Raw genomic sequence first — 115,343 nt, 5'->3', positions numbered from 1 at the left:
GCCCCCTTTATTTTCTGAACCAATTCCTGATTCCGTGTATTGTGGTATCCCTGTTCAATTGAGCTATGGCTGTAGTCAGGGGAATATTTTTTGGGCATGCCTCAATGCAGTTTTGGGAATTACCGCAATCTGTGATGCCCCCTTCGCCCATAATTGTTTCCATACGCTCTTCCTGGGTCATGGCGCCAATGGGGTGTTTGTTGAAGCGCAATACCTGGGCAAGAGGCGCCGGGCCGATAAAGCTTGACCTGGAGTTAAAGTTCGGACATGCTTCATAACAGCAGCCACATGTCATACAGCGTGAAATCTCATACATCCATCGCCTTTCCCGCTCCGATACCCGGGGACCTGGCCCCAGATCAAAAGTTCCGTCAATATTGACCCAGGCCTTGACCTTTTTAAGATGTTCAAAAAGGAGCTCCCGGTCAACCTTGAGGTCACGCACTACCGGAAACTTACTCAACGGTTCCAGTGTAATCGGCTGTGGCATTTTATCAATTAATGCACTGCAAGCCTGTCTGACCTTGCCGTTAATAATCATTGTGCAGGCCCCGCACACCTCTTCCAGGCACGAACAATCCCAGACTACCGATGTAGTCTTTTCGCCGTTTGCATTAACCGGTTTTTTCCGAATTTCCATTAATACCGATAATACGTTCATGTTTGGCTTATATGGAACTTTAAATTCTTCCCACTTAGGGAAATCCCTGCTGCCGTTTTGTCTTTTTATTTTGAGGTGAATATAATCAGGCATATTAATCCCCCCATTAATCATATTTTCTAGCCCTGGGTTTAAGCAGCGAAACATCCACATCTTCATACTCAAACCTGGGTCCGGATTCAGTCCAGTATGCCTTGGTTGTTTTGAGCCACTGGTCGTCATTACGTTCAGGATAATCGGGCATATAGTGTGAACCCCTGCTTTCCTTCCTGTTAAATGCTCCCAGAGTAATAACCCGGGCTAGCTGCAGCATATTCCATAACTGCCGGACAAACGGCACAACCTCATTGGCCCAGCGGCCCGTATCGTGGATACCGATATTTTTGAACCGCTCCATCAATTCCTGTAACTTATTGTCACCCCTCATCAGGCTCTTTTCATACCTGACAACGCCTACATCTGTTATCATGGCTTCGCCCAGTTCCTCATGGATAACATAGGGGTTTTCAATCCCATCCATACGATAGATTGACTCCGCAATATCCTTTTGGCGGGTCAACTCCCTGTCAAATACCGACTGGGAGACATCTGCAGCCGATTTCTTCATCCCTTTTATGTATTTGATTGCATTGGGCCCGCAAATGTAGCCACTGTAAGACGCCGACAACAGGGAATTGGCTCCCAGGCGGTTGGCCCCGTGGTACATATAATCACACTCTCCGGCTGCAAACAGGCCGGGAATATCGGTCATGTGGTTAGAGTCGACATACATCCCACCCATAAAATAGTGCGGCGCCGGGAATATCTTCATTGGTACCTTGACAGGATCCTCTCCATAGAAATTGCGGTATATCTCCATAATCCCGCCAAGGCGTACCTCCAGAAATTCGGGGTCTTTATGGGTCAGGTCCAGGTAAACCTGGTTTTTACCATCAACCCCTAGTCCCATCTCGACACATACCTTGTAGATAGCCCTTGAGGCAATATCCCTTGGCACCAGATTGCCATAGGCCGGATACCACTCCTCGAGAAAATACCATGGCTTGCCGTCTTTATAGGTCCAGATACGTCCTCCTTCACCCCTCGAGGCCTCAGACATCAACCTCAGCTTATCATCACCCGGCATTGCAGTTGGGTGAAACTGTACAAACTCACCATTAGCAAAAGACACTCCTTGCTGATACACTGCTCCGGCAGCGCTCCCGGTACAGATTACCGAGTTGGTGCTTTTACCATATATCATACCTTCTCCGCCTGTTGCCAGAATTACCGCATCTGCAGGAAATGCATGTATTTCCATTGAATTAAGGTCCTGTGCGGTTATACCGCGGCATAAGCCCTCATCATCAATAACCGCGGAAAGGAACTCCCAGCCAATATATTCCTTGACCTTACCGGCCGCAACCCATTTTCTAACTTGCTCATCAAGGGCATAAAGCAGCTGTTGACCGGTGGTCGCTCCGGCAAAAGCTGTTCTCCTGTTCTTTACCCCGCCAAACATCCTGAGGTCAATAAAACCCTCAGAAGTCCTGTTAAACATCACTCCCATGCGGTCAAAGGCGTAAATCAATCCCGGCGCCGCTTCCACCAGTCCCTTAACCGGCGTCTGGTTGGCCAGGAAATCCCCTCCGACAATGGTATCCTCAAAGTGCTGCTGAATACTGTCATTTTCACCTTTGGTATTCAGAGCCGCATTAATTCCTCCCTGAGCACAAATGGAGTGCGAACGTTTAAACGGCACCAGAGAAAAAGCATCTACTTCAGCCCCTGCTTCTGCAGCCTTTATTATACTCAGAAGGCCTGCCAGTCCGCCGCCGATAACAATGACTTTCATGTAAATACAACTCCCTTCTACCCTGCTAAAGCTATTAATCCAACAGTGCCGGCGCCGGACATTATCAAAAACAATGCTGTACATACATTCTGTAAAATCTTTTGAGACCTTGGCCCCAAAGTAATTCCCCAGCTAATGGCAAAGGTGTAAATCCCGTTTGAAAAGTGAAACACTGCAGCCAACAACCCCACTAAATATATAATGAAGAAAAGCGGTTGAGCTAGAATGCCGTTCATAAACTCGTATGATATTTCTATACCTGATATTGCCCTGGCGATCCTCGCTGTATAGGCATGGTAAATCACAAACAGGAAGGTAACGATTGCCGTTATCCGTTGCAGGTAAAACATGTAGTTGCGGAAATACTTATATTGCAGCACATTATTCTTTGAAAGATATACATAATATAGACCCAATATAGTGTGAAATGCCAGGGGAACTGCTATCAGCAGGATTTCAATAGGAACCAGGAAAGGAATCTGCTGGAATGCTTCAATTTTTTGGTTGTAATATTCCGGTCCTTTCAGGGCAAAGGAATTTGTAATCAGATGTTCCAGCAGGAAAACCCCTATTGGAATGATTCCAGTCAGAGAATGTATCTTTCTTTCAAGAAAATTACCCGTTATAAATCCCATAACCCGCATCCTCCCTTCAGGGAAATGTATTTTATTCGCCCTGGTACTGTTGACGGCCCATGTTGTACATATCTCCACCATGGGTATCATTAACGACAATCACCGGGAAGTTCTCGACCTCCAACCGGTATATAGCTTCCGGACCCAGCTCAGGATAAGCAACAACTTCTGACTTGATGATGCGTTTTGAAATAAGGGCAGCCGCCCCTCCAGTAGCCGCAAAGTAAATTGCCCTGTTTTTTTTGATGGAATCAAGCACTTCCCGGGAACGCAGGCCTTTGCCAATCATACCTTTTAAGCCAAGGTCCAGCAGGGCCGGTGTGTATGCATCCATACGCCCGCTGGTGGTGGGTCCCGCAGAACCAATTACCTGTCCCGGCCTAGCCGGAGAAGGTCCCACGTAATATATTATCTGACCTGTGAGATCAACAGGCAGTTCTTTGCCCTCCTGTATCAATTCAAATAATTTTTTATGTGCCGCATCCCGACCGGTATAAATCGTACCATTAAGGAACACCAAGTCCCCGGCTTCTAGTTTTTCAATCATATCATCATCCAAAGGCGCTGCCACTGTATATTCAGCCAATCAAACCACCCTCCCTCATAAAATAATAGTTTTGTGCCGTGCTGAATGACAGTTAATGTTTACTGCCACCGGCAGACTTGCAATATGTGCCGGAAAAATCTCTACATTAACAGCCAGTGCAGTTGTCCTGCCGCCAAGACCCTGGGGCCCAATGCCCAATTTGTTTATCTCCTCCAGCAGGTCCTCTTCCAAAGTTGCTATAGACGGGTCCTCATGCCGCTGATCCAGCGGTCTCAGGAGAGCCTGTTTGGCCAGGAGCGCCGCCTTTTCCATGGTTCCCCCAATGCCTACCCCCACAACAATTGGCGGGCAGGGATTAGAACCGGCCTTATCTACAGTCTCAATAACAAAACTCTTCACACCCTCGACTCCCTGGGCCGGCTTCAGCATTCTGACACCACTCATGTTCTCACTACCGCCTCCCTTGGGAGCAATGGTGATTTTCAGTTTATCCCCAGCCACCAGGTTGGTATAAATTATGGCCGGAGTATTATCCCCGGTATTTTTTCTTTCCAGGGGATGCCCAACTATGGATTTCCTTAGGTAGCCCTCAGTATAACCCTGCCGTACACCTTCATTAATTGCATCTTCCAGGACACCCCCTTCAAGGCGAAGATCCTGCCCGACTTCCACAAAAAATACCGCAAAACCCGTGTCCTGACACATCGGCAGCCTTTCTTCCCGGGCTATTTTCGCATTTTCAATCAACTGGTCGAGAATATTGATGCCAAGGGGAGAATCTTCCTGTTCCCGGCTTTTCTGGATAGCTCTCAGAACATCTTCCTCCAGATAGTAATTTGCCTCCTGACACAATCCGCTGACTACACTGACAATGTCCTCATATTTGATTGTTTTCATGCAAACCCCCCCAAAACTTTTCTATATCTTTTCTATATGGTAATGCAAATACCATGCCAGACCTCATTGTCCCCTGTTTCCCTGAGTTTCCGGCCTTTCAGACACCTTTGAAAGTTTTAATTCTTATAACACCATGAAACGAGACAGGGTATAAACGTTACAGCCACAAGCTATTCTAATTATTGCAATAATTATTCTAAATTTTAGAATAACATAGTGAGACCCTTACGTCTTATATCTTAGTAACCAAATTTCTTCATCTTGTTATAGAGAGTAGCCAGGGAAATTTTCAAGGTAGAGGCCGCCTGCTTTTTGCCTTCCAAACTGCCTCCAAATTCATCCAGAGCCCTTTTAATCATTTTCTTTTCCATTTCTTCGATTGGGACAATTTCACCGGGACACCAGGATCCTGTCTCTAATAGTCTTCCCGCCAATTGTCCAATATGCAAATGGGTAATGACCTCTTCCCCGTTGTCCATTTTTATGATGGCACTCTCAAGGACATTTTCGAGTTCCCTAATATTTCCGGGCCAGTGATATACATAAAGGCGTTCATATGCTTTCCGGGAGACCCCTTTAACCTTTTTGCCAAGTTTCCGGCTAAACCTGCTAATAAAATAATCTATTAATAATTTCAGGTCTTCCTTCCTCTCCCTCAGGGGAGGTATGTGAAGCTCCACTACATTGAGCCTGTAAAAAAGGTCTTGCCTGAAATCGCCCTTTTTGACCATCTCTTTCAGGTTTCTGTTGGTAGCAGAAATTACCCGAACATCGGTCTTGATAGTAACAGACCCGCCAATCCGCTCTATTTCCTTTTCCTGAAGAACCCTGAGCAGCTTTGACTGTAAAGAAAGGTTCATATCACCTATTTCATCCAGAAAAATGGAGCCTCCCTGAGCCAATTCAAATTTGCCGAGCTTTGTTTTCGTCGCTCCCGTAAATGCGCCTTTCTCATGCCCAAAAAACTCACTTTCCAGCAGGGTCTCCGGTATAGCGGCACAATTAACTTTAATAAATGGCGCTCCGCTGCGGTTGCTTGCCTTGTGCAGGGCATGGGCAAAAAGCTCTTTCCCTGTCCCGCTTTCACCGTAAATTATTACCGTGGAATCTGTCAAGGCTGCTTTCCTGCCCATCAGTTTGGCTTCTATAATACCCTGAGAGCGTCCCGCTAAATCATCAAAGGAGTATTTGCTGCCACTAACCTGCCCCAGCCTGTTCTGCAGGTTACGGATCATGTTACAGCTATCTTTCAGTTCATCCATAAGCTTCATTATATCTGTAATGGGTTGAAAAGAAACCACCGCACCATATATACTGCCATCAATCGCTATTGGACATGCATTCGAGACAACCTCGGAATCTGAACCGCCAACTTTCCGCTGGCCGGTCACAGGCTTTTGAGTTAGGATAGCCTGAGCCAGAGCCCCCTCCGGTGAGACCTCAAAAATATTCTGCCCTATCCGGGTCTCTTCCGGAATGCCTGTAACCCTGCTGAAGGCCGGGTTGACGTATTTGATAAGCCCGTTCATATCGGCAACTTCTATGGCCTCCTGGACCGAATTCAGAATAGCTGAAAGTTCTCCTTTTATTCTTTTAATTTCCAGCAGCTTCTCTTTTTCTTCCAATATCAACATCATCAGGTCGGCAGCCTGTGCTTCCATTACTGCCGTGTCACCATGCTTGACGTGATGAATCCTGCTCTGGACCTCATTTTGACCGGTGGCTTCTATAATCACATCAATTCCGGGTTTTCTTATAAGTTCCACAAAGTCCGTAGTGTTGAACACACCATCCTTTTTGGCCAGCAGCATCCCTGGAGCATGAGGGTTTTTGTCAGCAATCCCGGCAATATTGATGCGCTCCATGGTTTTCAGGATCCTGTACAGAGTTGCTCCCCCGCGGCCGGCGCCAACTATGGCAACATTAAAATCAGCCAACATCATCCCCCCTCTCCAATTTTATAACACATCCTGGCAGCCAAAGGAATATATCTCTTCCTTGAACCCTCCGGCAAATATCCCCTGGAGCATCGCCACGGCTGCCCCATAAGGGTCAGCCTGCCCAGAGGCAACCCGGTGGGCCGCGTTTGTGAGCAGTCCTTGTTGTTGTCCCTGCCGTCCTAACCACTCGCCAAACAAGGAGATTATTGTCTCCGAAAGTTCATCCAGGACACGCTGCTGCCGTTTCTCCTCCAGTTTTCCGCTCTCAGACAGGTATTGGCAATGGTTTTTTACAGCCTGAGCCAGCTCACTGACCCCCTGTCCATTGATTGTTACCGTCTCAACCACCGGAGGACACCAGGGGGCTCCGTGACAGTTTGTTTCAACCATTATCCTGACCTCTCTGGCCATACGCCTGGCCCCGGGCAGGTCGGCCTTGTTTAAGGCAAATACATCGGCAATCTCCATTATCCCAGCCTTGATGGTCTGGATACTGTCACCCCCTCCGGGTGTAAGTACAACTATGGTGGTATCTGCAATCTTCATTATTTCCATCTCAGACTGCCCAACTCCAACAGTTTCTATCAATATGATATCTTTACCGCTGGCAGCCAAAATCTGTGCCGCTTCCCCGGTTGCCAGGGACAGTCCTCCAAGACTGCCCCTGGTGCCCATGCTGCGGATAAAGACACCACTGTCTGTAGCATGCTGCTGCATCCGGATACGGTCCCCCAGAAGGGCGCCACCGGTAAAGGGACTGCTGGGGTCAACTGCGATTATGCCCACAGTCAGCCCCTTCCGGCGGTACTCAGTAATTAGCCGGTCTGCCAGGGCGCTCTTGCCTGCGCCAGGAGGACCGGTGATGCCGACAACTAAAGCATGGGAAACCCGTGACCGCAGTCCTGCCAGCATTTTATATCTCCGGGGGTCCCTGTTTTCAACCATAGTAATAGCTCGCGCTACCGTTCTCCGGTCTCCGGAAATCACCTTTTTCAGCATTTCTTCCATAATACCACCTGCATTTCACCGGTTAATTATGCAGCGAAGCTTAGCCGCGCATCTTTTGGATAGCTTCCTTAATTTCACTAACCGAAGCTTCCTCCTCAATAGTTGACAGATCACCCAGTTCGGCATTCGACCAGAGAGTACGCATAACCCGGCGCATGATTTTACCACTGCGGGTCTTGGGCAGTATTTTAACAAACTGGATGTCCCGCATTACCACTATTGGACCCATGGTATTGCGAACATGGGTAATCAGTTCTTGTGTAAGTTCTTTAGAGGGCTCATAGCCGGCTTTGAGGACAACAAATGCACAGGCTACCTCACCGCGCAATTCATCAGGGACTCCGGAAACGCCACTTTCTGCTACAGCCTCATGGGATATCAGGGCATTTTCCACCTCAATTGTGCCAATCCGGTGGGCAGCAATTTTCATTACTTCATCAGAACGGCCGGCAAACCAGATATAACCGTCTTCATCCATTGTAGCTGCATCACCGCAATAGTAGGCTCCCTTTGTGGCCGGGTATTTCTCCCAATATGAAGTCAAATATGTTTCCGGATCTCCCCACAGCGTTGACACCAGGCCGGGGAATGGTCTTTTTATCAGCATGGCGCCCTTATCTCCAATTGGTGTCTTTTCACCGGTCTTGTCATCTACGATCTCCATTACCACACCGGGAACCGGGATACCTGCAGAACCAGGCTTGATAGGTATCATTCCCAGTCCGTAGGGATTGGCAAAAATCGGACCCGAGGTCTCGGTCTGCCACATATGGTCTATAACCGGAATACGGTTTTCAAACACTTCCTCTTGCAGCCACTTCCAGGCCGGCGGGTTCAGCACCTCGCCGGCACAGAATATGCGTTTGACTGTGCTTAAATCGTGACTTTTTGCCTGGTCCAGGCCCAGTCTCATCAGACCGCGTACACCGGTAGGGGATAACCATAATGCAGTGGCTTTATATTTCTCCGCAATGGCCCACCACATATCTTTTCGCGGGTAATCGGGGGTTCCTTCATAGATCACCGATGTACAGCCATGAAGCAGCGGGCCGTATACATTATAGCTGTGCCCTACAATCCATCCAATATCTGAAGTACAGAACCAGATATCGGTTTCGTCGAGACCATAAATCCACTTGGCCATATTGTATACATATATCTGGTAGCCACCGTGTTTTTGCACAGTTACTTTCGGCTTGGCCGTGGTTCCCGAGGTAGGCAGCATGAACAGAGGTTCATTTGATTCCATAAGTTCCACTGCAGAACTCTGGCCCTCGCCACCGGCTAAAAAATCATCCCAGAAAATGTCCCGGCCGTCTTTCATCTCAGGGTTGGCGCCTTTTTTAAGCACCACCACTTTTTTAATTTGGTCCGGGGGGCACCTGTCAAGCCCATCATCAACAATTTTCTTCAGGTTTACCGGTTTGCCCCGACGCAAATTCTGATCCTGCAGAATTACGTACTGGGCACCGGAGATATTGACCCGGTCAGCTACCGCTCCGGCGGAAAAACCGGCGAATATCACCACATGGATTGCTCCTATCCGGGCACAAGCCAGCATTGTTGCGATGGAATCTATGCTGGTGGGCATGTAGACAACTATCCGGTCGCCTTTTTTTGCCCCCATACCGCGCAGGGCTGCGGCAATTTTTTGTACCCTATAGAGGAGCTCAGCATACGTTACCGTATTAGCCTCACTGGTTTCACCCGATTCAGCTACCAGAGCCGCCCGGCCGGCACGCCCTCTCTCGATATTATAATCCAGGCAGTTGTAGCTGATGTTGGTAAGCCCGCCTTCGAACCACCTGAATGTCGGGTAGTCCCAAGTAAACACCTTATCCCATTTCTTAAACCAGTGGATATCATTTGCAGCTTTAACTGCTGCATTCTCCCAGAACCCCTCCGGGTCCTCCTCAGCCCATTTCATAAAAGCTCTCACGTGCGGCGGGATTAGACCGGTTCCCACTGTCTTCAAACCCTCAAAATTGTCTCCCATTCAAGATACCTCCTACATGTTTTGGTAAATGTGTCCGTAACTCTCCCCCCGCAACGAGCGTACAACAATTATTTTAATTAGTCAATAACCATTATCACTTCTCCTGCTGATACGGTTTGGCCTTCCTTAACCAGCACTTCCCCGACAACACCCCCTTTTTTGGCAGTTATTTCGTTCTCCATTTTCATAGCCTCAAGAACTACCACAACATCTCCCTGCTTTACGGAGTCACCCTCTTGAACTTTTACGTTCAAAATAACACCCGGCATTGGAGAAACCACCCCGGTCCCCGCCTCATTTCTGGAAGCATCAACCAAGACTGGTTTGGATGGCAGCGGTCTTATCGAAGGACGTGAAGCAACCGGTCTGCCAACTACTCCCTGTGGCTCCACAGCCTGCAGTGCAGATTCCCTTACTTCTTCCACGGTAACCAAGTAACTTTGGTTGTTGATGGTTATTTTCAGTTTTTTCTTCATGATTACCCCCCTCTATCTTATTGACCACCGGTCAATCATAAGCTTGTTGATCCCCATTAATCTCCAGGGAGTAAAATCATCTGCCGTAATCTGCCGCTCCGGCTGAATGTCTGTAATGGCCAGGTTCTGCCCCTGACTGTTTCCATAAACTGCTACTGCCGCTCCCAACACAGCCACGGTTTCCTGGCCCGGTGAAGCCACCGGCCTGGCAGCGCGCTTCTGCAGGAGGGCCTCTCTTATTTGGGACAAACTGACTATATGATTCTGCCCCTCTTCACAGGAAACTTCTTCAATATGTTTTCTGACAAAATTGGTGTAGGCTGCTCCATTCAAAAATATTTCGTGATCCAGCACCAGCAGGTGAAAGGGTATGGTAGTGGGCACTCCCTCGATGATAAACTCCTTAAGAGCCCTTCTCATCCTGATAATAGCTTCATCCCGGTCCTTTCCCCATACTATCAGCTTTCCAATCATGGAATCATAATAAGGAGATATGTGATAACCCGAATATACCGCACTATCACACCTTACGCCAAACCCGCCCGGGGGACGGTAATAAGCAACCTGTCCCGGCCCCGGCATAAAGTTCTGTTCCGGGTCTTCGGCATTTATCCTGCATTCTATGGCATGGCCTCTGATAATAACATCGTCCTGACTGAAGCTGAGCGGTTCACCTGCAGCAACACGGATCTGTTCCTTTACAATATCAACTCCCGTGATCAATTCGGTAACCGGGTGTTCTACCTGAACCCGGGTATTCATTTCCATAAAATAAAATTTGCCTTCAGTGGTATAAAGAAATTCTACCGTACCTGCGCCAACATAGTCTACAGCCCTGGCCGCCATAATCGCAACCTCACCCATCTGCTCCCTTTTTTCTACTGATAGAATACCGGCAGGGGCTTCTTCTATCAGTTTCTGGTTCCGCCGCTGCACGGAACAGTCCCGTTCTCCCAGATGGACCACATTTCCGCTGCTATCGGCAAGTATCTGGAACTCTATATGGCGGCAGTCATCGAGATACTTCTCAATATATACTTCGGAGGACCCAAAACACGAGAGTGATTCTGAGCGGGCGCTTTTTACCGCATCAAGGATTTCTTTCCTGCTGTGGGCAACCCGCATGCCGCGTCCCCCACCGCCCGCTGCCGCCTTAACCAGTACCGGATAACCAATTTTGTCTGCGACCCGGACAGCCTCCCTGTCTTTGTTGATGGGGCCGTCAGAACCAGGGACAACGGGTACTTCTGCCCGCAGCATGGTATCCCGGGCGACAGCCTTATCTCCCATCGATTTAATTGCTTCAGGAGAAGGACCGATAAAGGTGATGCCGCTTTCCTGGCATCTCCGGGCAAAATCCGGATTTTCCGACAGGAACCCGTATCCCGGATGAATTGCGTCAGCATTCGCCTCCCTGGCAACTTCAATAATTGTCTCCTGATTCAGGTATCCCTTGGGAGAGCCAATATCATAAGCTTCCTCAGCAATCTCAACATGAAGGGAATCTTTATCTACCTCGGAATGTACGGCAACTGTCCTGATATTCATTTCCTGACAGGCTCTGATTATCCGTACGGCAATCTCGCCCCGGTTAGCTATAAGCACCTTCCTGAACATGACTTCCCCCCTTTACAACGGAATATTGCCGTGTTTCTTACCCGGTCTTGATTCACGCTTATTTACCAGCATATTAAGGCTGTTAATTAACCTGTTCCGGGTATCCCGGGGGTCAATGACATCATCCACCATTCCCTGGGAACAGGCAATATACGGATTAGCAAATTTCTCCCGGTACTCAGTTATTTTCTGTGCCCTCACTTCCTCCGGTTTTTCAGCATTGTTGATATCCTCGCGGAAGATGATGTTGGCAGCCCCTTCGGGTCCCATAACGGCAATTTCCGCATTCGGCCAGGAAAGGGCAATATCGGCTCCGATGGACCGGCTGCACATAGCTACATAGGCCCCGCCGTAAGCCTTTCTGAGGATAATGCTTATCTTGGGTACCGTAGCCTCGGAGTAGGCATACAGTATTTTGGCTCCATGCCGGATGATCCCCCCGTATTCCTGTCCGGTTCCGGGCAGGAAGCCGGGGACATCCACAAATGTAACCAGGGGGATATTGAAAGAGTCACAAAACCTGACAAACCGGGCAATCTTATCAGACCCATTGATATCAAGGCATCCCGCCAGTACCCGCGGTTGGTTTGCAACGATTCCCACTGAACGGCCGTCAATCCGGGCTAGCCCGGTGACTACATTTTCCGCAAAATAGCGGTGTACCTCAAACAGTTCGCTGTTATCTGCAACTGCACGAATGACATCCCTGACATCATACTGCTTATTGGGACTTTCCGGGACTATGGAGTCAATCTCCCTGTCAAACAGGGGTTCATGCGGTTCAACCCGTGGTGGGTCACTGAGGTTGTTTTGGGGGATGAACTCCAGCAGATGCCTGATCATATCCAGGCATTCATCCTCATCCTGAGAAACAAAACTGGCCACCCCGCTGGTCTGGTTATGGGTCATAGCCCCGCCCAGTTCCTCTGTGGATACATCCTCACCCGTTACAGCCTTAATGACCTGAGGACCGGTAATAAACATCTGGCTGGTGTTTGCTACCATGAAGACGAAGTCCGTAATTGCCGGGGAATAAACCGCACCTCCGGCACAAGGCCCCATAATGACTGATATCTGAGGAATTACGCCTGATGCCAGGGTGTTCCGGTAAAATATTTCACCATAAGCGCTCAGTGCAGATACCCCTTCCTGTATCCGGGCACCTCCGGAATCATTAAGCCCGATAAACGGAGCCCCTACCTTGACGGCCAGGTCCATTACCTTACATATTTTTGTGGCATGCTTTTTTCCCAAAGCCCCGCCATAAGTGGTAAAGTCCTGAGAAAACAGATAAACCAAGCGCCCGTTAATCATCCCGTAACCGGTAACCACACCCTCGCCAAGCTGTTCATCACCCTCTTTGGCAAAATCGGGAGCGGGTCCCTGAACAAACATATCAAGTTCCACAAATGTTCCGGGGTCAAGTAACCGTTGAATTCTTTCCCTGGCAGTGAGCTTGCCGGCCATATGCTGGCGCTGTATCCTGCGCTCACCTCCGCCGGCTTTAACTTTCTCGCGGCGGACCTCAAGCTGGGCTAATTTATCCTCTGTTGTCATCAGGTGCACCCCCGCGTTCACAAAGTTCTATTAGAGTCCCATTGGCTGCCTTTGGATGAAGAAATGCGATCCTGGCTCCGCCGGCGCCTCTGCGCGGCGTTTCATCAATAAGGCGGACTTTTTTGGACTTCAGTGTCCTCAGCGCTGCATCAATATCCTCAACCCTGAAAGCAATATGCTGTATTCCTTCACCCTGTTGGTCAATGAACCTTGCTATAGGTCCATCTGGGCTGGTTGCTTCCAGCAGTTCCAGTTCACTGTCACCCACCGGAATAAAGGCCACCTTCACCTTTTGTTCCTCAACAACCTCTGTATCTGTTATCTTCAAGCCTAATATATCTTCAAAAAGCTCCCTGGCAGTATCAATACTCCGCACCGCGATCCCAATATGGTCAATCAGGGTGATCATAACACACCTCCCGCGGGCCCGGTGTTTTCATTGATAAAATCAAGCATTGCTTTTATCGGTGTGCCCGATGTGAAGACCTCTCTGATTCCCACGTCCTTCAGGGCTGTAATATCCTCTTCAGGAATTACTCCGCCGCCTAGGACAATAATATCATCAACCCCTTCGCTTTTTAGGAGCTGCATTACTTTAGGAAACAGATAACGGTGTGCTCCCGAAAGACAGCTTAAGGCGATTACCTGAACATCCTCCTGTATTGCCGTCTGTACTATTTGTTCCGGTGTCTGTCTCAGACCGGTATAAATCACTTCCATGCCGGCATTCCGAAAGCCCTGGGCGATTACCTTGGCACCGCGGTCATGCCCGTCCAGGCCGGGTTTTGCTACCAGTATCCGAACAGGGTTTATCATAGCTCTTCCTCCTTTGTCTAAATGGCCCTCTGCACTAATAATCCCTTGTCAGAATATGGCCTTTTGCTGATACTCACCAAAAACGTCCCTAAGTACATCACATATTTCCCCAAGGGTGGCATATGCCCTGACGGCTTCCAGAATGGGAAGCATCAGATTCTCAGAGCCTGCGGCGGCTTTCTTCAACCTGTCCAGGGATCCGGAAACTGCCAGAGGATCTCTCTCCTGTTTCAACTGACTGAGTTTCCGGCGCTGGTTTTCTTCCAGGACCGGGTCTACCCTGAGCAAATCTTGGGGAGACCTTTCTTCTATCTGAAACCTGTTGACACCGATGACAACCCGTTCTGCTGATTCAATTTCCAATTGATACTTGTAAGCGCTGTCCATGATTTCCATCTGCTGAAACCCTTCTTCAATGGCCCTGACAGCGCCGCCTATGGCTTCTATCCTGTTGATATAATCCATGGCGGCTTTTTCCACCCGATTGGTCAGGTCTTCTACAAAGTAGGACCCGCCCAGGGGGTCCACAGTGTCTGTGACCCCGGTTTCATATGCAATTACCTGCTGGGTCCGGAGCGCTATCAGGACTGAATCCTCAGAAGGCAGGGCCAGGGCCTCATCCCGCGAATTGGTATGCAGTGACTGGGTGCCACCAAGGACTGCACTCAGCGCCTGATAGGCCACCCTGATTATATTGACATCAGGCTGCTGCGCTGTCAGCGTACACCCGGCAGTCTGGGTATGAAACCTCAGCATCAGTGACTTGGGGTTTTTAGCCCCAAAACGATCTTTCATTATCCTGGCCCAGATACGGCGGGCTGCCCGGAATTTGGCAATTTCCTCAAAGAAATTCAAATGGGCATTAAAGAAAAATGACAGCCTGGGAGCAAATTCATCGATATCTAAACCTGCCTTAATAGCAGCTTCAACGTAAGCAATTCCATTGGCAATGGTAAAGGCCATCTCCTGAACAGCAGTGGAACCTGCCTCCCTGATGTGATAACCACTGATACTGATGCTGTTCCAGTTGGGAAGATTTGCTGAACAATAGGCAAATGTATCTGTTATCAGTCTCATTGACGGCTCCGGCGGATATATATAAGTTCCCCGGGCAATATACTCTTTCAAAATATCATTCTGGATGGTGCCTGAGAGCTGTTCCCGGCTTACGCCCTGCTTCTCGCCGACTGCAATATACATAGCCATGAGAACCGCTGCTGGTGAATTGATGGTCATGGATGTACTCACCTTATCCAAGGGTATGCCCTCGAAAAGATTCTCCATATCCCTGAGGGAATCAATGGCCACTCCCACCTTGCCCACTTCACCAAAAGACAGGGGATGGTCCGAATCATAACCGATTTGTGTCGGCAGGTCAAAAGCCACACTCAAGCCCATCTGACCCCGGTCCAACAGGTACTTAAACCGCCGGTTAGTCTCTTCAGCCGTCCCGAAGCCGGCATACTGGCGCATGGTCCAGGTACGCCCCCGGTACATCGTGGGCTGCACGCCTCTGGTATACGGGTATTCTCCAGGCATTCCCAATGCCTCTAAGTAGTCAGTGTTCGCGGTATCCAACGGGGTATACAGTGTTTCCACCGGGATTTCTGAATGGGTCAAAAACCGCTCTTTTCGTTCCGGAAACCTTGGCAGAATCTTTTCTCTTAAGTTCTTTTCCCATTGTTCTTTGGCAGCAGCCAGTTCTCTGTTCTTCTGTTCCATACAGTTTCCCCCTTTGGGTTATAGTGCTTCAGACTATTTTGCTTTAAGTTACAGTGCTTTCTTTAAAAGTTCCGGCACTTCCCAGGGAAGTTGGGCCACATAAGCCCCGGCAGCGCTTAGGGCAGCCGCTTTGCCGTCATATGTACCCATACCCCGCTCGATAATTGCCCCGGCATGGCCCATCCTTTTTCCCGGAGGTGCGCTCTTTCCTGCCAGAAAAGCAACCACCGGTTTCGTCATCCTGCGGATATAATCTGAAGCGACTTCTTCAGCATTGCCTCCGATTTCCCCAACCAACACAACTGCTTCTGTTTCCGGATCAGCCTCAAACCGCTCCAGGACATCAATAAACGAAAGCCCTACAATGCGGTCTCCTCCTAGTCCGATAACGGTGGACTGACCCATTCCGGCTGCAGTCAGGCTGTTGGCAATTTCATAGCTGAGTGTCCCACTGCGCGCCACAATCCCTGTTTTCCCCGGTTTATATATCTGGTTTGGCATAATTCCAATTTTACACTTACCCGGTGAAATCAATCCAAAGGTGTTGGGACCCACCACGGTAACACCCTTATCGGCAGCATACGCCATTATATCTATGGCATCATGTACCGGGACGTGCTCGGTAATGATAACTATAGTTTTAACCCCGTTTTCCATGTTTTCAAATGCCGCATCTTTAACTGCAGGAGCCGGAATAAAGAGCACGGCTGCAGTGATTTCGCTTTCTTCCCTGGCCTCGGCAACAGTATTGTAAACAGGTATCCCGTGGACTTGCTGCCCCCCCTTTCCGGGTGACACTCCGGCTGCAATACTGCTTCCATATACCACCATCTGTTCCGTATGAAACCGGCCCTGATTTCCCGTAATACCCTGTATCAGGACCCTGGTGTTTTCATCAATAATAATGGCCACAATATTTACCCCCTTAAAATACTGCCGCGATTTCAACAGCCTTTGCTGCCGCTTCCCTGATATCACTGTAACTTTCGATTCCAATTCCCTTTAGTATGGCAATGCCCTCTGCTTCGTTGGTTCCACTCAGCCTGATGACCACGGGAACCGGAATGCCGGCACCTTCTTTCACTCTGACAAAAGCCCTGGCAACCTCATCACACCTGGTAATACCGCCAAATATATTGACCAGGATTACTTTAGGCTTAGTCGAAATAAGTATTTCTATAGCCTGAGCAGTAGCTCCGGAATCTGCACCGCCCCCGGCATCCATAAAATTGCAGGGTTTTCCGCCAAAGTGCTCTATGATATCAAGTGTTGCCATTGTGATTCCTGCCCCGTTGGCCATTACAGCAATGTTCCCCTCCAGTTCTACATAAGAAATGCCTATCTCGTGGGCTTTTTTCTCCAGGGCTGTACGCTCTTCCACAGCAGGTGTCCCTGCCGGATACCGGAACCAGGCTTCATCGTCTATGTTCATCTTGGAATCTGCAGCAATCAGTTCATCTCCACTGATGACCAGTGGATTTATCTCTACCAGCTCGCAGTCATACTTCTTGAATACCTGATAGAGCTTTGTTATCAGGTCTGCTCCCTGTTTGGCCAAACTGCCGGTCAGTCCCAGCCTGCAGACAACCTCCCGGCAAAAATGCGGCATTACTCCCACTTCCGGGTCTATGTGCTTTTTTACTATTTTTTCTTCAGGAACTGCCTCAATGTCCACCCCGCCACTGACTGAAGCTATCAGCACAGGCTTCCTGGCGCTCCCGTCAAGAGTTATGGAAAGGTATAATTCCTTATCAATCCTAATCTTTTTTTCCACCAGCAGGGTTTCTGTTTTGAAGCCCTGCAGCTCTGTTCCGAAAAGCTCTGCCGCCAATTTATACGCTTCACCCGGAGAGTCGGCGAATTTAATCCCCCCTGCCTTGCCTCTTCCTCCAGATAAGACCTGAGACTTAAGCACCACTTCTCCCATTCCTGCGGCAATTGCTGAGGCCTCATCCGGACCTGCCGCCACTTTCCCCGGCGGTACTTTAATACCGTTTTGAGCAAAAATTTCTTTTCCCATGTATTCAAACAGTTTCATTTTGTCAGGGACTCCTTTCCAACATTTCAGCAGTTCTTCAGGAATACTCAAATAAATAATAAAGCAACTTATATGCCAGAAGAAAAAGAAAAATATTACATGGCTGTTTTTTTTCATTTAGTGGTTAAAATTTATCTTCCAGTTGAAAACCGGTTATTCGGCGAACCGTCAGCTTGCATTGTTTTGCAGGCTTTCCCCTGCATTATCTTGCACGTCCTGCATTGTTTTGCATGAATTGAGGTATAAAAAGTGACGGCACGTCTGTTACCATGCCGCCCTTGTTACACACTGATACAAATTATTCCCCGGTATCAACTTTACTAACGATAATATCAATAGTTAATAATTGTAGTCCGGTTAAGTACTCGATCCGGTTTTTCAACAATTCCTGAACCTGCCTCAGCATCTGGTGTATATTAATTCCGTATGTCACCTGAACTGTAAGGTTAATGCGCACCCCACCCTCGCCCTGTTTTACCAGCGCCTTGCCTACCTTTACCGGAACCCCCGATTCCCGGACTGTTTTCTTTATCAGCATATCAATGACATTATCTGCGATACTGATCTTACCAAGCCGGAAATAAGTCGGCCTGACCAGGGTTTTTTCTACGGCCTTTTTGGGTTTAGGCCTGTTTTTTAATCTTAGCAAAACATGGACCGGATCCAGCAAAAGCCCGGAAAAGCTCTTCCTGACTTCGGCAGTGGGGGCAGGAATAATATGTTTACCATAAGTGTTACGCATATACCGGGCAACTTTTATATCCTTTTCAGTAGCAATATCCTCAATTGTTATTGTTCTCATTGGTTCGGGCAGTTCCAACCTGTTAGCAATCTTTCTTACCATTTCTGCTGAGGTCCCCAGGATCAATACTTTTGCCGGCTGCAGATTCTTTAATAACTCAATTGCCTTACCTGCATGATCAGCATCGGTAAACAGCGCAGTCCTCACCGCACCCAGCATTGTACTCCGGCTTTTTGCCGAAACCCCTCCCAATATATTGCTTCCTTTAATTATCAAGCCATCATCAATTATGACATCAACCCCGTGCTCCCCGGCAACAAAAGCAGCCCGATGGCTTTTGCCGGTGCCGCTGGGCCCTACCAGCGCATAAACTTCCATATTATCCTCCGTTTTCCACTTATAATAAGGCAAGGTCTAAAAACGTGGGCGAGCTAATGAAGATATGGGTAGATGTGTTCCGGAAGGCGGTGTCTGTCGTCCGTCCGGCCCACGACCCGCGAAGCGGGAGTGGATGCCGGCGGAGACGTCTGGGGGTCCCCCCGATCCGTCGAAGCCCCGGCCTTTCTAAAAGGCCGGGGCTTCGGTAACGGATTGGGGGCCCCGCCGCAGGAATTCATCTACCCATATCCATTAGTAGCTTCTTGTCGTTTTTAGACGCTACTTATTTATTTTTTTCCACCGTAATCGCACAGTCCGGGCATACATTTGCACAGATTCCGCAGGCGATACACTGATTCATATCAGGTTGGATTGTCGGCGTCCCATATACGCCCAGCTGATCTGACCACTTCAGACAGTCTTTAGGACACTTCTCAATACAAAGCCCACAACCCTTGCACAATCCGGGGAAAACAGTCCAGGAACCTTTTTCTCCTTCATGAGAGAAGGTCTTCAATAAAACGTTCACAGTACTTACCTCCTTGTTATTGGGCCTTTTCCACAAGTTCCATCCCCCGGGCAATAGCCTTAAAGTTAAGCTCCCTCAGTTTGGGGTTCTGTTCAAACTTATACCCGAGTTTCTTTTCAATGGCAGCCCGAGCCTGGTCTTCGGAAACAACATTTGTAGCCTTAATGACAGCCCCCATGATTATGATATTAAATACGCGCGGATGCAGCTCGGATCTTGATGTTTCCACAGCAGGAATCGCTAAGATACGTCCCGCATTTCGGGGGATATCGTTTTCTACTCCTTGGATGGAGCTGTCATAAACAAAAGTGGTATTGCCGTCAACGTACTGACTGGTCCTTCTGACTGCACGGTCACTCAGAGCAACAACTATATCCGCTGTCTGAAACTTGGGAGACCCAATCCTTTCGTCTCCTATCTGAAGAAACGCCACGGAAACCCCGCCCCTCTGTTCAACCCCGAAGTTCGGTATATAGAGCGCTTCCCTTCCTTCTTCATTAGCTGCTTCAGCAATTATTTGAGCTACTGATTGAACACCTTGTCCACCTTCCCCGGCCAAGGCAATTTTGACTGCTTTTGCCATGATTATTCGTCCCCCTTCTCAGCAGGGTTCTTTAGTTCTCCTACTTTAAAATACTTTGGCATTTCCTGTTCAACAAACGCCCATGTATCCTTGGCATTAGTCCTCCAGTTAGTGGGACAGCTGGCCAGTGACTCCACAAAAGAAAAACCGTTTCCGGCCATCTGGTTTTCCAGGGCCTTTTTCAGGTAACTCTTAAGCTGTTTAAGATTGGCAATCGTTCCCCTGGCTACATAGGAGCCTTCCCGGGTAATTGCCGCTACCATTTCCGGCCCCTGGGTAGGATATCCTGACTGTTCCACATCCCTGCCGTAAGGGGTGGTTTCAGTTTTCATTCCCGGTAGTGTTGTTGGCGCCATCTGGCCGCCGGTCATAGCGTAATTGCAGTTATTGACAAGAATAGCGGTGATTTTCTCATTCCTCGCAGCCGCATTAACTAAGTGTTGGGATCCAATGGCATAACCGCCTCCATCTCCCATGTATGCGATACATATAATATCGGGATTAGCCCTCTTAACACCTGTCATAACCGGAGTGGTTCTGCCGTGGTGTGTCTGTACAGTATCTACATTGAAAAAGTCCCAGGCCAGCAGGGAACAGCCGATATCACAGCCAAAGGCAATCTTATCCTGGATTCCCAGTTCGTCAATAGCCTCGCCAAGGGCCTTCAGTACCAAGCCATGCCCGCATCCCGGGCAGAATTTGTGGGGTTTAGATTCAAGACGCCAACTTTTGGGCATCTGTGGTAACGTACTCATTTTCGCCATTGCCTCCCTTCCCTAAAGCAAGCCTTTAACTTTAGTAACTATTTCTTCTGAGGTAATTCCAACACCAGGTTTAAAGAGGTTTTCCACATTTACGGTAGAACCAAAGATGCTTTCTTTGGCCAGTTTGGCCATTTGTCCAAATGCGGATTCAACAAACAACAGGGTTTTTGTCTTATCAGCAACTGACCTTAACTGGTCAGCGGGGAAAGGACGCAGTGTCACCGGTCTGAAGAAACCGGCTTTCAGCCCCTCCCGGCGCAGTTCCTGTACAGCTTCTTTGGCTGCCCTGGCAACAACGCCGTGGCTGACAACAACAATATCAGCATCATCACAGTCAAATTCCTGATATTCCTCAATCTCCGGTGCACATTTCTGGTATTCTTCCATATATCCGGTAAGAACCTCAAGCAATTCTTCCTCGGTGTTATATGTGTTCCTTACATGCACGGGTTCTTTTTTGCCATCCGCCACAGGCTTTCCAATGGTAGCCTCAGGCTGGATCAATTCAATGCCCTTTTCTTCAGGGTCATAAATTTTAAGTGATTCACGCATTTTTGCTTGGTATCCATCAGCCAGCACAAAGGTCGGGAACCGGTATTTCCAGGCTGTGTTAAATGCCTTGATGGTATAATCAAACAATTCCTGGTGGGTTGAAGTAGAATATACAATCCTGAAACCTTCCCCGTTACCCCCAAAGGTGGTCATGGTGACTTCCTGCTGAGAGTAAATAACAGTAGCAGTTGAGGGCCCCCCTCTCTGCTGGATAACTACCACAGACGGAATGCGCATCATTTCAGCCATAGACAGTGGTTCCTGCATCAGTGTATTACCCGGTCCGGCAGTAGCCGTAAAAGCTTTTCGCCCTGAAAGAACTCCCCCCAAAGTTGTAAAACCGGCAGACAATTCATCTTCAGTCTGCAAAAATTTCCTCCCAAATTTGGGCGCCATCCGTGTCCAGTAATGCATAATCTCATTTTGTGGTGTGATCGGGTACCCGTACATTATGTCGGCTTTAGCAGCCAGGGCAGCCCAGGCAACAACTTCGTTACCGGTCATAAAGACTCGTTTCTCTCCCTGGATGGGCTTTTCGGACATTAGAATTAACACCTCCTGAAGTTAAAAAACCTATATTTTATTATAAATGGGAAATCCTTTCTTTTACCAAAACGCATCTTCCATATAGCGGGTCAGAAAACGAATTGGATTGCCCAGATAATCCGCTGTACCGGTTACCTCATTTTTAAACCTGATGTCCATATAGGTGGCGATAACCGGAAGATCAAGTATCTCTGCGGCGGCGGAAACAATCCGTGAGCCATCCTGGACAAAATCTATAGTTGTTTCACTGCCCAAGTGGGAGTTATTGACCAGACCGTCTACCGGTCCCAGATCCCTGACGTAGTCTACAATATCATCAACAGAAGCGGTCATCGGCCTTCCCACGTTGAGGACCACATAGATCTTAAGATCTGATTCGAAAGCTCCTTCAATAAGGTTAAGTATCTTGACCCCTTCAACACCATATCCAATATCAAGAATGATATCCCCCGGTCTTCTGAGCACCCAGCGCATTTCGGGTTTAAGGGTGCTCCCCGCTTCTCCCAGTCCCATGGTTTCACTGGTTTCCCAGGCAACCACATCAACCCCTGTTTCCAAAAGCTTTTTTCTGATTGGGCGGAGTGTATAAAACGGTTCCACAAGATCAAGGTCGGTAATGGTAACTCTACGTCCGGTATTATGTAATTCTATCGCCCTATTAATAGCAATTTCGCTTTTACCACTGGCATATTCACCAATATAGGCTTCTAAAATTCTGTCCTCTATGGGGATCCCCCCAAACCTATTTCTTCTTATTATATATAATTTAAAACAAAATTATCAGAGAAAAAAGAACTTACTTTATGATAAAAAAATAAAAGCTTGTACCTGAAGCAGGTTCAATCAGCAAAAATTGAATCGCCCCTAAGCCTTCATAAATAATAGTATACTAAATGGGTTTGTCGTAGTCAAGCTAAATTATTCCGTTTTCGGCAAGTAACCTACAAATTTCTCATCATTTCACAATAATCTGTTGAATTACTATTAATAATACGATTCCGGGAATGCCGAGAAACCCAGCCGTTAAGGCTGTGACCGGATTGAGGGGTATATGCAAATTCAAAAATGCCCCGAAGTAATTTACTACCCAGAGGACCAGTCCCCCAACTATTCCATTGACAATCAGTTTCACAATCAGTTTGATAGGGACAACCATCACTCTTCCCACCAGATAAAGCAGCAACAGTCCAAGAACAAATGCCATAACAATATTCAGGTCCATATTATCACCTCCCAATCAGGTTTATAGTCTGGTTTATTTGGTTCTTCGCAAATGACTCTATTCCAGCATGCTTTTAGGCACATCCATGGCTATTTTTTCATTCCGGGCCTTTTTTATCAGGTAGGCATATTTTTTTTCCGCCGCATTAACATTATAAATGGCATAATCAACCATATCCTCTTCAATAGGATAGTTGAAGCTCTGCAGGGCACGGGCCCATTCCCGGTGAGCCTCTATAACCTGATCTATAAGCTCTGGCTGCTGGCGGTGCGCTCTTTCACGGGCATGTCCCAGTTCAAAAAAGCCTATAATGCGATTAAGTACTTTCAAACCTGATCTTCTGACTTTAAAGATTATATCACTCATAAACAACCCCCCTCCCACATTAATAAAATATATTGAAGGGGGGTGCATGTTATTCATCTTTTTTTGACCCCGGGGACAAGTTATTCTTTCACAGGCAGGTCTGCTGCTTCACCTGCAGATCAACAAAATGCTCAAACAGAATATTATAAACCCGTTCCATCAGGTTCGGGTCAACTCCCTTACGATGCGCATTCTGCCTTACTCTTTCCAAAACTTCCTGTTCCCGCTTCTTGTCCCTTACAGCCTTTATCCCCTGTTTCAGTCCGCCTATCAAAGAAACCATCTGTGTTCTCTGGGCTAGCAGGTCAACAATCTGGTAATCAATGATATCGATGTTTTGCCTCAATTCATCAACTGAAGGAAGCGGGCGCTCTGCGGACCTTTTTCCGCCGCTGCCGGAGCTCTCCCATACAGGGTAGCAGCCAAGTATCCTGAAGGATGATGACATATCTTTTACCGCCTGGAGACAATCTACAATTACCGGGTCTTCTAGATGACCCGCCAAGTCTATAAAAAACAGGTAATCACCCAGCCGGCTTTTTGCCGGTCTGGATTCAATCCTGGTCAGATTAATATTATTTAAAGCAAATTCTTTTAAAACCTGGTACAGGCCGCCTGGCCTGTCAGTGATAGAAACCACCAGGGATATTTTGGCAGCCGATGGCGGATTCGGATTCTCCTGTCTGGAGAGCATGGCAAACCTGGTACAGTTCTCCTTACAGTCATGGATGTCTCTATCTATAATTTCCAGCCCATATCTTGCAGATGCCGCTCCATTGCCGATTGCCGCAACACAGTCCCCGTGGCCGGCCGCTACCCGGGCAGCTTCTGCCGTACTGCCAACCTCATAGACAGATGCCTGTGGCAAGTATTCTGTAAGGTAATTTCGGCATTGGGCTAATGCCTGGGAGTGGGAAATTACTGCTGTAATAGCCTCTTTTTTTGTACCTGGCCTTGCCAGCAGGTTGTGCCTGATGGGCATAATGATTTCACCTGTAATTTTTAACTCCGGGGCTGTCATCATCAGGTCAAGTGTGATATTAACAGTCCCTTCTGTGGAGTTCTCCAGGGGAACCAAGCCATAAGTTATTTCGCCGGCCAATAATGCAAAAATAACCCGGTCAATTCCAGAGTAAGGTACAGCCTTTTCTTTGCTGACCCCCAGATAAGCTGAAAGCGCTTCTTCACAATAGGTACCCTCCGGTCCTAGATATCCGTATTTTTCTGCCATTGGTATCTTTCTCCTTTCAAATATCTCTGCCTACCGCGTGGGCTACCGGACGCAGCTCTTTCATAAGGAGCCTGAAATTTTCCGGTGTCAGTGACTGGGGACCGTCACACAGGGCCTTAACGGGATCTGGGTGAACTTCTATCAGCAGACCGTCAGCACCACATGCAACAGCTCCCTTGGACAGCGGCGGTACGAGCCGCCATTCTCCTGTGGCATGGCTCGGATCAACAATAACCGGAAGATGACTCAACTGCTTGATTAGTGGCACAGCGCTAAGGTCAAGGGTGTTCCTGGTATAGTTTTCAAAGGTGCGGATGCCCCTTTCACATAATATTACATTATAGTTCCCTTCTGACATTATGTACTCTGCAGCCATTAACCATTCCTCTATAGTGGCTGACAGCCCCCGTTTCAGAACCACAGGCTTGCTGATTCTGCCGGCAGCCTTCAACAGCTGGAAATTCTGCATGTTTCGGGCCCCGATTTGAATAATGTCTACATAATTTATAGCCACGCCAAGACTAATTTCGTCTATAACTTCGGTAATGGTTGCCAGTCCGGTTTCCCTTCCCGCCTCAGCCAGGAGCTGCAGGCCCTCTTCTTCCATGCCCTGGAAGCTGTAAGGTGAAGTCCTGGGTTTATAGGTTCCCCCCCGGATGGCCCTGGCTCCGGCCCCGGCAACCAACAGCGCAGTTTTCATCAACTGCTCCCTGCTTTCAACAGCACACGGCCCGGCAATCACGGTAATCTCTTTGGCGCCAATATTACAATCCTTCACCTTTATCACTGTATTCTCAGGTTTAACATCCCTGCTGACCAATTTGAAGGGCTTCATAATAGGGACCAGTTTTTCAACTCCGGGCATAACCTCTATCCCTGAATTTAGAATCTGTTTACGGTCGCCAATTGCACCAATAACCAGTCGCTCAACACCCCTTATGAAATGGGTCTTGAAACCCAGTTCCTCCAGTCTATTGTTTACTGCCTCAACCTGTTCCTCTGTTGCCCGCAAATCCATCACAACAATCATGTTATTTCCTCCTTAAATTTAGTAACAAAAAAAGCCCTCGCCCCACAACGGGACGAAAGCTATTCACTTCCGCGATACCACCCGGATTGTTACAACGGTTATTTCCAAAATTGAGCCACCACGTTTTTTATGAATAGAAAGCAAAAAAGCCTTCATCCATAAAGGGACGAAAGCCTGGTTCCGCGATACCACCCAATTTGGTTACAACTGTAACCCGCTCATTGCAGGTACGAGATTGGGCTGCCTGTATCGGCCGCTAATCTGATACCCTCTTCCTGATAACGGTGGAGTTCCGGCCAGGTCTACTCACGATTTAAATAATCTTTTCAACCGGCAGCTCGGGAGGGAATTTGGGCCTGACCATATCTTAAGGGGCTTTCAGTCCATGGCCCCTCTTCCCTGTCAAGACAGATACTCAGCTTACTTATCTCCGTCAATGCTATTCAATATAATTATGTATTTGATATTTTAGCACACATTCAGGCATATGTAAATATTAATTTGAGTTAATATTATGGAATTTTCCGGAATCGTGCTTGAATTTTTGCTGCGGCTATAATTCCCGACGCCCCTCAAAGGCCTTAGAAAGGGTTACCTGATCAGCATATTCAAGGTCTCCCCCCACCGGCAGCCCATGGGCAATCCGGGTAACCTTTATGCCAAGCGGCTTAATCAGCCTTGCCAGATACATTGCCGTAGCCTCACCCTCAATGTTGGGATTGGTGGCAACAATTATCTCCGCAACCCCACTATCCTTAAGCCTCTCCATCAGTTCTCTTACCTTCAGTTGGTCGGGCCCGATTCCTTCCATAGGTGAAATCGTCCCCTGGAGTACGTGGTACAAACCCTTGTATTCACCGGTACGCTCAATAGCCACAACATCACGCGGTTCTTCGACTACACAGATAATGGTTCTGTTGCGGGACGGGTTTTGACACATCCGGCACGGGTCTTCATCTGTTAGGTTGCTGCACACAGAGCAGTACCTGATTTTTTCCCTGGCCTCGATAATCGCTCCGGCAAGTTCCTTGGACTCCCGGACATCGGAATTAAGGAGGTGAAAAGCCAGCCGTTGGGCCGTCTTAGGCCCTATGCCGGGCAGCTTCCCAAGCTGTTCAATAAGTCTGGCTACCGGCTCTGCATAATACAGCAAATAATGTCACCTGCCTAAAATAATCCGGGAATATTCATTCCACCGGTAATCTTGCTCATTTCCTTTGCCGTCATTTCCTGGGACTGGCGGATAGCTTCATTTACCGCAGCCAGAACCATATCCTGCAGCATTTCTACATCTTCGGGGTCAACAGCTTCAGGATTTATATCAATTGACTTTATTTCCTGTTTTCCATTGACAACTACTTTAACCATCCCTCCGCCGGAAGTAGCCTCAACAGTCTTATCTGCCAGTTCTTCCTGAAGTTTGGCCATATCAGCCTGCATTTTTTGGACCTGTTTCATCATTTTACCCATATTCATCATAATCGAATCTCCTCCTTATAGATGCTTAGCGCTCCGGGAAATAAAATACCCGTTATTTTAATCTTCAATTTCTATTACATCCCCGCCAAACAGGCGGACAGCCTTTTCCAGAAGAGGATCATTTTTGGCATCAGTCTCGGAATCAGCTATGGGATGTGTATCTAATTCATTTTTAAACTTACACTTTATTTTCAGACCGGCACCCGTAACTTCTTTAATCACCAGCTCAATGGCATCCCGGTTTTCCGGCTGTTCAACCTTTTCCCTGTGAAACCCGTATTCCGGAGCAAAAGCTAAGACCAGGCAGTTATTTAGCACCTCCACAGGCTCCCCTTCTATGAGAAAAGCCCTTGCCGACATCCGTACCTTCTTAATGCGGTCCAAAATCTCCTGCCAGCACCTTTTAATGGTTTCGGTGTCAACTGACTGAGTCTCGCCGGCGCTGCTCCCGGTCTCTTTTGGCAACCCCGGAAACGTTTCGGCTTTAGATTTCTTTGGGGTGTTTATTTTTTGTGAGCCTCTTTGCTGTATGCCCAGCGCCTGTACGCCTGAAGCCCGGCTGACCGTCTGCCCGCCGGTTGACATAGCTGCTAAGAGCCCCTCAAGCTTGGCAATCCTTAAAGTCAATTCCTCATAATCTGCAGTTTGTGCCTTTTCCCCTGCTTTTATTACTGCAAGCTCTAACAAAAGTCTCGGTTGTGACGTCCATTTCATTTCCCGTTCGGCAGCCGAAAAAATATCAATAAATGATGTGATCCGTTTTTTCCCCAAGGCAGATGCCTGGTTTTTCATCTGCTCCAAAACTTCGTCCGTTACCGCCACCAATTCACCGGCATCGGCACAGACCTCTGTAAGCAGTAAATTGCGATAAAACTCAGTAAGATCTTTGGTAAACTGTCTGACATCTTTTCCCTGCCGCACCAGCTGGTCAACCAATCTGAGACTTTGAGTAACATCATTTTCGAGGAAACATCCGGTCATTTGAAACATATAGTCGCTGTTGACTGTGCCCAGGACATCATTTACATCAGAAACGGTTACACTCTTCTCCCCAAAAGATATACACTGATCCAAAACACTCAAGGCATCCCTCATTCCGCCTTCAGCGCTGCGGGCAATAAGGCCAAGTGCCTCCTCATCAGCTTGTATTCCCAAGTCATCAACAACTACTTTTAATCTGTTGACAATGTCAGCCAGACTTATCCTTCTGAAATCAAACCTTTGGCATCTGGAAAGGATGGTCAGGGGTATCTTATGGGGCTCTGTGGTCGCCAGGACAAAGATGACATGGGCCGGCGGTTCCTCAAGAGTTTTCAGCAGTGCGTTAAAAGCTTCTGTTGTCAGCATATGCACTTCATCAATAATATATATTCTATATCTGCCTTCAGTAGGGGCAAACTTGACTTTTTCCCTTAAATCCCTAATTTCATCAATTCCCCGGTTTGAAGCTGCATCAATTTCCATAACATCCATAGAACTCCCGCCTGTCACCCTGCGGCAGTTTTCGCAATCATTGCAGGGTTCAACTCCGGGACCGTTCAGACAATTTAAGGCTTTTGCCATAACTTTTGCCGTAGTAGTTTTTCCAGTGCCCCGCGGCCCACAGAAAAGATATGCATGTGCAGTCCTATTATTCCTCAGTGCATTCTGCAAAGTGCGGCTGATGTGTTCCTGTCCCACTATATCGAAAAAATTCTGTGGTCTCCATTCACGGTATAGAGCCACATAGCTCATTTTGGTCACCTTCTTCTTGTCTGGGCTGATATTGATATTATCTCATAAACCAAATATATAGCGCAACTCGTTATTTAATTCGCTGTCAATAACCCAATTCCTTTTCAATCACAAAAGTTAATAGATATGAAAAAGACCTTCATGGTAATCCACTAAGGTCTTTTACATGATTATATAAATTTAGCCGTGCACCCGTCTTTGACAATCATCTCCCAAGCGTTACCGGCGCAGTTAACTCGGATCAGGCGCCCTTACGGCACACGCGGTGGTCCGCTTACCGCTGCTTCCTTCCGGATCTGACGGGGTTCACAGGTTCGCGTTGCGTAAGACCCGGTCTTCAACGCCACTTACGACGGTCAGACCTTAAGAAATGAAGCCGGGGACAGGAATTCCACCCTGCTATAGCGGATTGCAGGTACAGGGCACCGCTACCTCCCCATGTAGCACGGCAAAAAGTACTTCTAATATATTATGTCTACCCTGTTAAGATGTAACAGCCAGTGACAATTAGCTCTAAGCACAAGGTCACTGGCCTGGCAATAGTCAATTATGGCGGAGAGAGAGGGATTCGAACCCTCGAGCCAGGTTATCCCCGGCTACACGATTTCCAGTCGTGCTCCTTCGACCAACTCGGACACCTCTCCGAACCGTTTCGCTTAACTATTATACAATTTATTTTGTTCCGATGCAAGTGGTTTCAACCTGTTATCAGGACTTTATTTCATAAAATTAATGGTCAATTTGGTATAATATTACCACTTCCTACTCGCCCAGTTTATCCGCCGTTTCCTGCAGTCCCTGGGCTACATTCAACAGGCGGTCGGCCAATTTGGATACATTCTCAGAAGCTGCGCTCTGTGATATCAAACAGCACCTCCATCCCGCCAATCAGTTCTCCGTCTCGATCCACAATCGGCGAAGCATCAACCGACAGGTGGATGTTCCTTCCACTGGCATCAATAAGGTTGGACTTCCTGGTAAGTCTTTTCATCTCCCTCATGCTGGCCCTGAGGGCACAGCTGGTTTTACAGATATCTGCCCTGTAAACATCAGCACACTTTTGCCCAAGAAACGGGGCCGCATCCTTTACACCCATAAAATCTAGGCATGCCTGGTTGATAAACACCAGGTTGCGGTCGGTATCTGTTATGAAAACCGGGCTCCCGATATTATTCAGAACAGCTTCATATGCTTTTATCATGTTAACCAGCCTTTTATCTGTCCTATTAAATAGCCCTCCTCCGTAAATGTTCAGCCTTTAATGCGGGTTTCGGGGTATGAAATGCGGTTAGAGGAGAAAAAACCAAATCGGGGATTCCAATATGCGGAATCCCCAACCATGTTAGTGGCAACCTCTTTTTTGGGCCATTACCCAGCTCTTAATTCTTCTCTGTTTTCGTAACATGCGGCAATTCAATTATTAACCGGGTGCCAATATCCACACGGCTGATAACTTCAAATTTCCCGCCATGTTTTTCGATAATCCACTTTGCTATGGACAACCCAAGTCCTGCTCCACCGGCTTTACCTCCCCTGGCATCAGCCGAACGATAAAACCGATCAAATATGTGAGGAACATCTTCCGGTTTAATTCCTACTCCTTTATCCTGAACTTGAATATAGGTTTTTTCATCTTTTGAAAAAATCTTAAGGCTTATCTCTTCACCCTTTGGAGAATACTTTATGCTGTTATCAACCAGTATCCGAATGGCCTGTTTCATTAACTGCTGATCTGCTTTGATAAAAATCGGTGACTGAAAATCCACCCTAAACATGTGACCGGAATCAATGAGCCTTGCTTCACTAATAATTTCCTCGCCAAGTTTGCAAATATCTATCACTGCTTTTTGCAACGGCAGGTTTTCGCTATCCCCCCGCGCCAAAAACAGCAGCTGTTCTACCAATGCTTTCATGTTTTCGGCTTCACCTTTAATGGCCTGAATCGATTCTTCCATGGTTTTCGGATCATTTTTGCCCCAACGGTCCAACAAATTGGCATATCCCTGAATAACAGAAATCGGTGTACGCAATTCGTGAGAGGCATCAGAAACAAATCGTACCTGGGCTTGATAAGATTGATTAATCCGGTTGAGCATATCATTGATAGCCCTTGCCAGATCCTTTAATTCGTTTTGTGTCTGGTCTATCGATATACCTTTATCTATCTCACTGGTATCAAGCTTGCTGATAACTCCGGCCAATTGCATCAAATTCTCCCGGTTCGTTCCAGTACCTCCTGAATTCAGACCTTCCTGAAGGCTTTTCGCAGTTTCAGCCAGGTCTGACAGTGGTTTCAGGATTTTTCTTATAACTCGCCGGTTTCTTCCCATGGCAGACATTAAATAAAGAAATTCAAACCCACCGCTGAATACTAAAAGCATTAAAAAAAACTTTATATCTGCCGCCAGGGGATAGGTAATCTGATAATAGACAGCTCCCTTTGGGATTGTCATAATATATCCTACCTCTTCAAGGCGTCGGTTCAGGGTAATTTGGGGACTGATATCCGGTCCTTTAAAGCTTCGAAGGGCGTTTGTGGCTTCCAGGGGGAGCCTGTCCTGAAAAATCTTGTCAATATTCAATCCAGAGGGAGCCTTCTCACCGGCCTTCGCACTGGCCTTTACCAGATAATGCTCCTTTGATAAATCCTCTGCTGCCAGCAAATTAAGTTTTCCATCATACCGGTCTATCAGCTCCTGGGCTCCAATTTCTGCTCTCCATAGTACTGTTGCAAAGTATAAGAGGCTAAGTAAAATATTTATTATAAAGAATGCCCGAAGAAGAACTCCCGCCATCCTTAAATTCAACCTTAATACCAGGGAAGAGCGGATTTTTTCCGCAACTACAGGCGGCTTGGCATAGGTCCATTTTTGCTTACTCATCTTTTATCACATATCCCACACCCCTGACGGTATGAATCACCTTAATTCCGAAGGGGTCTTCTATTTTCGAACGCAGATATCGGATATATACATCTACTGCATTAGTTTCACCGGAAAAATCATAACCCCAGATTCTCTCCAAAATTATCTCTCTTTTCAATACAATATTTTTATTTTCAATTAAATACTGTAATAAATCAAATTCTCTCTTTGTAAGCTCCAGGGGCTCTGATCCAACCCAGGCACTTCTCCTCTCTGCATCCAGTTTTAAGGGCCCCGCCTCCAAAGTGCCGGAAGTGCTTTGGAGTGAGCGGCTTGCCTTTGTTCTAAGGACCGCCCGAATTCTGGCCAGCAGTTCTTCAATGGCAAAGGGTTTTGTGATATAGTCATCTGCACCTCCGTCCAAGCCCATGACCTTATCCACAACGGCATCTCTGGCTGTCAAAAGGATAATGGGAATCTGAGAAAACTGCCTGATCCTTCGAAGGACTTCAAGACCGTTAAGTTCCGGCAGCATGATATCGAGTAAAATCAAATCAAAGGGATGGGCTTTGGCAAGAGCCAGCCCATCCCTTCCATTGGAAGCTTTTTCAACCTGATATCCTTCAAATTGCAGTTCAAGCTCAACAAAACGGGCAATTTTATCTTCATCCTCAATAATCAGAATTCTTTCCATTCTCATCATGATCCTTTTTATTTTTATAGTCTCCTACAGCTTTTTTAGCTGCATCAGATACAGATTCCACTGCCTGTAAAGCTGCTTCGGAAACTTTATGCAGCTCCTGGTTTGCCTGATTTACATCTGGCCCTTTAAAGCTGTACCGGTATCCAAAAACAAGCCCCAGAATCAATAATGGAATAACAACCCACATCCCAAATATCAGCAGGATAGCCAAAAGATTTAAAGGAATCTTCAGGATTCTCTCCCCACCTTTTCTGGCTTCAAAGCTGTTAACATTCCCTTTGTGAATAATCTTTCTTACCCAGCCCCATATATCTCCCATCACATCACCAAAGGATATTTTATCTGTTTTATCAATCCCCGGTGTTCTGCCATCTTTTCCGGAAGCCGCTGCTGCCGGGTTTAAATTGAAAGTGCCGACACCTTCAGGGCTGTTGATACGGTTCTGCTTTTCAAGGATGATAACCGCATCCAATAAATCTCCATTCGCCTGCTCTAAAACTTCTTTTGCCTCTTCATAAGTAATATTTGCATACTCCTTTAATTTTTTTACTTCATCGAAACCTGTCATTACGATAACCCCCTCTCTTTATTACGGTTATCATAACAGTTAAAGATTTGAATCCCATTGATACTTCATTAAAATTAGATTAAAATTCATGTTTCATTATAATTTCCTTATCTCATCTTGTCAATTACCGGAAACCAAATACTGTTTTCCTGACCACGCCAGCTCCAAGTCAACGGAGATAGAAGGGGAAAACCACGGGTGTGTAGAAAAAAGAAATTAATCATTGCCTTAAGGAGTTGAGAAAATTTGTTAAGCCCGATCCTAAAAACAAAGCTGTTTTTACCGGCATCAAGGCCCAATACGGTCTCTCGCTCCTTATTGATTCGCAAAATCTCTGAAGGGATAGAGCTGGGAGGCAAACTTACGCTGGTTTCCGCCCCGGCAGGGTATGGCAAAACAACATTAGTTACAGAATGGTTTAAAACCGTTAACCGTGAATGTGCCTGGGTTTCCATGGATTCCGGGGACAATGACCCAAAGCGATTCCTCACATATCTTATTGCATCACTAAAGAGCATCTTGAAAGGGTTTGACCAGGACATCAGCAGCCTGATAGAATCCCCGCAGCTGCCAACTCCCGAGATTATAGCAACACTGCTGCTTAACCGATTGGTATGTATGGATAGCCCGTCAGTTTTGGCAATAGATGATTATCATATGATTACTAATGATTATCTGCACCGGACTATAGAATTCATGATTGAGAATTGTCCGCCGTTATTTCATATAATAATTATTTCGCGTCTCGACCCTCCTCTGCCCCTTGGAAAGTGGCGGGTGAGAAGTCTGCTGACAGAGGTCCGGGTAAATGATTTAAGGTTCTCTGACGAAGAGGCGAGGGCATTTTTTGCTCAAACTATGCAGCTCAGTTTAAAAACGGAGCACATTGTTTCCCTTAAGACCAGAACCGAGGGATGGATTGCCGGTCTCCAACTGGCAGCCCTTTCCCTCCGCGGCAGAGAGGACCAGGGGATAGCGGAGTTTATTGACCGGTTTAGGGGAAGCCACAGGTTTGTCATAGACTACCTGTTTGATGAAGTTTTTCACCTGCAAACGGATGAAGTCAAAGAATTTCTTTGCAGCACAGCAATATTAAACCGGCTGTGTGCTGATTTATGTAATGAATTGACAAACAGAAAAGACAGTATGAATATCCTGCTAAACCTGGAACAAAACAACCTCTTTCTGATTCCTCTGGATGAAGAGCGTCAATGGTATCGCTATCATCACCTGTTCGCAGATTTCCTCCGTACAGAGTTAGGGGCAAAGCAACAAGCAGTTTTACATCAAAAGGCTGCTAAATGGTATGAAGGTAACGGTTATCAAAATGAAGCCATAGAACATTCTTTAGCTGCCGGAGATAAGGAGAAAGCGGTCGGCTTAATAAAGGGACAACTCAGTCAGAGCATTATCAGGGGAGACTTATATACTCTTATCGAATGGTTGGAATGTATAGGTGAAAACCTTGTCCGCAAGGACGGAGAGCTTTGTTCGACCAAAGCCTGTGCCCATTTTCTCCTGTCCCAAATTGAACAGGCCTGTTCTTATGTAAAAGATTTTAAGCAAATAAAAAATACAGACAGGTTGAGCTTGGGAAGGGTTAAAACACTGGAAGCCTGGCTCGCAAATATTCGCGAAGATAAAATGACCATAGAACTGGCAGAGGAGGCTATAGGGCTGATGGGCAAACAGGACCTTGGGTTGAAGGTTTTTGCTCTGGTGGCATTGGCTCAGTCTCTGAGAAGCAGAGGTTATTTGGAGAGATCCACCGATGCCTTCAAAGAGGCATTGCAGATTAGCAGGCAGTTCGGATACACCTTATCCATTTGTACCGTAACAATGGATTTGGTTTATAATTACTATATCCAGGGCGATTTGCAGTATGCAATTCAATTATGCCTGGATATGCTGGCAGTTAAGAACACCGAAAACAGGCCTTTGCCGGCGGCAGGAATTCTTAACATCCCTCTGGCTGTCTTTTATTTTGAGTCTAATCAGATTGAATTGGCAGAAGAAAGTGTGCTCAGAGGAATCGAAACCAGCCGAAGGCTGGCAATGCACAATATCTTCGGCGGAGATGGGGAAAGAACTCTGGCCAAAATCAAAGCCTTGCAGGGAAGCCAGGAAGATGCTTCAGCTGTAATTCAAAACGCTCTTAATAGCGCCAGATCCGCAGGTTTGCCCATTATTACCCTGAGATTTGAGGCGCTTCTTGCAGAATTCAAACTTGCTGCAGGTGATGTACAATGGGTCGAAGATTGGATTATGAGAAGCGAATTATCCCCGGAGGGTGAGATTACTTCATTAAAGGAACAGTCCTACCTGGTCTTTGTACGCTTCCTGATGACCAAAAACCTCTGGCAGAAAGCAGAAGCTCTCCTGGTAAGGCTGGAGAATTTCTCACGCAAGGGTCAGCGGAACGGGCGCTTGATTAGTATTTTGATTTTGCAGGCTATTTTATATGATGCGTTAAGCAATGCAGATAGCGCAAAGATGAAGCTCCGGGAGGCTGTCAACATCGCGGCCCCGCATAACTACCGCCGGTCTTTTCTGCAAGAGGGAGAGCAGGTTTTACACCTGCTGCCTTTAGTACCGGACACTGCTCCGGAGTTCGTTACCAGCCTGATTGAGGACTTTCACTCGGAATTAAACTTAAACCGTTTGGTCTCAGGGATTAACACAGCCGGTGGTTTGGCAGAACCCCTCAGTGAAAGGGAGTTAGAAGTTTTAAAGTTAGTTGCCACCGGGTTACCAAATACAGAAATTGCCGGTAAGCTCTACATTAGTTTAGGAACGGTCAAGTGGCATACTAACCATATATACGCAAAACTCGGAGTGAAAAACAGGACCCAGGCTGTCAATAAAGCAAAGGAACTGAAGATTATTTAAATTTATCTAAACCATGAGAGGGGCAGATATATTCCTCCAGGTCGGCAACGATTCAGCCAGTTACCCAATCGCGCATACGCGCTCTTGGACTGGCGGATATCAGACCGCCTTTTGGAACATATCTGCCCCTCCCTGTATATGAAAAATTACAAAAACCTAACCCGATACCTGAACTTTGGTTAGGTTACAACCTAACCTCCCATGAGTTATAAATAATATATAGCAATGTGAGGAGGAGGTATTAATGAACTATGAAATTGTTGTACTCGGGCATATTGATAAACGGCGGCTTCGAGGGTTGGCAGAAATTGAACTGGAGTTTTTGCCCGGTGGGGAAACTAAAATTACGTGCCGAAAATTTGACCAGGCTTCACTGCATGCCACAATAAACCAAATCTATAATCTGGGACTAACTCTAAAAGTTGTTAAGGAAGTTGCACTGGATAAATGAACTCTGGGGTGCCTTTGCTTTCCATACTGTCAGTATTATTCTTGGGACAGCCTGTGTAGCCCATTCTATGAAGTCAAAAAGTGTTCGATAGGAGTGTAAATAACAGTGAAGAAAAAAATAATAGTTCTGTCAGTGAGTATATTAATTGTTTCAACATTTCTGATTTGGGTGAAATATCAAGGAGATATGCAAGTATCTTATGATCGTGTCCAAGGGAAGAGCAGTATTATCGCTACATCTTATGGCAATCTTGAATATACCGAAGGTGGAGTTGGCCCTGATGTTTTAGTAATCCATGGAGGTGGTGGCGGTTATGACCAGGGAGAACTGCTTGCCCGTACTGTATTAGGCGAAAAGTTTAGATGCATTACACCTTCGCGTTTTGGCTATTTGGGGTCAAGTTTACCGGAGGGGGCCACTTATGATGATCAGGCTCATGCATATGCAAAGTTGTTAGACCATCTCAAAGTTGAAAGAGCTGCCGTGATTGGCTTTTCAGCCGGCGGTCCCTCAGCACTTCTTTTTGCACTGCTTCATCCTGACCGGGTTTCTTCCCTTACTCTCATCTCCGCCGGAGCAACAAATGTATCCGAACAAGCGGGAAAACAGGGAATAAAACAAGGCAAGATGTTGTCAAATCTAATGCAAAGAGACTTTCCTTATTGGGTTTCGGTAAACCTGTTTAAGAAACAGATTATGCAGTTGATGGGGGCCAACAAAGAAGTGATAGCAACCCTCAGCCAGGAACAAATAAAAGTAATGGATCAAGTCATTGATTATATGAACCCTGCAGCGCTGCGCAAGTCAGGTGCCGCTTTTGATCACTACGCTGCTTTACCCAATGAGCGAATTGCCGGAATCCGCACACCGACACTGGTCGTACATGCTGAGGATGACACCTTACAGCCGTATCAGAATGCTGTCTTTACATCTTCCACCATTCCGGGTGCACGCTTGCTCAGTTTCGAAAATGGTGGGCATTTCGCTGTAGCCATCGAACAATCCACAATCAGCAGAGAGGTGTATAAGCACATTTCTAATGCTGAATTTGAAACGGAAGAATAAATTAAACAAGGGATTCCTGCCTCAATGGCTGGAATCCCTTGACTTATATGCAATATGAGAAGTTAGGTGAAAAAAGATGCCATCTATTCTGTTCCTGCAATTAGTATAATTAGAAGTATACTGTTTACGTAGTCATCTCCTCTGTCTTCGCGTTACTTCAACAGCAGTGTCAATGCTACCTGCGATAATCTCTTTACTTCCTTCACTCAGTCTATTGCGTATTTCAGCGACATTCGGACACTGATTTCGGAAACATCCGGATAGCATAACGGTATAATCCGGACACCTTGTCGAGCTGACAAATTAACTGGTAACCTTCAAGTATTAAGCTTGAAGGGAGGCCAATAATGAGGATGCTGGACATGTCAAAAGTCAGGAGAAATACTCAGGTTAAAGTACGATGTTGGATTATCCCTTAGAGATAGAGCAGCATCACACAACTGTGGAAAATCAACGGTAGATGATAATCTTAAGCGGGCCACCTTCTGTTCGTCATTAAGTGGTAATATGAGAATACTTTCGAACCTACGATAAGGCTTATATACTTCAATAAGTTTATATCTCCATGTATTCCCAAAAAGCTATGATTAAAGAGAGCATCATAATCTAATACGGCAGATAGAAAGTGAGTTTTCCTGTGACTTTGCTTAATAATTAAATGGGGAGCCTTATACACTTCGCGATTTTTATCAGTAGATACTTGAAATTTGTTAAAATCTACTTCTGGCAAACAATCTTTATCAATATAAAATTCGGCAAAATTATCCACTGTTATGTGTGGCATTCCCAAAAAGTCGTCACATATTTTAGCCTTATTACCGACATTATAGCCTTCGGCGCTTTTCATCTTAAAATGATCTACAAACACTTGAAGTGTATAGAAACTACTCTGCATTTTATCTATCAATTCAAGATCTCTAGGCCCACCCCACATTGCAATTTTCCAAATACGATCATCGTTTACTATGTCTCTTGGAATTCTACAGATATCATTAGGTTCAATAGTAAATTTCCTCATGTCTTCTATTGTGTAGAGCGGCTTCGGGGTACAGTAAAAGATAGGGTTATTATCACTGCTTTTCCTTGGAGTATAAATAACCCCCACAGCAGGGCCGCTGGCATGATCAAAGAGAAATTTCCTATATATAGAAAAATTGATTATTACCAGAACAGTATTATCATTGAAGAAGTCTGCCCGATACTTTTTGCTTTTGCTGGAGCGATTGAAAAGAAAACCTTTGCTTGGCATTAGCAAGCAAACAATTCCATTTTCTTTACAAGTACTAGAACACTTCAATGAAAATGCCTGGGCTATTTGCTTGTCTCCTACAATTTTCTTATGGTCATTAATATATTGCTCAGCCAGTTCAGTCATTTGGCTTTGCCAAGGAGGATTTCCTATTATTATATCGTAATCTTTGGCATTAAACGTTGCATCCTGGGAAAGAAAGAGAATCCCATATACTTTTGGGGTCAAGAAAATCACACATAGCAAGACTTAAACTAAATGAAGCAACCCGAACGGCTTCTCCATTAAGGTCAACTCCAAATATGCATTTTTCCAGCAACTCAGTTAACTCATTATTGGAAATTGCTGTTCTATTGTTACTTCTCATCCATCTGCAAACCAATCTACGGTAAGCTTCAACTAAAAAAATACCAGAACCGCAAGAAGGATCCAAAAAAGTAGTTGGTGAAAATGTACCCTCCCAAGGATATACTTCATCCATCAACATATCTACTAGATGAAGAGGTGTGTAGTAAGTACCTTTATCATCTTCATTATCTGACAAATGAAAAAACAACTCATAAATACTACTAATAAGCTGAATAGGAATGACATCAAAGCTATACAGAGGCCATAAAGCAATCTGCCGACTTGTCAGTTCTGTATCCCCTAACAAAAACAGGCGTAGAGTTCTTAAATCGTCTTCGCACACAATGTCTAATTCGTCAGCAACTAATGGCAACATATCACCATTAAACTTTTCTTCTAAGCAATTAAATAAATTGTACGTTGCATGTTTGCTCATTAAAATATCAGTATAGCACTCTGCCTTGTCAAAAAATTGTGCATAAAACCCAGCAGGAAAGACTGAGTTCTTGTTTGAGTCTTTCCTCTCTTCCAGATATTTGATCAGAATAGAACGGCTAAGCAAACCATGCACTATAGCAACAATATTAACTGATTGTTGTTGCTCCTCATCTAATCTCTTTTTAATTTGCTTAATCAAAGTGCTACGCATAATTTTTAGATTATTCATCAGCGTTGCATCAATTCGTGCTTTACTGTCGAATCGAGTCTTGCTTGTGCGCCAGAAATCTCCGCTTTCGAGCTGAATACGATTATAATGCACCAATTGCTGGCGTTGTGACTCTAAATCATCCGCAAGCTTTATTGTCTCTATTAAGCCCGCTTTTGGATCCAAACTCCCATCTTTTTTTCGAGGTGTTTTGTAGTTGTTAAATATTTTTAGTTCATTCGGTGTTACTATAAACAATAAAGGGGCCTCACCAAGATTCCATGCTAACCGATGTAAAGTCGCCACCTCATCTGGATCATATTTATCCATAGCTGAAAAATAGATCAGTGGAATCTTAGCAATTCCGTCTGAATCGCGCAGAAAATATACAGCATCAACTCCGACTTTCTCCTGTACTTGCTTGAAAAATAATCTCTGATATGTTGTCATATCAGAAAGCGAATCTTCAACTGCTAATCCATTTTCAGGTTTAATATGTAGCGCGGTAAATATGCTGTTAAGTATACTATTCATTCTATATGACTCCTTATGCTATAGCCCAGTTTCTCAAGACGCAGTTGCATTGTAGTACCCTCCAACGATGCTATAACCAAAGCGATCCGATAAACATGATAAAGTGAAATAACCGGTATGCTAGCTTAGCATTTATTTCGGTTTTTCCTCTGATCATCTGGTTTTTTTACATCAGCAGGTATAGCCCATGCATTACCCAGTCTAAATGCTCCCTCTATTCTCTTCTGAGAACACAAAACTTGTACACGTCGGTCTGACAATCCCCATTTTTGAGCGGCATCTTTTACACTTATGTATGAACTCACGTCAGAAACCTCAATTTCCAAAATAATCTAATTATATTGTATGCGGAGATGCGAACAAATGCAATGATTAATCAGTCGAGAATTCGACAAAACTCCTGAAAGTTTACAGATACTACTTGTCCCATTTTATTTTTTATTGTGGCAAATTCGCCATATTTAGAATGACGTACAGCCGTTATTTTAAATATTGTTAGCACCCACATTTGGTGTCGGCAAAACCGCAACTTTGACCAAAATATTTGTCGGTATTGAAGGATATTTCCGCCAGTTAATCGAATCAGGACTTGGCATAATTTCCTTGTTTGCTGGGAGCAAAATAAAAGAGCTTTCAGTCAACGTCCTGGCAGCCCCCCGAAAGCTCATCTCCTGTAAACAGAACTCTAAGGAGTCCTGTTTCTATGGTTATAATAACTTTCCTGGGGGCGTCTGTCAAAGACTATTTATATCTTTATGGTAAAAAATCTCCTGATTTTCCTTTTGATTATTGTCCCATTTGTGGCACTTGCAAGCCCCATCGCCACAAACATTATGAGAGATGGGCTGTTGACGGCAATTCTGAGTCGCTGATACCAATTTACGGATATTTATGTCAGAATCAAAACAAATCCGAAGATCAGGACAGGACCATATCTTTATTGCCAAATTTCCTGTGGCCTTTTCGTAGCATGCTAAGTGAATTTGTTGAAAAAGCAGTCTGTCTTAGAGTTGATGACCACCTTTGCTGGGATGAATTAGTTGATATTCTTAACTCTCGTCCCGGCTTGGTTTCCGCTAAGACGGTATATCCAATACTTTTGAAGAAGTCAATACCAAGCTGTTGTCCCTTTTATTAAAATACTTTCCCGGTTTAGCCTTACCTCGTCAATTCTAACCAATGACCGAAAGGTTAATTTATCTGTTGGCATGTCATTAGGCCGTTTTCTCAAAAAGGCTCTGGTCTCCGTTTTGCCCGGTCTATCGTACCTTGCTAATCTTCTGGTGTTTTCAGTGCTACATAGCCTGTTTGGGGTTAAATTCGCCTCCGAAATCCCACAGAGTTTGTCTCTACCCGGTAGTAGTAGTCATCGCTGATAATTAGGATGACCGGTAAACCGTTTCAACAACTGCACTCACCCCCTGCGGCAGGTGGACATCGCTACACTTAACCAAATTTTTCTGTACATTCATGCTACAATAATGTATAATTTGAAGCATAAATGTACAACATGAAAAAAGGGGGTGATGTCATGACGGACAACGGGCAAATCATTAATCAAATGCTGGCAGAAAACAACGGCTTTATAACGTCGGAACAAGTTACTGACGCTGGAATCCCAAGGCGATGCCTATCTGAGATGACGGATGCCGGAGCTGTTGTAAGAGTTGACCGGGGCGTTTATGCTCTGCCGGAGGTTTGGGAGGATGAATTATTTATTCTCCAGTATCGCTTCTCGAAAGGCATTTATTCTCACGAAACAGCGTTATATCTGCACGGCATGACAGACCGTACTCCGCACCGCTATAACATGACATTCCCGCATGGATATAATACGGGCAATGCTAAAAAACAAAATATCACGGCTAAGGTTGTTCTGCCAAAATTTTATGGATTAGGCATTACAGACATCGTTTCTCCTGCTGGCCACACTCTAAAAGTATACGACATCGAGCGTACCCTTTGCGATATTGTAAAAAACAAATCCGACATTCAGAATATCAATCAGGCCATGAAAGCCTATACCGCTTCGAAGAACAAAGATATATCCAAGCTGATTGGATATGCCGAACAGCTGCGGGTCAAGGCAAGGATACTGACTTATATGGAGGTGCTGCTGTGATTACAAATAACCCAATGCAGCTAAAGGCGCTGATTAAAAAGCAGGCTGCGGAAAAGAATATATCGGCTCAGATTGTCATGCAGAACTATATGATGGAGCGGCTGCTTGAACGGATTTCGCTATCGCGCTATAAAAACAACTTTGTCCTGAAGGGCGGATTTCTGATCGCCGCCATCGTAGGACTTGATACACGAGCGACAATGGATTTGGACACCACCATAAAAGGAATGGACCTTACCAATGAATCCATATCGGCAGTCTTTAATGATATCTGCAAAATCGAAGTTGCAGATGATGTGAAGTTTTCGGTTCTGCGCACAGCGGACATCAGGGAGGGCGACGATTATCCGGGCATCCGTGTCAGCTTATCCGCCGACTACCCGCCCCTCAAGGTTCCCTTGACGGTCGATGTCACCACCGGGGACAAGATCACGCCGAGAGAGGTTGAATACTCTTTTCGCCTTATGTTTGACAAGCGGTCTGTTTCGGTGCTGGCATACAATCTTGAAACCATACTGGCTGAAAAGCTGGAGACCATATTGTCCAGAAATGAAGCCAACACTCGCCCGAGAGATTTTTACGACATTTATATCTTACATAACCTTCGATGGACTAAATGTGATCCGGCAGTTTTAAAGCAGGCGCTTAAGCAGACTGCAACAAAGCGGGGTAGCCAGGACGTGCTGTCCCGGCATAAAACCATTATGGAGCAGATCAAAAACAGTTCCCGGCTTATGGATTTCTGGCAGCGTTACCAGCGAGAATTTTCTTATGCCGACGACATTTCGTTTGAAGATATCTGCCGGACGATTTCAGAGATTATGGACAGTATTGTGTAAGTTCATGCTCTTTATATGCACTAAAATCCCGACGAAATTAAAAAATCGTCGGTGATTTAGTGTAAGAATAATCAACTATGAAAATGTGATTATGAATCAGGCCGCCCTTCGGGGCTGTTTTTTTATGCTCAAAAAGGAGGTAATCATGCCGGGATTAACAAGACTAACCTGTAATCTGCGAGGTTTCTTCCGGATTTGCCGCAATTTCGAATCTTACGGCGGGTTTCACCGGTTCGGCGGATACTTCCCCGTCCTCGGCGTTCCGTGGCAACACAGCGGCACGCAGAGCGACACAGGCGGTAAGGCGGGTTGCCGGAATCCGCACACCGACACTGGTCGTACATGCTGAAGATGATACTTTACAGCCGTATCAGAATGCTGTCTTTACATCTTCAACCATTCCGGGTGCACGCCTGCTCAGTTTCGAAAATGGTGGGCATTTCGCTGTAGCCATCGAACAATCCACAATCAGCAGAGAGGTGTATAAGCACATTTCTAATGCTGAATTTGAAACGGAAGAATAAATAAGGGATTCTTGCCTCAATGGCTGGAATCACTTGACTAATATACAATATGGCGGAGAAGGTGGGATTCGAACCCACGTGCCCTTGCGGACAACCGCATTTCGAGTCGTTATCCGTGAGTTTTCACGGGTGTCATGCCGGTGCTTTGGGGTGTCGCTTGGAGCGGGTAAAATGGCTCAACAGTGCGGATTTTATGGCTGTTATGCTTGTGTCAAGAGGCTTCGGGGGAAATGCTCACATAAGAAAGTTTTACGGATGTTTGTGAGCAAGGTGTTAGCATCGGCCTCTTAAAACTGAGTTTTTGAGTATCGTACCGTAACAACGAGAACCATTTTTTTCGCTTCTGCAACACGGTATACTACAGTAAAATTACCTGCGAAAAGCTGGCGGTATCCCTTATTGGCATAAGTGCCTGTTTTTCTTAACGCTCCGCGTTGAGGCACACTTTCCAAGCTAAAAATAGCTTCTTCAATCGAGTCAACCAATTTGACAGCGATGCCTGGCTCTATCAGCGTTTCAGCGATGTAGGTATATATGCCATCCAAATCGCAATATGCACGAGGCAGTAATTTTACTGAATATTTACTTTCCAAAGCGCTTCCTCTTTAAGCTCGACAGAGCTTCCCTTGCATCTATAAGCTGGTCATCGGAAGTGTACTCGGCCTCGGCTTCCGCGATAGCCGCATCTATTTCACGATCCTCCAGCATGGAATCAAAGGTTTCAATGCTCATAACAACTAAGTCGCCATAGCCGTTTTTCGTTATGAATATCGGCTCCTTCTTGGCATGACACAGGTCGGAGATTTCATTGGTGTTTCTTAAATCAGTAATCGGTCTTATCTGGGGCATGATTTGTCGCCTCCCTTCATGTACATCATTATAGCATTATTATGTACATTTTACAAGAAGTTGATTCCAGTCAACATTATTGGATTAGAAACCATAAATTTATCCCTCTTGCAAAAGTGATAACAGAAAAGAGCTTAAACTGTGTCAGTCTAAGCCCTGGTGCTTCAAAAATGGCGGAGAAGGTGGGATTCGAACCCACGTGCCCTTGCGGACAACCGCATTTCGAGTGCGGCGCGTTACAGCCTCTTCGCTACTTCTCCGTGTAAAATTTAACAGATCCCAGCCTTCACTTTACGGGGTAAGCCTTCACTGCTTTTACTCTTCCTGTTCTCCCGGCTTCCTCAGTCGCCGGAAAAAATCCTTCATCAATCCACAGCATTCTTGCTCCATTACCCCTGCCAGCACTTCAACCCGGTGATTCAGCCTGGGGTCCTGGACTATATTCATCAATGAGCGAACAGCCCCGGCCTTTGGATCATCTGCCCCATAAACCAGCAGCTTTATGCGTGACTGGACAATAGCCCCGGCACACATAGGGCAGGGCTCCAGAGTCACGTACAGCGCCGCTTCCCTGAGGCGTCTCCAGTGGCCCAGCTGCTTTACAGCCCTGTTTATAGCCACTGTTTCCGCATGGGCTGTGGCATCCTTCCACTGTTCCTTCATATTATGCGCCCTGGAAACAACTTCTCCATCCAGCACTATAACTGCCCCAATAGGCACTTCCCCTAATTCAAATGCAGCCCTGGCCTCTTCGAGGGCTATTGACATATAATCGTGATGGTCCAAAACCAAACCCCGTCCTGAAAGTTATTAATTCCTAGTTATTAATTCCTAGTTAAAACTAATAAAGCCAGTGGCCCATTGGTAACGGCCGCTGGCCCATTTAACAAAAATGATGCCCTCGCCAGGAGTCGAACCTGGATCTACCGCTTAGGAGGCGGCTGTACTATCCATTGTACTACGAGGACATGTTGTTTACACAGTTCTACCATGGCAGTCACCATGGCAGTTTGTTATCTTCATATAAAATAAAACTGCATTCCGGTATTCCAAATGTAAAACTACATTTCGGAATTTCACACCAAGATTTAAGTGGCGCGCCCGACAGGATTCGAACCTGTGACCTTCTGATTCGTAGTCAGACACTCTATCCAACTGAGCTACGGGCGCATGACATGGCGGAGAGAGTGGGATTCGAACCCACGATACAGGTTTTGCCCGTATAATCGCTTAGCAGGCGATCGCCTTCGACCTACTCGGCCATCTCTCCATATTGTGCATTTTATGGCGGAGGAGGTGGGATTCGAACCCACGGAACCCGTAAGAGTTCAACGGTTTTCAAGACCGCCTCCTTAAACCGCTCGGACACCCCTCCGTCCGATACATTCAAGAGTATAACATAGAAAAAAACTGTTGTCAACCAAAGCATTCTGCTACTATTTGGTGATTTTTTCAACACCCATGTAGGGCCTTAAAACCTCCGGTATGAGTACACTGCCGTCCTCCTGTTGGTAGTTCTCCAGGATGGCGGCTACCGTCCTTCCAGCAGCCAATCCAGACCCATTGAGGGTATGCACATATTCGGGCTTTGCCTTAGGCTCCCTCCGGAATCTTATCTGTGCCCTTCTGGCCTGGTAATCCTCAAAATTACTGCAGGATGATATCTCCCGGTACGTCCCGTAGCTAGGCAGCCATACCTCGATATCGTAAGTCTTGGCCGAACTGAATCCCAGGTCGCCGGTACAGAGGCAGACCACCCGATAAGGAAGCTCCAGGAGCTGCAGCACCTTTTCTGCATTTGCAGTCAGCTTCTCCAGTTCATCATAGGAATCTTCAGGCCTGCAGAACTTCACCAACTCCACTTTGTTGAACTGGTGCTGTCTGATGAGCCCCCTGGTATCACGCCCATGAGCCCCGGCCTCAGCCCGGAAACACGCGCTGTATGCACAGTGATATACAGGAAGTTTCGCTCCATCAAGAATCTCATCCCTGTATAGGTTAGTAACCGGTACTTCTGCAGTGGGAATCAAAAAGTAGTCTACATTGTCAATCCTGAAGGCATCCTCTTCAAATTTGGGAAGCTGGCCGGTCCCGGTCATACTGTCCCTGTTGACCATAAATGGAGGAAAAATCTCCGTATACCCATGCTGACGGGTATGCAGATCAAGCATAAAGTTTATCACTGCCCGCTCCAGCCGGGCTCCCAGATCTTTATAAAAGGTAAACCGGGCTCCGGTTACCTTGGCGGCGCGTTCAAAATCCAGAATCTGCAGGTTCTCGCCAATATCCCAGTGGGCCAGGGGTTCAAAATCGAATTTTCCGGGGTCACCCCATTTTCTAACCTCACAGTTATCTTCTTCACAGGTTCCAACCGGCACATTTTCATTTGGTATATTAGGAATTGTGAGCAGAGTATAGCAAAGTTTCTCCTCTACCACCCTTAACTCTTCGTCCATTTCCTTTATCTGCTGGGATACCTGTCTCATATTAAGTATCATGTCCTCAGCATCTTTTCCCTGCTTCTTAAGCATGCCAATTTCCTCGGACACGGTATTGCGCTGGTTCTTTAAATGTTCCACTTCAACGAGTTTCTTGCGCCTCTGATCCTCCAATTCAAGAAACTTGTCCAGTCCGACAACTTGTCCGCGTTTTTTTAAGGCTTCCTTGACTTTGTCGGGATTGCTTCGAACAAATTTTAAATCTAACACTCTATGCGCCCCCTGAACATTAGTACGAAATAAAACCTCTCATCTCTGACAGAAATTCTATCAGGGATGAGAGGTACATCCCGCTGTCATCGGGAAAACTGCATTTTTCCCTGTTTTTTAATTATACTATATAGATACCTGTTTTTCAAACACTCGTACATATCTTTACCAACTTCTGACAAGCTTATTCAACACTATGCCGGTATATCAAACATTTTTGCAGGCAACTACTTGTTAAAGGGTGACCATTTTTACGTCATAAACACCATTAACCTTGGCGATTTCAGCCACAGTAGCATCAGGCAGAGCTGCATCAACTTCCAGGATCATAATAGCCCTGCCGCCAACTACCTTGCGGCCCACCTGCATTCCGGCAATATTAATATCATGTTCACCAATCAGGTTGGCAACCGGTCCGATTATCTTCGGTTTATCCTGATGCGGCACTACCAGGATATTCCCTGCAGGAACAACATTAATCCGGTAGCCGTCAATCATAACAATCCTGGGGTCATCATCGCCAAACAGGGTTCCCGATACCTCCTTGACGCAATCAGCTTCTACCTTAACGGAAATATATGCCTTATAGTCACCGGCCTCGGCAATCTTAGCTTCTTCAACCGCAATGCCTCTTTCTTTTGCCAGAATAGGTGCATTGACAAAATTGACAGAACCGGCTTCTTCCACCATCGGCTCCAGGAATCCCTTAAGGAATGAAGTGGTCAGAGGAGATACCTCTACCTGTGTAAGTTCACCGCTGTATGTTATCTTAATACTCTTAACTGAACCGTTAATCAGCTGTGCCTGCATTTTGCCAATTTTCTCCGCAAGTGTCAGATATGGTTTAATAGCAGCCAAAACGTCCGGCTTAATTGGTGCAAGATTAACCGCATTTTTAGCCATTTCACCTTTAACCAGCACATTTACAAACTCTTCAGCCACATCCAGAGCCACATTAACCTGAGCTTCCTTGGTCGAAGCCCCCAGATGAGGAGCCACAATAACATTATTCAGCTCAAACAGCGGACTCTCGGTGGTAGGTTCAGCTGCCCAAACATCAAGTGCAGCTCCGGCTAATTTACCGCTTTTTACAGCTTCATAAAGGTCTTCTTCATTAACAACGCCGCCGCGCGCCACATTAATTATCCTGGCGCCGTCCTTCATCATAGCAATGGCTGCTTTATTAATCAGATTGAGTGATTCCTTTGTTTTGGGAATATGCAGGGTCAGAAAATCAGACTCTTTAATAACCTCTTCCAGGGACTTAAAGGTAATCCCGTTAGCTGCAGCAGCTTCAGCCGATACCATAGGGTCATAGCCGACCGTCTTCATTTCAAAGGCCTGTGCTCTCTTGGCAACAGCCGTTCCAATTCTGCCTAATCCGATAACTCCCAGAACCTTATTCCTTAATTCAACCCCAAGGTATTCCTTCCGCATCCACTTGCCTTCCTTGAGATCTTTATGGGCCTGGGGAAGATTACGGGCGAGACCCAGCATCAGAGCCAGGGTCTGTTCCGTAGCTGCTATGGTATTCCCATCCGGAGCGTTGACTACAATTAAACCTGCATTAGTGGCCGCAGGGATATCAATATTGTCAACTCCAACGCCGGCACGACCGATTATTTTAAGGTTTTTGGCTGCCGCAACCACCGGTGCAGTGATTTTGGTAGCGCTTCTCACGATAACCCCTTCATATTCGCCAATAATCGCGCACAGCTCTTCCTCGGTCATCTTATTATTATTTACTATAGCCTCAATCCCGCCATCTGACAGGATTTTCACTGCCTTTTCAGAAACATTGTCCAATACTAAAACTTTCATTGATATTCTGTCTCCCCTCTTAATATATTTAAGCCTTTTTATTTTTAAAATCATTCATGAACGCAACCAGCTTTTCACAGCCGGCAACAGGCATGGCATTATAAATGGAAGCCCGGATGCCGCCTACTTCCCGGTGTCCTTTGAGACCTGAAAGACCAATTTTAGCTGCTTCCGCAATAAATTCTTTATCAAGCTCCTCATTTGGCAGCCTGAAGGTAATATTCATCAGTGACCTGCTGGAAGTCTCCGCATGTCCCTTGTAGAACCCACTGCTTTTGTCAATAGCATCATACACGAGACCCGCTTTATGTTCGTTGCGCTGTTCCATAACTTCGAGCCCACCCTGAGCTTTAACCCACTCCAGCATCAGCTTAATCATGTAAATCGTAAATGAAGCAGGGGTGTTATACAAAGAATTGTTTTTCGCATAAATATCATATTTCAACATTGTAGGCAGATCCTGGTTGGATTTTTCAAGCATATCTTCTCTTATTATTACTACTGCTGCTCCAGCAGGGCCCAGGTTCTTCTGTGCTCCGGCGTAAATCAGGGCAAACTTGGAAACATCAATCTTTTTGGAGAGGATATCACTGGACATATCAGCAATCAGGGGGACATCTCCCGTCTCAGGGAAAACCTTCCACTGAGTACCAAAAATCGTGTTGTTAGAAGTTATATGAAGATAAGCAGGATTATCACTCATCTTGATTTCATCAGGATTGGCTACTCTTGCAAAGTTAATTTCCTTGGTGGTTGCAGCAACATGGGCTTCTCCAATTTTGGCCCCTTCTTTATAGGCCTTATTGGCAAAACTACCGGTAATTACATAGTTGCCCGCTTTACCGCCAACCTGGTAGTTCATCGGAATCATATCAAACTGCCCTGTTGCTCCCATACCAATAAATAACACCCGGTAATTTTCGGGAATTCCCATCAATTCCTTGAGCAGCGCTTCCGCACCGACGATTATTTCTTCAAACTGCTTGGAACGATGACTGATCTCCATAACCGACATTCCGGTTCCCTTATAGTTCAGTAGTTCCTTTTGAGCTTCTTCAAGAATTTCTACCGGCAACATAGCCGGACCTGGGTTAAAATTAAATACTCTTTCTGTCATTTCAAAAAACTCTCCCTTCAAATTGTAAATTAGTATGCTTTTAGCACTCATAATTTTTAGTATTTCTGCCCTTAACAAAATTATGTCTTCGGTTCTTTTCCACCCACCTCCTATAACAGGCAAAAAAAGTAATGCCTCCCATCCCAAAGAAAGAATTTCACTTTCTCAGGGACGAGAGGCTATTTCCCGCGGTACCACCCTGGTTGACCGAACAAAACCGGCCCACTTAGAAAATGCAGTAACGGGCATCAACCGGTGAAGCTTAAACGCCTTCCCACTCAGGGGTGGATTCAACATCAGATTTTACCGGTTCACACCTCCCACCGGCTCTCTGCAAAAATCCTCCGTTTACTGTCCCCTTCATAGTGTTTTTCGTATATCCGCATTTAGCGGTTTTGCAGCAAAAAAATCCATCAAAAAAGAGGTCTACCTGACGGCGACCCCTGGAGACACAGAAGAATAAGCTTCTCCTACTTTCGTAGGAAAAACGGCCCCTTCACTCTGTCCTTTTGCCTGAGAGATTCGCCGGAAACCCGGTTTTGCTCCTTCGGCGCTTGCTAACAAGTCTCTCCAGAGGTCTGTCCTGTTACAGTAACATACACATATGGTATACCTGAGAGTTTTGATTCGGTCTGGGACTACCGAACCTTGCCCCTTCGGCGGGTTTCCCCTTCTTCTGTAACAATCATTCAGCCAATATGCTGTTTCAATTTTATATTATATTCTTCTTGTTGAGGATTGTCAACGCAAATTGTGAAATGTTTTACAACAATTCATAAATATCTCATGAACCCTTGTATCATCAGTTAATTCAGGATGAAAAGCTGTTGCCAAAAAATTCTTTTCCCTGGCAAAAACGATCTTCTCATCCACTGTTGCCAGCACTTCCACTCCATCGCTCACCTTCTCTATATAAGGAGCCCGGATGAAAACAGCCCTGAAAGGCTCTTGACCAAGCCCCTCTATTTGAAGGTCGGTTTCAAAACTGTCTACCTGCCTGCCAAAAGCATTACGCTGCACAGTAATGTTCATCATTCCCAAGCGCAATTGACTGCTATTGGCAATTTCCTTTGCCATCACAATCAGGCCGGCACAGGTTCCGAATATAGGCAAACCCTTTACGGCAAGCTCCTTAATCGGCCCGATAAGGTCAAAATCGTTCATCAGCTTCCCAATTGTGGTACTTTCCCCACCTGGAATAATTAACCCATCAATGTTTTCCAACTGTTCCCTTTTCCTTACCTGAATAGTCTCACATCCCAGGCTTTTCAGGGACTTTTCATGTTCAATAAAAGCTCCCTGCAGAGCTAGTACTCCAACCCGCATAATTATCTTACCATCCTCTTTCCTGCATCCGGTCCACATTGGCCAGTGTGGAAATATTAATTCCCACCATCGGCTCTCCTAAATCTTTTGACACTTCTGCCAACATCTGAGGATCATTGTAGTGTGTAGTTGCTGCCACAATAGCCTTAGCCCTCTTCGCAGGGTCTCCTGATTTAAAAATACCTGAACCTACAAAAACACCGTCACAGCCAAGCTGCATCATTAAGGCTGCATCTGCCGGAGTGGCTATCCCACCGGCTGCAAAGTTGACTACCGGCAGCCTGCCCAGCCTGGCCACTTCTACAACCAAATTGTAAGGCGCCCCCATCTCCTTGGCTGCACTCATTAATTCTTCCTCGGGCAGATTCTGCAGCTTACGTATTTCACTCATAACCATGCGCATATGCCGTACGGCTTCCACTACATCGCCGGTTCCCGGTTCCCCTTTGGTACGGATCATTGCAGCCCCTTCTCCGATTCTTCTCAGAGCTTCCCCCAAATTTCTGGCGCCACAGACAAACGGAACCTTAAAAATGTTTTTATTTACATGAAACTGTTCATCTGCAGGTGTCAGAACCTCACTCTCATCAATATAATCAACTCCAAGTGATTCCAAAATCTGCGCCTCAACAAAATGTCCTATTCTGCATTTAGCCATAACAGGAATAGTAACTGCATCTAGGATTTTCTGAACCACGGTGGGATCAGCCATCCGGGCAACTCCTCCTGCTGCTCGTATATCTGCCGGAACCCTTTCGAGAGCCATAACGGCACAAGCCCCAGCTTCTTCTGCAATTTGGGCCTGCTCCGGTGTAGTTACATCCATGATAACTCCGCCTTTTAACATTTCTGCAAGGCCTTTTTTTACTTTCCACGTTCCCTGTTCAGCCATAATAAATATTCCCCTCCTGTTTATGTAAACATTGTCTTTATCCTTATGTCAACTATACTACATAGACATTTCTATTAGGCTTACCAATAGTCTTTTAAAATGTGCAACTATTGATACTTAAATATTTTACTACAGTTTTTTACAACAAACAAGGGGCGGGACTAAACAAGCACTTTTCTTTTACTACAAAAAGAAAACCACGAAAATTTATTTCGTGGAATCTTAGAAATTTCTTATTATTCCTTAACAACGATTTTATCTTCTGCTTTGATATTTTTATGGCATGCATTGCAGGCATCTGTTGCCATGTCCCCGTTGTGGCAGCGCATACACACCGGCATCAATATCTGATTATCTTTTCTAATAAGTTGTTTTGCCTGGGTGTCTGTAAACACAGCCGGTGTAAATTCCTTCTGCTTTTCTATGTAATTAGTTTTAATATACTCTGACACGTGAAGGTGGGTTACATTGCTGTGACAGTCAACACAGTCAATTTGCTTAACAACATGCAATTCATGAGGGAAAATAATATCACCGGGCGGAGAAACATTACGGGTGTTGGTATGACACGACCTGCAGACATCGTCTGGAATTATGCCTTTTTTCTCAACAGGTGCTGGTATAACGTTTCTCCAGTGTTTGTACGCAAAGGTACCAATTGTGATATCCTGATGACATCTTAAGCAGCCAAATTGATTGTGAGATGTCACCAGCCAGGTATAATAGTTTGGTTTCATTTCATGGCAGTTGGCACAAAACCCCACTTCTTTGTTAAAACTCTTATCTGTAAATGCCTGAATATTGAACAAGAATGCTGCTGTTACAGCCACTGCAAACATTGCCACCATTAATTTTATAAATCTCATTTATCACCGGACCTCCTTTCCTAAAAAAGGCTGGATGGTATATCATTTTGCCGGATATTTTTTAATGAAATTTCCCAAATCCCATGGGAAGCATCCATGTTAAAAAGGCGATTAATATAATGCTGTAGAAAATGAACTCCGCCATAATGAGGGGTTTACTTTTAGAAAAACGACCAGCCATCTAGTTTTCCTCCTTTCACATCAGGAAGTCCAATCAACCAGAACTGGGAAACTTTTTGTTTGGAGAAGAAACTGTTCCCCTTCCTGGCATCTCCTGCTGTTGTTCCGTAAGCATTTCCAATTCCAATCCATGTTCAAGTTCCATAGTATCTACAGACATTTTTCCATCCCACCATACCCAGCTCATAGGGAAGAATTCAGGTTGGAAATGAACATTATAGAAATGCCAGGTGAAAATAAAGACCACTGCAAGTACAGCCTCATCACTGTGAGCCCACCGATAAGCATCAACAAACCACTTGGGAAAATACTGAAACGTAAACTCCGGGAACCACATCAAAAGACCGGACCCACCAATCATGAACATCCCCCAGAAAACCGCCCAGTAGTCAAACATCTCTTTCCACTGGTAGCGCCCAAATTTAGGATGTTCGTCACTTTTGCCCAACTGGTAGGCAAAATACTGTTTCAAAGCCGTCCATGTCCCTTTTGCCCATGGCAGCATCGGAATCGTCAAATTATGGCGATACTTGACGGCCCAAAGAAGCGAATACCCTAAATGGTAAATACAGGTTAAAAAAATCAATACTCCCGCAAGCAGGTGCCAAAATAAGAGTCCATCCCCGCCGCCGAAAAAGGAAGCAAGAGCTTGTGCCCAGCCTTTATGATGGAATTTAATAGGCAATCCTGTGATAGCACATAGAATAAACGGAGCGTAAATTCCAAAGTGTACCAGGCGGTGGTGTATGTTCCAACGCTGATAAACTGTTTTGCTTTGCGGAAAACCGGAATTAATGTCAGCCATAATTATCACCTACTCCCCTTTTATTATCCGGGATAATTAACTGCCTCTCCTGAATCTCATTAATGACTGCCAGGCTTGTTAACATCAGCCCATTTACGGCGCAGCTCAAGCAATATACATATTAGAACAAAGCTAATACATGCTATTACCAGCCACGAAAAAACAATCAATACCCAAAACGATACAGCCCCATCACCTGTGGGTGTTAAACTATAATGCATCTTTCCCTTGGCAAAGTTCTCCAGGGGGAAGAGGTGGCACTTAGCGCAAGTCTTGGGGGTGTTTTCAGTAGACACCATTGACTCTTTTTCTTCTGGGCCGAGAATATTATGGCTGCCGTGACAGCTAACACAGCTGGCAGCTTCTTTGCCGCCTAAAAGAACTGCTTTTGCGTGAAAATCAAGTTCATATTGCTCCAATAGTTCTTCATGACAGTTACCACAGGTGTGTGGTACTTGATTGTGATTAATGGTTGCTTCAGCAACCTCTTTTTTATAAATATTATGAATGCCGTGGCAGTCACTGCAAAATGCATTTAGCCTGCCTTCGGCGCTGTTCACCTGCCCATGCACACTCTTGTTGTAATCAGGAGCTACATCTTTATGACACCTGCGGCATTCGCCGTTAACCTGTGCAGCAAGCGCTTTTCCCTTTAAGGCCCCGGTATGAGGGTAGTCCGTAATATTGGTGTGGCAATAGGTACATGGCATTGTACCATGCATGGAAACCTCATATTTAGCCTTATCCACATAAAGGGATACGGTCTTACCGTCAAAATTGGCATTTAACCCCTGGGCTGCGTGGCAGCGTAAGCATCCTTCATTTATAATAACTGCCTTCTGGAGCAGGTCTTCTGCGAAAGCAGCCGGACCGAACGCAAGACAAATTACTGCAACAAGTGTGGCTATAACAAGAGTTTTTGCGGTGCAGCTTTTATTTGTGCCCATGAGCATCTCACCCCTTTCTTGTTCACAAAAACGCCAGCATCGGATGCTGGCCTCTGGACTGGTTTGCCTCAGGACTAAAGTCCGGGTATTTCTTTAAAAGGTTTCGTCACATTACCGGCGGCCAAATCAATGTTAAGGAAATAGTGAATGTTACAGTTGAGAAAATCACACCCAGTAACACGAATACCACCAGTTTACCAATAAAGTTTTGAATAGAAAACTTATAGTATGTAAGATAAGCACTGACACTGAAACCAAAGAGGACAATTAATAATACACCAATTATAAACAGAGCTGACATTAGCCTTCCCCCCTTCCCTAAAACAATTTTTTTACATCATTACAGGCGGCCATATAACAGTAAGACATAATATAAAGGTAAATGCTGAAGCAGCCGCACCGATCATCATGAAAACCACCACTTTTAATTTGGGGTCCCGTAACGGAAACTTGAAAAAGGATATATACCCGCTGATACAGAAGCTGAATAAAAGAATCAATACCATAATTAGCAAAAACATAGTTTTCATACAATAGCCCCTCCTTTCAAGGAACCAGTTCACTACCTTCCGAAAAAATACCCGGTTGCTTTACCTTGGACCTTTAAGTCCGAATCAGAACAAACTAAAAACTGGCCTTACAGAATCAGCCAGCATACATTTGCTGGCCTCTGGACTTTTTGTCTCCGGACTATCTCATTTGTATTCAATTTTTGGTCTGTTTTGCTTTAGCGCTGTTTCACCGTCCTGGCCTTCAGGATCGGCAAATTCGAGGATAACAAATCTTTTACAGTGACGGCACTTTACCAAAACTACATTTCCCTTCAACTGACAAACAATCTTGCCACATCTGCACCTGACATTTTCCATAAAAATTCACCTTCTTTGCTAATAGTTTTACCCCCTTTACCGGTGGATGCCTGTAAACACTCCTTCCGGAACCATAAGATGGTTTTTATGGGTCACCTCCCCATCAAGGTATACAAAAAGCCAGCATCTTCGCTGGCCTCTGGACTGATTCGTCTCTGGACTTTCGGGCTTTTACTTTTTAGTTGTTTAATACTTCTCTATATTTTAGGGATGAAAAAAGGCCAGCATATTTTGCTGGCCTCTGGACTCGAAAGTCTCCGGACTACTTTACATTGTCTTATGACAATTGCGATGATGACTATTCACCCTGTTAATCAAGTGCGGTGAAATTGAGAGTTTATTATCTTCTGCTTTTATAAAAACAAACCTTTTACAGTGGCGACACTTTATTACCACAAACTCATGGTCTGACTGACAAACTATTTTTCCGCAATCACATCTTACATCTAGCATTCTCCATCCCTCCAATATTCTATAAGACTTTTCCAATTGTACAAAATCCTACATCTCCTGTACATTGCCTGAATATTCTGATTTCCCCCCAAAGTGTTAACCGATTCGCAGACACTATGACTTATGTATTTTACAAGGCCATTTTAAAACATTGCTTTTCCAAAGAATCTCTTACTCTCATGGTGTATTGATTTGTGTACACTTCTTCATTGTTCTGGAAAATCCTCTTTTTTTTGTGAGAGTTAGTGTCACTTTTCACAAATGCCGCGCAGCTTTGTGTTTTTATGTGCTTATTATATTGTATTCTTACGCTAAGATAAAACTCCTTGTTTTTTTATTAAAGAAAAATATTCCTTTTTCTGTGTTTTTTCGACAAAAAATGCGGCTAATTAAGTTGGTAATCCCATAAGGAAAGACCGGTTAACAAACCGGTCTCTGGACTTTTTGTCGCGGGACTCTTGCCTCGGGACTTTATTTTTCTTTTTAATGTGTGGATTTTTTGTTTCAGTTAATTCTATTCGCATCTACATCAAAAATTCCTTCTATTATCTGATATTTTTCTGAAAAATATTTAATCTTCTTCTTTTGTGACCACTTTAGCAAGCGCTACAACAGAATCCTTTTCATCAAGCCTCATCATGGTAACTCCTTGAGTAGTTCTCCCCATAGAGGAAATATCCTTTACATCCATTCGGATAATTATTCCCTCTGCCGTAATCATCATGATTTCCTCATCAACATTGAGAATCTTGATACCAACCAATGGCCCGTTCCGTTTGGTCCGCTTTATTGTCATCATACCTTTACCGCCGCGGCCCTGAGTTCGGTATTCTTCCAGTTTGGTTCTTTTGCCATAACCATTTGCGGAAACTACCAGGAGATGTGTCCCTTTTTGTGCGAGGTCCATTCCAACAACAAGGTCCCTGCCTGTCAGGGTAATTCCCCTGACACCCCTGGCCGTTCTCCCCATGCTTCTTACTTCAGTTTCATGGAATCTTATCGACATACCATTGGCAGTACCAATAATGATATCATCATCACCCGAAGTAAGCTTGACATCTATCAATTCATCTCCATCATCAAGAGTTAGAGCTATCAGGCCGTCTTTCCTGGAAGAGATATATTCACCAATAGGTGTTTTCTTAACTATCCCTTTCCTTGTTGCAGTAAACAGAAATAGCTCGGTTGCAAAAGATTTTACCGGGATAACAGAAGTAATTGTATCATCACCCGCTATCTGCAGAAGATTGACAATCGCTGTTCCTTTAGCCTGCCTCCCCGCTTCCGGAATTTCATGAACCTTTAACTTGTAGACTTTTCCTTTTTTGGTGAAGAAGAGAATGAAATGGTGTGTTGTTGTAATAAAGAGGTGTTCCACAAAATCCTCTTCTTTTGTTCCCATTGCCGTAACACCCCGACCGCCCCGTTTCTGACTCCTGTATGTATCTAAGGAAATACGTTTGATATACCCATAATGAGTAACCGTAATAACCATGTCCTCTTCGGCAATCAAATCTTCATCATCAATTCTGGTATCATCGTCAGTGATTACTGTCCTTCTCTCGTCAATGTATTTATTCCTAATCTCCAGTAATTCCTCTTTAATTATATCCAGGACCATCTGCTCATTTGCCAGTACAGCCTTAAGATACGTGATTTTTTCGACAAGATTTTTATATTCCTCTTCAAGTTTATCTCTTTCAAGACCGGTCAGCCTTTGGAGACGCATTTCCAGGATAGCCTGTGCCTGCTTTTCCGACAGGCCGAATCTTTCCATTAAAGCGGTTCTGGCAATATCAGCTGTACGTGACTCTCTAATAGTCTTGATTACAGCATCCAAATTATTGAGGGCAATTCGAAGGCCCTCGACGATATGTGCCCTTGCCTCAGCCTTATTAAGTTCATACCTTGTTCTCCTTGTAGTAACATCCTTTTGGTGTTCAAGGTAATAAAACAATACCTCTTTCAAATTCAAAATCCGCGGCTGCCCATCAACCAGTGCAAGCATTATTACTCCAAAGGTCTCCTGCATCTGAGTATGCTTATAGAGTTGGTTCAGAATTACATTGGCATTGGCATCACGCCTAAGTTCAATGACTATCTGCATTCCGGTCCGGTCAGACTCATCGCGCAGGTCAGTTATGCCATCCAACTTCTTATCCCTGACCAGATCTGCAATTTTTTCTATAAGTCTCGCTTTGTTTACCTGATAAGGGAGTTCGGTAACAAGTATCCTCATTTTACCGTTAGACATGCGTTCTATTCTGGCTTGTGACCTTACCCTGATTACTCCCCGTCCGGTTGCATAGGCACTGTTTATCCCCTCACGGCCCATAATGATTCCGCCTGTTGGAAAATCCGGACCTTTGATATTCATCATAAGTTCATTTGGGGTTATATCCGGGTTATCAATAACCGCAACTACGCCATCAATTACCTCCCCAATATTATGGGGCGGAATATTTGTAGCCATCCCTACTGCAATACCAGAAGACCCATTTATGAGCAGATTTGGTATTCTTGCCGGCAGCACAACAGGTTCTTTTAGGCTGTCATCAAAGTTAGCCATGTATTCAACTGTATCTTTGTCAATATCCTTGAGAAGTTCAGTGGCGATTTTTGACATCCTGGCCTCAGTATAACGCATGGCCGCTGCAGAATCCCCGTCTACAGACCCGAAGTTACCGTGACCGTCAATAAGAGGATACCTGGACGAAAAGTTCTGGGCTAACCTTACCATGGCATCATAAACAGCCGAATCTCCGTGGGGATGGTACTTACCCAGTACTTCCCCAACAATCCGGGCTGACTTTTTGTGCGGTTTGTCGGGATTCATTCCCAATTCGTGCATTGCATATAAAATACGTCTGTGTACCGGTTTCAGACCATCCCTGACATCAGGAAGGGCCCTGCCTACAATAACACTCATGGCATAATCTATATACGAATTCTTCATTTCATCATTAATGTCAATAGGCAGTATTTTCCCTGCACCTTGTTCTGTCAAGTTTTTTCACCTCTTGGTTAGTTCATTTCTTTATAATTATATATCCAAATTCCTTACATATTGAGCATTACTCTGAATAAACTCCCGACGTGGTTCAACCTTGTCGCCCATCAGAATAGTAAAAATTTCATCAGCCACCATTGCATCTTCTGCCTGCACCTGTAAAACAGTTCTGGAATCAGGATTCATAGTTGTTTCCCATAGCTGCTCGGGATTCATTTCACCAAGGCCCTTATACCTTTGAATAGCTATTCCTTCACGCCCTATGTTCCCCAACAGCTGATCAAGCTCATTATCTGTGTACAGGTAATGCTCCTGTTTATTTTTCTTGACCAGATAAAGCGGCGGCTGAGCTATATAGACATATCCGGCTTCTATTAAAGGACGCATGTATCTGTAAAAAAACGTTAACAAGAGAGTTCTTATGTGTGCGCCGTCAACATCAGCATCTGTCATAATGATGAGCTTATGGTATCTGGCTTTTTCGATATCAAATTCATTTGATATCCCCGTACCCATTGCTGTGATCATTGACCTTATCTCTTCATTGTTCAAAATCTTATCCAGCCGTGCTTTTTCAACATTAATTATTTTCCCCCGAAGTGGGAGTATTGCCTGAAATCTCCTGTCCCGGCCCTGTTTGGCCGAACCTCCTGCAGAATCTCCCTCAACCAGATATAATTCACTCATGGCTGGGTCTTTAATTGAACAATCAGCCAGTTTTCCCGGCAGCGAAGTGGTTTCCAGAGCGCTTTTCCTCCGGGTCAATTCCCTTGCCTTCCTAGCTGCTTCCCTTGCCCTCGCTGCGTGAACAGCTTTTTCAATAATTCGTTTGCCAACAGCCGGGTTCTCTTCCAGGAAAGTACCCATTCCCTCCACAACTATGGTATCAACTATTCCTCTTACTTCACTATTTCCCAGTTTAGTCTTAGTCTGTCCTTCAAACTGTGGTTCCCTGACCTTGACACTTAGAACTGCTGTCATGCCTTCCCGGATATCTTCACCCGAAAGGTTGTTATCATTTTCTTTAAGAATATTGTGTTTCCTGGCGTAATCATTGACTACCCTGGTTAAAGCTGTTTTAAAGCCTGCTTCATGGGTTCCGCCTTCGTGTGTATTTATATTATTAGCAAAAGAAAATACACTTTCTGCATAGCCGTCATTGTATTGAACCGCGATTTCTACCATGACCTCATCTTTTTCAGCGGAAAAGTAAATTGGCCTCGGATGAACCGTGTCCTTGTTTTTATTCAGGTGTAAAACAAAATCTATGATCCCGCCATCATGTTGAAATACCTTCTCAAACTCAGCCCCTTCATCCTTAAGGACAATTTTAACTCCTCGGTTGAGGTATGAAAGCTCTCTCAATCTCTGTGAAAGCATGCTGAATTCGAAAACTGTTTCCTCAAAAATTTCCGGGTCCGGTTTAAAAGTAATTTTTGTTCCTGTGGAATCAGATGTTCCTGTTTCTGTAAGTTCTGTAACCGGAATACCCCTTTCAAATCTCTGGTAATACACGGAACCGTTTCTTTTGACCTCTACCTCAAGATATTCGGACAAGGCATTTACAACTGAAACACCTACTCCATGCAAACCTCCGGAAACCTTATACCCTTCGCCTCCAAACTTTCCTCCTGCATGGAGGATTGTCAGGACAACTTCAACAGCAGATTTACCGGTTTTTGGATGTATATCAACAGGTATCCCCCTACCATTGTCAATAACAGTAACTGTACCGTTATTATTTATAAAAACTTCGATCAGGTCACAGTAACCTCCCAGGGCCTCATCTATGCTGTTATCAACTACTTCATATACCAGGTGATGTAATCCCTTGGAGCTTGTACTCCCAATATACATCCCAGGCCTTCTTCTTACTGCTTCGAGTCCTTCAAGAACCTGTATCTGATTTGCTCCATATTCCTGATGGGTTACTTCTTCCATTGGCTGACCTCCGTTCGAGAATTAATCTCCAAATCAATATTTTACCACATTATTCCGTTAACCACAAGAATAACGCAAAAACCGTGGCTCCTATTCTTACCACGGCTTGTCTTTTACCTGTCTTTCATTTTTATCAATCTCCTCTTTTGACCTCTTTTTCAGGGTACTTGGTGAAATGGGAGATAGAAAAATTTTCTTTGTTGTTATTATAAAAGACTTTGAGGCGGCATTATCTGTGATATTGCTGATAAACCCTTCTTCTTCAGCAAGTACCATAAATTCTCGATTTATATCTGCTTTATTTACCAGTTTTAAACTAAGAATAGCTATTACTTCTTCTTTGGGGACAACAGTATCTCCTCCCAGATGAATAAACATTTCAACCCTCCTGTACTATATTTATGATACCTGATTGTGCTTCAAATATTCGACTGTTTTCTATAACGGTATCAAAGACATCTTTAATTCCTGTTGTTGTAACAAAAGTCTGTACCTTCCCCTTTACTACCTTAAGAAGATATTTTCTTCTATTAGTATCAAGTTCAGACATAACATCATCAAGGAGTAATACCGGATATTCTCCGGTTTCATTTTTCATGAATTCTATTTCAGAAAGCTTCATGCTAAGAGCCCCTGTCCTCTGTTGCCCTTGTGATCCGAATGCTTTAACATTAATATTTCCTATTCTGATATCAATATCATCTCTGTGTGGTCCTGATACTGTTATTCCTTTTAGTATTTCCACTTTCCTGTTTTCTTTAAGCCTTTTTAAAAAATTATCTTCATCAGAGCTTTTAGAAGTTTCTATATCTAAATTTATTGAAGGTATATATTTAAGATTAAGCTCTTCATTTCCCTCAGTAATATTTAGATGTATTTTTTGGGCAAGTGGTAAGAGTTTTTTAATAACTTCTTCTCTCTTTCTGATAATGGTTACTCCATATTCTGCAAGCTGCTTATCCCATACACCAAGAAGTTCATCGCTTTCTTTACCTTCCCTGACGGCCTTTAAGAGAGAGTTTCTCTGTAATAATATCCTGTTATAATTGGCCAGGCAATGACAATAATAAGAACTTACCTGGGAAATTTCTATATCCAGGTATCTTCTCCTTACAGAGGGGCCTCCTTTAACCAGCATCATGTCTTCCGGTGAGAAAAGCACAGCATTAATAATACCTATCAGATCGCTAAGTTTTTTTCTCGGCTGACCGTTTACTTTAAGAATTTTTTTTCCGTCTGACCTCGTTGATATTTCAATTTTTACTCTTCCTGAAAACCTCTCTCCATTTAATATTATCCTGAAAAATTTTTCTCCCCAAAAAATCAGTTCTGTATCAAAACCAGTACGATGTGATTTGCCCGTAACAGTATAAAAAATTGCTTCCAAAATGTTGGTTTTACCCTGTGCATTTCTGCCCGTAATTATATTTAAAAAAGGATGAAAATCTACCTGTGCTTCTTGGTAATTTCTGTAATTATGTAGAGAAATGCCACTCACCTGCAATTAAAAACATCTCCTCACCCAGAAACAGCGCTATACTACCCTTATAGGCAATATCAGGTAAATATAGCTTTCGTCGTCCATAGGCTTAATTATTCCCGGGCTTAATGGTCCTGTCAGTTCTAATATCATTTCATCAGTTTCTATTATTTTAATAACATCAAGCAGGTATTTTGAATTAAAGGCTATCTGGGTTTTTTCCCCTTCCATTACGATTGAAACCTGTTCCTCTATTTTTCCTATATCAGGACTATTTGATGAAATCAACATATAATCTTCCTCAATATTAAATTTTATCACATTAGAACCTTCTTTGGCTAATAATGAGGCCCTTTCTGCCGAATCCATCAAATCTTTTGTTTTAACCTTTATTTTTGTTTTACATCCTTGTGGAATAACTTGACGATAATTTGGAAACTGTCCTTCTATTAACCTCGAAATAAACCTGATTCCTGGCATTTCAAATACCACCTGGTTTTCTCCGAAAGCAATCTTTAAATCTTCACCTTCTCCAGTCATTATCCTGTTAAGCTCATTAAGAGTCTTGCCCGGAATAATAACAGACTTTTCCAATACTTCTTCACCATTAGCAATTATCCCTGTTCGATAGGCAAGCCTATGAGTATCAGTAGCCACCATTTTCATATTTCCCTGCTCAATTTCCATAAGTATCCCTGTAAAAATTGGCCTGTTATCATCATTAGAGGTGGCAAAACCAACCTGTTTTATCATAGTCTTGAATTGTTCCTGTTTGACTGTAAGAATAGAATCACTGTCTATCTTTGGAATAAGAGGAAAATCATCTTCAGGCATTCCAAGAAGATTGAATTCTGCTTGCCCATATTTAATTAAGGTGTTATTTTTTTCTTTACTGCTTTCAAAATTTATGGGTACATCTGGCAGTCGCCGTACAATTTCCGTAAAATATTTTGCCGGAAGAACTACTCCTCCCTGTTCCTCTACGGTGACAGGCACAACACATTCTATACCAAGTTCGAGATCAGTGGCGCTAAAGGTGAGAATTCCTTCAGATGCTTTAACTAAAATTCCTGTTAATACCGCAAGAGGGTTTTTTGCAGAAACAGCTCTTTGAACGACCTGTACTCCATGTAAAAAGTTATCTTTTGAAGCAATAACTTTCATGAATTGACCTCCTTTATCCACAAGGGACGTTTATTAATATAAAAACTTTTCTCTTTTATTATATTTAAATAATTTAAGGAGTAATAGTAGTAATACATGTGAATATGTGGATATGCTTTTTAAAAGCATGTCCCTCTTCTCTTAAAGGGTGTTGAAAAAATGTTTATAGTTTGATTCTTTTATTAACAAAATATTAAAGAAATAAAAAAAGAGGAAAGTTATGCACACCTATTCACAAATAAGACCCTTTATAATAAGGCTTTATCCCCAGGTTAATTAGATTGCATAATAATATTTTTTAATTCCGTTACTGTTGATTGGAGAACTGTATCTTCCTGAAGTGAAGTTGATATTTTTTCATATGCATGCATTACGGTTGTGTGATCCCTTCCACCGAATTCATCACCTATTTTTGGGAGAGAATTATCGGTTAATTCTCTGCATAGATACATAGCTATCTGTCTGGGGAAAGCAACAGATCGGGTTCTTCTTTTTGATTTAAAGTCTTCCAATCTAAGGTTAAAGTATTCAGAAACAGATTTTTGAATAATAGAAATAGTAATTATTTTAGGTTTTCTTGCCGGTAAAATGTCTTTTAAGGCTTCATGTGCTAATTCAGGTGTAATAGGCGCATGTTTAATTGAGGAATATGCCATTACCCTTATCAAAGCACCTTCAAGTTCCCTGATATTTGAGTGAATATGATCGGCAATGTATGATATTACTTCATCGGAAACTTTGAGATTCTCAAGTTTAGCTTTTTTCCTGAGTATGGCTATTCTGGTTTCTAAATCAGGCGGTTGGATATCAGTAATAAGGCCCCATTCAAAACGTGAACGTAACCGGTCTTCCAAAGTAGGTATTTCTTTTGGAGGTCTGTCACTGGAGATGATAATCTGCTTGTTTGCTTCATACAAAGCATTAAATGTATGGAAAAATTCTTCCTGTGTTCTTTCTTTACCGGCCAGGAACTGAATGTCATCAACAAGGAGTATATCCATTGTCCGGTATTTATTTCGAAAGTCGACAGTTTTATCATCTCTGATGGAATTGATAAGTTCATTAGTAAACTTTTCTGAAGATACATAAAAAACTCTTGTGGAAGATGCATTGACAAGGATATGGTGGCCTATTGCCTGCATTAGGTGAGTTTTTCCTAAACCAACTCCCCCATAAATAAATAAAGGATTATATGATTTAGCAGGAGATTCTGCAACTGCAAGTGAAGCTGCATGTGCAAAGCGGTTACTGTTACCTACGACAAAAGTATCAAAAGTATATTTTGGATTTAAGTAAGAGTAAGAAGATTGAGCAAAATTATTTTTTTCATCAAAGGTAATTTTTATGGATTCACCATTATCACTAAAATCGTTATTATAAGTATTGGTGCTTGCAATTGAATCCATTTCAAAAGTATCATCTGGAAAACAGGCTTCACCTGAGCTGGGAAGAACAAAAGAAAGCCCAATTTCCCTATTAAGGAGTTTTTCCAGGGAACCCTTGATGACTTCATAATACCGGCTTTCCAGCCAGTCTTTGGCAAAGTCATTGGGTACTTCAATTATCATGGTGTGGTCACGATACTGAACAGGCCTGGTAAATTTAACCCACATCTCAAATGAGGGTTTACTTACCTGTTTTTTTAAAACAGATAAGGCTTGTTGCCAAATTTCGTCGATTTCCGCTAACAGCATAGTAAAACCTCCTAGAAAAGAAAAACAATTATTTACTATTAAGAATAAATACTAAAAGTTATCCACAATTACAAAATAATCTTGAAAAACACTTGATTTATCTGGGTTTGTTTCGATTATACTCCGGGTTTAGGTGTTGAAAGCCTATAAGTATCAAGGCTTAAGGAGCATTATAAAAAAAACAAAAAGAGAATTTGTGAAATATTACTACGTGCCTTAGAGGCCCGGAGGACTTAAAATTAGATGAGTTATTCACAGTTTATACACAATAAAAAATAACTGTGGATTTTTAATATATTAATTTAATACAGGCCAAAAGAGAAACAAAAATACCATTTGTAAAAATGGTATTAAAGTTTAGAAGATATCATTTATTCACATTCTATCCCCAGACTGTAATATTAATTAATGTAATAGACAGTACTCATCGTCTAAACATATAAAAAGCCCAACTGGAATAAAAATCAGGCTTGTCTTAATTTTGGTAAGTTAATGATATCAAATTTCAGGTATGTTATCAACAATTAATTTAAAAGTTATACACAATTGGCAAAGTTAATTTTTATTGGAAGAAAAGGTAATCCAGCTATTGCCCTTGACGTTATAGTATGATTAATATATAATTTTGTATGTATGTCTCTGGACTGAGGTAAAACTGATACCAAATGATTGATTTTAGGGTTTGTAAAGGGTGAATAACAAAAAGGAGGTGCGATATTTTGAAGCAGACTTACCAGCCTAAGAACCGTAAGCATAAAAGGGTTCATGGCTTTATAAAAAGAATGAGTACAAAAGCAGGTCGGAATTTGTTAAAAAGACGACGTCTTAAAGGAAGAGCAAAACTGTCAGCATAAGGCCGCTTTTAGTGGCCTTTTAGTTTATTCGTGCTAAAAAAAGGTAATTGTAATTAAAACATAATGAAAAGGGTATATTATACATGTTAAGGGTAATTGAGGTTAATTGGGATATCTTCGCTATGGAGTAAAATATGGGTTTAAATAGCTTAACTAAACGCAAGGATTTTAATAAGGTCTATAAAGGCGGAAAAACAGTTGTTGACAAGTATTTGGTAATTTACTGTCTTCCTAATGACATTGGCATAACCAGATTTGGCTTTTCAGTAGGAAAAAAAATTGGAAACGCAGTTATGAGAAACAGGATTAAAAGGATTATGAGAGAAATATGTAGGACAAACTGTGATATCATCAAGGAAGGTTTTGACTGTGTAATTATAGTAAGGCCAAGAATTAAGGAATCTCCTGATTACAAAAATATGGAAAAGAGTTTTTTTAATCTGGCTGCAAGGGCAGGTCTTATTAGAAAGAGTTGAACAGTCATGAGAAAATTGTTAATATTGATTATTAAGGTTTATCAGAAGGTATTGTCGCCGATGAAACCTAATAGCTGCCGTTTTTATCCTACATGTTCGGAATATGCGCTGCAGGCAATTGCCAAGTATGGTGTTATTAAGGGTACTCTAAAAGCTTTGGCCAGAATAATTAGGTGTCATCCTTTCAATCCGGGAGGGTATGACCCTGTGAAATAAAAGAGCTTTTCTAAAGGGGGGTTAATTGTTGAGCCTGTTTGTAGACGGGATGACACAGGTACTGAACTTTTTTTACAATATTACCAAACAGATAGGACTTCCCAGTTATGGGTTGGCAATCATATTTTTAACTGTTGCCATAAAAATGCTGCTTTATCCTCTTAGTGTGAAACAGATGAGGTCTCTTAAAATTACTCAGCACCTACAGCCAAAGATCAAAGAAGTTCAGGAAAAGTATAAAAAAGACCCACAAAAAGCCCAGGCAGCTGTAATGGAGATTTATAAACAATATGGTGCCAGTCCCCTGTCCGGATGCCTGCCGCTGCTGATTCAGATGCCTATATTAATTGCTTTGTACCAGACGCTTTATAAATTTCAGTTTCCAGTAAAGGCACATGCGGCTTTTCTTTGGATTCAGAATCTGAAGGAACCAGACCATTTGTACATAATGCCAATACTTGCTGCAGTGACTACTTTTGGACTGCAGAGGATGACAACAAACATGAAAGACCCAACTCAAAGAACAATGCTGTTTGGGATGCCGTTGTTTATTGGTTTTATTACATATAAGTTTCCTGCAGGTCTAGGTCTGTACTGGGTGATGACAAATATTGTGGGCGCTGTTCAGCAATATTTTATCAACAGACAGCCTTTACCGGATGTTATAAAGGAGGAAGTTGCCGAAGATGAAGGAGATAACCAAAAGCGCAAAGACGGTGGAAGAAGCAGTAAAGGAAGCTTTAAAAGAACTAAGGCTGGAAAATGATGAGGTTGAAATTGAAGTTCTGGAGGAAGCAAGTAAAGGTCTTTTTGGCTTTCTGGGGACAAAAGACGCCAAGGTTAAAGTAACTGAAAGAGTTGTTCCGGAGAAAAGAGCGGGCCGGATCCTGCGGCAGATTTTTAATTATATGGAGATTGAAGTTGAAATTAATTCCAGTGATTATAAAGACTATACAAAAATAGACCTTTCCGGGCCAGACCTTGGGATACTCATTGGACGCAGAGGTGATACCCTGGATTCTTTGCAGTATTACATTAACCTGGCGGCCAACAAAAAAGCTGAGAAAAGGGTCAAATTTATTATTGATGTTGAAGGATATCGCCAGAGAAGACAGGAAACCCTGAGCAGGCTTGCTCTGAAACTGGCAGATAAGGCCAAGAGAAAGGGTAGAAACGTTGTCTTGGAGCCGATGAATCCACACGAAAGAAGAGTAATACATACGGCACTACAGGATCATAAGGAAGTTTTCACCTACAGCGAAGGTGAAGAGCCGTACAGAAAGATTATAATTTCACCGAAAAAATAAATTGCCTTCCAAAACATATAATAAAATTGTTAAAACCCAGTAATAACTAATATTACTGGGTTTTTATAAAGTGAAGTAACTGAGTGAAGCAACTTTTATTATGGAGGTGGCTTTGGTGATAGAGGATACTATAGCGGCGATATCAACCCCAATAGGCTCTGCTGGAATAGGAATAGTAAGGCTGAGCGGCAAAAAAGCTGTTATGATCGCAGAGAGCATATTCCGGGGCAAAAAAAGGAAACTTACCGAAGCTCCTGCCTTTAGTATCAGTTATGGGCACATAATTAACAGGAATGAAGAAGTTATTGATGAAGTATTGGTTTCAATTATGAGGGCCCCAAAAAGCTTTACAGCTGAGGATGTTGTGGAAATAAATTGTCATGGCGGAGTTGTCGCGGTTAGAAAGGTAATGGAAATAGTTTTAAAAGAGGGAGCCCGGCTGGCTGAGCCTGGAGAATTCAGTAAAAGGGCATTTTTGAATGGAAGGATTGACCTGGCCCAGGCTGAATCTATAATTGACCTAATTAACGCAAAAACTGAGAAGAGTCTGCAGGTTGCTGTTGGTCAACTGGCAGGGACCCTTTCAGAGAACATCAGATTTATGCGTAGTCAGCTATTAGAGTTAATTGCACATATTGAGGCCGGAATCGATTTTCCGGAAGATAATATTGAAGAAATTACCGTAACCAAAATTAGAAAAAAACTTGGAGAAGTATTGGGAGATATAAGGAAGTTGATTGAGACAGCAGATACGGGAAAAATACTTCGCGAAGGTATAAAAACGGTCATTATTGGCAAACCAAATGTAGGAAAATCTTCACTGCTGAATGCCCTGTTACGGGAAAAAAGGGCTATAGTTACAGATGTCCCCGGTACTACCAGGGATATAATAGAAGAGGTTGTAAGCATCAGGGGTATCCCCCTGAAACTTGTGGACACGGCTGGCATTAGAGAGACTGAGGACTACGTCGAAAAAATGGGCGTTGAAAGGTCCAAAGAAATGTTTATCGGAGCAGATCTGGTACTTTTCATGACAGATGCTTCTACCGGTTTAACTGAAGAAGACAGGGAAATTATTAAGCTTATGAAAAATAAAAATTCCTTGGTAATTATAAATAAAACTGATTTAAAAAAGCAATCGGATTTTTTGGAAATTGATTTTTCGGAAATTAAAGGATTTGTTGGACCAAAAGATATCGTGGAAATGTCTCTGGTAACAGGTGAAGGACTGGAAGCCCTGGAAGAAAAAATCGAACAACTGGTATATGCGGGAAGAGTCTTTGTACAGGATGATGTGATGATTACAAACATCAGACATAAAAATTCCCTGGAACTGGTTCAACATAGTCTGGAAGAGGCAGTAAACACAATCAATGCTGACATGCCTGTTGATTGTGTCGCCATAGACTTAAAGGCTGCCTGGGAAGCACTCGGTGAAATAACCGGTGAGACTGTAAGTGAAGACATTTTAGATCAAATTTTCAGCCAGTTTTGTATTGGAAAATAGGAGGATATTATGGAATATCACGCTGGAGATTATGATGTAATCGTTATAGGTACAGGCCATGCAGGTTGTGAGGCTGCGCTGGCCGCAGCAAGGATGGGTTGTCGTACCCTGGTATTGACGCTAAACCTGGAGAATGTGGCTTTTATGCCTTGCAACCCCGCTGTAGGAGGACCGGCCAAGGGCCATCTGGTTAGGGAGATTGACGCCCTGGGGGGAGAAATGGGTATTAATATTGATCACACAAATATCCAGGTAAGAATGCTGAATACGGGAAAAGGTCCGGCAGTACATGCGCTGCGGGCACAGGCTGATAAGCAGGCGTACCAGGCCAGGATGAAGGCGGTGCTGGAAAATCAGGAAGGTCTGGACCTGAAACAGGCTATGGTTGAAAAGGTCTTGGTGAAGGGTAACAGGATAAAGGGCATCATCACAAGAAATGGGGCTGTTTTTTATTCCAGAACTGTTATCGTAACAGCAGGTACCTTTCTGAAAGGTAAAATCATAATTGGCGATACGGCATACAGCGGCGGACCCAATGGACAGGAGCCCTCTCTTAAACTCACTGACAGTTTAAAGGAAGCCGGGCTGGAGCTGGCAAGGTTTAAAACAGGAACTCCGCCGAGGATACATCGGGATTCAGTTGATTTTTCCAAAATGATAATTCAGCCAGGAGATGATAATCCGCAGCGGTTTTCATTTATAGGGCAGATTGTTCCACGGGAGCAGGTTCCCTGCTGGCTTACATATACAAGTGAACAAACACATAAGGTGATCAGAGAAAACTTGCATCGTTCACCATTGTACAGTGGAAAAATTGAAGGGGTAGGCCCGCGTTATTGCCCCTCAATTGAAACCAAAGTGGTGAGATTTGCTGACAAATCCAGTCACCAGATATTTTTAGAACCAGAGGGTTTGGATACCAAAGAAATGTATGTTCAGGGATTCTCTACAAGTTTGCCTGAGGAGGTCCAGATTAAGATGCTGCGGACTATTCCAGGCCTTGAGAATGCTCAAATTATGAGAATAGGTTATGCTATTGAATATGATTACCTGCCCCCTACCCAGCTAAAGCTTACCCTGGAAAGCAAGCTTATCAGCGGGCTTTTCTCTGCAGGACAGATAAATGGCACCTCAGGATATGAGGAGGCAGCTGCCCAGGGTATTGTTGCCGGTATTAATGCAGCATGTTATGTAAGTGGAAAAGAACCGCTTATATTAAAGCGGTCTGATGCATATATAGGTGTACTTATTGATGATCTGGTCACAAAAGGGACGAATGAACCCTACCGCATTATGACCTCAAGAGCGGAATACAGACTCCTTCTGAGGCAGGATAATGCTGACCTGAGGCTTACTGAGTTAGGATACAGGATAGGGCTGATAAACGAAGAGCGTTATCGGGTTTTCAGTGAAAAGAGGTCTATGATTGAAAATGAAAAAGAAAGGTTGCGTAAAACCACTATAGCAGTAAACAACAACGTACAGAAATATCTTGTCGACAAGGGCAGCACCGAAATACGCCAAAACATAAAAGTAATTGATCTGTTGAAAAGGCCAGAGCTTGAGTACAGAGAACTTCAACAGCTAATGGATGAATTTCCGCTTCTTCCTGAAGAAGTAGTAGAACAGGTTGACATTCAGATAAAATATGAAGGCTATATAAAAAGACAAATGGAACAGGTGGAACGGTTTGCTAAAATGGAAAACAAAAGGATACCGGAATGGGTGGAATACGAAAATATTAATGGTCTTTCAAATGAAGCAAAACAAAAACTTTCTGTTATAAAGCCTGGTTCTGTCGGACAAGCATCAAGAATCTCGGGAGTCTCACCGGCAGACATTTCGGTTCTTCTGGTACATATAGAACAGAAAAACAGAAAAATGGCTGTGGAGGACTGAAAAAATGCAAGAGATGCTTGAAGGTATATTATATGACGGGTCGAAAGCGCTTGGAATATCCCTGACAAAAGTGGAAGTAGAACTTTATTTTAGGTATCTCAAGATTCTTCTGGAGTGGAATAAAAAATTCAATCTTACTGCGATCGTGAAGCCTGAAGAAGTAATTAAAAAGCACTTTCTGGACAGCATAGCTCCTCTTCCATTGATCATCGAAAGAAAACCCAGTAAGGTTATCGATGTAGGTACAGGGGCCGGTTTCCCTGGGATACCGCTAAAAATAGCTTTCCGGGAAAATGAGTTTCTGCAAAAAACAAATGTAGTTCTGCTGGATTCTTTAAAAAAAAGGGTGCAGTTTTTAGAACACCTGATTATTGAACTGAGATTGGACAATATCAATCCGGTACATGGCAGAGCTGAAGATTTCGGGCAGCAACAGGGATACAGGGAAAGTTATGATATAGCTGTTTCGCGGGCAGTTTCCGGTTTGGCTGTATTGTCCGAATACTGTCTGCCCTTTGTAAAGGTAAATGGAATTTTTATCGCCTATAAAGGACCAAACGTCAATGAAGAGATTAAAGAAGGCGAAAAGGCTGTCAACATTTTAGGAGGCAGGATTACAGAAGTAAAAGATGTTAAGCTTCCGGGTATGGAGCAGAGTCGCTTTATTGTAATTATTGAAAAGGTTGCGTCCACCCCTGAGAAGTATCCCAGAAAGGCAGGCATGCCTGAAAAAAGACCTCTTTCCTAAAAAAAGCTTAACTGATTTTGAGGTGGTGTATCCTAACTTTATAGAGGGATACACCCTTTTTAGCAGCACAAATAAAGTGCCTTTGAGCGAACGTGTGTTCCCGCGCTAAATTGCCATATAATGCCTCAATTAGACGGGGTTAAGGGTAAAGCCTTTATCAGTGGGGTATCCTGCTCAAAAGGGAAAAATGACACAATCGGCAGCGATGTAAATAAATGGTAATGGTGGGGTATTGAGCGTAATGAAGTTTTATATAGAAATTTGCAGAAAGCTGACAAAAAGCTGTTATAATTAAATTATAAAATGAAATATGAAGGAAATTAAAAATATCATGTGGAATTAAGAGATAAAACAGGGTTAAGATTGGATGGTGTAAAAGGGATGGGACGGGTCATTGCGGTTGCAAACCAAAAAGGCGGTGTAGCCAAAACAACCACTGCTGTTAATCTTGCCGCTTGTGTTGCGGCGCAGGGGAAGAAAGTGCTGTTAATAGACATTGACCCACAGGGCAATGCTTCAAGTGGACTGGGGCTGGACAAAAACAGCCTAACTTATTGTATCTATGATGTATTAATTAACAGCCTTCCTGTTGAGAGCGTTACATGTAAAGTTGAAATTGAAGGATTGGAAGTAGTGCCTGCAACAATACAGTTAGCGGGTGCGGAGATTGAACTGGTTACTGCAATTTCCAGAGAAGTAAAATTGAAAAAGGCCATACAAAATATCAGGGACAAATACGAATACATTTTTATTGATTGCCCCCCGTCTCTTGGACTATTGACAATAAATGCCCTTACCGCAGCAGATTCCATTTTGATTCCAATTCAGTGCGAGTATTATGCTTTAGAGGGACTTGGACAATTAATGAACACCATAGAACTCATTAAGAAGCACCTTAACGGCGGATTGGAAATTGAAGGTGTGCTGCTGACAATGTTTGATGCCAGGACTAACCTTTCTATACAGGTGGTCGAGGAGGTAAAGTCTTATTTTAAAAACAAGGTTTACAGCACTATTATTCCGAGAAATGTTAGGCTCAGTGAAGCTCCAAGTCATGGGAAACCAATTATTATTTATGACCCCAGGTCCAGAGGAGCAGAAGTTTATCAGGAACTGGCGAAGGAAGTGACAGGAATTGAGTAAAAGGGGACTTGGTAAAGGCCTGCAGGCATTATTACCTGGCACAAAAGATGATACCAGTGAAATAGGAAAAGTTATTGAGATTCCAATAGCAGACATAAGGGTTAATCAGAAGCAGCCCAGAACAGTATTTGATGATGAAAAACTCAATGAGCTTGCTTCGTCCATAAAGGAGCACGGAGTAGTTCAGCCGATAATAGTACGAAAAACAGGTATCGGGATTTATGAGATAGTGGCAGGAGAAAGAAGATGGAGAGCCTGCCGGAAAATAGGGATAAAGAACATTCCTGCTATAATTAAGGACCTTGATGAAAAAGAAACAACAGAAATAGCTCTCATTGAAAACATCCAAAGAGAAGATTTAAACCCGATTGAAGAGGCTTCTGCGTACAAAACACTAATTGACCAATTTGGCCTTACCCAGGAGGAGCTTTCTAACAGGGTAGGTAAAAGCAGGCCTTTCATAGCCAACACTTTAAGGCTGCTGGCACTCCCAAAGAGATTAAGGGAGCTTGTTTCATATGGCAAAATTTCCGCGGGACATGCCAGAGCTCTTTTGAGCATTCAAAAAGAAAGAGAACAGGAAGCGCTGGCAGAAAAAATTATTAAACAGGGCTTGTCGGTCAGACAGACTGAGAAGACCGTTCAAGACATGGTGCAGGCCAAGAAAGGTAAAAAGTCGTACGGACCTGTGGAGGATCCGATATTAAACGAAATTGAACAGCGGTTAAAGACCAGATTCAGCACCAAGGTTCAAATTAAGGATAGGAATAAAAAAGGGTCAATAGAGATAGATTATTATGGTGAAGAGGAATTACAGAGACTTATAGAGCTGTTGTTAGGGGATGTTGAGCTTTAAATTGTTTCACGTGAAACAATAAAACCCTTTTGTTTCACGTGAAACAAAAGTTAAAAGCAACCACCCGTACGGGTGGTTGCTTTGGTTAAGGGATTACCGGGTCTCGTGTGGAGGTATATGATGATATATTTGGATAATGCGGCTACAACCTGGCCTAAACCTGAGCAAACCGTTGCTTCGATTGCTGATTGCATAAGAAATAACGGCGCCAACCCCGGCAGGGGCGGCCACAAGATGTCACTTGCGGCAGGACGGTTGATTTACAATGCTCGAGAATTGCTGGCAAAATTATTTAACGTTGACAATCCTTCAAGAATAATTTTTACCGGCAATGCAACAGAGTCTCTGAATCTGGTATTGAAAGGCATTCTAAAGCCCGGCAATCACGTTATTACCAGTTCCATGGAACATAATGCGGTGGCCCGTCCCTTGCACTTTCTGAAGGGACAAGGGGTAGAAGTAAGTGAGATAGAGTGCTCCCCCGCGGGCATTATGGACCCTGGGGATGTAGAGAAGGCTATAAGAAAAAACACAACTGCAATAGTTGTCCTTCATGCCTCCAATGTAAACGGTGTCATAATGCCGGTTGAGAGACTGGGCGAAATTGCCGCTAACCATGGTATTAAATTCATTTTAGATGCAGCACAGACAGCCGGCCTGCTTGATATCGATGTAGAAAGACTGCATCTTGATGCTCTCGCATTTACAGGACACAAAGGTTTATACGGTCCCCAGGGAACGGGGGGGCTTTTTATAAGAGAAGGTTTGGAAGTTATCCCATTGTTACAGGGGGGCACGGGCAGTAAGTCTGAGTCACTTGAGCAGCCACCTGATTTGCCGGATAGGTTCGAAAGCGGGACTCCGAATACTCCAGGCATTGCGGGCTTGGCAGAAGGAGTCAGGGTTGTTACGGAAAAAGGGCTCGGTGAAATAAGGAAACATGAAAACATGCTTCTGAGACGGTTTCTTGACGGGCTTGAACAACTAAAACAAATACAGATTTACGGACCCGGTAATCCGATGCTTCAGGTTCCGGTGGTATCAATAAATGTCAAAGACCAGGATTCCTCAGAGATTGCTTTCATCCTTGACAAGGTGTTTAATATTGCCTGTCGCAGCGGCCTGCATTGTTCCCCACAGGCACACAAAACAATCGGCACCCTTAATCAGGGCGCCGTAAGGTTCAGCTTTTCTATGTATAACACAATAGAGGATGTTGATAAAACGCTTCATGCTCTTGAAGGAATAATAGCCGAGATGCCTTAATTCTTTTCGGCAAGACGTATAATTGAAATAGCCATCGCAGCAGCTCCGAAACCGTTATCTATATTAACAACCGCAATTCCCGAGGCGCAGGAATTAAGCATAGCCAAAAGCGCTGCTAGGCCTCCAAAACTGGCTCCATAACCTACACTGGTAGGGACGGCAATTACGGGTACATCCACAAACCCGGCAACCACACTGGCTAGTGCGCCTTCCATTCCAGCTGTCACTATTATTACAGAGGCTTTCATGATTAGCTCATGATGACTGAAGAGACGATGAATTCCGGCTACTCCGACATCATAAAGCCTGGTAACATTCCCTCCCATTATTTCTGCAGTAACAGCTGCCTCCTCCGCCGCCGGAAGGTCGGCAGTGCCTGCGCTCATCACCAGGACAGGGCTCATGTATTTTTGCACTGTCTCTTTTTCAATGGTGATGCAACGGGCGAGTTCGTGATATTGGGCTTTGGGACAAGCCGTGCTTACGGCAGTATAAACATCTCTGGATGCCCTTGTTGCCAGAACATTGCTGTTACAGTTGGCGAGTTTTGTGAAAATTTGAGAAACCTGCAAACTTGTCTTGCCCTCACAGAAGATGACTTCAGGAAAGCCGGTCCGCAGGCTTCGATGGTGGTCAAGCTTGGCATAACCAATGTCTTCGAAAGGAAGCGTTTTAAGTCTTTCCAGGGCGGTATCAGTATCTATCTGGCCGTTTTTCAGCCGGTCAAGCAGGTCGCGTAAAGAACTACTGTCCATATCGAATCTCCTCTGAAAGAGTCTCATTAAAACTACCGCTTCTCAAGCCTTTCAAATCAAGGGAAATATAATTAAAACCAATAGCCTCAAGCTCTTTAAGGATTTCTGAGCGCACTTGTTCTAAGAGGATTTTATTGACAAGGTGTAACGGCACTTCTATCCTAGCCAGGCTGCCATGGTGCCTGACCCTCAAATCTTTAATCCCTAAGGATCTTATAAATGTCTCTGCCTGGTCTATCTGCCTCAGCTTTTCACTTGTAATTGCCTGTCCATAAGGGATTCTCGTGCAAAGACAAGGCATCCCCGGTTTATCCCAGTTGGGCAGACCAAGGTCCCGACACACCTGCCTGATGTCAGCTTTTGAAAATCCGGCCTCCTGAAGCGGGCTCCTGACACTAAGTTCCTTGGCAGCCCTGGTCCCGGGACGGTAGTCAGTGGTATCATCAGCATTTGAACCGTCAACAACATAATTGAGACCATGTTCAACGGCAAGTCCCTTCAGCCGCTGGAAAAGAGCGGTTTTGCAGTGATAACAGCGATTTGGGGGATTGCTGACAAATAATTTGCTGTTCATTTCTTCTGTTGTAATGACAAGGTGTCTGGCGCCGATAAACTGCGCTGTTTTCCGGGCGTTTTCCGTTTCAGCTGCAGGATAGATTTCTGAAGCCGCCGTAACAGCAAGGACATTACTGTTCCCCAGCGCTGCTATAGCTGCTTTGAGCACCAGTGTGCTGTCTACTCCCCCTGAAAAGGCAACTAGTACTGCCCCCATATGCAGCAATTGTTCCTGCAAGCTTTGGAAAAGGATATTTGCCATAATCTGATGTTACCTCCGAAAAACATGCGAAATAATGTGTTTACATTTTAATACAGGGCTAACAGGTTGTCAAATTAACATAATAATATCATACGAAAAGTAACTTGTGCCAAGAGGATTTTGTCGGCAAATGTTGAAAATTAATAGGGCTAACAATTTTGGGGAGGCGGAATCAAACAAATGGAACAAGCCCTTATAGTTATTAAGTCCAATAATGAAATTCTTACCCTCATCTCTTTATTTGCTGCGGCCTTGTCCTTATTATTATTGTTTATCAATTTGTTTCGAACAGGCCGTCTGATGAAAAGGTATAAGGTGATGATGAGAGGAGCGCAGGGCCAGGATCTGGAGCAAGTGCTAAACACCTATATGTCCAAAGTGGATGCTTCCCTTGCAAAGACTGAAGAAGTGAGGCAGGCCTACACCGAAATTATGACAATGGCAAAAAATTCCATCCAAAACGTGGGTGTTGTCAGATACAATGCTTTTGACGATACCGGAAGCGACCTTAGCTTTGCCGTGGCGCTGCTTAATCACAGGGGTGATGGTTTGGTTATCAGCAGCCTTTTTGGAAGGAATGAAACGCGTACCTATGCAAAGCCCGTAACTAACGGTGTGTCAGATTATCCCTTGTCCGGTGAAGAGGAACAGGCCATCAAAAAGGCCCTTAACAAATGATAACCTATCCTGGATAAATGGCTGCCTTCTTGAGAAAGATAAAGAAAATTATTATCAGGAAAACTATTATCAGGAGGCGCCGGAAATGCCATTAACTATTGCGGTTCAAAATGGACTGGGGGATATTGCCGCTGCCCTGAGAGAGCAGGGATATAATGTGGTCAACATGGAGGACGATATCGGATCGGTTGACGTGATTGTATACTCAGGGGTATCCAATGACCTTACAGTGTTTGATACAGTGGATTACTATGGTGACGGAACGACAATGGGTGTCAGCAACCCTTCCGGTGTGATGCTGGTTAATGCCCACAGCCATTCCCCGGCACAGGTGGTTACTCTAATCAACCACCGATTTGGCCGGTTGGAGGGATAATTAGTGCTTTTTCTAGACCGTAAAGATGCCGGAATAAAACTTGCCTCTGTATTAAAAAAATACCTAGGTGAAAATGTGATAGTCCTGGGTATACCACGGGGCGGTATTGTAGTGGCTGCCGAAGCTGCCCAAGTCCTCGAAGCACCCATGGATGTAATTATTCCGCGGAAAATCGGCGCTCCACACAATCCTGAAGTGGCTATTGGCGCAGTTGCTCCTGATGGGACCATTATTACAGATGACTATATGCTAAGAGTATTGGAGGTTTCGCAGAAACAGGCAGAAAACCTGGCCGCTTCAGTCTCTGAAGAGATTCACCGCAGGGAAAGTGTGTACCGAAAGGGCAGGTCTGCACATGATTTGCAGGGAAAAACGGTAATCGTGGTTGATGATGGGATTGCTACCGGATTTACAGTAAAGGCTGCCCTCAAATCACTCAGAAAAGCGGTTCCATCCCGACTGGTATTGGCTGTTCCGGTTATGCCTGCAGATACAGCCGGGGTTTTGAAAGAAATGGTTGATGACCTGGTTTGTCTGCATATAGCAGAAAATTTCAGTGCTGTAGGACAATTTTACAGGGATTTCACCCAGACTACAGATGATGAAGTAATTCAGTTATTAGAGGAGAATAATGGCAAAACAAAAACGGGGTCATCATAGACCTCGTTTTTTACCTGTATTTGGTTTGTCTGTGCTTCCGAAAACAGTGTCAGGCCGGTAAGTGATTCAGCCCGGCCGGCAATGGGATTATTGTATTCGGCGTTATTGGAAACTCCGTACCTGCTGATCCTGTCTAGCTGGACTTCAGAAAAACCTGACTCCTTCAGGGTTGTACTGGTATTGTTTGCAGACAGCCCCAAAAAAATAAGCAGTTCAGTCGATGTTTTTTATACAGTGCTGTTCCATATCAACCATTGTGCTGCTTTCATGGATTCCGCGGCTAATAATTTTAGCCATCTTCATTACAATATTGAGACGGGTATTCTGAAGCACAAAATACTCCATAAATCCGCCAACATTAACGATTCCCGTAATGTGGAGGTGGCCTACCGGCGGCAGGTGTTTATTAACACCAGCGCCTGGTTTAAGAGCACCTTCCCCTATGTTTATATAGCCAACGCTGTCTACGCTGCCAAGGCAAGCGTCTATAGCCACCACAAAAGGGTTTCTTAACTGGTCCACCACACTCATGTAAGTTGACAGGTTGGTTGCGTGTACAGGGCTTTCAAGTGTTCCCATAACCTTAAAAAATTTATGGTTGGTCTCCAGCAGGCTGCTTCCCACTAAAGGACCCAAACTGTCCCCTGTTGACCTGTCTGTACCGATACAAACAATAACCCGGGGGCGATCCGGGGAAATGTTTTTTCTGATTTGTTGTGAGAATGCGGCGGCAAACTTATTTAATGCCTCTTTGTCCTCAACATGTATCTTTACATGTGTCGGACTGCTCCGTTGGACAGATGGGAAAAGGTGCATACTGACCTCCAGAAAGTAGTAATCCGGGAAAATTAAAAGCAATTATCCGAGATTTTAAAAAGTAATTATCCGAGATATTTATATGTACATTAAAATCAAATTATACTTAAATGGCTAAAAAAGGAGTTTTCGGCTCATTTGTCGAAAAAAGTTTTAAAATCCAGTTGTAATGTGGGCGGAGGTCATAAATGAAACGCTTTAGCCGCAGACAATTTATAAAACTATGTACAGCATCTGTTACAGCCCTCGGGATTTCCCAGGTGTGGGTTCCGGCAATTGGAGAGGCGTTTCAAAAAACGGTTCAGGGCAGTCCACCTGTGCTTTGGATTCAGGGTTCTGCCTGTAACGGATGTTCGTCTTCCCTGATGAATTCGGTTCATCCCAATATAAAGGAAGTACTTGATGAAATTATAAATATTTCATATCACCCGGGGCTGGCGGCGGAAACTGTTAGGTTCCTTCCAGATTATCTTGTGGACACAGCCCAAAAAAACAGCGGAAAGTTCATCCTGGTTGTGGAAGGGGCTATTCCAACAGCTGATCATGGAAACTTCCATATTATCGGGCAAGACTCCCGGGGGAAAAAGGTTACCCTTATAGAGCTGCTGGAGAAACTGGGGGAACTTGCCGAGACCACAGTTGCCGTTGGTTCGTGTGCCTCCTTTGGAGGGATTTCTGCTGCGGAGCCCAATGATGCGGAATGTGTGGGATTGGAAAAACTTATAGAGGTGAGCAAGGTTATTAATATTCCCGGCTGCCCGCCTCATCCGGATTGGATAGTAGGAACCCTTGCTCATCTGCTGCTGTTTGGCAGGCCGGAGCTTGATGATTATGGCAGGCCCAAAACATTTTTCCAAGGCCTGATACATAATAATTGTCCCAGAAGGCAGTATTTTGACAACAGTATCTTTGCCAGGAAGTACGGTGAAGAAGGATGTTTACTGCAGATTGGCTGTAAGGGCCCACTGGCTCATGGTGATTGTCCTACCAGGCTGTGGAACGGGGCATCATCATGGTGTGTCAATGCAAATGCTCCCTGTATCGGATGTACTGACCCCAGTTTCCCTGATTTGACTATGCCTTTCTATAAACGAATGCCCGAAATAAAGGGACCAGGAATTACATCAACTGCCGATGCCATCGGTATCACGGCAGGTGCGGTTACGGCTGCAGGGTTTGCGGTTCATTTAGCTGGAAACTACTTTTCCGGGCGAATTGGCAAAAAGAACAGCCGGGGGGATGATAAATAATGGCGGAATTACTGGTTATTCATCCTCTGAACAGGGGCATAAGGCCTATAAGACTAGAATTAGAAACAGATGTTGGCAAGGTAATATCTGCAAAAACAGGGACCACATATTATTGGGATTTTGAAAAGACGCTTAAGGGCAAAGACCCTCTGGATGCTGTCCAGTTGACACAACGGTGCAGCGGAATAGACTTTATTTCACATGCCGTTGCTGCAGTCAGAGCTTTAGAGGGTATAGCCGGGGTCTCGGTTCCTCCAAACGCCCGGTTGGTTAGAAATATCCTGCTGGCGCTGGATATGATTTACGGTAATTTGGCACACTTTTACCAAAACGCCGTGCCTGACTATGTGCCTCTAAGGTCAGGTGCTGCGGAGCATCTGCGGGACAGGGACTATCGGCTCTTATCTGCTGCTGCAGACAGAATTGCGGTTAATGTTTGGAAGGCACTTGAGATTCGCAGTCTGATTCATACCATGACGGGTATCGTGGCAGGAAAAGCGCCCCACATCTGCAATGTTGTTTTCGGTGGGATTACCCGGAATTTAAATATAGCAGACTTACTCAAGCTAAGATCGATTCTTGGGGAGGTCGGCAGGTTCATAAACAACAATTATACCGTTGATCTGGGAGACCTGGAAAAAGCGTATCCTGATTGGTATAATATGGGTAAGGGAGAAGGACGCCTGTTAACGGTAAGTGAATTTCCGGGAAACGGGCTGGGGGAATACATGATCTCTGGTTCAGTGAGAACTGGTATTTCAGGAAATCAGCTGCTGGATACTGATTTAATAACTGTGGATTGTGCCGGGTCCTGGTTTGAGACAGCAGGCTCAGGGAGCAGTTCCCTGGCAGGACCGTTTCGGGTTTCGCCTGATAAACAGGGAGGATATTCCTGGGTGAAGGGTGCTTTATATGATAAGAAGACCTGTGAGGTAGGGGCTCCTGCGCGAATGCTGTTATCAGGAAACCCTGTCATCACATCCATGGGGGCGAGCGCTTTTTCCGTTATGGGGCGTTTTAAGGCCCGTCTTGAGGAGACTAAGGCGTTGGTGACCAAAATATCTGCCTGGATAGATGAATATGAACCGGATGGACCGCTGACTGTAGAGGCTGAGATGCCGGAAGCGGGTCAGGGAGTAGGTGCCGCGGAGGCTTCCCAGGGTTCGGTTATTCATTACGTTTCATTAAGTGACGGTAAGATTGAAGCATATAATGCCATGGACTCATTTTCATGGAATCTCTGTCCGCGAACGGCCGATAATAGCATGGGTCCACTGGAGCAGGCCCTTATCGGGCTAACAGTGGTTAATCCGGAAAACCCTATAGAGGTGTTTCGGGTTGCCCGGTCATTTTAACGGGAACAGGAGAGGTGACCTGTATTGGCAACCGAAATATATTGTCATACCATGCCAGCCCGTATACTGCACTGGATAAATGCTGCAAATATAGGCCTGCTAACCACATCGGGCATGTATATAAGGGATCCGGAGCTTTTTGCGCTTTTTGCCAACATGGATATTGCCCGAAAAACACATTTTATTGCCATGTATCTTATTATTTATGGCATCTTGATAAGAATATACTATTCATGGGTAAGCAAGGATTACCGTGAATTAATGTTCCGGCTGCGGGATATTAGGGGCTTCCCGTCCTTGTTCAGGTATTATCTTTTTTTAAGTAAAGAGCCTCCCGTAGCAGGAAAATATAATGCAGGCCAAAAGCTGCTTTACAATGCCTGGGCAGTCTTGGTTCTGGTACAGGCCATTACAGGGTTCGGACTCTACTTTACTGAGGGGTTGGCAGCATATGTTAGAGCCCTGGGGGGACCGGTGGTTGTCAGGCAGGTTCATTTTGCCGTTACTTGGGTATTTATCCTAACCGTTGCTCTTCATGTTTACCTTTCCATTATAGGTGGATGGACGGTCATAAAGTCCATGATTACGGGGTATCTGCCGGAAGGAATATATATGCAGCCGGTAGCTGGGGAATTTGAAGGTGAAGAACCTGAGGTGTTTTAGAGATATGGGGGGACTGTTTTGCACGAAATGGCCTTAATGGCAGGTGTATTTGAAATAATCAGGGAGAATACGGAAGACTTGCCGGAAAAAAACGTCACTAGGGTGACCTTAGTTGTCGGGGAAATGACCAATGCAGTGCCTGAGGCCCTGGAAGCGGCCTTTGAAGTATATGCCAAAGGAACTTCGGTTGAGGGCGCCGAACTGGTCATCAAGGAGGTGCCTCTGATAGCGAGATGCCGGGGCTGCGGATGGGAAGGCAAAACAGAAAAACACATTTTTATGTGTCCCGGCTGCTCATCCCTTGGCATGGAAGTGGTTTCCGGTCGGGAATTGTACGTGGAAAGCCTGGAGGTGGATGGAGTTGGAGATTAAAGTAAATACCGGTATCCTCAGCGCAAATGAGCAAAAAGCGCTGGTGAACCGGAGCTTGTTTAGGAAAAGCGGCGTTTTTGCGATAAATATAATGGGTTCCCCAGGTTCCGGAAAGACAACGGTTTTGGAAAAAACAATAGATATTCTGGCCGGAAAGGTCAGGCTGGCAGTGATTGAAGGAGACATTTATACCAGTAAGGATGCCAAAAGAATTGAAAAACACGGGGTTCCTGTGGAACAGATAAATACCGGCGGGGCCTGCCATCTCGATGCTAAAATGGTATCAGGGGCGCTCAATAAGTTTGACTTACCCGGGCTTGATCTGATGATTGTCGAAAATGTGGGAAACCTGGTATGCCCCGTTGAATTTGACCTTGGTGAAGACCTCAAAATTGCAGTCCTCAGTATTACCGAGGGAGATGACAAGCCGATGAAATATCCCCTGCTTTTCCGGGAGTCAGCGGCGGTTATCCTGAATAAGATGGATATATTGGAATTTACTGATGTAGACCTCCAAGCGCTGCGTCAGGATATCCAAATAATTAACCCCGGGATAAAGATTTTTGAGGTTTCGGCTCGTACCGGGCAGGGTATGGACCAATGGACTGAATGGTTGACTGAGTGGGTAAATAACAACTTGAAGGAAAAGACCGTAAAATAGGAAAACAGGAGTGGTTTAATGAACGTTCTTGACATCATTTTTGTTATAATTCTGGGATATTGCGCATACCGGGGTTACCAAAAAGGTTTATTTGCCACGGTTTCCCGGGTGGCAGGCTATGTGGCAGGGTTGATTGGAGCCATGGCGCTGTATCAGCCGCTGGCCCTTTTTTTGGGAAATGAAATGCGGTTGAGAGAAGTACTCTCTCCTTGGATAGCAAAGAAGATGGCTATTCCGGCGGCATCATTTCAGACTGAAATCACTGATGTGGCCTTTGATAAAGCCACGGGCATCTTGGAAAGTTACCAGCTTCCCGAGTTGTTTCACAACATCATGGAGGACATTATCAGTAAAATTGCAGAAGTGCCGCTAAGCAGCGGAGTGAACACACTTGGCGAGGGCATAACATATACAGTAAGCGGCTTTATCCTGAATGCCATCAGCTTTGTACTAATATATACGCTGCTTTCTATTTTGTTCAGGATAGTTATCCCCAAGTTGTTTACCGGGGTTAATCCGAAACCGATAAACTTTATTGATAAAATAAGCGGCTCTGTCCTTAGTATGGGTGGAGGCCTGCTAACAGTCGGTGCAATCGTTATTTTACTTACTCCCCTGGCTTCAATGGGGGCCATGAAGGGAAATGAAAGCCCCCTGGCAGATATAATGGCCGGTTCTATCGCTGTGGAAAGAATAATGAGCTTACTGAACGGATTTTTTTAATACCGGCATGGTTTTATTTTAGGTGTTTGTACATAAAATAGTAAAAGTGTATTCTTATGAACTGGAGGGTTTCATGGAAAAGGAAGGGAAAGAATTAAAAGAGCGCTGGAAGGAGCTCCGGAATGAACTGAGCTTTGAGCAGAGGGTTGTTTGGGATACCTTATCCCCTCAGGAGCGGGAGGAAACGCAGAAGTTTGCCGAAGAATATAAGAAATTTCTCAATAAAGCCAAAACTGAACGGGAAGCGGTTGCCGAAATAGTTAACCTGGCTGAAAAGGAGGGTTATGTTTCCCTGGAGGAGCTGATGGACCGCGGTAAGAAGCTTAAACCGGGGAACAAGGTTTATGCCGTAAATCGCGATAAAAATGTCGCCCTTATAGTTATTGGTAAAGAACCGGTATGGAAGAGCCTCAATTTGATTGGTTCTCACCTTGATGCACCCCGGCTTGATTTAAAGCCGGTCCCTCTCTATGAGGACCAGGGAATAGCATTTCTAAAGACTCATTATTACGGGGGAATCAAGAAGTACCAATGGGTTTCTCATCCCCTGGCGATTCATGGGGTAGTTATCAGGCAAACGGGAGAAAAGATAAATATCCAGATAGGTGAAGCGGAGAATGACCCGGTGTTTGTAATAACAGATCTGCTGCCACATCTGGCCAAAGAACAGCTAAAGAAAAAACTCGGAGAAGCTGTAACTGGCGAAGCCCTTAACATACTTGCCGGGACTCTGCCTTTTGAGGAAAAAAAGGCCAGGGAAAGAGTCAAATTGGCTGTACTGGAACTTTTGCAGCTAAAGTATGGTATCAAGGAAGAAGACCTGATAAGTGCGGAACTGGAACTGGTACCGGCGGCCCGCGCCAGGGATGTAGGCCTTGACCGCAGCATGGTTGGCGCATATGGTCAGGATGACCGAATTTGTGCCTTCACTTCAATGAAGGCCTTGCTGGAGTGCCAGAATCCAGTTCATACAGCGCTGGCAGTATTTGTTGATAAGGAAGAAATAGGCAGTACCGGCAACACGGGAATGAGAGCCAGATTTCTAGAGAATACGGTTGCCGAACTATTATATCTGATTACCGGCGATTATGACGAGATATACTGCAGGAAGGCCTTGGCCAATGCGAAGGCCCTGTCTGCCGATGTCAGTGCAGGTATTGACCCGGGATGGGAAGGTACCCACGATAAGTATAATGCCGCTCGGCTCGGCAATGGAGTTGTAGTTACAAAGTATACCGGTACAGCGGGGAAATACTCTACCAGTGATGCCAATGCGGAATTTGTTGCCGAGGTCAGAAGGATATTTAATGACAACAAAATTGTTTGGCAGACAGGTGAACTTGGTAAAGTAGACCAAGGCGGGGGTGGTACTATAGCCCAGTTTATGGCCCACTATGGAATGAATGTGCTGGACTGCGGCCCGCCGCTGTTAAGCATGCACGCACCTGTGGAGATATCTCACAAGGCGGATATCTATATGTGTTATGAGGCATATAAGGCTTTTTTCAAAAGTTAACTTATTCCAGCCATTGGGCTGGATTTTTTTTAAAAGGATTTATCCTGGATGCGTCGAAAGTATTTACAAGCATTTGGGGATATGAATGAGGGTGAATGGTTTAATGGTTTCTTTATATGGAATCACGCTGCTCATATTGGGAGTAATCCTTGTTGCGGGATTGTTTTTCTGGAAGGCGGCAGGCAAGAGCTCAATTCCTGTTGACTCTGCCGAGGTGGTGGGTTCAGGGCTCCACCCGAATTATAATTCTGATGACATCGGCGAGTTGGAACGGCATGTAAGGGAGAGAAATTTCGCAGTCATAGAGCAGATTACCCGGGAAATCAAAGGTTACCCCGCTGAAAAGCAGAAACTAATCAGGGGTACTTTAACCGAGCCGTTGTTCATGGCGATGGCAGATAAGCGTGAAGAGGTACGGCTGGCAGCAGCTGAAGCCCTGAAAAGTATGGGCGATGCTTCTATTGCAGGGTCGTTGGTCCAATCACTAAAAGAACCTAACCGGTGGCTGCCGGCCAGAACGGCAGAAGTATTGGTAGCTCTGGGTCAGAGCGCCGTGCCGGCCTTACTGGCTGCTCTGGAGGATGATGATTCTGTTTTTAGAGGGTATTTAATAGAAATCCTGGGGGAAATAGGCGAGCCCTCTTCAGTTTCGGCCTTGCAGTATGCCCTGAGCGATAAAGCGATGAATGTCAGGCTGGAAGCAGCCAGAGCTCTGGGTAAAATTGGGAACAAGAATTCTATCCCATCCCTCGTAGAGGCTCTGGGAGAACCTGAAGTGAAAGTAGTTGTCCAGGCCGTCAGATCCCTTGGGAAGATTGGCGGGCCAGAAGTAACGGGTTATCTGGGCGGAATGCTCAGCCACCATGACGGTATCGTCAGGTTTATGACCTTAGATGCCCTTCGTAGTATGGGTTCTGAGGGCTTGAAAGTTATTAGGGAAACAGCGCTTATTAAAGGACACCCTTCTGCTGAAAAAGCGCAGGAAATAATTAGGGAAATTGAGGGCGACGGAGCAAGTATAATAATCAGGTATAAATAAAGCCCATCACCTTGTCAAATAAATACGGTTTATAAAGAGGAGAAAATAGTCAGGATGAACATGGAAAGTCTGTCACTGCAAACTGAAAAGGTCTTTGCTTATAAAGACGAACTGCTGAAGTTTGGCGGAACTATAGCCGGTACTATTATTTTAGCTTTTGTGCTGATTAAGACCGGAGACATGATTATCAACCGCATTCTTAAGCCGCGGGACCAAAAGTTTTATTTTGATGAACGAAGGCTGCTCACCTTAAAGACACTTGCCAAGAGTATATTAAGGTATGCTGTCTATTTTATTGTTGGGTTTACCGTATTAGGACAGATTGCACAGCTTACAGGTACTGACCTCAAAGGATTCCTGGCAGGTGCGGGTATCCTGGGGGTGGCTCTTGGTATTGGCGCCCAGAGTCTGGTCAGGGATGTTATCACAGGGTTTTTTATACTGCTGGAAAATCAATATGTAGTGGGTGAATATATCACAACCGGCGGTTTTTCGGGTTTCGTTGAAGAAATTGAACTCCGTGTAACTAAGTTGAGAGACTGGGGCGGAGAATATCATATTATCCCCAATGGACAGATTACTGCTGTCACCAACTTCAGCAGGGGAAACATGAGAGCTCTGGTTGAAATCGGAATTGCCTATGAAGAAGATATTGACAAGGCTCTTGATGTTATGCAAAAGACAGCTATCGAGCTTGCCGGCGAATTTGGGGATGTTATAGCAGAAGGACCGGAAGTCCTGGGGGTAGTCGCCTTGGGCCCAAGTGAAGTTGTTATCCGGACGGTGGCCAAAACCAGGCCAATGGAGCAGTGGCGCGTAGAACGTGAGCTGCGCAAGAGGTTTAAAGAGGCCTTTGACCGGGAGGGCATCGAAATTCCGTATCCCCGCCAGGTTATCATTACGGGGGGCGCTGAAGATATTCGAGATACTGCCGGTGTGCCGGGAAGCGGGGCTGAATATCATGGAGACAGCTAAAACACATAAATATCAGGTTGGTGATATTGTTCAGATGAGAAAGGCTCACCCCTGCGGCAATGACCGCTGGGAAGTGACCCGCACCGGAATGGATTTCAGAATTAAGTGCCTGGGCTGTGGGCGTCAGCTTATGCTGCCGCGGCCCAAGTTTGAAAAGGGAGTAAAAAAGGTTATTCAGGCTGCCGGGAACCCGAAATAAATTTCAGGATACGGTGGTAAGTAAGGCATTGTAACAGTCTTTTATTATAAAGGCTGTTTTATTTTTTCCTTTGATTTAACTTGAGGGGGCAATGCCTAGACAACGGCTATTGAAATGGAATATAATGGGTATAGCCGGTATGGTCGGCCGAAATGAATGGACGGACTAGGGGACAACCGTATTTAAGGCAGCTGTTTTTTGGAATATAGGCTAGGGATGATTTAAATAACTAATTTGGGGGGAATTAAATTGTATATTAAAAGATTGCTATCCTTGATACTGGTATTTTTAAGCTGTCTTTTTTATTCGGGAACAGCTCTAGCCCAAGACAATCTTACTGATGATGTCTTAATTAAAGTAAAAGAGGCAGCTGTTTTTTATCTTGACAGCCCCATGGCACTCGTTAATGGTGAGAAAAGGGTCATTGATCTGTCTGACGCTGAAATAACTCCTGTTGTAAAAAATGGAAGAACCTTATTGCCATTAAGATTTGTATCAGAAAGCCTGGGGGCTAAAGTGGACTGGAATTCAAAGAGCAATACTGCAACAGTTTATTTGGGTGACATAATAGTAAAGATAACACTCGGAAATGAAGAGATGATTGTAAACAATAAAGTTTCTACTCTGAATGTTCCGGCAGAGTTAAGGCAGGGAAGGACTTACATACCACTAAGAGCTTTGGCAGAAGCCTTGAATAGAAAAGTCTTTTTTCACAGTGGATTAATTGTTATAAGTAATGAGGACAACATCCTGGATCCCATTTTGGATTCAGGAATCATTGATGAATTGATATTCCAGTGTACGGGAATAGGTAACAGTACCGGTAACTTAATGAACGATGCGGCTTATGCCCAGTATGGAGACTGGCTGGTATTCTATAATCCGTTTGATAATGATCGACTATATAAAAGCAAGTTTGATGGATTAAACAAAACCAAGCTGAGCAACGACATCCCTTTTTCAATAAATTTCATCGGAAACTGGATTTACTATGCGACTCCTTCCGGAACTCGGAAAACCAGGATTGGGGATTCCCTTTTCGATGAAACAATATTTGATATTTATAAGATACGAATTGACGGTTCCGGCAGAACCAAAATCAGCACTGAGAAATCACTAAACTGGCTGGCAGTGGCAGGCAATTGGATCTATTATGTAAATGAACATAATCAGCTATCAAAAATCAAAGTTGATGGCACCCAAAGAACAAGAATTGGTGATCAATTGGCAGAGCCTTATAATATTTGTGTAAGCAACGGATGGATTTATTACCAGACGCCTTATAACTGGGAGAGTGAATATTTTCAAAATGGGCTATGGAAAATAAAAACCGATGGTACGGAGAGATCAAAAATTTTAAATGAAATGATACCCTATGCCGGTTTTGATGTTGTCGGAGACACAATTTTTTATTGCTCTGATTATTATTGTGATAACCCCGGTTTCTATAGGATGAAATCAGACGGAACAGAAAAAGTCCAGATATCCAGTAACTCGGTACCTTCTCAGATGAATATTTCTGGTGAGTGGGTGTGTTTTTGGGAATATAAAGACAATGGTGCACTCTATAGAATGAAATTGGACGGAACACAGAAAACGAAATTGAGTGACGTACATGCCTATCGTCTAGGAATAGTTGGAGATTGGATTTTCTACCAATGCAACTGGGTTGAAAGTAATGTATATCCTGTTTACCGGATACGCTTAGATGGCAGCGGTAAGACGAGAGTAGGAGGTTAATATCCTTGGCAGTAAGAATTTTCAAATACTAAAAATCCACATTAAATTTGGCCAAATATATTTACAATTACTGAAGTCTGGGGTATATTATATTGGTTATATTTGAATGACTTTGTCTGACAAGAAAGGATGAACCTTTAATGCAGCTAGGAATCGTAGGGTTGCCCAATGTAGGCAAATCAACCCTTTTTAATGCAATCACCAGGGCAGGAGCCGAAGCGGCCAACTACCCTTTTTGTACCATAGACCCCAATGTCGGGGTTGTGGAAGTGCCTGATGAAAGACTGGACAGGCTGGCTGAAATGGTCAGGCCTCAAAAGGTTGTTCCAACTGTGACGGAGTTTGTGGATATTGCCGGTTTGGTGAAAGGAGCCAGTAAAGGCGAGGGCTTGGGCAACAAATTCCTGTCCCATATAAGGGAAGTAGATGCCATAGTCCATGTGGTCAGGTGTTTTCAGGATACCAACGTTACTCATGTGGAAGGCGATATCGGCCCGGCAAGGGATATTGAGACAATTAATATGGAACTGGTCCTGGCGGATCTGGAAACCATGGATAAGCGGCTTGAGCGGACTCGGAAAATGATGAAAACTCATGATAAAAAGTATGGGGCAGAACTGAAAGTGCTGGAACGTATTCAGGAAGCCCTGGATGCAGGTATGCCGGTACGAAGTGTTGAGCTTGAGCCCGAAGAACAGGTTTTGTTAAAGGATGCTAATTTTTTGACCTCCAAACCGGTGCTGTATGTGGCCAATGTAAGTGAGGATGACCTGCCCGACGCTCAAGGAAACCGTCTGGTGGAGGAAGTCAGGAAGATTGCAGCATTGGAGAACTCGGAAGCAGTAGTGGTCTGTGGGAAAATCGAGGCCGAAATTGCTGAACTTGAAGATGAAGAAAAGGTGGAGTTTCTTGCTGATCTGGGTCTTCATGAATCCGGGCTGGATAGGTTGGTCAGAGCGGGATACCGCTTGCTTGGTCTGCTGACCTTTTTTACCGCCGGTCCCCAGGAGGTAAAGGCATGGACCATTAGGAGCGGTACCAAGGCTCCGCAGGCTGCAGGTAAAATCCATACTGATATTGAGCGGGGATTTATCAGGGCAGAGATAGTGTCCTATGACGACTTGATGGCTGCAGGTTCTCAGAATCAGGCCAAGGAGAAGGGACAGGTCCGCCTTGAGGGCAAGGAATATATCATGAAAGACGGCGATGTGGTCTATTTCCGCTTCAATGTATAAATCTATTGTATAAAAAGCAGCTGCCGATAATAAAGTACTTGATGGGGCTGTCCCCATAGAATGTAATTGGATGGTTTCTTAAATTGTTAAATAGTGAGAGGGGCAGATATGTTCCGGAACGACGAGTCTGATGTCCGCTTGTCGGCGAGCCGCGAATGCGGGAGCCGGTCAGGGGCCTCCCCGATTCGTCGGAGTCTCACGCTGGTTTTTAGTGTGAGACGACGGTAACGAATTGGGGACCAAGCGGAATTGTTGCCGTCGTGGAGGAATCTATCTGCCCCTCTTATAATTTGTTATTTTACAGAATATCTCCCATTAATTATGGGGTACCCATCAAGTACTTTCTTTTTCCTGTTCCACCTCTTTTAACATATCAAGCCCGTCCCGGGCTAATTCTTTGAGAAGTGGGACCCCGTTCCGCCGACTGTTAGCCCTGAACCAGTATTCCCTAGCTTCCTTGACATTACCCTGGCCAAAAGCCAGCCGACCTACCAGATACTCTATCTTCTGGTCCTGTCCCTCAGACCTGTGGCCTGACATATAGGCAAGCTTGAACTTTTCCAGTGCATTCTTCCGGGCTTCCCCAGCCTTGTCAGGCTCATCCATATCATCATAGAGCCAGGCAACATTTAACCACATGCCGGCAATTCTTTCATCAATACCTTCGCTTTTAATAAACCCGTCACAGCAGTCAATTGAAATCAGGTAAGCATTAATGGCAAAACCCCGGGTATATATTTTCTTAAAATTTGGAGTGAATCGGGATTTGCGTTGTTCGGTTAGGTTGGCCAGTTTCTGTTTCTGAATACCGTTAAGTTTGTCAAATTCCGTTCTCCGCATGGCATAAAAACACTCGGGACACATCCATATATTATATTTTAATGGGTCTATATCTTCATAAAGCACCCTTAGTTCTTCTGTTCTGTCAACCTGTTTCAGCCGACTGTCCCTGATGGTAAGGGTTTCAAAATTATTGTTACATACCGGGCATTTTACTTTTTTATTAAAGGTATATTGTTCGACAACAGCGGGGTTGTCGCGGGCAACAGCCTTATCACTGTTCAGTTTTCCGACTCCAAAAACCGGGGAAGTTTCTGTTGTTGACGGTCCTCTGGCAGTGTCAGCGTCTCCGGGCACAGATTTCTCATCATCGGGCGGAGTATCGGCATTTCTGTCCGAATCTTTGTCATGTTCCTGCCCCCAAAGCGAATACCCGGTAATGCCTGCATTCTTGAGACGGCTAGTTAAATCGCTGATACGTGCGGATAAGCCCTGCATAATGCGGAAGATAAGCTGGGGATTGGTAGCGGCAATTTCATCAAAATTATCCCTGTTAATGATGAGCAGGACGGAATTGTCGGAAGCTATGGCTGAATATCCCCGGTGTTCTCCTCCCAGGAGGGACATTTCCCCGAAAAAGCCTCCCTGTGGGATGTGGGTAAGGATTACTTTTCGCTTGTTGGATATGGTGCTTAGTTCCACAGAACCTTTCAATACAATAAACATCTCGTGTCCGGGAGCCTTTTCCAGGAAGAGCACGGTGCCTTTGGCAATAGTTCGCATATATGGATTGGCGGACATAGATAAATCCCCCCTTTGGCAATTATTCCAACAACTGGATAGAATATGTTATTCGACAGTAAACGACAAATTCCTGCAACTGTTCGAGGAGAAAGCCTTTTAGCAGGTATTTGAGGCAGTATATATTACCGTATAGCCTGTTCATAGTCTTGCTTCAGTGATAAAATGGTAATAGCAATGGTAATGGAAAACGGTAAAAATGCAAGAGTAAATAGCAAGAAATGTGGTGCCATAAGTGAAAAGAAATGCCTTGTTTTTAAGCCTGGCAGTTGTTTTTTTTATAGGCAGCGGAATCTTTGCCGGGTGTGTGTCCCAAGCAGGCAGCGGGTTACCGCCACCGGGTAATGGGGGAAATGATTCGGGAAATTTCCCGGCTCAAGATGAAAGGCCGGTAAGGGAGCAAGTGGATATAGAACGGATATTTTCAGAAAAAGATACGGATAATGACGGCCTTGATGACCTTGAGGACATAGTTGCCGGCGGCAGGGCAGAAGTGGAGAGAGGACCGGGTTATACCAGCGCGTATTACAGCGGGGGTTATCCTCCCGAGAATGAAGGGGTTTGTACTGATGTAATCTGGCGGGCTTTCAAAGATGCCGGTTACAACCTCAAGGATATGGTCGATGAGGATATCCGCAGAAACCCCAGGGCTTACCCAAGAGTAGAAGGCAGACCTGACCCCAATATTGATTTCAGAAGAGTACCCAACCTGGTTTCTTTTTTTGAACGGCATGCCGATAGTCTGACAACCGAAATCAGGCACTATGACCATGAAAACCTTATCCAGTGGCAGGGTGGGGACATAGTTGTATATGGCCCGCCGCTGTGGCATATTGGTATTGTTTCCGATACCAGAAGAGAGGACGGGGTCCCCCTGCTGATACATAATGGCGGCCCTTGTCCCCGGGAAAACGATATGCTTTTGGACTGGCCCAGTCCAATAAAGTATCACTTCAGATTCCCCGGGTCTAACAGTTAACTTACCGGAAGAGTTTTAAAAATCGTTAATTCTTGCCATCATCCGACTAATGTGATATAATAGTGCATCGAGGCCCCTGAGGTCTCGTTTTACAGCCCTGCTCCACTTTTAATGGTGGGGCCGCTAGTCCGCAGGGAGGAGGTGAATAGCTATGCGAGCTTATGAGGTGTTGTACATTATCAAAACGTTGGAAGAAGAACAAACAGAAGCTGTTATCGAAAAATTTAAGAGCCTGATTGAAAACAATGGTGGAGAAGTTGCCAGCCTCGATAAGTGGGGAAAACGCAAACTCGCATACGAAATCAAGCATAACCGGGAAGGGTATTATGTCTTGATGAAGTTCAATGGTGTACCTGAAACCGCATCAGAGTTAGACCGTGTTTTCCGCATTACAGACGAAATTGTTAAGTTTATGATTCTTCGTGAAGAAGATTAATTTCCGGGATATTTGCAGAGACCGGATAGAACGGCCAAGGGGGTATTTTTTCGTGTTAAACCGTATTGTACTTATCGGCAGGTTAACAAAGGACCCCGAGTTGAGGTATACGCCAAATGGCAAGGCAGTTGCCGGGTTTACCCTGGCAGTTGATAGGCCCTTTAAAAACCAGCAGGGCGAACGTGAAGCAGACTTCATCAGCATAGTCGTATGGGGAACCCAGGCTGAAAACTGTGCTAACTATCTTGCAAAGGGAAAATTGGCAGCGGTGGACGGTCGGCTTCAAATTCGTACCTTCGAGGGACAGGACGGTCAGCGCCGCTGGGTTACCGAGGTAGTAGCTGATACGGTGCGCTTTTTAAGCCCCAGGGATAGCTCAGCCAGCAGCTCAGCTAGTTCGGCTGGTTCAGCTAGTTCCGGTATTATGGGCAAAGAAATTGATTTTTCTGATGATGACATACCGTTTTAAGAAACTTATTGACAATCGATTGTCACTTTTAGCCTTAGGAGGGATAAAATGAAACGTGACCGAGGCAGAAGACCCCGGAAAAGGGTCTGTTCATTCTGTATAGATAAGGTCCAAGCTATTGATTATAAAGATGGCGGAAAGCTTAAAAAATACGTTACAGAACGCGGCAAAATCCTGCCGCGCCGTATCTCTGGAAACTGTGCCAAACATCAGCGCCAGCTTACCATAGCTATTAAGAGGGCGCGTCATATGGCTTTACTGCCATTTACTGCAGAATAATAAAACATGGATGTTTAAGGGGAGCACCTGGTGCTCCCCTTCCTGACTATTAGGGTTGAAGATACTGGTCTGGAATAAATTGATTCGGTATCTTTGAAGGAAAACCAAAAGTGTTTGCAGAATAGTTAGCAGAATATCAAAAAGGGGGTCTTGGTATGCCCTTAATTAACCAGGGAATCGACATTGCCAAAAACATTAGGGTTATCGAATGGCTGAAAACGGAACTGGTAACTGCTGTTGCTGCTTTGTTCAAAGCGATGATGAAAAACAGCCAGGAAGCCGTTGAAGACGCCTTGGCAAGCATGGTTATGACTGTTTATGTGATGGCTCGCAGGCTGGGTGTAAGTTTTGCTCAACTTGACATAAGGGTAGAAAGCAAAATAAGAAAAGCTATCAGAGAACAGCACGAATTAGAAGATTGGTACGGGGACCTGACGGCATTGCTCAGGTACAAAGGTGACAAAAAAGAGGTGAAATAATTGACTGAGCAGCAGAGGCTGAGCCCGCTTGTAGAAGGAGCTTTTATGGCTTTAATTACAGCGGTTATCGGGGCTCTAGCCATTTGGTTTTTGCCTGTTAAGTTCCTGGTTGATTTTATCTGGGGGATTCCGATAATTGTTATTACAAAGAGGTATGATCTCAGAACCGGTCTCCTTACAGTTGGGGCAACTTTTTTTATTACAGCTCTGATCGCAGGACCTGTTATGACACTAATTTTACTTATGGAACTGGCCCCTTTGGCAGCAGCATATGCCATGTTGTTTAAATATAAGAAATCACCGGGAACTACTCTTGTAGTCGGAGTGGTTGTTTCCATCATTTCAGATTTGATTACGGTATTGGGTTATTTCTACCTCATGGATGTGCTGATTGTTCCTACAGAGCAGGAACTCAGGGCACATGTAGAGCAATTTGTCTCACTCTACACAGGTCTCGGGATGGATATGAACCAGGCCCGTGCTATGGTGGAAACAGCAATCAGGCTTACTCTGGTGCTAATACCAAGCACTCTGGCTATTGTGGCTGTTGTTCGGGCTTTTTTCACATATATAGTTGCCGTCAGGGTAATGCGCAGGTTAAATTATAAAATAGACAGCCTGCCTCCCTTTAGCAGTTGGCAGATACCATGGTATTCTGTCTGGGTTCTGATTGCCGGACTGGTAATGAGCCTTGCCGGGGACTATTACAAACTAGGCGCAGTGGCAGCTATCGGAAAGAATATGGTTTTTATTTCTTCGCCACTGTTTTTTATCATTGGACTGTCTGTAGGCACGTACTTTTTTCGAAAATGGAAGATACCAAAATGGTCTAAAGCGCTGCTTATTATTATAGCTATTATAAATTTCAGTGGAACGCTGGTGTTGTTTACTCTCATAGGATTGTTTGATCCACTGGTTTCATTCCGCACAAGGTGGCGTAAGTCAGCGGATGAGTGAGGAGGTAGTCATGAAGGTAATACTGATTCAGGATATCAAAAAAATGGGGTCAAAAGGTGATATTATTGAGGTTGCCGAGGGTTATGCACGAAACTATCTGTTGCCCCGGAAGCTTGCCGTGGAGGCTACTCAGGGTCATGTGAAAGACCTGCAGCAGAAAAAAGCCTCTGAGGCCCACAAAAAGGAAAAGAAACTTGAAGAAGCAGAGAAGCTTGCTGAAACGCTGGGCAAACTGACGGTGAAAATTTCCACTAAGGTTGGCGATGCCGGCAGATTGTTTGGGTCAATAACCAGCAAGGATATTTCCGATGCTTTGAAAGCCCAGCATAAAATCGATATAGATAAAAAGAAAATGGACTTGGAAGGTCCTATTAAATCTCTCGGAGTGTTTCCCGTCACAGCTAAACTGCACCCACAGGTTCAGGCAAAAATTGATGTACATGTCGTGGAAGAATAGCCGTAATAGTTGCAGAAACAGGAAATGAAAGGGGAAACAGCATGAAAAATTTTTTGGATAAGTTTATTTCCCGGCCTGACAAGCCTGAAATGGCCGAAAAGTTTACTGAGGAAGAATACTTAAAGCGGCAGGTCAATGCCCTTTATGGATTGCTGACAAACATATACGGGTCAGATAAGGTTGTTTTAAAAGCAGGCAAGCTGGAAGCGCTTAATCTGCTCCGCTCCGATTTGTTTGAGGAGCGTGTGTTGGGGCTGCAAAAAATAGTTTTTGAGGACCCGACAATTGACAAGCTCCCCACTATGGAGGAGATACCTCAGATTATAGATGATCTCGAAGATGAAATTGCAGATATTATTGCCAGGAGGTCTGTTGAGGACAAACTGGAAAAAAAGATTGCCGAAAGAATGCAGCAGCGCCATGAGGAATATGTAAAAGAAATCAAGATGCAGATTATCAAGGAAAATGCCGGGCCTGAAAATGCCCAGACTCTGAAGAAGCTTGCTATTCTGGAAAAGATGGAACAGAAAAAGCTTTCCAGGTCTGCAATTGAAGCGCTAAGACCAGATTCTTTTGAAGAGATTATTGGACAGGATAGAGCTATTAAGTCTCTGATGGCCAAACTGGCCTGCCCCTTCCCACAGCATATAATTCTTTACGGGCCTCCGGGGGTCGGGAAAACTACGGCAGCCCGCCTGGCGCTGAAAGTGGCGAAGAAATTAAGGGGAACTCCTTTTGAAGAGGATGCGCCTTTTATAGAGGTTGACGGAACTACTTTAAGATGGGACCCCAGGGATGTAACCAACCCTCTTCTGGGTTCGGTGCATGACCCAATTTACCAGGGAGCCAGGCGGGATCTGGCGGAGACGGGAATTCCTGAACCAAAGCCCGGCTTGGTAACAGATTCCCATGGAGGAGTTCTGTTTATTGATGAAATCGGCGAACTGGATGTTGTCCTGCAGAACAAGCTCTTGAAGGTACTTGAAGACAAGCGGGTATCATTTGATTCTGCTTATTATGACCCTCATGATACAAATGTTCCTCATTATATCAAAAAGCTTTTTGAGGAAGGGGCTCCTGCAGATTTTATTCTTATCGGAGCTACCACCAGAGACCCGTCAGATATAAATCCTGCTATCCGTTCCCGCTGTGCCGAAGTATATTTTGAGCCGCTGACCCCCAAAGACATAGAAGATATCATCATCAATGCAGCCGCCAAGCTGGAGGTCACTCTGGACGGGGGGATTTCGGAGGCTATCAGTGAATATACCATAGAAGGCAGGAAGGCTGTCAATATCCTTGCTGAATCATATGGACTGGCTTTGTATAAAACTAATGGGGTTGTGGACTGCGATGCCGAAGCGGTGCAAGCCGGGCCGGTTATAGTCCGGATGGAAGACGTTCTTGAAGTGGCTCAGGTCAGCAGGCTGTCTCCATATGTTACGGTTAAGGGGTCACCCAACTATGAGAACGGTCGGATATTTGGTCTCGGAGTTGCCGGATTTGTCGGTTCGGTTATTGAAATAGAAGCTGTAGCTTTTAAGGCCAAATCTGACGGTAAAGGCACCATCAGGTTTAATGATACTGCCGGAAGTATGGCCAAGGATTCCGTATTTAACGCGGCTTCAGTAATCCGGAGGCTTTCCGGAGAGGATATCGAAAACTATGATATACATGTGAATATTATTGGTGGAGGCCGTATTGACGGGCCATCTGCCGGAATCGCAATTACAGCGGCAATTTTGAGTGCATTGCAAAACAAGCCGATTCGCCAGGATATTGCCGTCACCGGGGAAGTTTCCATTCAGGGACGGGTGAAACCGGTTGGCGGGGTCTTTGAAAAGATTTACGGGGCCAAGCAGGCGGGCATGAAAAAAGTAATCGTCCCCGGTGAGAACAGCAAGGATGTTCCGGTTGACCTTAAAGGTATTGAAGTTGTTCTTGCAGATAATGTTGATGAGGCCCTGGCACACCTGTTCCAGCATGCCGGTCAACAACTGGTTGTTTGATTGCCTTACCTGCCGTAGACAGGAGAGTTTTTCTTAAGGAGGTGGGCGAGGATGAGTATCCCATTGGAAAAAGTCCCACCACAGAACCTGGATGCCGAGCAATCGGTGCTCGGGGCGATGCTGATTGACAAGGAGGCCGTGGTAAAAGCTGTTCAGGTTCTAACGCCTGACGATTTTTACCGTGATGCCAATGGCCATATTTTTGAAGCTGCAGCCAACCTTTTTAACCGTAATGAAGCAGTTGACCTGATCACACTTTCCGAAGAACTCAAGCAATCAGGGCAGCTTGACCAGGTGGGCGGGGTTTCTTATGTCGCCGGACTAGCCAATTCGGTACCTACGTCGGCAAATGTGGAGCACTATGCGCGGATTGTTTTGGAAAAAAGCCTTTTGCGCAGACTTATCAGTGTATCCACAAGAATTACCCAGATGGGTTATGAGGGTGAAGAGGACACAGAGGCGCTGCTTGATAGGGCGGAACAAATGATTTTTGAACTGGCCCAGCGTAAAAGCCGGTCAGGCTTTGCTCACCTTAAAAGTATCCTTATGGAGACTTTTGAACGGATAGAATTCCTGCATCAGAACAAGGGCGGGATCACTGGGGTTCCCAGTGGATTTGCCGATCTGGACAAGCTGACCTCCGGTTTTCAGCCTTCTGACCTGGTAATAGTGGCTGCCAGGCCATCGATGGGAAAAACAGCGTTGTGCCTAAACATTGCCCAGTATGCTTCTTTAAGGAAAGAGCTTCCGGTAGCCGTGTTCAGTCTGGAGATGTCCAGGGAACAGCTTGTTACCAGGATGCTGTGTGCCGAAGCCATGGTGGACCAGCAAAAGGTAAGGACCGGCCAGCTTGCCGACAAGGACTGGCAGCAGCTGACTATGGCGGCTGGACCCCTGGCCAGGGCATCTTTGTTCATAGATGATACTCCGGGAATTACCCCTATGGAAATGCGGGCCAAATGCAGGAGGTTGAAGGCAGAACACGGTCTGTCACTGATTGTCATTGACTATCTGCAGCTTATGCAGGGTGGCCGCAAAAGGACTGAGAACAGGCAGCAGGAGATTTCGGATATTTCCCGCTCCATGAAAATGCTGGCCCGTGAAATCCAGGCTCCTGTTATTGCCCTGTCACAGTTAAGTCGTGCCGTGGAACAGAGGCAGGATAAAAGGCCGATGATGTCTGATTTGCGGGAGAGTGGCTCCCTGGAGCAGGATGCGGATATAGTAATGTTTATATACAGGGATGAATATTATCATCCTGAGGATTCGGAGAAAAAAGGCCAGGCAGAGATTATCGTAGCCAAACAGAGAAACGGTCCCGTTGGTTCTGTTGACCTGGGCTTTATGAAGGAATACACCAAGTTTGTTAATTTGGATAAACAGCACGGGGAGTAAGTTTCCCGTGCTGTTTGCTGAAAAAATTTTTGACATTGCCGGTATGCTTTGTTACAATATTATCGTTGGGCATTTTGTGTAAGTCAGACACATTGCGTAATCTTTCCCCATTAGTGGAAAAGGCTAAGGAAAGTAGTACAGAGTGCGCAGCCCTTGAAGCGCAGCTTATTAGGGATGCGGCCCACCCCTTGCGGGTGAAAGCGCGCGCATAGGGAACCGAAACACACGCGCTTTTCTAGTACACTCATCAGTAATCTGTATGGGTTATTTTTATGTATAGCAGGATTTATTATAAGGGGAACTGTATTTACAGCGATAGGAGGCGACAGGATGACGAAGCGCCAGCAATATGACGTAGTTATTGTCGGTGCAGGGCCTGCCGGGATTTTTGCGGCACTGGAACTGTTAACTGCCAAACCGGAGACGAAGGTTCTTATAGTTGAAAAAGGAAGGGATATTGATCATAGGACCTGTCCTTCCAAAACGTCAGGTAACGGGTGCCTAAACTGTTCACCCTGTTCGGTTTTATGTGGTTGGGGTGGCGCCGGAGCTTTCAGTGATGGGAAGATTACGCTTTCCACACAAGTTGGCGGAATGCTGGCAAACTATATAGGGGAAAAATCACTTGAAGAAATGGTGTCTTATGTAGATAACATATATGTTAAATTTGGAGGTCCGGAAAAGGTATACGGTCTTCATGAGGAAGATGCCATCAGAGATATTGAACGTAAGGCGGCTTTTGCAGAACTAAAACTAATCCCTGCGCCGATACGCCACCTTGGTACGGGAAGATGCCAGGAGATACTTGAAAGGATGAGGGATCACCTTTTGTCTCAGGGAGTGGATATCCGTACAGGATTGGGTATAAAGAACCTGTTGGCGCAGGATAATGTTATTAACGGGGTAGAGACCGAGGATGGGCAGGTAATCAGCGGTAAGTATGTAATCGTAGCCCCCGGGCGTGAAGGCGCCGAATGGTTGTCCCACCAGGCACAGCAGCATAAAATAAGGACCGCGGTGAACCCGGTGGACATCGGTGTGAGGGTGGAACTCCCGGCAGCCGTCATGGAACACCTGACCAAGGTAATTTACGAATCTAAGTTTATCTATTTTTCCAAATCTTTTGATGACAAGGTCCGTACTTTTTGCATGAACCCTTACGGTGAAGTGGTTGCGGAAAACAACAGCGGCCTGATAACCGTTAACGGGCACAGCCATGCCCATAAAAAAACCGAAAATACCAACTTTGCTATTCTGGTCAGTAAGACTTTTACAGAGCCGTTCAAAGACCCAATCTCTTACGGTAAATATGTGGCCAGCCTGGCTAACCTTTTGGGCGGGGGAGTTATCGTCCAGCGGCTGGGCGACTTGATTAAGGGTCAGCGGACAGATGCTGACAGGCTCAGTAAGTGCTTGGTGGAGCCTACGTTAAAGGATGCTACTCCGGGAGACCTAAGTCTGGTATTCCCCTACCGTCATCTGATGGGCATTGTGGAAATGCTTAAGGCTCTTGATGTGATAGCGCCGGGGGTTTATTCCAAACACACCCTGCTCTATGGGGTTGAGGTAAAATTCTATTCCTCAAGGCTGGAACTTACCGGCGAACTGGAAACGAAAATAAAAAATCTTTTTGCTGCAGGTGACGGCGCAGGGGTTACCCGGGGTCTGGCCCAGGCTTCTGCTGCCGGAGTTGTGGCTGCAAGGTCAATTCTTAACAGAGAGGCCTGATAGGAAACAGCCTGAAGAATACACCAGAGGAACAGGCCGGAGGCATTAATAATTTGGAGGTGCTCGCATTATGCCATCAGTAGTGTTAATAGGAGGTCAATGGGGAGATGAGGGTAAGGGGAAAGTAACCGATTTCCTTGCCGAAAAAGCCGATATTGTGGTCAGATATCAGGGAGGGAATAATGCCGGCCATACAGTTGTGGTTGGGGAGAAAGAATTTAAACTCCACCTGATACCGTCAGGAATTTTATATGCTGACAAAACTTGTATTATCGGAAACGGAGTAGTCATTGACCCTGCTGTCTTGATTCAAGAACTGGAGTACCTGGCAGAAAAGGGCATCAATACTGATAACCTGCGTATAAGTGAAAGGGCACATATTATTATGCCTTATCATAAGAGGCTTGATGAAGTAATCGAAGAAGGCAAGGGAGCAGGCAAGATAGGCACTACCAAAAGGGGGATTGGCCCGGCATATATGGATAAGGCGGCCAGGGTCGGCATCAGGTTTGTGGATCTTCTGGATAAAGAGGTTTTTTCAACTCTTGTCAAAAGCAATCTTGAGGAGAAGAATATGCTTTTTACCAAAATATATGACACTGAGGGCTTCGATGCTGATGCCGTTATTGAAGAATACACGGCATATGCGGATCGCCTGAGAAAATACGCAGCCGATACCTCGATCCTGATATATGATGTCCTGCAGGCAGGAGATAATGTTCTTTTTGAAGGGGCCCAGGGTACGCTGCTGGACCTTGACCACGGGACTTACCCTTATGTTACTTCATCACACCCTATCGCAGGAGCAGCCTGCATAGGCGCCGGGCTGGGCCCAACGGAGATCAATAAGGTAATCGGGATAATTAAGGCATATACCACCAGAGTGGGGGAAGGCCCATTTCCCACAGAGCTTGAAAACGAAGCCGGACAGCACCTGGCAGCCAAGGGCCATGAATTTGGCACTACTACCGGACGTCCCCGGAGGTGCGGGTGGTTTGATGCGGTGATATCCAGGTATACGGCCCGGACCAGTGGGTTGACCAGCATGGCTATAACCAAACTGGATGTGCTGACAGGTCTGGATACTCTTAGGATATGTACCGGCTATAAAAGGGGAAATGAGGTAATTCGCGATTTCCCTGCCAGCTTGAAGGTTCTCGCTGAATGCGAACCCGTATATGAGGAAATGCCAGGCTGGACGGAAGATATTACAAATGCGGCCAGATTCGACGACCTCCCGGAAGCTGCTCAGAACTACCTGAACAGGCTGAGCCAGCTTACAGGTGTACCGATAGCAATAATTGGTGTAGGTTCCCGCAGGTCTCAGACCTTGATTTTAGATAACTTGTTTTAGTTATTGACACCGCCAAAACAATCTGTTAGCATGGAAGAGACAGAAAATACAGACAAACTAGTGGAGTAATTTTAAAATACGAATACTACCATATGACTTCGGTATGATCTGGTCCTCTGGCTGTGTGATATTAATAGCTTCAGCGGGCATCCCACCGAATAGGCTTAGCCTATTCGGTTTTTTGTTTTCATTTACTTATTTTCCATTTATTAGGGGGAATGTAAAATGTTTTTTCCGGAAAAAGAGGAGTATAGCGCTTATTACCGTAAGGGACTCAGAGTTCCGGTGATGACAGAGCTGCCATTAGCAGGTGATACACCGGTTACGGTGATAGAAAAACTGGGACTGGCTGGGGCGCCCCTCTGCCTGCTGGAAAGCGGTAAGGGGACAGAAAACATGGCCAGATATTCGTTTCTGGGATTTGAACCCCATTGTATTTTTAAGAGCTATGGCTGCCGGGTGGAAGTCTCCCGGGATGGTTCAGTACATTCATTAACCGGTGACCCATATGTTGAACTGCAGAAAACGGTTGATTCGTACCAGGGCTTAAGGTTTGCCGGGCTGCCCAAATTTTGGGGAGGGGCTATGGGTTATTTCAGCTATGATATGGGAAGGTTTTTTGAAAAGCTTCCGGAAACGTCAATAGATGACCTGCAGGTACCGGACTCATATTTCATGTTTTTTGACAAAGTGATTTGTTTTGACCATTTAAAAAAAACCATGAAGATTATTGTTACTACCGACCCGGGGAGTACTTCAGACCCGGAGCGGGCTTACTGGGCGGCACGAAAAGAGATTAACCGGATTGCACAGGCTATAAAAAGCGGGAATTCGGGAGAGGAAATATTGATTTCTAAAAGCGGCAGGGTGCTGCAGAACAATTTTCAGCCAAGTTGCAATGTAACTCGGGAGCGGTTCGAGGATATGGTGGCAAAGGCTAAAGAGTATATTAAGGCTGGGGACATATTTCAGGTTAATCTTTCCCTCAGACTGGGAAAAGAAACAAATGTTGAGCCGTTCTTACTTTACAAGGTGCTGCGTCAGATTAACCCGTCCCCGTATATGAGCTTTATAGATTTTGGTGATCTGCATATTGTAAGCTCCTCTCCCGAACTTCTGGTTCGGCTTACGGGTGACAAGGCTGACACCCGGCCCATTGCCGGAACCCGGAAACGCGGGGAGAGCAGGGAAGAGGATTTGGCCCTGGCACAGGAATTGATTTCCGATGCCAAGGAGCGGGCAGAACACATTATGTTGGTTGACCTGGAGAGAAATGACCTGGGCAGGGTCTGCCGCTATGGTTCTGTTGAGGTAAATGAATTAATGGTCATTGAGGAGTATTCACATGTTATGCACATTGTATCAAATGTCAGGGGCATCATGGAAGAGGGTAAGGACAGGTTTGACCTGTTCAGAGCCTGTTTTCCGGGAGGCACTATCACAGGAGCGCCCAAGATACGTTCTATGGAAATAATCGAAGAACTCGAACCAACCCGGCGGGGTCCTTATACAGGGTCCATCGGATTTTTCGGGTATGCCGGTGAATTTGAAATGAATATTGTAATTCGCACTATTCTAATGCAGGAGGGCTGGGCATATGTCCAGGCAGGGGCCGGAATTGTAGCTGATTCTATTCCGGAACGGGAGTATTTTGAATCTATGAAAAAAGCTGAGGCCCTGCTGCGGGCAATGGAAGTGGCTGAAGAGGTTTCTGAGGAAGCTTCCGGGGAAACAATCCGGAAAAAACCTGAAAATAAAGAAGTACAAGCTGCCGGGGGAGAATAACATATGGGTGATATGGTGTATTTGAATGGTGAGTTTGTTCCTGCTGCAGAAGCCAAGATATCTGTTTTTGATCATGGGTTTCTTTACGGGGACGGCATTTTTGAGACCATGAGGGCATATGATGGCCGCATTTTCATGGTTTCCGAACACCTGGACAGGCTGTACAGTTCGGCAAAAGAATTGGAGCTAAATATGACGTGGTCCCGGGGGGAACTCACAGAAGTCCTTGCCAGGTTGGTGTCCCTGAATGGGGATAACCAGTATATCCGCCTGACCGTTACCAGAGGTCCGGGTCCTGTGGGTATTGACCCCCGCCTTTGTCCTGAACCGACAATAACTGCTGTTTCCAAGGAGATTAACATCAATGAGCGTCTTTACAGGGAAGGGGCCCAAGCGGTATTTGTCGAAACCCCGCGGAATCTGGCAGCAGCTGCAAGAACGGACATAAAATCCCTGAATTTCTTAAATAATATCCTGGCAAAGCAGGAGGTAGTAAGCTCCGGTGCGGATGAGGGATTTATGCTTAACTATAAAGGGCAGGTCACTGAAGGGACTGTAAGTAATGTCTTTATGGTAAGGGACCAATGCCTGTTGACTCCGTCCCCGGCATGTGGGCTTCTGGAGGGCATTGCCAGGATGAAGGTTATGGAAATAGGATGTGAAATGGGGTGGCGGGTAGAAGAAACGATCCTCAGCCGGAAAGATCTTTTGAATGCCGAGGAGGTTTTCTACACCAATTCGGGTTCAGAAGTGGTCCCTGTTGTGAAATTGGACAGCGGGCGTGTGGGAGACGGAAAGCCCGGAAAGGTCACCCTTGAGCTGTTAAAGAGGTACAGGTGTTATGCTCTTGGAAAGGCCTAATCGTAAAAACTCCTGTATATAATGTTATATGACATTGTATACAGGAGTTTTTTTGACAAAATATGAGCCATAATACAAGGAACTTTCCGGTCAAAAGCGAATAAGATTTACAGGGTGGCTGAATAAGATTTACAGGGTAGGTGTGAAAACATGAAAACTGCAGTCAAGCTTTTATTGAAAAAAATTATGGCGCTATTGTTCAGGGTCAGGACCATCAATTTTGACAGACTCAAAATGGAAGGAAAGGTCATCATTACGCCAAATCACCCGTCGTTTCTTGACGGAGTACTGCTTTACCTGTTTCTTCCCAAAGAAGCCGTTTATGTTATCAACACAGATATCGCCCGCAGGTTTTCGTTTATCCTCAGGTTTGTTAATCATCTCACAATTGATCCCCAGAATCCATATGCATTGAAACAGATTATTAATTTGGTAAATGGTGAAACCCCAGTGGTGCTTTTTCCGGAAGGGCGCATCACGACCACAAAGGGCTTGATGAAAATATATGACGGCATAGGCGTCATAGCCCTGAAGACAGGTGCGGTAATCTATCCTTTGATTATTAACGGTCCCGAATACTCGTATTTTTCGAGAATTACGGATAAAGTAAAGAGCAGGTGGTTTCCCCAAGTTGATTTATATGCGGATGACCCCGTCAGCTTTGAACTTCATGATCACAGCAGTCTTCAGGAACAAAAACGTGAGGTTAGTGACAGGATGCTGAGCATAATGCAAAAAGCAGTGTTTAGAAGCAGGTTCAAGGAGGATGTGAACCTGTTTGATGAACTCGCCGCGGCTGCGCGGAAATACGGCTGGAAAACGTGTATAGTTGAAGACCTCAAACAGAAGGTGTCATACCGGAACCTGGTTTTGGCTGCATATATACTGGCAGGTAAATTCAAAAGTATTTTGAACGATTCCGAAGAGACTGTTGGGGTGCTGCTGCCCAGTGCGGTAGCCCATGTATCCACGATATTTGCTTTATCTTACCTAAACAAAACCCCGGCAATAATAAACTTTTCAGCAGGTCCCAGAAATGTTGTTGATTGTGTAAGGACAGCAAGTATTAAAACTGTTTTCTCTTCAAGAGAATTTGTTGAGAAAGCGGACCTTGAAGTCTTGATAGAGTCTCTGGATGTATGCTGTAAGGTTATTTATCTTGAAGATGTCAGAACCACTATAAGTCTTACGGACAAAATCTCCGGTCTGTTGAGCCTGTGGACGGGGAAGAGAAGAAATAAAGGAGATAGGCACCGCTTAATCCTGTTTACATCAGGCAGCGAAAGCAAGCCCAAAGGAGTAATCCTCAAACACAGCAATATAACAGCAAACATTCATCAGGTATCCAGTGTGATAGATTTTCACGGCAGGGACAGGATACTCAATTTCCTGCCAATGTTTCATGCCTTTGGTCTGACAGCCGGTGTATTCCTGCCGATTTTGTCAGGAGTTCCGGTTTTTCTTTACCCATCACCGCTTCACTACAAAATAATTCCTGAGATGATATATAGTAACAATGCAACGATAATATTCGGAACATCCACATTCCTTGCTAGTTACGGCAAGTATGCACACCCTTATGACTTCTATTCTATCCGCTATGTTTTTGCAGGAGCAGAGAAGTTGAAAGAGGAGGTCAGGACACTTTGGCTGGAGAAGTTCGGCATCAGGATAATGGAAGGCTATGGTTGTACTGAAACGGCTCCGGTATTATCGCTGAATACGCCGCTTTGTTATCATAAAGGAGCTGTCGGCAGGTTTCTCCCCGGAATTGAGTATCGGGTGGAAGCAGTTGAAGGTATAAGAGACGGGGGAAACCTCCTGGTGAGGGGGCCAAATGTTATGGAGGGCTATCTTTTACATGAGCGGGGCTATGTTCCGGCGGATGAGTGGTACGACTGTGGGGATATCGTGACAGTTGACGCCAGAGGATATATTACCATTAAGTCCCGCCTGAAACGGTTTGCTAAAATAAGCGGGGAAATGGTCAGCCTCAACCTGGTAGAGGAATTGGCAGAGAAGTGTTTTGGTCCTGAAGGGCAGTATGCGGCCATCAGTCTGCCGGATTCAGGGAAGGGCGAGAGAATTATTCTTTTTGTTACCGGGAGACAGGTTTCCCTTCAGGAAATGAGGGATTATCTGGCATCTGAAGGGTACAGTATGCTTTGGTGTCCGTCAAAAGTTATGGTTATTAATGAATTGCCGCTTTTAGGCAGCGGAAAAACTGATTATGTCAGCCTCAAGGAGAATGCCATCCAGGGGTTCTTTGGTACTAACGGGAATGGGGGAAAAACCTGTAAGGGAAAGACCGCCTGAGGCTGATGCTGATGCCGAATACCACGATTCTCCAGTTGAGGCGGCTAATACCACATTAAAATCTTAAAAAACCGGTTGACAAGATATTATGTTTGTAGTAACATATGTATCTGTGAGACGCAATTTCCGGCTCACATCCAATAGATTGCGAGCCATTAGCTCAGTTGGTAGAGCACCTGACTTTTAATCAGGGTGTCGCTGGTTCGAGCCCAGCATGGCTCACCATTTATGGCCCCTTGGTCAAGCGGTTTAAGACACCGCCCTTTCACGGCGGTAACACGGGTTCGAATCCCGTAGGGGTCACCATTATGTAAATTGAAGGGCTGCTGAAGTTTTCAGCAGCCCTTTTGCCTATTTAAAAATGCGCAGCCTTGTCAATGACTTCGAGGATGTTTTTAAGAGAAAAACCGTATTTAATTTTTAGTTATTCGGCCTAAACAAAAAAGAAAGTATATGGGTAAAAGAAAAAACTTATTGCATATTTATGAATAATCATAATATAATTGGATTATATTATTGACTAAAAGGTAAAATGAATATCATTTGGGGGTGGGGACTTGCTGATTAATAAATTACGAGTTGATGGGTTTCGAAATATTAATAATACAACTATAGAATTTGGTGATATTGTGTCACTTGTTGGTCTTAACAATTATGGTAAATCAAATTTTATAGATAGTCTTGATTTTGCACAGAAGTTTATCAAGTATCCCAGTGTAAGCAAAAGAAAACTTATGAAAAGCGAAAAGAATCTACCAATTAATATAAAGATGGCTTCCCGTGATTTTATTTTCGAAATAGAGTATTCTACAAGATTTGGTGGTCATGAAATATTCGTTATCTATGAATTTTCATTTGAATGGATTAAGGCAGAAAATAAAGGGTGTAGGATTAAGAGCGAGACACTTAAATTAAAAGAGGAAGGTAATGTAAAGTATTACAAGTACATTACACGGAAATGGAGTGAGGGTTTCTATAAATCTTCTACAACTGGCCGGACAAATACTAAAATTAATATTGATGACGACGAATTAATTATTAATAAATTGCAAAAGCATGACACCTTATACTACTTAGCAATAATTAATGAACTCAATCAAATTAAGTTTGATTTAAACAATTACAGTGACACTAGTCTTGCTTTTGAGTTCTTTCCTTTTGAGATGAATAGGGAGAGCGTTTATGACTTGAATAAACAGTTTGGTCAAAATATTAATAAAGTCATTTTTCACTTAAAACAGAATTACCCCGATAAATATGAGTTGTTGATTAATTCTTTTATATCTTTAGTACCCAATATAGAAATGATCGAACCAGTATCTTCAGAGTTGACCAGCGAATCTGAAGAAAAGGCGGTTCTTAGGTTGGAAAATGATTCCGATGACCTGCCTTTCAAGATTGTTGATACTGTGTATTCGATTAGAGTAAAGGAATCGCAAAATAACCAAACAACAAACATTGAGTATTTATCTAATGGTTCACGCAGAATATTTCTTCTGTTGACTTCTGCTATAGTTGCCGATATTAAGAACATATCGCTTATTGCATTTGAAGAATTAGAAAATTGTGTCCACCCGTACCTGTTTCAAGGGTTGATAATTACTCTTAGCGAAATAATAACTGACTGCAGGATTTTAGTAACAAGTCACTCCCCTTATTTAATTCAATATTTAGACTTGAAGAACATCTATTTAGGGATACCTTATTCTGACGGGATTGGACAATTTAAAAAGGTCAAAAAGTCCGCCCATAGAGTTATATTAAGGAATGCTAGGGAGGAAGGAATTTCTGTTGGTGATTATATCTTTAATATACTGATCGAAAGTAAATTAGATAACTCTTTACTCCTGTCTTATGTGGGGGGGTAGTGTTTTGAAGAAAAAGAGAGATACCCCTCCACCCAAGAGAGGAATAGTAATTTTTGTTGAAGGAGAAACAGAAAAGGTATTTTACGAGGCTATTATCAAGCATCTAAGAGAACTGAATCCTGAGAAGCAATGTGTTGAGATCGTTGTAAAAAATGTAAAAGGTGTTGGTAATTACGGATCTAAAGCACCAAGAAAGTTAAAAAATGAAATCTTGCCAAAATATCCAGGGGTGGATTTTACTGTAATCTGTTGTTATGATGCTGATAGATTTAAATATGATGCAAAACCTCCCGTTAAATGGAAAGAAGTTGAAAAAGAAATTAAATCTTAGAGAATAATGGTGAAGAAAAAATGAAAAACTTGTTTAGAAAGGTGAACAAAATCTATATAAAGGGTAGTTACTGTTATAAATTTATAGATAAAATAAACCTGGAATTAATTTTAAATGTCCGAAAATGTGAACTGGAAAAATTACAGCAAAATTTATTTTATTAAAGCCGCATTTTTGTTGAGAAACCTCTATTATCCTTATCTTGCTCTGAAACAATATACCACAACAATCATTAATAATCCCTAGTAAAAAAGTGGTTTTTTTCACAGATTAACCATTTGACTAATAATCTCTAAAGTCGTATAATAAATCTTACGGAAAGGACGAAAAACAACTCGTCGCTTGGTCATGTTATCATGCGGATGTAGCTCAATGGTAGAGTATCGGCTTCCCAAGCCGAGGGTTGCGGGTTCGAGTCCCGTCATCCGCTCCAATTGCAATTATAATAAAATACCAATCCATACATAGGAGGAAGTTAAATATGGCTAAACATATCAGAACTGTAAACAAAATGAACCTACAGGCAACTGTGAAGAAGGGTGGCTGCGGTGAGTGCCAGGCTTCATGCCAGTCAGCCTGCAAGACTTCCTGTACAGTTGGCAATCAGGTATGCGCTAAATAGCGAAACGGATATGCATTAAATAATCCAGGCACTAATAACCTGATCCTTAGGGATGAGGTTATTTTTTGATAAAATGCAAAGATTTAAATGGAGGACGGCAGCGGTGATGAAATATACAGGAATAATTCAGAAATCGGGGCAGGACCATCAGGGAAAACCCGGACAGATACATAAATTCGAGCTCTTTGGCACCAAAATTGTACTTGATGTTAACAGCGGAGCGGTACACGTATTTGATTCCCTTGCCTGGGATATAATTGATGATTTTTCAGTCATCAAGCATGAGGAGATCATGGACAAATATTCTGCCAGGTATAGGCCTGCAGATGTTGCAGAGGTGCTGGAGGAATTTACTGCTCTGGTGGATGAGGGCATTTTGTTTTCTAATGACATTTACAGCGCTCAATTACCACTTCGCAATGGCAACCGACCGGTAGTCAAATCACTGTGCCTGAATGTCTCTCATGACTGTAACTTAAGGTGCAAATACTGTTTTGCCGGGAGTGGTCAATTTGGGGGAGAACGAATGTTAATGACGGCGGAAACCGGCTGCAAGGCAATTGATTTTCTCCTGGAGAGTTCTGCGGGGCGTAAACACTGTGAGGTTGACTTTTTTGGTGGGGAGCCTCTTATGAACATTGGGGCGGTTGAGAAAATTGTTGCTTATGGTAACAGCCGGGCTGCCCGGCGGGGTAAGCAGATAAAGTTTACCCTGACTACCAATGCAGTCGGCCTGAACAGTGAAATTACCGATTTTTTAAACCGGGAGAATATCAGTGTTGTTTTGAGCCTAGATGGCAGGCCTGAAGTAAATGACTACATGAGAGTTACTCCGGCAAATAGCGGAAGTTATGACCGGATAAAGCCCAACATTACTAAGTTTATTCACAGCAGAAATAATGATAATTATATTGTCAGGGGAACTTATACCCATTATAACCTTGATTTTTCCTGTGATGCCCTGCATCTGGCGGATGCGGGATACAGGTTTGTCTCTGTGGAACCGGTTGTGAGCCTGCCTTCAGATGGCTGGGCAATCAGGGAGGAAGACCTTCCGGAGGCTTTTGGGGAATATGAGACCTTGTGCCGGGAGTATGCAGTCAGGCTGAATACAGAAAGGGAATTTGAGTTTTTTCACTTTAATCTTGACCTGGATAATGGTCCGTGTCTGCCCAAAAGGCTGTCAGGGTGTGGAGCAGGACACGAGTACATGGCCGTTTCGCCGGAGGGGAACTTATATCCCTGTCACCAATTTGTGGGGAGAGAAAAGTACCGTGTTGGTAATGTCACTGATGGTATAATTAATTTTGATATAGTGAAACAGTTCCGGAATGCCCACATCTATAATAAGGAAAAATGCAGCTGCTGCTGGGCCCGTTTTCACTGCGGCGGGGGATGTCACGCCAATGCCGAACTTATTAACGGTATCATTACAGAACCTTACGGTATTGGTTGTGAACTGGAAAAGAAGAGACTTGAATGTGCCATATATATTCAGGTCCTTAAAACCGGATCTGCTTCAAATAGCTTGAAATAACACGTTGTTTCTCCGGTAACCGCCCTTGCTGGGGCGGTTATACATTTTGTCGAAAATTTAGTGTTTACGGTAAAGGTTTCCTGTGTTATAATTATTATGATTTATTCCAAAAAAATGATTTATTCCAAAAAAAACTGCCGCTAAAAATTGCTTAAAAGCTCATATTTTAAATATTCTCCAATGAAAAGGACATCACAGAAGAATGTCCTTTTTTATCCGATAACTGACCGCCGCTAAAGGCTTGCTTGCTTCAAGCGGGTTATAAGCGGGGCTAAGCTCGTGGATAACGAGTTCTAATGTCAGGTTGGGGTAGAAACTCTGCTTGTCGTAAGAGCTCTGTTAATCCAAAGGGATTCTTGTTCAGAAAGGAGCATGTATGAAGTCAAACAACATGAAGCTTGCAGCATTGTTTGATGTGGTAAAGAACAGTATCGATACCGCCTTTCAAAGACTCCGTTCCAGAAAAATTACGTTAACTGATGTTGTAACACGATTAGCTAATAATCATGCCAGTAGGACTAAAGCCCTTAAACAGAAATATCATCAATTAAAGGAAAGCAGAAATAGCGCCGTTCAAAACAGTGTTTTACAGAAAAACAACACACCACTGAAAAATATCACCCAAAACAGATTGTTACAATTTGTTTCCGGTTTGAGGCCAACCGAAATTTCCCTTGCACATTTTTTTAATAACAGAAACCGCTTCAATCTTAAAACTGCGGCGATTGCTGTATTTGTACTGATATCAGGCGGGGTATTTGTTTATGAATTCTCTGCCGTACCTGCGTATGCAGTACTCATTGATGGTAAGAACATATCATATGTCAGTGACCGGGCTGAAGCCGAAAAATTATTATCATCTATGAAAAAGGCGAAGACTGCTGAGTGGAAACGCAGGGTAGATTTAACTCAGACAGTGACCTTCAAGGACACTGAGGCCAAAAGATATCAGGTTGACGAGGCAGCAGAACTAAAAAGCATCTTTGACCAGAAACTGAATTTTGTGGCAGTGGCAACTGCTATCAAGGCAGACGGTCAGACTGTGGCTGTTGTTCATGATGAAAAAGACGCTGAAGGCATCCTGCAGGAACTCAGGGGTTCATATTCAAATGGGGACATTAAAGTGGGAAATATTGGTTTCAAGGAAAAGATTGAAATGGTTAACATCCCCGTTTCCCTTAATGATGTGATGTCCCGGGAAGAGGCCCTGCAGCTGATAACTGAAGGAAAAGAAGAAAAAAAGGTGCACGTTGTTGAAGAAGGGGATTCTTTATGGACAATTGCCCGGAAAAATGACACTCATGTGGAAGACCTTCTTAAAGCTAATCCCTCCCTTGATGGAGAACACCTTGATATAGGACAGGAATTGAATCTTGTAGCTATCGAACCTTTGATAAATGTTGAGGCAACCGGAGAACTTACATTAGAGGAAACAGTTCCTTTTAAAGTTGTTGTGGAAACCAACAAAGATTTATGGCGCGGTTCACAGAAGGTTAAAACCAACGGTGAAAACGGCTTAAAAGAAGTAACTTACAAGGTTGTAATGAGAAATGGTGATATCGTATCCAAAGAAGTCCTTCAGGAAAAGGTATTAAAGGAAGCAAAGGACAAGGTTGTTATTAAGGGATCCAGAGTGGTGGTAGCTTCCCGTGGGGGCAGCGGCACCTTGGGTTGGCCTATCAGGGGTCAGATTACCTCCCGTTACGGAAAGCGGGGCAGTGGGACCCATACAGGTCTTGATATCAACGGAACAACCGGTCAGCCGGTTGGCGCTGCCGAGTCAGGTAAAGTAACTTCGGCTGGGTGGCAGGGTTCTTACGGCAAAATGGTTACCTTAAGACACAGCAATGGCTTGGTGACCAGATATGCTCATCTTTCCAGCATAAAGGTTTCTGTGGGTCAGGAAGTAGGCAGAGGAGACCTTATTGGCTTGGTTGGCTCAACGGGGCGGAGTACCGGTTCCCACCTGCACTT

Annotated in this window: 110 protein-coding genes, 9 tRNA genes, 1 other RNA gene, 1 pseudogene, 1 riboswitch and 2 other annotated features; of the genes and pseudogenes, 55 read left to right on the top strand and 66 right to left on the bottom strand. The window is 44.6% G+C overall.

Annotation, left to right across the window (positions count from 1 at the left end):
* Positions 1–7 precede the first annotated feature (7 nt).
* From sdhB to Ga0451573_RS12475, 35 genes and pseudogenes are all read right to left on the bottom strand, one after another.
* Positions 8–754 (bottom strand): succinate dehydrogenase iron-sulfur subunit, encoded by a 747-nt coding sequence (sdhB, locus tag Ga0451573_RS12645; protein WP_231684484.1) that lies wholly within the window; start codon positions 752–754, stop codon positions 8–10.
* Positions 755–767: 13 nt separating this feature from the next.
* Complete coding sequence (gene sdhA / locus Ga0451573_RS12640) at positions 768–2,495, bottom strand: succinate dehydrogenase flavoprotein subunit (RefSeq protein ID WP_231684483.1); 1,728 nt, start codon at positions 2,493–2,495, stop codon at positions 768–770.
* 17 nt (positions 2,496–2,512) lie between these two features.
* A complete protein-coding gene (locus Ga0451573_RS12635; protein WP_231684482.1) occupies positions 2,513–3,130 on the bottom strand; it encodes a succinate dehydrogenase/fumarate reductase transmembrane subunit in 618 nt (205 codons plus the stop codon).
* Positions 3,131–3,161: 31 nt separating this feature from the next.
* On the bottom strand, positions 3,162–3,716 hold the full coding sequence (locus Ga0451573_RS12630) for a Fe-S-containing hydro-lyase (protein ID WP_231684481.1): 555 nt from the start codon (positions 3,714–3,716) through the stop codon (positions 3,162–3,164).
* 15 nt (positions 3,717–3,731) lie between these two features.
* The gene (locus Ga0451573_RS12625) at positions 3,732–4,574 is read right to left on the bottom strand and encodes a fumarate hydratase (protein WP_231684480.1); all 843 of its coding nucleotides are present in this window, start codon (positions 4,572–4,574) and stop codon (positions 3,732–3,734) included.
* 239 nt (positions 4,575–4,813) lie between these two features.
* Positions 4,814–6,517, bottom strand: a complete 1,704-nt coding sequence (locus tag Ga0451573_RS12620) for a sigma 54-interacting transcriptional regulator (protein ID WP_231684479.1) — start codon at positions 6,515–6,517, stop codon at positions 4,814–4,816.
* Positions 6,518–6,532: 15 nt separating this feature from the next.
* Positions 6,533–7,522, bottom strand: coding sequence for a methylmalonyl Co-A mutase-associated GTPase MeaB (gene meaB / locus Ga0451573_RS12615; protein ID WP_231684478.1), 990 nt, complete (start codon positions 7,520–7,522; stop codon positions 6,533–6,535).
* A 40-nt stretch (positions 7,523–7,562) separates the two neighbouring features.
* Complete coding sequence (locus tag Ga0451573_RS12610; protein ID WP_231684477.1) at positions 7,563–9,518, bottom strand: acetate--CoA ligase; 1,956 nt, start codon at positions 9,516–9,518, stop codon at positions 7,563–7,565.
* Positions 9,519–9,595: 77 nt separating this feature from the next.
* Positions 9,596–9,994: a biotin/lipoyl-containing protein gene (locus tag Ga0451573_RS12605; RefSeq protein WP_231684476.1), complete on the bottom strand. Its 399-nt coding sequence runs from the start codon at positions 9,992–9,994 to the stop codon at positions 9,596–9,598.
* 291 nt (positions 9,995–10,285) lie between these two features.
* Positions 10,286–11,611: pseudogene (gene accC / locus Ga0451573_RS12600) on the bottom strand (acetyl-CoA carboxylase biotin carboxylase subunit); the annotation flags it as partial.
* A 12-nt stretch (positions 11,612–11,623) separates the two neighbouring features.
* Complete coding sequence (locus tag Ga0451573_RS12595) at positions 11,624–13,168, bottom strand: acyl-CoA carboxylase subunit beta (protein ID WP_231684475.1); 1,545 nt, start codon at positions 13,166–13,168, stop codon at positions 11,624–11,626.
* Positions 13,152–13,577, bottom strand: coding sequence for a methylmalonyl-CoA epimerase (gene mce, locus Ga0451573_RS12590; protein WP_231684474.1), 426 nt, complete (start codon positions 13,575–13,577; stop codon positions 13,152–13,154). Before mce ends, Ga0451573_RS12595 begins: the two co-directional genes overlap by 17 nt.
* On the bottom strand, positions 13,574–13,984 hold the full coding sequence (locus Ga0451573_RS12585) for a cobalamin B12-binding domain-containing protein (RefSeq protein ID WP_231684473.1): 411 nt from the start codon (positions 13,982–13,984) through the stop codon (positions 13,574–13,576). The genes mce and Ga0451573_RS12585 overlap by 4 nt, the downstream gene beginning before the upstream one ends.
* Positions 13,985–14,032: 48 nt before the next feature.
* Positions 14,033–15,706 (bottom strand): acyl-CoA mutase large subunit family protein, encoded by a 1,674-nt coding sequence (locus Ga0451573_RS12580; protein WP_231684472.1) that lies wholly within the window; start codon positions 15,704–15,706, stop codon positions 14,033–14,035.
* 48 nt (positions 15,707–15,754) lie between these two features.
* Positions 15,755–16,618: a succinate--CoA ligase subunit alpha gene (gene sucD, locus Ga0451573_RS12575; protein WP_231684471.1), complete on the bottom strand. Its 864-nt coding sequence runs from the start codon at positions 16,616–16,618 to the stop codon at positions 15,755–15,757.
* 13 nt (positions 16,619–16,631) lie between these two features.
* Positions 16,632–17,744 (bottom strand): ADP-forming succinate--CoA ligase subunit beta, encoded by a 1,113-nt coding sequence (sucC, locus tag Ga0451573_RS12570; RefSeq protein WP_231684470.1) that lies wholly within the window; start codon positions 17,742–17,744, stop codon positions 16,632–16,634.
* A 298-nt stretch (positions 17,745–18,042) separates the two neighbouring features.
* On the bottom strand, positions 18,043–18,864 hold the full coding sequence (locus tag Ga0451573_RS12565; protein ID WP_231684469.1) for an Asp23/Gls24 family envelope stress response protein: 822 nt from the start codon (positions 18,862–18,864) through the stop codon (positions 18,043–18,045).
* A gap of 283 nt (positions 18,865–19,147) precedes the next feature.
* The gene (locus Ga0451573_RS12560) at positions 19,148–19,393 is read right to left on the bottom strand and encodes a 4Fe-4S binding protein (RefSeq protein WP_231684468.1); all 246 of its coding nucleotides are present in this window, start codon (positions 19,391–19,393) and stop codon (positions 19,148–19,150) included.
* 16 nt (positions 19,394–19,409) lie between these two features.
* The gene (locus Ga0451573_RS12555) at positions 19,410–19,976 is read right to left on the bottom strand and encodes a 2-oxoacid:ferredoxin oxidoreductase subunit gamma family protein (RefSeq protein WP_231684467.1); all 567 of its coding nucleotides are present in this window, start codon (positions 19,974–19,976) and stop codon (positions 19,410–19,412) included.
* Positions 19,977–19,978: 2 nt separating this feature from the next.
* Positions 19,979–20,731, bottom strand: coding sequence for a thiamine pyrophosphate-dependent enzyme (locus tag Ga0451573_RS12550; RefSeq protein ID WP_231684466.1), 753 nt, complete (start codon positions 20,729–20,731; stop codon positions 19,979–19,981).
* 21 nt (positions 20,732–20,752) lie between these two features.
* Entirely contained in the window at positions 20,753–21,835 is a 1,083-nt protein-coding gene (locus tag Ga0451573_RS12545) for a transketolase C-terminal domain-containing protein (protein ID WP_231684465.1), read from the bottom strand.
* A 63-nt stretch (positions 21,836–21,898) separates the two neighbouring features.
* The gene (locus tag Ga0451573_RS12540; RefSeq protein ID WP_331459419.1) at positions 21,899–22,396 is read right to left on the bottom strand and encodes a hypothetical protein; all 498 of its coding nucleotides are present in this window, start codon (positions 22,394–22,396) and stop codon (positions 21,899–21,901) included.
* 397 nt (positions 22,397–22,793) lie between these two features.
* Positions 22,794–23,060: a pro-sigmaK processing inhibitor BofA family protein gene (locus Ga0451573_RS12535; protein WP_231684464.1), complete on the bottom strand. Its 267-nt coding sequence runs from the start codon at positions 23,058–23,060 to the stop codon at positions 22,794–22,796.
* A gap of 57 nt (positions 23,061–23,117) precedes the next feature.
* Positions 23,118–23,426, bottom strand: coding sequence for a DUF2508 family protein (locus Ga0451573_RS12530; RefSeq protein WP_231684463.1), 309 nt, complete (start codon positions 23,424–23,426; stop codon positions 23,118–23,120).
* A gap of 88 nt (positions 23,427–23,514) precedes the next feature.
* Positions 23,515–24,657, bottom strand: coding sequence for a prephenate dehydratase (gene pheA, locus Ga0451573_RS12525; RefSeq protein WP_231684462.1), 1,143 nt, complete (start codon positions 24,655–24,657; stop codon positions 23,515–23,517).
* A gap of 16 nt (positions 24,658–24,673) precedes the next feature.
* Positions 24,674–25,687, bottom strand: a complete 1,014-nt coding sequence (gene aroF, locus Ga0451573_RS12520) for a 3-deoxy-7-phosphoheptulonate synthase (RefSeq protein WP_231684461.1) — start codon at positions 25,685–25,687, stop codon at positions 24,674–24,676.
* A 159-nt stretch (positions 25,688–25,846) separates the two neighbouring features.
* Positions 25,847–26,133, bottom strand: a binding site (T-box leader).
* Positions 26,134–26,240: 107 nt separating this feature from the next.
* Positions 26,241–26,840 (bottom strand): recombination mediator RecR, encoded by a 600-nt coding sequence (gene recR / locus Ga0451573_RS12515; protein WP_231684460.1) that lies wholly within the window; start codon positions 26,838–26,840, stop codon positions 26,241–26,243.
* A gap of 14 nt (positions 26,841–26,854) precedes the next feature.
* Positions 26,855–27,166: a YbaB/EbfC family nucleoid-associated protein gene (locus Ga0451573_RS12510; RefSeq protein ID WP_231684459.1), complete on the bottom strand. Its 312-nt coding sequence runs from the start codon at positions 27,164–27,166 to the stop codon at positions 26,855–26,857.
* 57 nt (positions 27,167–27,223) lie between these two features.
* Entirely contained in the window at positions 27,224–28,900 is a 1,677-nt protein-coding gene (gene dnaX / locus Ga0451573_RS12505; RefSeq protein WP_231684458.1) for a DNA polymerase III subunit gamma/tau, read from the bottom strand.
* Between the two features lie 184 nt (positions 28,901–29,084).
* Positions 29,085–29,349, bottom strand: an RNA gene (ffs, locus tag Ga0451573_RS12500) — signal recognition particle sRNA large type.
* Positions 29,350–29,450: 101 nt separating this feature from the next.
* Positions 29,451–29,544, bottom strand: a tRNA-Ser gene (locus Ga0451573_RS12495).
* 197 nt (positions 29,545–29,741) lie between these two features.
* Positions 29,742–30,101: a PAS domain-containing protein gene (locus tag Ga0451573_RS12490; RefSeq protein WP_231684457.1), complete on the bottom strand. Its 360-nt coding sequence runs from the start codon at positions 30,099–30,101 to the stop codon at positions 29,742–29,744.
* Positions 30,102–30,279: 178 nt separating this feature from the next.
* Positions 30,280–31,782 carry a sensor histidine kinase gene (locus Ga0451573_RS12485; protein ID WP_231684456.1) on the bottom strand — a complete coding sequence of 501 codons (1,503 nt, stop codon included), beginning with the start codon at positions 31,780–31,782 and terminating at the stop codon, positions 30,280–30,282.
* Positions 31,775–32,464, bottom strand: coding sequence for a response regulator transcription factor (locus tag Ga0451573_RS12480; RefSeq protein WP_269438260.1), 690 nt, complete (start codon positions 32,462–32,464; stop codon positions 31,775–31,777). The genes Ga0451573_RS12485 and Ga0451573_RS12480 overlap by 8 nt, the downstream gene beginning before the upstream one ends.
* Positions 32,436–33,035, bottom strand: a complete 600-nt coding sequence (locus tag Ga0451573_RS12475; protein WP_231684454.1) for a DUF4342 domain-containing protein — start codon at positions 33,033–33,035, stop codon at positions 32,436–32,438. The genes Ga0451573_RS12480 and Ga0451573_RS12475 overlap by 29 nt, the downstream gene beginning before the upstream one ends.
* A gap of 246 nt (positions 33,036–33,281) precedes the next feature.
* On the opposite strand from Ga0451573_RS12475, the gene Ga0451573_RS12470 reads away from it, so the two are divergent.
* The 3 genes from Ga0451573_RS12470 to Ga0451573_RS12460 all read left to right on the top strand — a co-directional run bounded on the left by Ga0451573_RS12470 (position 33,282) and on the right by Ga0451573_RS12460 (position 37,440).
* Entirely contained in the window at positions 33,282–35,924 is a 2,643-nt protein-coding gene (locus Ga0451573_RS12470) for a winged helix-turn-helix domain-containing protein (RefSeq protein WP_231684453.1), read from the top strand.
* A gap of 244 nt (positions 35,925–36,168) precedes the next feature.
* Positions 36,169–36,375, top strand: coding sequence for a DUF8691 family protein (locus tag Ga0451573_RS12465; RefSeq protein WP_231684452.1), 207 nt, complete (start codon positions 36,169–36,171; stop codon positions 36,373–36,375).
* 105 nt (positions 36,376–36,480) lie between these two features.
* Positions 36,481–37,440, top strand: a complete 960-nt coding sequence (locus tag Ga0451573_RS12460; protein ID WP_231684451.1) for an alpha/beta fold hydrolase — start codon at positions 36,481–36,483, stop codon at positions 37,438–37,440.
* A 469-nt stretch (positions 37,441–37,909) separates the two neighbouring features.
* On the opposite strand, the gene Ga0451573_RS12455 is transcribed toward Ga0451573_RS12460, so the two are convergent.
* Together Ga0451573_RS12455 and Ga0451573_RS19835 are read right to left on the bottom strand one after the other, a co-directional pair.
* Positions 37,910–38,917, bottom strand: a complete 1,008-nt coding sequence (locus Ga0451573_RS12455; RefSeq protein WP_269438256.1) for an Eco57I restriction-modification methylase domain-containing protein — start codon at positions 38,915–38,917, stop codon at positions 37,910–37,912.
* Complete coding sequence (locus tag Ga0451573_RS19835; RefSeq protein ID WP_269438255.1) at positions 38,865–40,217, bottom strand: DNA methyltransferase; 1,353 nt, start codon at positions 40,215–40,217, stop codon at positions 38,865–38,867. The genes Ga0451573_RS12455 and Ga0451573_RS19835 overlap by 53 nt, the downstream gene beginning before the upstream one ends.
* Positions 40,218–40,920: 703 nt before the next feature.
* Here Ga0451573_RS19835 and Ga0451573_RS12450 point away from each other — a divergent pair.
* From Ga0451573_RS12450 to Ga0451573_RS20310, 4 genes are all read left to right on the top strand, one after another.
* Positions 40,921–41,355, top strand: a complete 435-nt coding sequence (locus Ga0451573_RS12450) for a hypothetical protein (RefSeq protein ID WP_231684450.1) — start codon at positions 40,921–40,923, stop codon at positions 41,353–41,355.
* Positions 41,356–41,748: 393 nt separating this feature from the next.
* On the top strand, positions 41,749–42,339 hold the full coding sequence (locus Ga0451573_RS12445) for a type IV toxin-antitoxin system AbiEi family antitoxin domain-containing protein (RefSeq protein WP_231684449.1): 591 nt from the start codon (positions 41,749–41,751) through the stop codon (positions 42,337–42,339).
* Positions 42,336–43,178: a nucleotidyl transferase AbiEii/AbiGii toxin family protein gene (locus Ga0451573_RS12440; protein WP_231684448.1), complete on the top strand. Its 843-nt coding sequence runs from the start codon at positions 42,336–42,338 to the stop codon at positions 43,176–43,178. Before Ga0451573_RS12445 ends, Ga0451573_RS12440 begins: the two co-directional genes overlap by 4 nt.
* A gap of 173 nt (positions 43,179–43,351) precedes the next feature.
* On the top strand, positions 43,352–43,702 hold the full coding sequence (locus tag Ga0451573_RS20310) for an alpha/beta fold hydrolase (RefSeq protein ID WP_353740076.1): 351 nt from the start codon (positions 43,352–43,354) through the stop codon (positions 43,700–43,702).
* Positions 43,703–43,989: 287 nt separating this feature from the next.
* Here the strand turns inward: Ga0451573_RS20310 and Ga0451573_RS12435 are convergent, their stop codons facing one another.
* The 25 genes from Ga0451573_RS12435 to dnaA all read right to left on the bottom strand — a co-directional run bounded on the left by Ga0451573_RS12435 (position 43,990) and on the right by dnaA (position 65,824).
* Positions 43,990–44,295 carry a type II toxin-antitoxin system RelE/ParE family toxin gene (locus Ga0451573_RS12435; RefSeq protein WP_231684447.1) on the bottom strand — a complete coding sequence of 102 codons (306 nt, stop codon included), beginning with the start codon at positions 44,293–44,295 and terminating at the stop codon, positions 43,990–43,992.
* Positions 44,285–44,551, bottom strand: coding sequence for a type II toxin-antitoxin system Phd/YefM family antitoxin (locus Ga0451573_RS12430; RefSeq protein ID WP_231684446.1), 267 nt, complete (start codon positions 44,549–44,551; stop codon positions 44,285–44,287). The genes Ga0451573_RS12435 and Ga0451573_RS12430 overlap by 11 nt, the downstream gene beginning before the upstream one ends.
* A gap of 171 nt (positions 44,552–44,722) precedes the next feature.
* Positions 44,723–44,811, bottom strand: a tRNA-Ser gene (locus tag Ga0451573_RS12425).
* Positions 44,812–44,866: 55 nt separating this feature from the next.
* Entirely contained in the window at positions 44,867–45,337 is a 471-nt protein-coding gene (tadA, locus tag Ga0451573_RS12420) for a tRNA adenosine(34) deaminase TadA (protein WP_231684445.1), read from the bottom strand.
* Between the two features lie 110 nt (positions 45,338–45,447).
* Positions 45,448–45,519, bottom strand: a tRNA-Arg gene (locus tag Ga0451573_RS12415).
* Positions 45,520–45,644: 125 nt separating this feature from the next.
* Positions 45,645–45,721: transfer RNA gene (locus Ga0451573_RS12410), tRNA-Arg, on the bottom strand.
* Between the two features lie 6 nt (positions 45,722–45,727).
* A tRNA-Ser gene (locus Ga0451573_RS12405) sits at positions 45,728–45,821 on the bottom strand.
* 15 nt (positions 45,822–45,836) lie between these two features.
* Positions 45,837–45,926: transfer RNA gene (locus Ga0451573_RS12400), tRNA-Ser, on the bottom strand.
* A gap of 61 nt (positions 45,927–45,987) precedes the next feature.
* A complete protein-coding gene (gene serS, locus Ga0451573_RS12395; RefSeq protein WP_231684444.1) occupies positions 45,988–47,259 on the bottom strand; it encodes a serine--tRNA ligase in 1,272 nt (423 codons plus the stop codon).
* 234 nt (positions 47,260–47,493) lie between these two features.
* Complete coding sequence (serA, locus tag Ga0451573_RS12390) at positions 47,494–49,080, bottom strand: phosphoglycerate dehydrogenase (protein WP_231684443.1); 1,587 nt, start codon at positions 49,078–49,080, stop codon at positions 47,494–47,496.
* A 28-nt stretch (positions 49,081–49,108) separates the two neighbouring features.
* Complete coding sequence (gene serC / locus Ga0451573_RS12385) at positions 49,109–50,197, bottom strand: 3-phosphoserine/phosphohydroxythreonine transaminase (RefSeq protein ID WP_231684442.1); 1,089 nt, start codon at positions 50,195–50,197, stop codon at positions 49,109–49,111.
* Positions 50,198–50,361: 164 nt separating this feature from the next.
* Positions 50,362–50,570 (bottom strand) — a binding site (T-box leader).
* A gap of 118 nt (positions 50,571–50,688) precedes the next feature.
* Positions 50,689–50,781, bottom strand: a riboswitch (glycine riboswitch).
* 157 nt (positions 50,782–50,938) lie between these two features.
* Entirely contained in the window at positions 50,939–51,523 is a 585-nt protein-coding gene (gene pdxT, locus Ga0451573_RS12380) for a pyridoxal 5'-phosphate synthase glutaminase subunit PdxT (RefSeq protein WP_269438254.1), read from the bottom strand.
* Between the two features lie 7 nt (positions 51,524–51,530).
* Complete coding sequence (gene pdxS / locus Ga0451573_RS12375) at positions 51,531–52,415, bottom strand: pyridoxal 5'-phosphate synthase lyase subunit PdxS (RefSeq protein ID WP_231684441.1); 885 nt, start codon at positions 52,413–52,415, stop codon at positions 51,531–51,533.
* 236 nt (positions 52,416–52,651) lie between these two features.
* On the bottom strand, positions 52,652–53,281 hold the full coding sequence (locus Ga0451573_RS12370; protein ID WP_231684440.1) for a cytochrome c3 family protein: 630 nt from the start codon (positions 53,279–53,281) through the stop codon (positions 52,652–52,654).
* A 214-nt stretch (positions 53,282–53,495) separates the two neighbouring features.
* Positions 53,496–54,266, bottom strand: coding sequence for a formate dehydrogenase subunit gamma (locus Ga0451573_RS12365; RefSeq protein WP_231684439.1), 771 nt, complete (start codon positions 54,264–54,266; stop codon positions 53,496–53,498).
* A gap of 59 nt (positions 54,267–54,325) precedes the next feature.
* Positions 54,326–55,213 carry a hypothetical protein gene (locus Ga0451573_RS12360; protein WP_231684438.1) on the bottom strand — a complete coding sequence of 296 codons (888 nt, stop codon included), beginning with the start codon at positions 55,211–55,213 and terminating at the stop codon, positions 54,326–54,328.
* Between the two features lie 106 nt (positions 55,214–55,319).
* Positions 55,320–55,514, bottom strand: coding sequence for a hypothetical protein (locus Ga0451573_RS12355; RefSeq protein ID WP_231684437.1), 195 nt, complete (start codon positions 55,512–55,514; stop codon positions 55,320–55,322).
* Positions 55,515–55,545: 31 nt separating this feature from the next.
* A complete protein-coding gene (locus Ga0451573_RS12350; protein WP_231684436.1) occupies positions 55,546–55,743 on the bottom strand; it encodes a hypothetical protein in 198 nt (65 codons plus the stop codon).
* 165 nt (positions 55,744–55,908) lie between these two features.
* Complete coding sequence (locus tag Ga0451573_RS12345; protein ID WP_231684435.1) at positions 55,909–56,082, bottom strand: hypothetical protein; 174 nt, start codon at positions 56,080–56,082, stop codon at positions 55,909–55,911.
* Between the two features lie 1,024 nt (positions 56,083–57,106).
* Positions 57,107–59,542 (bottom strand): DNA gyrase subunit A, encoded by a 2,436-nt coding sequence (gyrA, locus tag Ga0451573_RS12340; RefSeq protein WP_231684434.1) that lies wholly within the window; start codon positions 59,540–59,542, stop codon positions 57,107–57,109.
* 36 nt (positions 59,543–59,578) lie between these two features.
* The gene (gene gyrB / locus Ga0451573_RS12335; RefSeq protein WP_231684433.1) at positions 59,579–61,486 is read right to left on the bottom strand and encodes a DNA topoisomerase (ATP-hydrolyzing) subunit B; all 1,908 of its coding nucleotides are present in this window, start codon (positions 61,484–61,486) and stop codon (positions 59,579–59,581) included.
* A 96-nt stretch (positions 61,487–61,582) separates the two neighbouring features.
* Positions 61,583–61,864, bottom strand: coding sequence for an extracellular matrix regulator RemB (gene remB / locus Ga0451573_RS12330; protein WP_231684432.1), 282 nt, complete (start codon positions 61,862–61,864; stop codon positions 61,583–61,585).
* Between the two features lies 1 nt (position 61,865).
* Positions 61,866–62,984: a DNA replication/repair protein RecF gene (gene recF / locus Ga0451573_RS12325; protein ID WP_231684491.1), complete on the bottom strand. Its 1,119-nt coding sequence runs from the start codon at positions 62,982–62,984 to the stop codon at positions 61,866–61,868.
* Between the two features lie 36 nt (positions 62,985–63,020).
* Complete coding sequence (gene dnaN / locus Ga0451573_RS12320; protein ID WP_231684431.1) at positions 63,021–64,130, bottom strand: DNA polymerase III subunit beta; 1,110 nt, start codon at positions 64,128–64,130, stop codon at positions 63,021–63,023.
* Positions 64,131–64,402: 272 nt separating this feature from the next.
* Complete coding sequence (gene dnaA, locus Ga0451573_RS12315) at positions 64,403–65,824, bottom strand: chromosomal replication initiator protein DnaA (protein ID WP_231684430.1); 1,422 nt, start codon at positions 65,822–65,824, stop codon at positions 64,403–64,405.
* A 719-nt stretch (positions 65,825–66,543) separates the two neighbouring features.
* Here dnaA and rpmH point away from each other — a divergent pair.
* The 11 genes from rpmH (at position 66,544) to Ga0451573_RS12260 (ending at position 76,096) form a co-directional block, all read left to right on the top strand.
* A complete protein-coding gene (gene rpmH, locus Ga0451573_RS12310; RefSeq protein ID WP_231684429.1) occupies positions 66,544–66,678 on the top strand; it encodes a 50S ribosomal protein L34 in 135 nt (44 codons plus the stop codon).
* A gap of 134 nt (positions 66,679–66,812) precedes the next feature.
* On the top strand, positions 66,813–67,154 hold the full coding sequence (rnpA, locus tag Ga0451573_RS12305) for a ribonuclease P protein component (RefSeq protein WP_231684428.1): 342 nt from the start codon (positions 66,813–66,815) through the stop codon (positions 67,152–67,154).
* Positions 67,155–67,160: 6 nt separating this feature from the next.
* Positions 67,161–67,370 (top strand): membrane protein insertion efficiency factor YidD, encoded by a 210-nt coding sequence (gene yidD / locus Ga0451573_RS12300; RefSeq protein WP_231684427.1) that lies wholly within the window; start codon positions 67,161–67,163, stop codon positions 67,368–67,370.
* Between the two features lie 28 nt (positions 67,371–67,398).
* Positions 67,399–68,136 (top strand): YidC/Oxa1 family membrane protein insertase, encoded by a 738-nt coding sequence (locus tag Ga0451573_RS12295; protein WP_331459418.1) that lies wholly within the window; start codon positions 67,399–67,401, stop codon positions 68,134–68,136.
* Positions 68,057–68,677 carry an RNA-binding cell elongation regulator Jag/EloR gene (jag, locus tag Ga0451573_RS12290; protein WP_231684426.1) on the top strand — a complete coding sequence of 207 codons (621 nt, stop codon included), beginning with the start codon at positions 68,057–68,059 and terminating at the stop codon, positions 68,675–68,677. Before Ga0451573_RS12295 ends, jag begins: the two co-directional genes overlap by 80 nt.
* Before the next feature lie 115 nt (positions 68,678–68,792).
* Positions 68,793–70,184, top strand: coding sequence for a tRNA uridine-5-carboxymethylaminomethyl(34) synthesis GTPase MnmE (gene mnmE / locus Ga0451573_RS12285; protein WP_231684425.1), 1,392 nt, complete (start codon positions 68,793–68,795; stop codon positions 70,182–70,184).
* 9 nt (positions 70,185–70,193) lie between these two features.
* On the top strand, positions 70,194–72,083 hold the full coding sequence (mnmG, locus tag Ga0451573_RS12280; RefSeq protein ID WP_231684424.1) for a tRNA uridine-5-carboxymethylaminomethyl(34) synthesis enzyme MnmG: 1,890 nt from the start codon (positions 70,194–70,196) through the stop codon (positions 72,081–72,083).
* 4 nt (positions 72,084–72,087) lie between these two features.
* Positions 72,088–72,831: a 16S rRNA (guanine(527)-N(7))-methyltransferase RsmG gene (gene rsmG, locus Ga0451573_RS12275; RefSeq protein WP_231684423.1), complete on the top strand. Its 744-nt coding sequence runs from the start codon at positions 72,088–72,090 to the stop codon at positions 72,829–72,831.
* 381 nt (positions 72,832–73,212) lie between these two features.
* The gene (locus Ga0451573_RS12270) at positions 73,213–73,974 is read left to right on the top strand and encodes a ParA family protein (RefSeq protein WP_231684489.1); all 762 of its coding nucleotides are present in this window, start codon (positions 73,213–73,215) and stop codon (positions 73,972–73,974) included.
* Positions 73,967–74,830 carry a ParB/RepB/Spo0J family partition protein gene (locus Ga0451573_RS12265; protein WP_231684422.1) on the top strand — a complete coding sequence of 288 codons (864 nt, stop codon included), beginning with the start codon at positions 73,967–73,969 and terminating at the stop codon, positions 74,828–74,830. The genes Ga0451573_RS12270 and Ga0451573_RS12265 overlap by 8 nt, the downstream gene beginning before the upstream one ends.
* 117 nt (positions 74,831–74,947) lie before the next feature.
* Entirely contained in the window at positions 74,948–76,096 is a 1,149-nt protein-coding gene (locus tag Ga0451573_RS12260; protein ID WP_331459416.1) for an aminotransferase class V-fold PLP-dependent enzyme, read from the top strand.
* Here Ga0451573_RS12260 and larB read toward each other — a convergent pair.
* The gene (gene larB / locus Ga0451573_RS12255) at positions 76,093–76,851 is read right to left on the bottom strand and encodes a nickel pincer cofactor biosynthesis protein LarB (RefSeq protein ID WP_231684421.1); all 759 of its coding nucleotides are present in this window, start codon (positions 76,849–76,851) and stop codon (positions 76,093–76,095) included. The genes Ga0451573_RS12260 and larB overlap by 4 nt on opposite strands.
* Positions 76,841–77,668 (bottom strand): ATP-dependent sacrificial sulfur transferase LarE, encoded by an 828-nt coding sequence (gene larE / locus Ga0451573_RS12250; protein WP_231684420.1) that lies wholly within the window; start codon positions 77,666–77,668, stop codon positions 76,841–76,843. Before larE ends, larB begins: the two co-directional genes overlap by 11 nt.
* Before the next feature lie 180 nt (positions 77,669–77,848).
* On the opposite strand from larE, the gene Ga0451573_RS12245 reads away from it, so the two are divergent.
* From Ga0451573_RS12245 to Ga0451573_RS12235, 3 genes are all read left to right on the top strand, one after another.
* Complete coding sequence (locus Ga0451573_RS12245; protein WP_231684419.1) at positions 77,849–78,346, top strand: DUF4446 family protein; 498 nt, start codon at positions 77,849–77,851, stop codon at positions 78,344–78,346.
* Positions 78,347–78,431: 85 nt separating this feature from the next.
* Positions 78,432–78,722 carry a YkuS family protein gene (locus tag Ga0451573_RS12240; RefSeq protein ID WP_231684418.1) on the top strand — a complete coding sequence of 97 codons (291 nt, stop codon included), beginning with the start codon at positions 78,432–78,434 and terminating at the stop codon, positions 78,720–78,722.
* A 3-nt stretch (positions 78,723–78,725) separates the two neighbouring features.
* A complete protein-coding gene (locus Ga0451573_RS12235; protein ID WP_231684417.1) occupies positions 78,726–79,382 on the top strand; it encodes a phosphoribosyltransferase in 657 nt (218 codons plus the stop codon).
* Positions 79,383–79,595: 213 nt separating this feature from the next.
* Here the strand turns inward: Ga0451573_RS12235 and yyaC are convergent, their stop codons facing one another.
* The gene (gene yyaC / locus Ga0451573_RS12230) at positions 79,596–80,198 is read right to left on the bottom strand and encodes a spore protease YyaC (RefSeq protein ID WP_231684416.1); all 603 of its coding nucleotides are present in this window, start codon (positions 80,196–80,198) and stop codon (positions 79,596–79,598) included.
* A gap of 188 nt (positions 80,199–80,386) precedes the next feature.
* Between yyaC and Ga0451573_RS12225 the strand changes: the two genes are divergently transcribed.
* The 12 genes from Ga0451573_RS12225 to ychF all read left to right on the top strand — a co-directional run bounded on the left by Ga0451573_RS12225 (position 80,387) and on the right by ychF (position 91,926).
* Positions 80,387–81,448, top strand: coding sequence for a hydrogenase small subunit (locus Ga0451573_RS12225; RefSeq protein ID WP_231684415.1), 1,062 nt, complete (start codon positions 80,387–80,389; stop codon positions 81,446–81,448).
* On the top strand, positions 81,448–82,803 hold the full coding sequence (locus tag Ga0451573_RS12220; RefSeq protein ID WP_231684414.1) for a nickel-dependent hydrogenase large subunit: 1,356 nt from the start codon (positions 81,448–81,450) through the stop codon (positions 82,801–82,803). Before Ga0451573_RS12225 ends, Ga0451573_RS12220 begins: the two co-directional genes overlap by 1 nt.
* 24 nt (positions 82,804–82,827) lie before the next feature.
* Positions 82,828–83,466, top strand: coding sequence for a cytochrome b/b6 domain-containing protein (locus tag Ga0451573_RS12215; RefSeq protein WP_231684413.1), 639 nt, complete (start codon positions 82,828–82,830; stop codon positions 83,464–83,466).
* A gap of 27 nt (positions 83,467–83,493) precedes the next feature.
* A complete protein-coding gene (locus Ga0451573_RS12210; protein ID WP_231684487.1) occupies positions 83,494–83,838 on the top strand; it encodes a hydrogenase maturation nickel metallochaperone HypA in 345 nt (114 codons plus the stop codon).
* Positions 83,822–84,499: a hydrogenase nickel incorporation protein HypB gene (hypB, locus tag Ga0451573_RS12205; RefSeq protein ID WP_231684412.1), complete on the top strand. Its 678-nt coding sequence runs from the start codon at positions 83,822–83,824 to the stop codon at positions 84,497–84,499. Before Ga0451573_RS12210 ends, hypB begins: the two co-directional genes overlap by 17 nt.
* Before the next feature lie 18 nt (positions 84,500–84,517).
* Entirely contained in the window at positions 84,518–85,222 is a 705-nt protein-coding gene (locus Ga0451573_RS12200; protein WP_231684411.1) for a CvpA family protein, read from the top strand.
* 73 nt (positions 85,223–85,295) lie between these two features.
* Complete coding sequence (locus Ga0451573_RS12195; protein ID WP_231684410.1) at positions 85,296–86,738, top strand: aminopeptidase; 1,443 nt, start codon at positions 85,296–85,298, stop codon at positions 86,736–86,738.
* A gap of 103 nt (positions 86,739–86,841) precedes the next feature.
* Positions 86,842–87,777 (top strand): HEAT repeat domain-containing protein, encoded by a 936-nt coding sequence (locus Ga0451573_RS12190; RefSeq protein ID WP_231684409.1) that lies wholly within the window; start codon positions 86,842–86,844, stop codon positions 87,775–87,777.
* Between the two features lie 54 nt (positions 87,778–87,831).
* Positions 87,832–88,752 carry a mechanosensitive ion channel family protein gene (locus Ga0451573_RS12185; RefSeq protein ID WP_231684408.1) on the top strand — a complete coding sequence of 307 codons (921 nt, stop codon included), beginning with the start codon at positions 87,832–87,834 and terminating at the stop codon, positions 88,750–88,752.
* A complete protein-coding gene (locus tag Ga0451573_RS12180) occupies positions 88,739–88,951 on the top strand; it encodes a DUF951 domain-containing protein (protein WP_231684407.1) in 213 nt (70 codons plus the stop codon). The genes Ga0451573_RS12185 and Ga0451573_RS12180 overlap by 14 nt, the downstream gene beginning before the upstream one ends.
* A gap of 249 nt (positions 88,952–89,200) precedes the next feature.
* Complete coding sequence (locus Ga0451573_RS12175; protein WP_231684406.1) at positions 89,201–90,691, top strand: DUF5050 domain-containing protein; 1,491 nt, start codon at positions 89,201–89,203, stop codon at positions 90,689–90,691.
* A 140-nt stretch (positions 90,692–90,831) separates the two neighbouring features.
* Positions 90,832–91,926, top strand: coding sequence for a redox-regulated ATPase YchF (gene ychF / locus Ga0451573_RS12170; protein WP_231684405.1), 1,095 nt, complete (start codon positions 90,832–90,834; stop codon positions 91,924–91,926).
* Positions 91,927–92,259: 333 nt separating this feature from the next.
* Here the strand turns inward: ychF and Ga0451573_RS12165 are convergent, their stop codons facing one another.
* Positions 92,260–93,507 carry a DUF2225 domain-containing protein gene (locus tag Ga0451573_RS12165; protein ID WP_231684404.1) on the bottom strand — a complete coding sequence of 416 codons (1,248 nt, stop codon included), beginning with the start codon at positions 93,505–93,507 and terminating at the stop codon, positions 92,260–92,262.
* A gap of 235 nt (positions 93,508–93,742) precedes the next feature.
* Here Ga0451573_RS12165 and Ga0451573_RS12160 point away from each other — a divergent pair, with 235 nt between their 5' ends.
* The 22 genes from Ga0451573_RS12160 to Ga0451573_RS12055 all read left to right on the top strand — a co-directional run.
* Complete coding sequence (locus Ga0451573_RS12160) at positions 93,743–94,486, top strand: DUF1287 domain-containing protein (protein WP_231684403.1); 744 nt, start codon at positions 93,743–93,745, stop codon at positions 94,484–94,486.
* A 151-nt stretch (positions 94,487–94,637) separates the two neighbouring features.
* Positions 94,638–94,922: a 30S ribosomal protein S6 gene (rpsF, locus tag Ga0451573_RS12155; protein ID WP_231684402.1), complete on the top strand. Its 285-nt coding sequence runs from the start codon at positions 94,638–94,640 to the stop codon at positions 94,920–94,922.
* 52 nt (positions 94,923–94,974) lie between these two features.
* Entirely contained in the window at positions 94,975–95,391 is a 417-nt protein-coding gene (gene ssb / locus Ga0451573_RS12150) for a single-stranded DNA-binding protein (protein ID WP_231684401.1), read from the top strand.
* Positions 95,392–95,439: 48 nt separating this feature from the next.
* A complete protein-coding gene (gene rpsR, locus Ga0451573_RS12145) occupies positions 95,440–95,670 on the top strand; it encodes a 30S ribosomal protein S18 (RefSeq protein WP_231684400.1) in 231 nt (76 codons plus the stop codon).
* 155 nt (positions 95,671–95,825) lie between these two features.
* The gene (locus tag Ga0451573_RS12140; RefSeq protein WP_231684399.1) at positions 95,826–96,149 is read left to right on the top strand and encodes a MazG-like family protein; all 324 of its coding nucleotides are present in this window, start codon (positions 95,826–95,828) and stop codon (positions 96,147–96,149) included.
* Positions 96,150–97,106: a YybS family protein gene (locus tag Ga0451573_RS12135; RefSeq protein ID WP_231684398.1), complete on the top strand. Its 957-nt coding sequence runs from the start codon at positions 96,150–96,152 to the stop codon at positions 97,104–97,106.
* Between the two features lie 10 nt (positions 97,107–97,116).
* Positions 97,117–97,563 carry a 50S ribosomal protein L9 gene (gene rplI, locus Ga0451573_RS12130; RefSeq protein ID WP_231684397.1) on the top strand — a complete coding sequence of 149 codons (447 nt, stop codon included), beginning with the start codon at positions 97,117–97,119 and terminating at the stop codon, positions 97,561–97,563.
* Between the two features lie 41 nt (positions 97,564–97,604).
* Positions 97,605–99,572, top strand: a complete 1,968-nt coding sequence (gene lonC, locus Ga0451573_RS12125) for a Lon family ATP-dependent protease (protein WP_231684396.1) — start codon at positions 97,605–97,607, stop codon at positions 99,570–99,572.
* Positions 99,573–99,623: 51 nt separating this feature from the next.
* Positions 99,624–100,967 carry a replicative DNA helicase gene (gene dnaB / locus Ga0451573_RS12120; protein WP_231684395.1) on the top strand — a complete coding sequence of 448 codons (1,344 nt, stop codon included), beginning with the start codon at positions 99,624–99,626 and terminating at the stop codon, positions 100,965–100,967.
* Between the two features lie 330 nt (positions 100,968–101,297).
* Positions 101,298–102,695: an NAD(P)/FAD-dependent oxidoreductase gene (locus Ga0451573_RS12115; RefSeq protein WP_231684394.1), complete on the top strand. Its 1,398-nt coding sequence runs from the start codon at positions 101,298–101,300 to the stop codon at positions 102,693–102,695.
* Positions 102,696–102,765: 70 nt separating this feature from the next.
* Complete coding sequence (locus tag Ga0451573_RS12110) at positions 102,766–104,049, top strand: adenylosuccinate synthase (RefSeq protein WP_231684393.1); 1,284 nt, start codon at positions 102,766–102,768, stop codon at positions 104,047–104,049.
* Positions 104,050–104,274: 225 nt separating this feature from the next.
* Positions 104,275–105,834 carry an anthranilate synthase component I gene (gene trpE / locus Ga0451573_RS12105; RefSeq protein ID WP_231684392.1) on the top strand — a complete coding sequence of 520 codons (1,560 nt, stop codon included), beginning with the start codon at positions 104,275–104,277 and terminating at the stop codon, positions 105,832–105,834.
* Between the two features lie 3 nt (positions 105,835–105,837).
* Positions 105,838–106,695: an aminotransferase class IV gene (locus Ga0451573_RS12100; protein ID WP_231684391.1), complete on the top strand. Its 858-nt coding sequence runs from the start codon at positions 105,838–105,840 to the stop codon at positions 106,693–106,695.
* Between the two features lie 150 nt (positions 106,696–106,845).
* Positions 106,846–109,011: an AMP-binding protein gene (locus Ga0451573_RS12095; RefSeq protein WP_231684390.1), complete on the top strand. Its 2,166-nt coding sequence runs from the start codon at positions 106,846–106,848 to the stop codon at positions 109,009–109,011.
* 149 nt (positions 109,012–109,160) lie between these two features.
* Positions 109,161–109,236 (top strand) — tRNA-Lys (locus Ga0451573_RS12090).
* Between the two features lie 5 nt (positions 109,237–109,241).
* Positions 109,242–109,317: transfer RNA gene (locus tag Ga0451573_RS12085), tRNA-Glu, on the top strand.
* A 251-nt stretch (positions 109,318–109,568) separates the two neighbouring features.
* Positions 109,569–110,879, top strand: coding sequence for an AAA family ATPase (locus Ga0451573_RS12080; protein ID WP_231684389.1), 1,311 nt, complete (start codon positions 109,569–109,571; stop codon positions 110,877–110,879).
* A gap of 4 nt (positions 110,880–110,883) precedes the next feature.
* On the top strand, positions 110,884–111,210 hold the full coding sequence (locus Ga0451573_RS12075; RefSeq protein ID WP_231684388.1) for a TOPRIM nucleotidyl transferase/hydrolase domain-containing protein: 327 nt from the start codon (positions 110,884–110,886) through the stop codon (positions 111,208–111,210).
* A 358-nt stretch (positions 111,211–111,568) separates the two neighbouring features.
* A tRNA-Gly gene (locus tag Ga0451573_RS12070) sits at positions 111,569–111,643 on the top strand.
* 48 nt (positions 111,644–111,691) lie between these two features.
* Entirely contained in the window at positions 111,692–111,832 is a 141-nt protein-coding gene (gene scfA, locus Ga0451573_RS12065; protein WP_231684387.1) for a six-cysteine ranthipeptide SCIFF, read from the top strand.
* A 106-nt stretch (positions 111,833–111,938) separates the two neighbouring features.
* The gene (gene scfB, locus Ga0451573_RS12060) at positions 111,939–113,369 is read left to right on the top strand and encodes a thioether cross-link-forming SCIFF peptide maturase (RefSeq protein WP_231684486.1); all 1,431 of its coding nucleotides are present in this window, start codon (positions 111,939–111,941) and stop codon (positions 113,367–113,369) included.
* 376 nt (positions 113,370–113,745) lie between these two features.
* On the top strand, positions 113,746–115,343 hold a 1,598-nt coding region (locus tag Ga0451573_RS12055; protein WP_231684386.1), incomplete at its 3' end, for a peptidoglycan DD-metalloendopeptidase family protein.

The sequence above is a fragment of the Phosphitispora fastidiosa genome (assembly GCF_019008365.1).
Taxonomy (GTDB): domain Bacteria; phylum Bacillota; class Thermincolia; order Thermincolales; family UBA2595; genus Phosphitispora; species Phosphitispora fastidiosa.
Note: the sequence above shows the minus strand (reverse complement) of the source record. Positions and strands in the feature narration are given on the sequence as shown.

Coding starts and splice junctions, on each gene's coding strand:
- sdhB (WP_231684484.1), bottom strand. CDS start 754: ATGCCTGATTATATTCACCTCAAAATAAAAAGACAAAACGGCAGCAGG.
- sdhA (WP_231684483.1), bottom strand. CDS start 2,495: ATGAAAGTCATTGTTATCGGCGGCGGACTGGCAGGCCTTCTGAGTATA.
- Ga0451573_RS12635 (WP_231684482.1), bottom strand. CDS start 3,130: ATGGGATTTATAACGGGTAATTTTCTTGAAAGAAAGATACATTCTCTG.
- Ga0451573_RS12625 (WP_231684480.1), bottom strand. CDS start 4,574: ATGAAAACAATCAAATATGAGGACATTGTCAGTGTAGTCAGCGGATTG.
- Ga0451573_RS12620 (WP_231684479.1), bottom strand. CDS start 6,517: ATGATGTTGGCTGATTTTAATGTTGCCATAGTTGGCGCCGGCCGCGGG.
- meaB (WP_231684478.1), bottom strand. CDS start 7,522: ATGGAAGAAATGCTGAAAAAGGTGATTTCCGGAGACCGGAGAACGGTA.
- Ga0451573_RS12610 (WP_231684477.1), bottom strand. CDS start 9,518: ATGGGAGACAATTTTGAGGGTTTGAAGACAGTGGGAACCGGTCTAATC.
- Ga0451573_RS12605 (WP_231684476.1), bottom strand. CDS start 9,994: ATGAAGAAAAAACTGAAAATAACCATCAACAACCAAAGTTACTTGGTT.
- Ga0451573_RS12595 (WP_231684475.1), bottom strand. CDS start 13,168: ATGACAACAGAGGATAAATTAGCCCAGCTTGAGGTCCGCCGCGAGAAA.
- mce (WP_231684474.1), bottom strand. CDS start 13,577: ATGATCACCCTGATTGACCATATTGGGATCGCGGTGCGGAGTATTGAT.
- Ga0451573_RS12585 (WP_231684473.1), bottom strand. CDS start 13,984: ATGATAAACCCTGTTCGGATACTGGTAGCAAAACCCGGCCTGGACGGG.
- Ga0451573_RS12580 (WP_231684472.1), bottom strand. CDS start 15,706: ATGGAACAGAAGAACAGAGAACTGGCTGCTGCCAAAGAACAATGGGAA.
- sucC (WP_231684470.1), bottom strand. CDS start 17,744: ATGAAACTGTTTGAATACATGGGAAAAGAAATTTTTGCTCAAAACGGT.
- Ga0451573_RS12565 (WP_231684469.1), bottom strand. CDS start 18,864: ATGGAAGTTTATGCGCTGGTAGGGCCCAGCGGCACCGGCAAAAGCCAT.
- Ga0451573_RS12555 (WP_231684467.1), bottom strand. CDS start 19,976: ATGGCAAAAGCAGTCAAAATTGCCTTGGCCGGGGAAGGTGGACAAGGT.
- Ga0451573_RS12550 (WP_231684466.1), bottom strand. CDS start 20,731: ATGAGTACGTTACCACAGATGCCCAAAAGTTGGCGTCTTGAATCTAAA.
- Ga0451573_RS12545 (WP_231684465.1), bottom strand. CDS start 21,835: ATGTCCGAAAAGCCCATCCAGGGAGAGAAACGAGTCTTTATGACCGGT.
- Ga0451573_RS12535 (WP_231684464.1), bottom strand. CDS start 23,060: ATGGACCTGAATATTGTTATGGCATTTGTTCTTGGACTGTTGCTGCTT.
- Ga0451573_RS12530 (WP_231684463.1), bottom strand. CDS start 23,426: ATGAGTGATATAATCTTTAAAGTCAGAAGATCAGGTTTGAAAGTACTT.
- pheA (WP_231684462.1), bottom strand. CDS start 24,657: ATGGCAGAAAAATACGGATATCTAGGACCGGAGGGTACCTATTGTGAA.
- aroF (WP_231684461.1), bottom strand. CDS start 25,687: ATGATTGTTGTGATGGATTTGCGGGCAACAGAGGAACAGGTTGAGGCA.
- Ga0451573_RS12510 (WP_231684459.1), bottom strand. CDS start 27,166: ATGATGAATATGGGTAAAATGATGAAACAGGTCCAAAAAATGCAGGCT.
- dnaX (WP_231684458.1), bottom strand. CDS start 28,900: ATGAGCTATGTGGCTCTATACCGTGAATGGAGACCACAGAATTTTTTC.
- Ga0451573_RS12490 (WP_231684457.1), bottom strand. CDS start 30,101: ATGATAAAAGCATATGAAGCTGTTCTGAATAATATCGGGAGCCCGGTT.
- Ga0451573_RS12485 (WP_231684456.1), bottom strand. CDS start 31,782: ATGAGTAAGCAAAAATGGACCTATGCCAAGCCGCCTGTAGTTGCGGAA.
- Ga0451573_RS12480 (WP_269438260.1), bottom strand. CDS start 32,464: ATGAGAATGGAAAGAATTCTGATTATTGAGGATGAAGATAAAATTGCC.
- Ga0451573_RS12475 (WP_231684454.1), bottom strand. CDS start 33,035: ATGACAGGTTTCGATGAAGTAAAAAAATTAAAGGAGTATGCAAATATT.
- Ga0451573_RS12465 (WP_231684452.1), top strand. CDS start 36,169: ATGAACTATGAAATTGTTGTACTCGGGCATATTGATAAACGGCGGCTT.
- Ga0451573_RS19835 (WP_269438255.1), bottom strand. CDS start 40,217: ATGAATAGTATACTTAACAGCATATTTACCGCGCTACATATTAAACCT.
- Ga0451573_RS12450 (WP_231684450.1), top strand. CDS start 40,921: ATGGTTATAATAACTTTCCTGGGGGCGTCTGTCAAAGACTATTTATAT.
- Ga0451573_RS12445 (WP_231684449.1), top strand. CDS start 41,749: ATGACGGACAACGGGCAAATCATTAATCAAATGCTGGCAGAAAACAAC.
- Ga0451573_RS12430 (WP_231684446.1), bottom strand. CDS start 44,551: ATGCCCCAGATAAGACCGATTACTGATTTAAGAAACACCAATGAAATC.
- serA (WP_231684443.1), bottom strand. CDS start 49,080: ATGAAAGTTTTAGTATTGGACAATGTTTCTGAAAAGGCAGTGAAAATC.
- serC (WP_231684442.1), bottom strand. CDS start 50,197: ATGACAGAAAGAGTATTTAATTTTAACCCAGGTCCGGCTATGTTGCCG.
- pdxT (WP_269438254.1), bottom strand. CDS start 51,523: ATGCGGGTTGGAGTACTAGCTCTGCAGGGAGCTTTTATTGAACATGAA.
- pdxS (WP_231684441.1), bottom strand. CDS start 52,415: ATGGCTGAACAGGGAACGTGGAAAGTAAAAAAAGGCCTTGCAGAAATG.
- Ga0451573_RS12370 (WP_231684440.1), bottom strand. CDS start 53,281: ATGAGATTTATAAAATTAATGGTGGCAATGTTTGCAGTGGCTGTAACA.
- Ga0451573_RS12365 (WP_231684439.1), bottom strand. CDS start 54,266: ATGGCTGACATTAATTCCGGTTTTCCGCAAAGCAAAACAGTTTATCAG.
- Ga0451573_RS12360 (WP_231684438.1), bottom strand. CDS start 55,213: ATGGGCACAAATAAAAGCTGCACCGCAAAAACTCTTGTTATAGCCACA.
- Ga0451573_RS12355 (WP_231684437.1), bottom strand. CDS start 55,514: ATGTCAGCTCTGTTTATAATTGGTGTATTATTAATTGTCCTCTTTGGT.
- Ga0451573_RS12350 (WP_231684436.1), bottom strand. CDS start 55,743: ATGAAAACTATGTTTTTGCTAATTATGGTATTGATTCTTTTATTCAGC.
- Ga0451573_RS12345 (WP_231684435.1), bottom strand. CDS start 56,082: ATGGAAAATGTCAGGTGCAGATGTGGCAAGATTGTTTGTCAGTTGAAG.
- gyrB (WP_231684433.1), bottom strand. CDS start 61,486: ATGGAAGAAGTAACCCATCAGGAATATGGAGCAAATCAGATACAGGTT.
- remB (WP_231684432.1), bottom strand. CDS start 61,864: ATGTTTATTCATCTGGGAGGAGATACTGTTGTCCCCAAAGAAGAAGTA.
- dnaN (WP_231684431.1), bottom strand. CDS start 64,130: ATGAAAGTTATTGCTTCAAAAGATAACTTTTTACATGGAGTACAGGTC.
- dnaA (WP_231684430.1), bottom strand. CDS start 65,824: ATGCTGTTAGCGGAAATCGACGAAATTTGGCAACAAGCCTTATCTGTT.
- rnpA (WP_231684428.1), top strand. CDS start 66,813: ATGGGTTTAAATAGCTTAACTAAACGCAAGGATTTTAATAAGGTCTAT.
- yidD (WP_231684427.1), top strand. CDS start 67,161: ATGAGAAAATTGTTAATATTGATTATTAAGGTTTATCAGAAGGTATTG.
- jag (WP_231684426.1), top strand. CDS start 68,057: ATGAAGGAGATAACCAAAAGCGCAAAGACGGTGGAAGAAGCAGTAAAG.
- mnmG (WP_231684424.1), top strand. CDS start 70,194: ATGGAATATCACGCTGGAGATTATGATGTAATCGTTATAGGTACAGGC.
- rsmG (WP_231684423.1), top strand. CDS start 72,088: ATGCAAGAGATGCTTGAAGGTATATTATATGACGGGTCGAAAGCGCTT.
- Ga0451573_RS12270 (WP_231684489.1), top strand. CDS start 73,213: ATGGGACGGGTCATTGCGGTTGCAAACCAAAAAGGCGGTGTAGCCAAA.
- Ga0451573_RS12260 (WP_331459416.1), top strand. CDS start 74,948: ATGATGATATATTTGGATAATGCGGCTACAACCTGGCCTAAACCTGAG.
- larB (WP_231684421.1), bottom strand. CDS start 76,851: ATGGACAGTAGTTCTTTACGCGACCTGCTTGACCGGCTGAAAAACGGC.
- larE (WP_231684420.1), bottom strand. CDS start 77,668: ATGGCAAATATCCTTTTCCAAAGCTTGCAGGAACAATTGCTGCATATG.
- Ga0451573_RS12245 (WP_231684419.1), top strand. CDS start 77,849: ATGGAACAAGCCCTTATAGTTATTAAGTCCAATAATGAAATTCTTACC.
- Ga0451573_RS12240 (WP_231684418.1), top strand. CDS start 78,432: ATGCCATTAACTATTGCGGTTCAAAATGGACTGGGGGATATTGCCGCT.
- yyaC (WP_231684416.1), bottom strand. CDS start 80,198: ATGCACCTTTTCCCATCTGTCCAACGGAGCAGTCCGACACATGTAAAG.
- Ga0451573_RS12225 (WP_231684415.1), top strand. CDS start 80,387: ATGAAACGCTTTAGCCGCAGACAATTTATAAAACTATGTACAGCATCT.
- Ga0451573_RS12220 (WP_231684414.1), top strand. CDS start 81,448: ATGGCGGAATTACTGGTTATTCATCCTCTGAACAGGGGCATAAGGCCT.
- Ga0451573_RS12210 (WP_231684487.1), top strand. CDS start 83,494: ATGGCCTTAATGGCAGGTGTATTTGAAATAATCAGGGAGAATACGGAA.
- hypB (WP_231684412.1), top strand. CDS start 83,822: ATGGAGTTGGAGATTAAAGTAAATACCGGTATCCTCAGCGCAAATGAG.
- Ga0451573_RS12200 (WP_231684411.1), top strand. CDS start 84,518: ATGAACGTTCTTGACATCATTTTTGTTATAATTCTGGGATATTGCGCA.
- Ga0451573_RS12195 (WP_231684410.1), top strand. CDS start 85,296: ATGGAAAAGGAAGGGAAAGAATTAAAAGAGCGCTGGAAGGAGCTCCGG.
- Ga0451573_RS12190 (WP_231684409.1), top strand. CDS start 86,842: ATGGTTTCTTTATATGGAATCACGCTGCTCATATTGGGAGTAATCCTT.
- Ga0451573_RS12185 (WP_231684408.1), top strand. CDS start 87,832: ATGAACATGGAAAGTCTGTCACTGCAAACTGAAAAGGTCTTTGCTTAT.
- Ga0451573_RS12180 (WP_231684407.1), top strand. CDS start 88,739: ATGGAGACAGCTAAAACACATAAATATCAGGTTGGTGATATTGTTCAG.
- ychF (WP_231684405.1), top strand. CDS start 90,832: ATGCAGCTAGGAATCGTAGGGTTGCCCAATGTAGGCAAATCAACCCTT.
- Ga0451573_RS12165 (WP_231684404.1), bottom strand. CDS start 93,507: ATGTCCGCCAATCCATATATGCGAACTATTGCCAAAGGCACCGTGCTC.
- rpsF (WP_231684402.1), top strand. CDS start 94,638: ATGCGAGCTTATGAGGTGTTGTACATTATCAAAACGTTGGAAGAAGAA.
- rpsR (WP_231684400.1), top strand. CDS start 95,440: ATGAAACGTGACCGAGGCAGAAGACCCCGGAAAAGGGTCTGTTCATTC.
- Ga0451573_RS12140 (WP_231684399.1), top strand. CDS start 95,826: ATGCCCTTAATTAACCAGGGAATCGACATTGCCAAAAACATTAGGGTT.
- rplI (WP_231684397.1), top strand. CDS start 97,117: ATGAAGGTAATACTGATTCAGGATATCAAAAAAATGGGGTCAAAAGGT.
- lonC (WP_231684396.1), top strand. CDS start 97,605: ATGAAAAATTTTTTGGATAAGTTTATTTCCCGGCCTGACAAGCCTGAA.
- dnaB (WP_231684395.1), top strand. CDS start 99,624: ATGAGTATCCCATTGGAAAAAGTCCCACCACAGAACCTGGATGCCGAG.
- Ga0451573_RS12115 (WP_231684394.1), top strand. CDS start 101,298: ATGACGAAGCGCCAGCAATATGACGTAGTTATTGTCGGTGCAGGGCCT.
- Ga0451573_RS12110 (WP_231684393.1), top strand. CDS start 102,766: ATGCCATCAGTAGTGTTAATAGGAGGTCAATGGGGAGATGAGGGTAAG.
- trpE (WP_231684392.1), top strand. CDS start 104,275: ATGTTTTTTCCGGAAAAAGAGGAGTATAGCGCTTATTACCGTAAGGGA.
- Ga0451573_RS12100 (WP_231684391.1), top strand. CDS start 105,838: ATGGGTGATATGGTGTATTTGAATGGTGAGTTTGTTCCTGCTGCAGAA.
- Ga0451573_RS12095 (WP_231684390.1), top strand. CDS start 106,846: ATGAAAACTGCAGTCAAGCTTTTATTGAAAAAAATTATGGCGCTATTG.
- scfA (WP_231684387.1), top strand. CDS start 111,692: ATGGCTAAACATATCAGAACTGTAAACAAAATGAACCTACAGGCAACT.
- scfB (WP_231684486.1), top strand. CDS start 111,939: ATGAAATATACAGGAATAATTCAGAAATCGGGGCAGGACCATCAGGGA.